Annotated in this window: 103 protein-coding genes, 5 pseudogenes and 1 riboswitch (2 of these 109 cut by a window edge); of the genes and pseudogenes, 63 read left to right on the plus strand and 45 right to left on the minus strand. The window is 50.8% G+C overall.

What is annotated here, in order from left to right; translation table 11 throughout:
* A protein-coding gene (locus tag KDD30_RS03895; protein WP_211647485.1) for a Grx4 family monothiol glutaredoxin crosses the window boundary here: on the plus strand, nucleotides 1–163 show its final stretch. Its footprint begins 179 nt before the window's first position; the window shows 163 of its 342 coding nt (coding positions 180–342); its start codon lies off the left edge, out of view; its stop codon occupies nucleotides 161–163.
* 56 nt (nucleotides 164–219) lie between these two features.
* On the opposite strand, the gene KDD30_RS03900 is transcribed toward KDD30_RS03895, so the two are convergent.
* From KDD30_RS03900 to rnt, 4 genes are all read right to left on the minus strand, one after another.
* Nucleotides 220–1,542, minus strand: a complete 1,323-nt coding sequence (locus KDD30_RS03900; protein WP_211647486.1) for a Na+/H+ antiporter family protein — start codon at nucleotides 1,540–1,542, stop codon at nucleotides 220–222.
* Nucleotides 1,543–1,851: 309 nt separating this feature from the next.
* Entirely contained in the window at nucleotides 1,852–4,227 is a 2,376-nt protein-coding gene (locus tag KDD30_RS03905; RefSeq protein WP_211647487.1) for a VolA/Pla-1 family phospholipase, read from the minus strand.
* A gap of 39 nt (nucleotides 4,228–4,266) precedes the next feature.
* Nucleotides 4,267–5,514 carry a porin gene (locus KDD30_RS03910; RefSeq protein WP_211647488.1) on the minus strand — a complete coding sequence of 416 codons (1,248 nt, stop codon included), beginning with the start codon at nucleotides 5,512–5,514 and terminating at the stop codon, nucleotides 4,267–4,269.
* 287 nt (nucleotides 5,515–5,801) lie between these two features.
* A complete protein-coding gene (rnt, locus tag KDD30_RS03915) occupies nucleotides 5,802–6,467 on the minus strand; it encodes a ribonuclease T (RefSeq protein WP_211647489.1) in 666 nt (221 codons plus the stop codon).
* 182 nt (nucleotides 6,468–6,649) lie between these two features.
* On the opposite strand from rnt, the gene KDD30_RS03920 reads away from it, so the two are divergent.
* On the plus strand, nucleotides 6,650–7,537 hold the full coding sequence (locus KDD30_RS03920; RefSeq protein ID WP_371826079.1) for an OmpA family protein: 888 nt from the start codon (nucleotides 6,650–6,652) through the stop codon (nucleotides 7,535–7,537).
* A gap of 56 nt (nucleotides 7,538–7,593) precedes the next feature.
* On the opposite strand, the gene KDD30_RS03925 is transcribed toward KDD30_RS03920, so the two are convergent.
* A complete protein-coding gene (locus KDD30_RS03925; protein ID WP_211647491.1) occupies nucleotides 7,594–8,037 on the minus strand; it encodes a DUF2753 family protein in 444 nt (147 codons plus the stop codon).
* Between the two features lie 14 nt (nucleotides 8,038–8,051).
* On the minus strand, nucleotides 8,052–8,663 hold the full coding sequence (locus KDD30_RS03930) for a superoxide dismutase (RefSeq protein ID WP_211647492.1): 612 nt from the start codon (nucleotides 8,661–8,663) through the stop codon (nucleotides 8,052–8,054).
* 183 nt (nucleotides 8,664–8,846) lie between these two features.
* Here KDD30_RS03930 and KDD30_RS03935 point away from each other — a divergent pair, with 183 nt between their 5' ends.
* A complete protein-coding gene (locus tag KDD30_RS03935) occupies nucleotides 8,847–9,191 on the plus strand; it encodes a hypothetical protein (RefSeq protein WP_249199189.1) in 345 nt (114 codons plus the stop codon).
* A gap of 54 nt (nucleotides 9,192–9,245) precedes the next feature.
* On the opposite strand, the gene gloA is transcribed toward KDD30_RS03935, so the two are convergent.
* The 8 genes and pseudogenes from gloA to rsxA all read right to left on the minus strand — a co-directional run bounded on the left by gloA (nucleotide 9,246) and on the right by rsxA (nucleotide 16,594).
* Nucleotides 9,246–9,641 carry a lactoylglutathione lyase gene (gloA, locus tag KDD30_RS03940; protein WP_211647493.1) on the minus strand — a complete coding sequence of 132 codons (396 nt, stop codon included), beginning with the start codon at nucleotides 9,639–9,641 and terminating at the stop codon, nucleotides 9,246–9,248.
* Nucleotides 9,642–9,657: 16 nt separating this feature from the next.
* Nucleotides 9,658–10,299: an endonuclease III gene (gene nth, locus KDD30_RS03945; RefSeq protein ID WP_211647494.1), complete on the minus strand. Its 642-nt coding sequence runs from the start codon at nucleotides 10,297–10,299 to the stop codon at nucleotides 9,658–9,660.
* A 106-nt stretch (nucleotides 10,300–10,405) separates the two neighbouring features.
* The gene (locus tag KDD30_RS03950; RefSeq protein WP_211647495.1) at nucleotides 10,406–11,110 is read right to left on the minus strand and encodes an electron transport complex subunit E; all 705 of its coding nucleotides are present in this window, start codon (nucleotides 11,108–11,110) and stop codon (nucleotides 10,406–10,408) included.
* Between the two features lie 5 nt (nucleotides 11,111–11,115).
* On the minus strand, nucleotides 11,116–11,748 hold the full coding sequence (rsxG, locus tag KDD30_RS03955; protein ID WP_211649517.1) for an electron transport complex subunit RsxG: 633 nt from the start codon (nucleotides 11,746–11,748) through the stop codon (nucleotides 11,116–11,118).
* Nucleotides 11,749–11,759: 11 nt separating this feature from the next.
* Complete coding sequence (gene rsxD / locus KDD30_RS03960) at nucleotides 11,760–12,806, minus strand: electron transport complex subunit RsxD (protein WP_211647496.1); 1,047 nt, start codon at nucleotides 12,804–12,806, stop codon at nucleotides 11,760–11,762.
* Nucleotides 12,807–12,808: 2 nt separating this feature from the next.
* Nucleotides 12,809–15,417, minus strand: a pseudogene (gene rsxC, locus KDD30_RS03965) (electron transport complex subunit RsxC).
* A gap of 5 nt (nucleotides 15,418–15,422) precedes the next feature.
* Complete coding sequence (rsxB, locus tag KDD30_RS03970; RefSeq protein WP_211647497.1) at nucleotides 15,423–16,007, minus strand: electron transport complex subunit RsxB; 585 nt, start codon at nucleotides 16,005–16,007, stop codon at nucleotides 15,423–15,425.
* Nucleotides 16,008–16,012: 5 nt separating this feature from the next.
* Nucleotides 16,013–16,594 carry an electron transport complex subunit RsxA gene (rsxA, locus tag KDD30_RS03975; RefSeq protein WP_211647498.1) on the minus strand — a complete coding sequence of 194 codons (582 nt, stop codon included), beginning with the start codon at nucleotides 16,592–16,594 and terminating at the stop codon, nucleotides 16,013–16,015.
* Nucleotides 16,595–17,260: 666 nt separating this feature from the next.
* On the opposite strand from rsxA, the gene uvrB reads away from it, so the two are divergent.
* The 3 genes from uvrB (at nucleotide 17,261) to KDD30_RS03990 (ending at nucleotide 21,476) form a co-directional block, all read left to right on the plus strand.
* Nucleotides 17,261–19,282 carry an excinuclease ABC subunit UvrB gene (gene uvrB / locus KDD30_RS03980; protein ID WP_211647499.1) on the plus strand — a complete coding sequence of 674 codons (2,022 nt, stop codon included), beginning with the start codon at nucleotides 17,261–17,263 and terminating at the stop codon, nucleotides 19,280–19,282.
* A 394-nt stretch (nucleotides 19,283–19,676) separates the two neighbouring features.
* On the plus strand, nucleotides 19,677–21,116 hold the full coding sequence (gene luxO / locus KDD30_RS03985) for a quorum-sensing sigma-54 dependent transcriptional regulator LuxO (protein WP_211647500.1): 1,440 nt from the start codon (nucleotides 19,677–19,679) through the stop codon (nucleotides 21,114–21,116).
* Nucleotides 21,117–21,476 (plus strand): Hpt domain-containing protein, encoded by a 360-nt coding sequence (locus KDD30_RS03990; protein ID WP_211647501.1) that lies wholly within the window; start codon nucleotides 21,117–21,119, stop codon nucleotides 21,474–21,476.
* Here KDD30_RS03990 and yvcK read toward each other — a convergent pair.
* From yvcK to KDD30_RS04005, 3 genes are all read right to left on the minus strand, one after another.
* Nucleotides 21,438–22,349: a uridine diphosphate-N-acetylglucosamine-binding protein YvcK gene (yvcK, locus tag KDD30_RS03995; RefSeq protein ID WP_211647502.1), complete on the minus strand. Its 912-nt coding sequence runs from the start codon at nucleotides 22,347–22,349 to the stop codon at nucleotides 21,438–21,440. The two genes, KDD30_RS03990 and yvcK, sit on opposite strands and share 39 nt — an antisense overlap.
* Before the next feature lie 117 nt (nucleotides 22,350–22,466).
* Nucleotides 22,467–23,042, minus strand: a complete 576-nt coding sequence (locus tag KDD30_RS04000; protein ID WP_211647503.1) for an LON peptidase substrate-binding domain-containing protein — start codon at nucleotides 23,040–23,042, stop codon at nucleotides 22,467–22,469.
* A gap of 213 nt (nucleotides 23,043–23,255) precedes the next feature.
* A complete protein-coding gene (locus tag KDD30_RS04005) occupies nucleotides 23,256–23,483 on the minus strand; it encodes a hypothetical protein (protein WP_211647504.1) in 228 nt (75 codons plus the stop codon).
* Nucleotides 23,484–23,692: 209 nt separating this feature from the next.
* A riboswitch (molybdenum cofactor riboswitch) is annotated at nucleotides 23,693–23,839 on the plus strand.
* Here KDD30_RS04005 and moaA point away from each other — a divergent pair.
* From moaA to KDD30_RS04065, 12 genes are all read left to right on the plus strand, one after another.
* Complete coding sequence (moaA, locus tag KDD30_RS04010) at nucleotides 23,828–24,817, plus strand: GTP 3',8-cyclase MoaA (protein ID WP_211647505.1); 990 nt, start codon at nucleotides 23,828–23,830, stop codon at nucleotides 24,815–24,817. (Overlaps the previous riboswitch by 12 nt.)
* A gap of 32 nt (nucleotides 24,818–24,849) precedes the next feature.
* Nucleotides 24,850–25,347 (plus strand): cyclic pyranopterin monophosphate synthase MoaC, encoded by a 498-nt coding sequence (gene moaC / locus KDD30_RS04015; RefSeq protein ID WP_211647506.1) that lies wholly within the window; start codon nucleotides 24,850–24,852, stop codon nucleotides 25,345–25,347.
* Entirely contained in the window at nucleotides 25,347–25,592 is a 246-nt protein-coding gene (gene moaD / locus KDD30_RS04020; RefSeq protein WP_211647507.1) for a molybdopterin synthase sulfur carrier subunit, read from the plus strand. The genes moaC and moaD overlap by 1 nt, the downstream gene beginning before the upstream one ends.
* Nucleotides 25,592–26,062, plus strand: a complete 471-nt coding sequence (gene moaE, locus KDD30_RS04025; RefSeq protein WP_249199190.1) for a molybdopterin synthase catalytic subunit MoaE — start codon at nucleotides 25,592–25,594, stop codon at nucleotides 26,060–26,062. Before moaD ends, moaE begins: the two co-directional genes overlap by 1 nt.
* 647 nt (nucleotides 26,063–26,709) lie before the next feature.
* Nucleotides 26,710–27,837: a porin gene (locus KDD30_RS04030; protein ID WP_211647508.1), complete on the plus strand. Its 1,128-nt coding sequence runs from the start codon at nucleotides 26,710–26,712 to the stop codon at nucleotides 27,835–27,837.
* A 630-nt stretch (nucleotides 27,838–28,467) separates the two neighbouring features.
* Nucleotides 28,468–28,638, plus strand: a complete 171-nt coding sequence (locus KDD30_RS04035; RefSeq protein ID WP_211647509.1) for a hypothetical protein — start codon at nucleotides 28,468–28,470, stop codon at nucleotides 28,636–28,638.
* A 453-nt stretch (nucleotides 28,639–29,091) separates the two neighbouring features.
* Entirely contained in the window at nucleotides 29,092–30,723 is a 1,632-nt protein-coding gene (locus KDD30_RS04040; RefSeq protein ID WP_211647510.1) for an ABC transporter substrate-binding protein, read from the plus strand.
* 97 nt (nucleotides 30,724–30,820) lie between these two features.
* Complete coding sequence (gene oppB / locus KDD30_RS04045) at nucleotides 30,821–31,741, plus strand: oligopeptide ABC transporter permease OppB (protein ID WP_211647511.1); 921 nt, start codon at nucleotides 30,821–30,823, stop codon at nucleotides 31,739–31,741.
* 15 nt (nucleotides 31,742–31,756) lie between these two features.
* Complete coding sequence (gene oppC / locus KDD30_RS04050) at nucleotides 31,757–32,668, plus strand: oligopeptide ABC transporter permease OppC (protein WP_211649522.1); 912 nt, start codon at nucleotides 31,757–31,759, stop codon at nucleotides 32,666–32,668.
* 81 nt (nucleotides 32,669–32,749) lie between these two features.
* Nucleotides 32,750–33,769 (plus strand): ABC transporter ATP-binding protein, encoded by a 1,020-nt coding sequence (locus KDD30_RS04055; RefSeq protein WP_211647512.1) that lies wholly within the window; start codon nucleotides 32,750–32,752, stop codon nucleotides 33,767–33,769.
* Entirely contained in the window at nucleotides 33,714–34,703 is a 990-nt protein-coding gene (gene oppF / locus KDD30_RS04060; protein WP_211647513.1) for a murein tripeptide/oligopeptide ABC transporter ATP binding protein OppF, read from the plus strand. Before KDD30_RS04055 ends, oppF begins: the two co-directional genes overlap by 56 nt.
* Before the next feature lie 172 nt (nucleotides 34,704–34,875).
* Nucleotides 34,876–36,990: a methyl-accepting chemotaxis protein gene (locus KDD30_RS04065; protein ID WP_211647514.1), complete on the plus strand. Its 2,115-nt coding sequence runs from the start codon at nucleotides 34,876–34,878 to the stop codon at nucleotides 36,988–36,990.
* Between the two features lie 109 nt (nucleotides 36,991–37,099).
* Here the strand turns inward: KDD30_RS04065 and KDD30_RS04070 are convergent, their stop codons facing one another.
* The 5 genes from KDD30_RS04070 to KDD30_RS04090 all read right to left on the minus strand — a co-directional run bounded on the left by KDD30_RS04070 (nucleotide 37,100) and on the right by KDD30_RS04090 (nucleotide 42,448).
* Nucleotides 37,100–38,233, minus strand: a complete 1,134-nt coding sequence (locus tag KDD30_RS04070; protein WP_211647515.1) for a cupin domain-containing protein — start codon at nucleotides 38,231–38,233, stop codon at nucleotides 37,100–37,102.
* Between the two features lie 106 nt (nucleotides 38,234–38,339).
* Nucleotides 38,340–39,707, minus strand: coding sequence for an adenylosuccinate lyase (gene purB, locus KDD30_RS04075; protein ID WP_211647516.1), 1,368 nt, complete (start codon nucleotides 39,705–39,707; stop codon nucleotides 38,340–38,342).
* 72 nt (nucleotides 39,708–39,779) lie between these two features.
* A complete protein-coding gene (gene hflD, locus KDD30_RS04080) occupies nucleotides 39,780–40,397 on the minus strand; it encodes a high frequency lysogenization protein HflD (RefSeq protein ID WP_211647517.1) in 618 nt (205 codons plus the stop codon).
* 12 nt (nucleotides 40,398–40,409) lie between these two features.
* Nucleotides 40,410–41,519, minus strand: coding sequence for a tRNA 2-thiouridine(34) synthase MnmA (gene mnmA, locus KDD30_RS04085; protein WP_211647518.1), 1,110 nt, complete (start codon nucleotides 41,517–41,519; stop codon nucleotides 40,410–40,412).
* A gap of 230 nt (nucleotides 41,520–41,749) precedes the next feature.
* Nucleotides 41,750–42,448: a pseudouridine synthase gene (locus KDD30_RS04090; RefSeq protein ID WP_211647519.1), complete on the minus strand. Its 699-nt coding sequence runs from the start codon at nucleotides 42,446–42,448 to the stop codon at nucleotides 41,750–41,752.
* 142 nt (nucleotides 42,449–42,590) lie between these two features.
* Between KDD30_RS04090 and icd the strand changes: the two genes are divergently transcribed.
* Nucleotides 42,591–43,841 (plus strand): NADP-dependent isocitrate dehydrogenase, encoded by a 1,251-nt coding sequence (icd, locus tag KDD30_RS04095; protein WP_211647520.1) that lies wholly within the window; start codon nucleotides 42,591–42,593, stop codon nucleotides 43,839–43,841.
* Between the two features lie 7 nt (nucleotides 43,842–43,848).
* Here icd and KDD30_RS04100 read toward each other — a convergent pair whose 3' ends face one another.
* Together KDD30_RS04100 and cspD are read right to left on the minus strand one after the other, a co-directional pair.
* A complete protein-coding gene (locus KDD30_RS04100) occupies nucleotides 43,849–44,070 on the minus strand; it encodes a hypothetical protein (protein WP_211647521.1) in 222 nt (73 codons plus the stop codon).
* A 154-nt stretch (nucleotides 44,071–44,224) separates the two neighbouring features.
* Nucleotides 44,225–44,449 (minus strand): cold shock domain-containing protein CspD, encoded by a 225-nt coding sequence (gene cspD / locus KDD30_RS04105; RefSeq protein WP_211647522.1) that lies wholly within the window; start codon nucleotides 44,447–44,449, stop codon nucleotides 44,225–44,227.
* A 225-nt stretch (nucleotides 44,450–44,674) separates the two neighbouring features.
* Here cspD and clpS point away from each other — a divergent pair, with 225 nt between their 5' ends.
* Both clpS and clpA read left to right on the plus strand, forming a co-directional pair.
* On the plus strand, nucleotides 44,675–44,995 hold the full coding sequence (gene clpS, locus KDD30_RS04110; RefSeq protein ID WP_211647523.1) for an ATP-dependent Clp protease adapter ClpS: 321 nt from the start codon (nucleotides 44,675–44,677) through the stop codon (nucleotides 44,993–44,995).
* A 46-nt stretch (nucleotides 44,996–45,041) separates the two neighbouring features.
* Nucleotides 45,042–47,305: pseudogene (gene clpA, locus KDD30_RS04115) on the plus strand (ATP-dependent Clp protease ATP-binding subunit ClpA).
* Nucleotides 47,306–47,430: 125 nt separating this feature from the next.
* Here clpA and infA read toward each other — a convergent pair.
* The 3 genes from infA to aat form a co-directional block, all read right to left on the minus strand.
* Complete coding sequence (gene infA / locus KDD30_RS04120) at nucleotides 47,431–47,649, minus strand: translation initiation factor IF-1 (protein WP_027252769.1); 219 nt, start codon at nucleotides 47,647–47,649, stop codon at nucleotides 47,431–47,433.
* A gap of 156 nt (nucleotides 47,650–47,805) precedes the next feature.
* The gene (locus KDD30_RS04125; protein ID WP_211647524.1) at nucleotides 47,806–48,510 is read right to left on the minus strand and encodes an arginyltransferase; all 705 of its coding nucleotides are present in this window, start codon (nucleotides 48,508–48,510) and stop codon (nucleotides 47,806–47,808) included.
* A gap of 7 nt (nucleotides 48,511–48,517) precedes the next feature.
* Nucleotides 48,518–49,222, minus strand: coding sequence for a leucyl/phenylalanyl-tRNA--protein transferase (aat, locus tag KDD30_RS04130; RefSeq protein ID WP_211647525.1), 705 nt, complete (start codon nucleotides 49,220–49,222; stop codon nucleotides 48,518–48,520).
* 29 nt (nucleotides 49,223–49,251) lie between these two features.
* Between aat and KDD30_RS04135 the strand changes: the two genes are divergently transcribed.
* The gene (locus KDD30_RS04135) at nucleotides 49,252–49,716 is read left to right on the plus strand and encodes a glycine zipper 2TM domain-containing protein (protein ID WP_211647526.1); all 465 of its coding nucleotides are present in this window, start codon (nucleotides 49,252–49,254) and stop codon (nucleotides 49,714–49,716) included.
* Between the two features lie 52 nt (nucleotides 49,717–49,768).
* Here the strand turns inward: KDD30_RS04135 and cydC are convergent, their stop codons facing one another.
* The 4 genes and pseudogenes from cydC to ald all read right to left on the minus strand — a co-directional run bounded on the left by cydC (nucleotide 49,769) and on the right by ald (nucleotide 55,587).
* Nucleotides 49,769–51,490: a cysteine/glutathione ABC transporter ATP-binding protein/permease CydC gene (gene cydC, locus KDD30_RS04140; protein WP_211647527.1), complete on the minus strand. Its 1,722-nt coding sequence runs from the start codon at nucleotides 51,488–51,490 to the stop codon at nucleotides 49,769–49,771.
* The gene (gene cydD, locus KDD30_RS04145; RefSeq protein WP_211647528.1) at nucleotides 51,483–53,255 is read right to left on the minus strand and encodes a cysteine/glutathione ABC transporter permease/ATP-binding protein CydD; all 1,773 of its coding nucleotides are present in this window, start codon (nucleotides 53,253–53,255) and stop codon (nucleotides 51,483–51,485) included. The genes cydC and cydD overlap by 8 nt, the downstream gene beginning before the upstream one ends.
* Nucleotides 53,256–53,347: 92 nt before the next feature.
* A complete protein-coding gene (trxB, locus tag KDD30_RS04150) occupies nucleotides 53,348–54,304 on the minus strand; it encodes a thioredoxin-disulfide reductase (protein WP_211647529.1) in 957 nt (318 codons plus the stop codon).
* Between the two features lie 162 nt (nucleotides 54,305–54,466).
* Nucleotides 54,467–55,587: pseudogene (ald, locus tag KDD30_RS04155) on the minus strand (alanine dehydrogenase).
* Nucleotides 55,588–55,743: 156 nt separating this feature from the next.
* Here ald and lrp point away from each other — a divergent pair.
* From lrp to serS, 5 genes and pseudogenes are all read left to right on the plus strand, one after another.
* Nucleotides 55,744–56,238: a leucine-responsive transcriptional regulator Lrp gene (gene lrp / locus KDD30_RS04160; RefSeq protein ID WP_027252761.1), complete on the plus strand. Its 495-nt coding sequence runs from the start codon at nucleotides 55,744–55,746 to the stop codon at nucleotides 56,236–56,238.
* Nucleotides 56,239–56,628: 390 nt separating this feature from the next.
* A complete protein-coding gene (locus tag KDD30_RS04165) occupies nucleotides 56,629–59,628 on the plus strand; it encodes a DNA translocase FtsK 4TM domain-containing protein (protein WP_211647530.1) in 3,000 nt (999 codons plus the stop codon).
* Between the two features lie 33 nt (nucleotides 59,629–59,661).
* On the plus strand, nucleotides 59,662–60,258 hold the full coding sequence (gene lolA, locus KDD30_RS04170) for an outer membrane lipoprotein chaperone LolA (protein WP_371826080.1): 597 nt from the start codon (nucleotides 59,662–59,664) through the stop codon (nucleotides 60,256–60,258).
* Between the two features lie 76 nt (nucleotides 60,259–60,334).
* Nucleotides 60,335–61,671 (plus strand): annotated as a pseudogene (locus KDD30_RS04175) (replication-associated recombination protein A).
* Between the two features lie 124 nt (nucleotides 61,672–61,795).
* Nucleotides 61,796–63,088, plus strand: a complete 1,293-nt coding sequence (gene serS, locus KDD30_RS04180) for a serine--tRNA ligase (RefSeq protein ID WP_211647531.1) — start codon at nucleotides 61,796–61,798, stop codon at nucleotides 63,086–63,088.
* 66 nt (nucleotides 63,089–63,154) lie between these two features.
* Here the strand turns inward: serS and KDD30_RS04185 are convergent, their stop codons facing one another.
* Nucleotides 63,155–64,042 carry a hypothetical protein gene (locus KDD30_RS04185; RefSeq protein WP_211647532.1) on the minus strand — a complete coding sequence of 296 codons (888 nt, stop codon included), beginning with the start codon at nucleotides 64,040–64,042 and terminating at the stop codon, nucleotides 63,155–63,157.
* A gap of 476 nt (nucleotides 64,043–64,518) precedes the next feature.
* Nucleotides 64,519–66,045: an arylsulfatase gene (locus tag KDD30_RS04190; RefSeq protein WP_249199192.1), complete on the minus strand. Its 1,527-nt coding sequence runs from the start codon at nucleotides 66,043–66,045 to the stop codon at nucleotides 64,519–64,521.
* Nucleotides 66,046–66,288: 243 nt separating this feature from the next.
* Here KDD30_RS04190 and KDD30_RS04195 point away from each other — a divergent pair, with 243 nt between their 5' ends.
* From KDD30_RS04195 to KDD30_RS04225, 8 genes are all read left to right on the plus strand, one after another.
* On the plus strand, nucleotides 66,289–67,281 hold the full coding sequence (locus tag KDD30_RS04195) for a MoxR family ATPase (RefSeq protein WP_211647533.1): 993 nt from the start codon (nucleotides 66,289–66,291) through the stop codon (nucleotides 67,279–67,281).
* A 10-nt stretch (nucleotides 67,282–67,291) separates the two neighbouring features.
* Nucleotides 67,292–68,224, plus strand: a complete 933-nt coding sequence (locus KDD30_RS04200) for a DUF58 domain-containing protein (RefSeq protein WP_211647534.1) — start codon at nucleotides 67,292–67,294, stop codon at nucleotides 68,222–68,224.
* Nucleotides 68,221–68,751, plus strand: coding sequence for a DUF4381 domain-containing protein (locus tag KDD30_RS04205; RefSeq protein WP_211647535.1), 531 nt, complete (start codon nucleotides 68,221–68,223; stop codon nucleotides 68,749–68,751). Before KDD30_RS04200 ends, KDD30_RS04205 begins: the two co-directional genes overlap by 4 nt.
* Nucleotides 68,748–69,758: a VWA domain-containing protein gene (locus KDD30_RS04210; RefSeq protein ID WP_211647536.1), complete on the plus strand. Its 1,011-nt coding sequence runs from the start codon at nucleotides 68,748–68,750 to the stop codon at nucleotides 69,756–69,758. Before KDD30_RS04205 ends, KDD30_RS04210 begins: the two co-directional genes overlap by 4 nt.
* Nucleotides 69,755–69,964, plus strand: a complete 210-nt coding sequence (locus tag KDD30_RS24455; RefSeq protein ID WP_249199193.1) for a hypothetical protein — start codon at nucleotides 69,755–69,757, stop codon at nucleotides 69,962–69,964. The genes KDD30_RS04210 and KDD30_RS24455 overlap by 4 nt, the downstream gene beginning before the upstream one ends.
* 8 nt (nucleotides 69,965–69,972) lie before the next feature.
* Nucleotides 69,973–71,427: a VWA domain-containing protein gene (locus KDD30_RS04215; RefSeq protein WP_249199194.1), complete on the plus strand. Its 1,455-nt coding sequence runs from the start codon at nucleotides 69,973–69,975 to the stop codon at nucleotides 71,425–71,427.
* 42 nt (nucleotides 71,428–71,469) lie between these two features.
* Nucleotides 71,470–72,687, plus strand: coding sequence for a BatD family protein (locus KDD30_RS04220; protein WP_211647537.1), 1,218 nt, complete (start codon nucleotides 71,470–71,472; stop codon nucleotides 72,685–72,687).
* Between the two features lie 99 nt (nucleotides 72,688–72,786).
* Nucleotides 72,787–73,785, plus strand: a complete 999-nt coding sequence (locus KDD30_RS04225; protein WP_211647538.1) for an HAD family phosphatase — start codon at nucleotides 72,787–72,789, stop codon at nucleotides 73,783–73,785.
* Between the two features lie 67 nt (nucleotides 73,786–73,852).
* Here the strand turns inward: KDD30_RS04225 and KDD30_RS04230 are convergent, their stop codons facing one another.
* On the minus strand, nucleotides 73,853–75,154 hold the full coding sequence (locus tag KDD30_RS04230; RefSeq protein WP_211647539.1) for a dicarboxylate/amino acid:cation symporter: 1,302 nt from the start codon (nucleotides 75,152–75,154) through the stop codon (nucleotides 73,853–73,855).
* Nucleotides 75,155–75,732: 578 nt separating this feature from the next.
* A complete protein-coding gene (gene metG, locus KDD30_RS04235; RefSeq protein WP_211647540.1) occupies nucleotides 75,733–77,772 on the minus strand; it encodes a methionine--tRNA ligase in 2,040 nt (679 codons plus the stop codon).
* Between the two features lie 156 nt (nucleotides 77,773–77,928).
* Between metG and apbC the strand changes: the two genes are divergently transcribed.
* From apbC to KDD30_RS04260, 5 genes are all read left to right on the plus strand, one after another.
* A complete protein-coding gene (gene apbC / locus KDD30_RS04240) occupies nucleotides 77,929–79,023 on the plus strand; it encodes an iron-sulfur cluster carrier protein ApbC (RefSeq protein ID WP_211647541.1) in 1,095 nt (364 codons plus the stop codon).
* A 212-nt stretch (nucleotides 79,024–79,235) separates the two neighbouring features.
* Nucleotides 79,236–79,880, plus strand: coding sequence for a uridine kinase (gene udk, locus KDD30_RS04245; protein WP_211647542.1), 645 nt, complete (start codon nucleotides 79,236–79,238; stop codon nucleotides 79,878–79,880).
* Between the two features lie 195 nt (nucleotides 79,881–80,075).
* The gene (gene dcd / locus KDD30_RS04250) at nucleotides 80,076–80,672 is read left to right on the plus strand and encodes a dCTP deaminase (protein ID WP_211647543.1); all 597 of its coding nucleotides are present in this window, start codon (nucleotides 80,076–80,078) and stop codon (nucleotides 80,670–80,672) included.
* Nucleotides 80,673–80,835: 163 nt separating this feature from the next.
* The gene (locus KDD30_RS04255) at nucleotides 80,836–83,052 is read left to right on the plus strand and encodes an AsmA family protein (protein ID WP_211647544.1); all 2,217 of its coding nucleotides are present in this window, start codon (nucleotides 80,836–80,838) and stop codon (nucleotides 83,050–83,052) included.
* 134 nt (nucleotides 83,053–83,186) lie between these two features.
* A complete protein-coding gene (locus KDD30_RS04260) occupies nucleotides 83,187–84,236 on the plus strand; it encodes a metal-dependent hydrolase (RefSeq protein ID WP_211647545.1) in 1,050 nt (349 codons plus the stop codon).
* A gap of 3 nt (nucleotides 84,237–84,239) precedes the next feature.
* On the opposite strand, the gene cobO is transcribed toward KDD30_RS04260, so the two are convergent.
* Nucleotides 84,240–84,845 carry a cob(I)yrinic acid a,c-diamide adenosyltransferase gene (cobO, locus tag KDD30_RS04265; RefSeq protein WP_211647546.1) on the minus strand — a complete coding sequence of 202 codons (606 nt, stop codon included), beginning with the start codon at nucleotides 84,843–84,845 and terminating at the stop codon, nucleotides 84,240–84,242.
* 234 nt (nucleotides 84,846–85,079) lie between these two features.
* Between cobO and KDD30_RS04270 the strand changes: the two genes are divergently transcribed.
* The 4 genes from KDD30_RS04270 to KDD30_RS04285 all read left to right on the plus strand — a co-directional run bounded on the left by KDD30_RS04270 (nucleotide 85,080) and on the right by KDD30_RS04285 (nucleotide 87,685).
* Nucleotides 85,080–85,538: a glycine zipper 2TM domain-containing protein gene (locus KDD30_RS04270; protein ID WP_211647547.1), complete on the plus strand. Its 459-nt coding sequence runs from the start codon at nucleotides 85,080–85,082 to the stop codon at nucleotides 85,536–85,538.
* A 146-nt stretch (nucleotides 85,539–85,684) separates the two neighbouring features.
* Complete coding sequence (locus tag KDD30_RS04275; RefSeq protein ID WP_211647548.1) at nucleotides 85,685–86,023, plus strand: hypothetical protein; 339 nt, start codon at nucleotides 85,685–85,687, stop codon at nucleotides 86,021–86,023.
* 399 nt (nucleotides 86,024–86,422) lie between these two features.
* The gene (ycaC, locus tag KDD30_RS04280) at nucleotides 86,423–87,049 is read left to right on the plus strand and encodes an isochorismate family cysteine hydrolase YcaC (protein WP_211649533.1); all 627 of its coding nucleotides are present in this window, start codon (nucleotides 86,423–86,425) and stop codon (nucleotides 87,047–87,049) included.
* Nucleotides 87,050–87,211: 162 nt separating this feature from the next.
* A complete protein-coding gene (locus tag KDD30_RS04285) occupies nucleotides 87,212–87,685 on the plus strand; it encodes a low molecular weight protein-tyrosine-phosphatase (protein ID WP_249199196.1) in 474 nt (157 codons plus the stop codon).
* A gap of 61 nt (nucleotides 87,686–87,746) precedes the next feature.
* On the opposite strand, the gene KDD30_RS04290 is transcribed toward KDD30_RS04285, so the two are convergent.
* Nucleotides 87,747–89,303, minus strand: coding sequence for a SulP family inorganic anion transporter (locus KDD30_RS04290; RefSeq protein WP_211647549.1), 1,557 nt, complete (start codon nucleotides 89,301–89,303; stop codon nucleotides 87,747–87,749).
* A gap of 177 nt (nucleotides 89,304–89,480) precedes the next feature.
* Entirely contained in the window at nucleotides 89,481–92,654 is a 3,174-nt protein-coding gene (gene rne / locus KDD30_RS04295) for a ribonuclease E (RefSeq protein ID WP_211649538.1), read from the minus strand.
* 570 nt (nucleotides 92,655–93,224) lie between these two features.
* On the opposite strand from rne, the gene rluC reads away from it, so the two are divergent.
* The gene (gene rluC / locus KDD30_RS04300; protein WP_211647550.1) at nucleotides 93,225–94,172 is read left to right on the plus strand and encodes a 23S rRNA pseudouridine(955/2504/2580) synthase RluC; all 948 of its coding nucleotides are present in this window, start codon (nucleotides 93,225–93,227) and stop codon (nucleotides 94,170–94,172) included.
* Between the two features lie 64 nt (nucleotides 94,173–94,236).
* Here rluC and KDD30_RS04305 read toward each other — a convergent pair whose 3' ends face one another.
* Together KDD30_RS04305 and KDD30_RS04310 are read right to left on the minus strand one after the other, a co-directional pair.
* Nucleotides 94,237–94,662 carry a S1 RNA-binding domain-containing protein gene (locus KDD30_RS04305; protein WP_211647551.1) on the minus strand — a complete coding sequence of 142 codons (426 nt, stop codon included), beginning with the start codon at nucleotides 94,660–94,662 and terminating at the stop codon, nucleotides 94,237–94,239.
* Between the two features lie 175 nt (nucleotides 94,663–94,837).
* Nucleotides 94,838–95,419, minus strand: coding sequence for a nucleoside triphosphate pyrophosphatase (locus KDD30_RS04310; protein WP_211647552.1), 582 nt, complete (start codon nucleotides 95,417–95,419; stop codon nucleotides 94,838–94,840).
* A 213-nt stretch (nucleotides 95,420–95,632) separates the two neighbouring features.
* Here KDD30_RS04310 and yceD point away from each other — a divergent pair, with 213 nt between their 5' ends.
* From yceD to ptsG, 14 genes and pseudogenes are all read left to right on the plus strand, one after another.
* The gene (gene yceD, locus KDD30_RS04315; RefSeq protein ID WP_211647553.1) at nucleotides 95,633–96,163 is read left to right on the plus strand and encodes a 23S rRNA accumulation protein YceD; all 531 of its coding nucleotides are present in this window, start codon (nucleotides 95,633–95,635) and stop codon (nucleotides 96,161–96,163) included.
* A gap of 5 nt (nucleotides 96,164–96,168) precedes the next feature.
* Complete coding sequence (rpmF, locus tag KDD30_RS04320) at nucleotides 96,169–96,339, plus strand: 50S ribosomal protein L32 (protein WP_211647554.1); 171 nt, start codon at nucleotides 96,169–96,171, stop codon at nucleotides 96,337–96,339.
* 9 nt (nucleotides 96,340–96,348) lie between these two features.
* Nucleotides 96,349–97,377 (plus strand): phosphate acyltransferase PlsX, encoded by a 1,029-nt coding sequence (gene plsX, locus KDD30_RS04325; protein ID WP_211647555.1) that lies wholly within the window; start codon nucleotides 96,349–96,351, stop codon nucleotides 97,375–97,377.
* Nucleotides 97,378–97,382: 5 nt separating this feature from the next.
* Entirely contained in the window at nucleotides 97,383–98,339 is a 957-nt protein-coding gene (locus tag KDD30_RS04330; RefSeq protein WP_211647556.1) for a beta-ketoacyl-ACP synthase III, read from the plus strand.
* Nucleotides 98,340–98,453: 114 nt separating this feature from the next.
* The gene (gene fabD, locus KDD30_RS04335) at nucleotides 98,454–99,377 is read left to right on the plus strand and encodes an ACP S-malonyltransferase (protein ID WP_211647557.1); all 924 of its coding nucleotides are present in this window, start codon (nucleotides 98,454–98,456) and stop codon (nucleotides 99,375–99,377) included.
* 97 nt (nucleotides 99,378–99,474) lie between these two features.
* Nucleotides 99,475–100,209 carry a 3-oxoacyl-ACP reductase FabG gene (gene fabG / locus KDD30_RS04340; protein ID WP_211647558.1) on the plus strand — a complete coding sequence of 245 codons (735 nt, stop codon included), beginning with the start codon at nucleotides 99,475–99,477 and terminating at the stop codon, nucleotides 100,207–100,209.
* Between the two features lie 157 nt (nucleotides 100,210–100,366).
* A complete protein-coding gene (gene acpP, locus KDD30_RS04345) occupies nucleotides 100,367–100,606 on the plus strand; it encodes an acyl carrier protein (RefSeq protein ID WP_211647559.1) in 240 nt (79 codons plus the stop codon).
* A gap of 88 nt (nucleotides 100,607–100,694) precedes the next feature.
* Nucleotides 100,695–101,933, plus strand: a complete 1,239-nt coding sequence (gene fabF, locus KDD30_RS04350) for a beta-ketoacyl-ACP synthase II (RefSeq protein ID WP_211647560.1) — start codon at nucleotides 100,695–100,697, stop codon at nucleotides 101,931–101,933.
* 96 nt (nucleotides 101,934–102,029) lie between these two features.
* A pseudogene (gene pabC, locus KDD30_RS04355) lies at nucleotides 102,030–102,805 on the plus strand (aminodeoxychorismate lyase).
* The gene (mltG, locus tag KDD30_RS04360) at nucleotides 102,799–103,809 is read left to right on the plus strand and encodes an endolytic transglycosylase MltG (RefSeq protein WP_211647561.1); all 1,011 of its coding nucleotides are present in this window, start codon (nucleotides 102,799–102,801) and stop codon (nucleotides 103,807–103,809) included. Before pabC ends, mltG begins: the two are co-directional and overlap by 7 nt.
* Nucleotides 103,809–104,447, plus strand: coding sequence for a dTMP kinase (gene tmk, locus KDD30_RS04365; protein ID WP_211647562.1), 639 nt, complete (start codon nucleotides 103,809–103,811; stop codon nucleotides 104,445–104,447). The genes mltG and tmk overlap by 1 nt, the downstream gene beginning before the upstream one ends.
* Complete coding sequence (gene holB / locus KDD30_RS04370) at nucleotides 104,444–105,406, plus strand: DNA polymerase III subunit delta' (protein ID WP_211647563.1); 963 nt, start codon at nucleotides 104,444–104,446, stop codon at nucleotides 105,404–105,406. Before tmk ends, holB begins: the two co-directional genes overlap by 4 nt.
* An 88-nt stretch (nucleotides 105,407–105,494) precedes the next feature.
* The gene (locus KDD30_RS04375) at nucleotides 105,495–106,271 is read left to right on the plus strand and encodes a TatD family hydrolase (protein WP_211647564.1); all 777 of its coding nucleotides are present in this window, start codon (nucleotides 105,495–105,497) and stop codon (nucleotides 106,269–106,271) included.
* A 457-nt stretch (nucleotides 106,272–106,728) separates the two neighbouring features.
* Nucleotides 106,729–108,159, plus strand: coding sequence for a PTS glucose transporter subunit IIBC (ptsG, locus tag KDD30_RS04380; RefSeq protein ID WP_211647565.1), 1,431 nt, complete (start codon nucleotides 106,729–106,731; stop codon nucleotides 108,157–108,159).
* A gap of 80 nt (nucleotides 108,160–108,239) precedes the next feature.
* Here ptsG and KDD30_RS04385 read toward each other — a convergent pair whose 3' ends face one another.
* The 3 genes from KDD30_RS04385 to KDD30_RS04395 form a co-directional block, all read right to left on the minus strand.
* On the minus strand, nucleotides 108,240–109,139 hold the full coding sequence (locus KDD30_RS04385; RefSeq protein ID WP_211647566.1) for a lysine exporter LysO family protein: 900 nt from the start codon (nucleotides 109,137–109,139) through the stop codon (nucleotides 108,240–108,242).
* A 206-nt stretch (nucleotides 109,140–109,345) separates the two neighbouring features.
* Nucleotides 109,346–110,269 carry an HDOD domain-containing protein gene (locus KDD30_RS04390; protein ID WP_211647567.1) on the minus strand — a complete coding sequence of 308 codons (924 nt, stop codon included), beginning with the start codon at nucleotides 110,267–110,269 and terminating at the stop codon, nucleotides 109,346–109,348.
* 95 nt (nucleotides 110,270–110,364) lie between these two features.
* Complete coding sequence (locus KDD30_RS04395) at nucleotides 110,365–110,967, minus strand: LON peptidase substrate-binding domain-containing protein (protein WP_211647568.1); 603 nt, start codon at nucleotides 110,965–110,967, stop codon at nucleotides 110,365–110,367.
* A gap of 147 nt (nucleotides 110,968–111,114) precedes the next feature.
* Between KDD30_RS04395 and KDD30_RS04400 the strand changes: the two genes are divergently transcribed.
* The gene (locus KDD30_RS04400) at nucleotides 111,115–111,897 is read left to right on the plus strand and encodes a TfoX/Sxy family DNA transformation protein (protein ID WP_371826065.1); all 783 of its coding nucleotides are present in this window, start codon (nucleotides 111,115–111,117) and stop codon (nucleotides 111,895–111,897) included.
* A 122-nt stretch (nucleotides 111,898–112,019) separates the two neighbouring features.
* A complete protein-coding gene (locus tag KDD30_RS04405) occupies nucleotides 112,020–112,340 on the plus strand; it encodes a VF_A0006 family four-cysteine protein (protein WP_211647569.1) in 321 nt (106 codons plus the stop codon).
* Here the strand turns inward: KDD30_RS04405 and znuB are convergent.
* Together znuB and znuC are read right to left on the minus strand one after the other, a co-directional pair.
* A complete protein-coding gene (znuB, locus tag KDD30_RS04410) occupies nucleotides 112,337–113,122 on the minus strand; it encodes a zinc ABC transporter permease subunit ZnuB (protein ID WP_211647570.1) in 786 nt (261 codons plus the stop codon). The two genes, KDD30_RS04405 and znuB, sit on opposite strands and share 4 nt — an antisense overlap.
* Nucleotides 113,115–113,894, minus strand: a complete 780-nt coding sequence (gene znuC / locus KDD30_RS04415; protein WP_211647571.1) for a zinc ABC transporter ATP-binding protein ZnuC — start codon at nucleotides 113,892–113,894, stop codon at nucleotides 113,115–113,117. The genes znuB and znuC overlap by 8 nt, the downstream gene beginning before the upstream one ends.
* Before the next feature lie 86 nt (nucleotides 113,895–113,980).
* On the opposite strand from znuC, the gene znuA reads away from it, so the two are divergent.
* Nucleotides 113,981–114,880 (plus strand): zinc ABC transporter substrate-binding protein ZnuA, encoded by a 900-nt coding sequence (gene znuA, locus KDD30_RS04420; RefSeq protein WP_211647572.1) that lies wholly within the window; start codon nucleotides 113,981–113,983, stop codon nucleotides 114,878–114,880.
* Between the two features lie 2 nt (nucleotides 114,881–114,882).
* Nucleotides 114,883–115,343 carry the 5' portion of a murein DD-endopeptidase MepM gene (gene mepM / locus KDD30_RS04425; protein WP_211647573.1) on the plus strand. It continues 898 nt past the right edge of the window, so the window shows 461 of its 1,359 coding nt (coding positions 1–461); its start codon is at nucleotides 114,883–114,885; its stop codon lies beyond the right edge, outside the window.

Here is a 115,343-nt window from a genome sequence, read left to right on the forward strand (position 1 = left end):
ACTGCCTATCTACGCACAATGGCCAACATTCCCGCAATTGTGGGTAGAAGGTGAGCTGGTTGGTGGTTGTGACATCATTCTGGAAATGTTCCAGAAAGGTGAATTGCAGCCATTGATTAAAGAAGCGGCCGGGCGTCGTGACAGCGCAGAAGCGTCTGAATAATGGATTGCTGAGCGAAAAAAGACCCCGCAGATGCGGGGTCTTTTTGTTTTCGTGGTTTATAACACCATGGATGCCAGCCAGCCAAAGGCAATCAGCGGCAGGTTATAGTGGACAAAGGTCGGGACCACAGTATCCCAGACGTGTTCATGCTGACCATCGGCGTTTAATCCGGCGGTGGGTCCCAGTGTTGAATCGGACGCTGGTGAACCGGCGTCACCCAGTGCCGCAGCAGTGCCAACCAATGCAACAGTTGCCAGCGGTGAGAAACCAAAGCTCAGGCACAGCGGTACATAAATGGTTGCCAGAATCGGAATCGTCGAGAAGGATGAGCCGATCCCCATGGTCACCAGCAGGCCAACGATCAGCATCAGCAGGGCCGCCAGACCTTTATTATCGCCAATGGCATGAGACAGCGAACTGACCAGAGTTTCGACACCCCCGGTTGCTTTCATCACAGAGGCAAAACCGGCGGCTGCAATCATGATGAAGCCAATCATGGCCATCATGTGGACGCCTTTGGTGAATACATCGTGGGTATCTTTCCATTTGATGACGCCAGCAATGGTAAACACCATGAAACCGGCCAACCCACCAATGATCATCGACCCACTGTACAGCTGCACACCCAATGCGGCCACAATCGCTCCGGCGGCGACATAAACATGCTGCATGTTGATTTCAGCATGTTCCGGTTCATTGGCCAGAATTAGTTCTTCTGAATACTCGCGTGGCTTGCGGTAGCTGACAAAGGTTGCCAGAAGTAAACCAAACAGCATGCCTGCAGCCGGCAGAATCATGGCATAAGGCACCTGACTGGCGGCGACATCCAAGCCATTGTCATGCAGGTTTTTCAGCAGGATATTGTTCAGGAAAATGCCACCAAAACCGACCGGCAGCACCATGTAAGGCGTCACCAGACCAAATGTCAGCACACAGGCAATCAGGCGGCGGTCAAGTTTCAGTTTGGCGAACACATGCAGCAAAGGGGGAATCACAATCGGGATAAATGCAATGTGGACCGGAATCGCGTTCTGCGACGAAATCGACAGCAGCAACAGAATGGTCAGGACGGAGTATTTCACGCCGGTCGCTGCTGCCGCATTATGGTGGCCACTGATGCGTTTGATGACTTTTTGTGCCAGTACATCTGTGATCCCGGAGCGGGAGATCGCCACGGCGAACGTCCCCAGCATGGCATAACTTAATGCTGTGGTTGCGCCGCCACCCAAGCCACCTTCAAAGGCGCCAATGGTGTCGGTCAGGGAGAGCCCTCCGACCAGGCCGCCGAGGATGGCACTGAAGGTCAGCGCGACCACGACGTTGACCCGCATCAGCGCCAGCACCAGCATGACGCAGACGGAAATAACGACAGGATTCATAAAACTACTTCCATTTTGAATTCGTGTGATTGCATTGATGAATAATCATGCGATTCAAGCTAAAACGAGCAAGCCGTCTAGTTTGCTGAAATTTTCATACATGTCGAGAAGAAATTGTGCTCAAGGTAGAGTTTTTCACCTAAGATGACCAGGCAGGAGAGTGGAAGGGACTTGAATGTCTGGTGTTGGCATGAAAATCTGTGGTGATACAGGCTGCGAACTTTAGGTGTCCTATTCATTTTTCATGCAGAAACAAAAAGAAAGGCCAGCAATGCTGGCCTTAGTGTTTCTCTCATGATGTATGTGTGATCAATTGTTGAGTACAGTGCCATCATTGTTCAGTAAAGAACTGATTTGAGCCCGCATATTGATACCCGTTGCATCTGATTCCAACAAAGAACTATGAGTCCCTGCATCAAACAACACAGCACTTCGAACGATTTCACCATTTACATGTGTTGAAGTTGAAAGGCTCAGGGTTTGCAGTAACGGCAGGGTGCCGCCAAACGGAGAATATGGCAGTGGGATGTTATCTGTACCGTTGACTGTAGCGCCGGGTATGAGCTGATTTGGAATTGTTTGATCATCTTTCACTTGGCTCAGGTAAACCGGTAAATCCGCCGAGACCTGCAGTGAAGTGTTAATCGGGTCGACGGTATCCAGCACCCCTTGTGCAACATAAGCGAATAGGCTGAACTGGCCGTACGCAGTTGCTAGCGTCCCTTCTGGATCTCCTGCGCCGACCAGATTTGCTTCAAATGCCTCGAAACAGGCTTTAGGATCGCTCAGAGACTGACTGGCACAGAACTGCTGGAATTCTGGGGTGGATGCGAGGAGCAGTTGACCTTTGATAGAATTGCCAAACGTACCTGACTGAAGTAACAGGTGAGGAATCCCCGCTCCCGGATTCGCCAGCGCGACTTTATCGATCGCGAAAGCTGCATCACCGGCAGGGTCGTTCAGAGTTCGGTTCGCGGCATCAGCGACATTGATCCCGGTGATCGCACCTAATGAGTGACCGACGAAGCCGACTTTGCTTTGTGGATTGAGGCGCGCCAGCGGACCCATTTCAATAATTGTTGCTGTATCTCCCTGAAGAATCGCTGTCCCCAGTTTTTTAAACGCCAATGCAATTCCTGCACGCAGGTTGAGTACATCGATGGTGCTCTGGCGCAGGTTATCCCGTGCGACCGTGAGGGCTGCCAGGTTCAGGTATAGTGCTGGGTTCCCATCCGGACCTGAAGCACTACCGACACCCGGAATGCCACGATCGCCATGCAGTGGGTGATCAATGGCGAAGATCGCATGACACTCAGTGCCAATGAGACTATCGGCTAAGGCCTCGACTGTCGCCTTTGTCGATGTAATACCGTGTTGATAGATGGAAACAGGACTTGAGCCTGTTGGGCAGGTCGTCGTATTTGCCGGTAAGACAAGCGTATATTCAACGGTATCGACTGCTTTCAGTTTTGGCACAGGGCTAAAACGTGTAATCAGTCGTTCTTCATCCAGTTGCGTGCCATCAGCCAGGGTTAACGTTGACCCCGTAAGCGCCTGCAGCACTCTGACCTGAGTTTCAGGATCGGTTTTCACGGCAGATAAATCTTCTGTCGTGATTTGCAGTGCCGCCAATTGCTGAACAATCGCGGCTTTGTCGGCATCAGAGCCATTGTTCAGGACGTAACTGATTTTCGCCAGGCTTGGCATACCGCTTTGCCAAGGCGTATTACTGAATTTAGTGGGATCTTTTTCCAGGAAGTACGGCAGTTTGATGGTTCCGGTGTAGATTGGATTGCCACCTGGTATGGTGGTACCACTATCAGTTGGCACGCTCATCTTGAACAGGTCTTGCAGATCACTCTGGCTGATGCCATCAGCAATGGCGCTGCCTTGCCAGATATTCTCGGCACCAACATTTAACGCGAGCGCTGAAGCGGATTTTGCAGCATAGAGCACTTCGCCAACCGAGGCGGTGGTGAACCAGCTGGAGAAAATAATTTTATTTTTCGGTGCGCCTGCAACAGCCGCCAGTGTGCTTTCTACAGCTTGCGTGATGGCCTGAGGTTTCGCCAGTTGTGCGTCTGGCACTTGACCGACACTCTTCAAGACAGCATAAGAGTTGGACAGGCCGACAGGGTTACCTTTGCTGTCTTTCAGATCACTGGTGACCGCAAACATATAGTTGCTGGCCGGATCTAAAGGCTTTGTCAGGATCACGGTCAGTGTGGTTCCGGAAGCTGTCACGATGAAATCGCCATTCTCTGCCGACAAGACTTTCGGTGTGGTTGTATCTGCAGGGTTGGTCGGATCACCAGACTGAATCAGATAGAAGCTGTCTGCTGCGGTTTCTGCGGCCAGATCGTTCCCGGTAAAGTTAATGTTGATGGGTTGAGTGGTACTCCAGCCGTCTGTCTGGCCCCAGGCGTAGGCCGGGTCACTGATATTCGCCACTTGAGCGCTGCTTTCAGTCGCGATGGTACCATCATCAAGATCCATCGCAATAAAGCTTGGTGTAATGACCTTTTTGTCAGCCGAGAGCAGATCAAACTCGATTTTGGTTTCGGCATTCAGGCTGCTTTTGATATCCGGATCGATGGTTGGTGTACCACTCAGGCCTTTCTCATCCCCACAACCGTATAGTGCAAAGCTGGAAGCAACCAGCAGGGCTAGTAATTTCTTGTTCATTGTATTCCCCTAAAATTCTGTTCGACGGTGATAACTGGCTTAGAAACGGTAATTGGCCTGGGCTGCACTGATAATCGCGCCGCCGCTGGACTCAAAGTTCTGCCCTTCTTCAGAGAACGAAATCTCTTCTGCAATGAGGTAAGCCAGACCGATGTCTAAGGATAAATCCGCGTTGAAGTTATAGGTTGCGCCTGCAGAGAACCAGTTTCGGTCCGTATCCGGAATACTTAGCGTTGGTTTGCCGGCCTGCTCATCAAAGGCGTAGCCGCCACGGATGGTCCATTGCGGGTTGACTTTATAGGTGGCACCAATCGCATAGCGGAATGTGTCGTCATAATCTTCTTCTTTCAGCAGGCAGAGTCCGGCGTTGCCGTTAAAACCCGGGTTACACTGATTGCTGGTTGCGCGCAGTTCTTCAAACTTGCTGTACTGTGTCCACTGAACGCTGTAGTGCACTGCCCACTGGTTATCGAGCTGATGAAAGCCAGAGAATTCAGCAATCGCGGGTAAAACAACGGTCAGATCACCCGGCACCGTATTATTGGGAATCCCGGTAATACGGCCTGTGAAATCGGTAAAGTCCCCTTCAAAGTCGAGGTCCGTTTGCGAGCGGTAACTCAAACCGAAGCGGTTGTCGTCATTCAGCTCATAGAGAGCGCCAATGTTCCAGCCAAAGCCCCAGGTGTCACCTTCCATTTTAATGGTTTTGTCACTGGGTTCTGCACCCGGTACCGCAAGAGCAAGATCACCAAAATGGCGGTTGAGTTCTGCGGTGGCAAAGATGGCACTGATACCGGCGCCCAAGCTGAGTTGCTCGTTAACACGATACGCAATACTTGGGTTGAAGTTTACGGTAATGAGTGAGGTTTCACCCGCCAGAGATCCCGCATGGAAATTAGGATCGTAGTCTGTTGTTACCCCGTAGTTTGAGAAGACGCCCAAACCAAAGGCGAGTTTGTCATTGATTGGCTGGATGTAATATCCGGCAGGTACAACACCAATGGGGGCGACGTCTTTCGCGATTTGATCGCGGTCGACGCTATCCACATCAATCGACGGGTCCACAACGCTGATTGCGCCGGAGAGCGTCCGCTGTTTAAACAGAATCGATGCTGCAGGGTTGCGGGCCAGAACAGATGCGTTATCTGCGATGGCTGCTTCACCGGCAAAAGCTCGGCCTAATCCGCTGGCTGAGTGTTCTGCGACCTGGAAACCAGCACTCTGAGCCTGGAGGGACGTCAGCGCGGCTGCCACGGCGAGTGCGGTTACATGAATTTTTTTGGACATTATGCTGCCTCTCTTGTTGTTAATTTTATAGGTACGCGTTGCGTGCTTCTATCCATGAAGGAAGGTGAATCTGCTTATATGACTGGAGTATAAGGATTCGAAAACCCAATGTTAACCATATGTAACAAGCTGTTTGCGGGTTAAACTGCGGTTTTGCACAGTGTATTATTTAAGTTTGTTTTAAACAATTGTTTAAGATTGGGTGTCGGATTGTTTATGAATGACAGAAAAGGCCCAGCAATGCTGGGACTTTGGTAAGAGGTCTGATGAGTGTTGGTGCTTGTTTGCTAACTCTCGATTTCTTCATCTGTTTGAAGTGCAGCGACAGGCCATCCGCCTAATTTTTTCCATTTGTTAACGATCTCACAAAATAATTCTGCGGTTCGTTCTGTATCATAGAGCGCGGAATGGGCTTCTTTATTATTAAACGGAATACCAGCAGCTTCGCAAGCTTTTGCTAGGACAGTTTGCCCCCATGCCAAACCGCTTAAAGCTGCCGTATCAAAGGTTGCAAACGGATGGAAAGGGATGCGTTTCAGGTTCGCTCGCTCAGATGCCGCCATGACAAAGCTGTGATCGAAATTGGCATTGTGGGCCACCATAATTGCGCGCGAGCAGCCTTCGGCTTTTTGCTCTTTACGAATGACTTTGTAGATCTCTTTCAACGCTTCTTCTTCGGTCACGGCACCACGCAACGGGCTGAAGGGGTCTTTGATCCCATTGAAATCTAACGCTTCCTGATGAATGACTGCACCTTCAAAAGGGGTGATGTGGAAGTGCAGAGTTGTGGCTGGTTTCAGCCATCCTTCTTCATCCATTGTCAGTGTCACCGCACAGATCTCCAGCAGAGCATCTGTACCGGCATTGAATCCGGCCGTTTCGACATCGACGACCACAGGGAAGAAACCACGAAAGCGACTTTTCAGGGTATGTTGTGTGTTTTCTTGGCTCATGAGATTGCTGCTGATAAAAATGAAGCCAGCATTATGTCAGATCTGGAAATTAAGCTAAACCCTCATCCTCAGGCGCGAATACATTGATACAGAGCCATAAAGCGAAAACTGAATTAAAGATTTTGCGCGAAAATCCGATACAATATTGAGTTCTTGCAAGTAGGTTTGACCGGATGAAAAAAATGACGTTGCCATTAAAGCTGGGGGCTTTGACTTTCTCACTGCTGAGTGTCTGCTCACAGGCATGGGCCGGAAAGTACTATGTTGCGACCCCGGCAGAATCGGCCTGGAAGATGGCAACAGCGACGCCATTGGAATGTCAGCTTCAGCATGACATCCCGCATTTTGGTCAGGCGTCCTTTACCTCCCGTGCCAGTAAAAAAATCAATCTGGATTTTGAACTGAGTATGCGTCGTCCTTTGGGCCAGACAAGCAATGTTACGCTGGTCTCGATGCCGCCTCGCTGGCGACCGGGTGAAGCTGCAGAGCCGCTGGCAAAACTGAAGTTTTTCAAGCAGTTCGATGGTTATGTGGGCGGGCAAATGGCCTGGACCATGCTGTCTGAACTGGAAGAAGGTAAAATTCCGACATTCAGCTACGCCGACTGGCAGCACCGCAGCGAGCGTGTCAACGTTGGTTTGTCTGCGGTGGCATTCAGTGCGGGGTACAGTGCCTTCAGTACCTGTCTTGCCAATTTGCTGCCGTACAACTTTGAAGATATTTCCTTCACTGTGCTGCATTATGACAAAAACAGCGATGAGCTGAATAAAGCGTCCCGGAAACGACTGGCGCAGATCGCGGATTTCATTAAATACAGCGAAGATATCGACCTGGTGCTGGTGGCCACTTACAGCGACTCATCAGGCGGAAAAAATACCAATCAGGTGCTCTCTGAACGTCGAGCCGAGAAACTGGAAGATTACTTTGTGTCACTGGGGTTACCGAAAGACCGTATTCAGGTCCAGGGATTCGGTGAGCGTCGCCCGATCGCAGACAACAGCACCCCGATCGGACGAAACAAAAACCGTCGGGTGGTCATTTCGATGGGACGCAGTTCCAGCATTCTGTAACATGAACAGGGCCTGCGACCCATGCCGACGTTGTCGGGTGGGTGCAGGCGTTCCACTCACTGTAAACGGAAGCGGGCGATGAGTTCGCACTGATTCGAGGTGGTGATATGTGCCACTTGCTGGGCCACCCGAGGGTTTGGATGCCGCTTGAGGAAATCAATCAATGCGGACTTACAGCAGCCCAATGAACTGATGAAGGCTTCACATTCACGGTGAGGGCATTGCGGAATCAGCGCCATGATCTGTTCCGAAGCCAGCTGCAAATATTTGAGTTCGTAGTCTTTATCTCCCTGCTTACGCCAGAAGCTCGCCATGTTATGGCAGGCAGTGACCTTAATTGCCAGTAACTCTTCCAGCTCATCCTGGGTCCCTTCAATGGCTTCCAGTTGCTGCGATTCGGCCAGTGCGAGCTGGTAATGAATCACAGACATCATCGGCTTCTCGGCTTTTTCAGCTTCAGCGGCCAGTAAGGTATGCATTTCCCACCGTGACACGTTCATTGTGTTTCCTCCTGTTACTGTTGGAGCGTCTCCAGGTAGTTTTGTTCTACCTGCTCCCAATCGACCACATGCCACCAGGCATCAATGTATTCAGGGCGTTTGTTCTGATACGACAGATAATAGGCATGTTCCCAGACATCCAGCGCCAGAATAGGCGTCCCGCGTTTTTCGACCACATCCATAAGCGGGTTGTCCTGATTTCCCGTGGTGGAGATCTCTAGTCTGCCATCGACCACAGACAGCCAGATAAAGCCGGAACCAAAATGGGTGGCAGCCGCTTCGGAGAATGCAGCCTGAAAATCATCAAAGCTGCCAAAGTGGCAGCGAATGGCTTCCGCCAGCAATCCGCCCGGTTGGCCGCCACCATTCGGTGACATGCAAATCCAATACAGGTTGTGGTTATAGAAACCGCCCCCGTGGTTGCGAACCGCAGGGTTGAGCTCTGAAACCCGTGAAAAGATTGCTTCAAAGCTTTGTTCTGCCAGCGGTGTTCCCTGAATTGCACTGATGAACTTGTCGAAATAGGTTCTGTGGTGACGGCTGTAATGCACTTCCATCGTTTTGGCGTCGATGTAAGGTTCGAGTGCATCGTATGCATAGGGCAGGGCCGGGAATTGAAATGACATGGGCTGTCCTCCTTTTATGAAAGATCTAAATAGTAATGAGATCGTTTATCATTATCAATAAGTTTAAGTCTGAATGCGCTGAGATCTCAACATTGAAGCTGAGAGGGATGCAAAAAACGCTAGATTGATAAAAGCGAAGGTGAAACAGACAAAAAATCTATCGAGAAAAAGCGTGGTGTGCATATGAAATGGCAACTGATGGCTATGGCAATGATTCTTTCAGTCACTTCCGCTGTTGCAGAAGAAAAAAATATCACCAACAGTGGATTGGAGATGCTGAAAGAAGAAATTGCTGCAGCAACTCAGGCTCAGTTAGTGACGAAAGAGCAAGCTGAAGAAATGGGACTGAACAAAGCTGCAACCTATGAAGTGTTCAGTACGGTGAGTGCGGATAATCTCACGGCAAACGTGCTGGAAAAACTGAAAGCGTCGAAAATGCCATACTACTCTGTTGAGGTGATGGAACCTGGCAACGAATCAGAGAATTATCGGGCCGAAGTCATTGAGTATTTTGGCAAGGTGGAATAACCAGCGGGTGTAACAGAACGTTGGATTGTGGGCAGGCATCCTGCCCACACGCTTTCAGGCCTCGCGCTGGATCAATTCAATCTGATAACCGTCCGGATCCCGGACAAACGCGATATGTGTGGTCCCGCCTTTCACCGGACCCGGTTCACGTGTCACGTTTCCGCCCGCTTGCTTGATGGCGTCACAGGTGGCGTAAATATCTTCAACGCCAATGGCAATGTGCCCAAACGCGGTGCCCATATCGTATTCTGAGGTGCCCCAGTTATAGGTCAGCTCAATGACAGCGCCTTCCGACTCATCAGCATATCCCACGAAAGCCAGTGTATACTGATAGGCTTCGTTTTCTGATTGTCTCAGCAGCTTCATGCCCATCACGTCTGTATAGAATGCGATTGAACGGTCCAGATCGCCAACCCGGAGCATCGTGTGTAAAATTTGTCCGTTAGCCATGTCTGTCTCCTCTGGTTTATTCGTTCGGATAAACTTTCTCTTTGAATTCACAAAGATCTTCAATAATGCAGCTGCCACAACGGGGTTTTCGGGCAACACAGGTATAACGACCGTGCAGGATCAGCCAATGATGCACGTCGACTTTAAATTCTTTGGGCACCACTTTCAGAAGTTTTTGTTCCACTTCGTCGACATTCTTGCCCATAGCAAACTTGGTGCGATTCGACACCCGGAAAATATGGGTATCAACAGCAATTGTCGGCCAGCCAAAGGCGGTATTGAGAACAACATTTGCGGTTTTCCGGCCAACGCCCGGCAAGGCTTCCAGTGCTTCACGGTTTTCAGGGACTTCACCGCCGTGTTGCTCCACCAGAATCCGGCAGGTTTTGATGACGTTCTCAGCTTTAGAGTTAAACAAGCCGATGGTTTTAATATATTCCTTCACGCCTTCGACACCCAGAGCCAGGATGGTTTCAGGCGTGTTGGCGACCGGATATAGTTTGTCGGTCGCTTTGTTGACACTGACATCAGTTGCCTGCGCTGAGAGCAGCACGGCAATCAGGAGTTCAAAGGGGGTGCTCCAGTTGAGCTCTGTTTCCGGATGTGGGTTTTCGGCCCGCAATCGCTCAAGGATTTGAACGCGTTTCTGGTTATTCATGCTCGCTTCCTTCGTTCAGCAAGGCAGGTTCCGGCAGTTGAGTCTGTAGGGATGCCGGAAACCTGTGTCTGAATCTATGTCTGCGGTGATCGCAAGACAACAACATTTAATTCGCGGAGGTAATTCGCACCCGCTCGATTTCTGGCTTCTGCTCGGCGACTTTGGTTTTTTCTGCACGCTTCTTGTCGATGATGTTTTTCAGCGCGATCAGAAAACCGACGCCGATGAACGCCCCCGGCGGCAGCATGGCCAGCAGGAAATTATTGTCGGTACTGAAGACTTCGATTCGCAGCACGGCAGCCCAGTCGCCCAGCAGCCGGTCTGCGCCATCAAACAGGGTGCCATTCCCCAGAATCTCCCGGCCAGCCCCCAGAACAACCAACACCGCTGTCATGCCCAATCCCATCCAGAGACCATCTATCACGGCGGGCATCGGGGCATTTTTAGAGGCAAATGATTCGGCCCGGCCAATGATGATGCAATTGGTGACGATGAGGGGAATAAAAATCCCCAGCGACAGGAACAGCCCGTAGGTGTAGGCATTCATCAGTAACTGGACACAGGTCACCAGGGCCGCGATGATCATGACAAAAATGGGAATCCGAACTTCGCTGGGCACCCATTCCCGAATCAGCGAGACAATCAGGTTTGACCCGACCAGAACCATAGTGGTGGCAATGCCAAGTCCCAGTGCGTTGGTGACTGTGGCTGAAACCGCCAGCAGCGGACATAACCCCAGTAACTGAACAATCGCCGGGTTGTTGTGCCAGAGGCCATTGGCCATTAACTCTTTATTTTGCGCAGAACTCATGAGGCTCAGACTCCTTCGCAGTTTGCGGGTTGTGTGAACAGGGATTCCCCATGCGCATCAAAGTAGAGGGACACACGTTTGACCGCATTCACCACGGCGCGCGGCGTAATTGTCGCCCCGGTGAACTGGTCGAAGTCTCCTCCGTCTTTACGGACCGCCCAGCGGGGATCTTTTTCTCCGTTGAGTTTTCGGCCGGTAAAGCTGTCAATCCAGCGGGTGATCCGGGTATCAATTTTGTCGCCGAGCCCAGGTGTTTCCTGATGGGCCAACACACGAACCCCTGTCACTGTTCCTGTCATATCCAGGCCCACGATGATTTTGATCGCCCCGTTGTAGCCATCGGGTGCGATGGCTTCAATGGCAACGCCACTGGGCTGATCTGCCTGAGTCGCCAGATAGGCAGGCATGGGCTCACTGGTTCCCAGGTGTTCCTGATCCTGAATCAGGGTGCAGTGTTTATAAAGCTCATTATCATGGTTGTCTTTCGGGATGACCTGATTCAGCACCTGAAGCAGTTGTTTTTGTTCCTGCTCCTGAATCCGGGAAGCCGTGACTTGATGCGTCAGAGCAACCAGTGCCGTTGCCAGCAGGGCTGACAGTGCCAAAATGCCCCCGTTTTTTTGCATATTCTTCAGTATCATGGCTGCTCCTAGGAATGACCGTAAGTGCGCGGACGAGTATAGTAGTCAATCAGCGGGACACACATGTTTGCCAGCAATACGCTGAACGCCACACCATCCGGAAAACCACCGAAGGTGCGGATCAGGTATGTCAGAATTCCGATCATGGCGCCAAAAATGAGCCGGCCCTTGGTCGTGGTCGAAGCCGAGACCGGATCGGTGGCAATGAAAAATGCGCCCAGCATGGTGGCACCGGAAAGCAGATGAACCATGGGTGATGCGGTGCCGTCCGGGCTGATGAGATAGCCCAGGCTGCTGATTACAAAGAGCGATGCCAGCATGGCAACCGGGATCTGCCATTGGATGATTCGCAGCTTAAGCAGTATCAGGCCGCCAATCAGGAATCCAAGGTTCACCCAAGTCCAGCCAACGCCAGCCAGTCCGCTGAAAACAGGGCTGTCCATGGCTTCAGTGGCCGTAAATCCGGCTTTCATTGCGGTTTTGATGGTATCCAGTGGTGTGGCCATGGTGACGCCATCAATTCCGTTCCGGAGCTGGTGGACGCTGAAACCATCTGTGGTAAAGCCGGTAAAAATAACCTGAAGGCTTTCCATGAGCGTGACCGGATGTTCACTGATGGCCGCGGGCGGCAGCCAGGACGTCATGGGCACCGGGAAAGAGATCAGCAGCACCACATAAGCCACCATCGCCGGGTTGAACAGATTTTGCCCCAGACCACCGTACAGATGTTTGGCGATGACAATGGCAAAAAAGATCCCAATGACGGTGATCCACCAGGGCGCCAGCGGGGGAATGGATAAGCCAAGCAATACGCCGGTCAGCAGGGCGCTGTTGTCACGGACCTGACGAACCCTGCGTTTTCGGAGTACCAGTACCGCAGATTCTGCGATGATGGCCAGGCTGCCTGCGAACAAGACCTGAACAAGAACGCCCCAACCGAAAAAGTAACATTGCGCAGCAAAGCCAAGAGCACAACACAAAAGGACGTTGCGCATGATGTCATGGGTGCTGCGACGACTGTGCGCGTGGGGAGAACTGGCAATATTAAAAGCCACGGTTAGCTATCCTCGTCTGTTTTGTGTTGATTGTCAGCGTTTTTACTGGCGGCTTCCTGTGCCGCTTTCCGGGCTTTCGCGCGGGCAATGGCCGCAGCGACAGCTGCTTTCTTGGGATCGGCTGGCGCTTGCGTTTTTTCAGAAGGTTCTGGCTGATCGTCCGCAGATGCCTCTTCGGGTGCAGCCTGCTCCTCAGCCGCTTTGGCCGCTTTTCTTGCTTTCGCGCGCGCAATTGCGGCAGCCACGGCGGCTTTTTTGGGATCCGCATCGTCCTGCTTGTCTGCTGATGTGACGGATTGGGATTCAGCCTGCGCATTTTCAGCGTCCGTGTTATCTCCGGCAGCTTGCGCGGCTTTTCTTGCCTTAGCGCGGGCAATCGCTGCCGCGACAGCCGCTTTCTTGGGATCGGCTGGCGCTTGCGTTGTTTCAGAAGGCGTTGGCTGAACGTCCGCAGATGCCTCTTCGGGTGCAGCCTGCGCCTCAGCCGCTTTGGCCGCTTTTCTTGCTTTCGCGCGCGCAATTGCGGCAGCTACGGCGGCTTTTTTGGGATCCGCAGCGTCTTGCTTGTCTGCTGATGCGACGGAGTGGGATTCAGCCGGGGCCTGTTCAGCGTTCGTATTTTCTCCGGCCGCTTGCGCTGCTTTTTTCGCTTTGGCGCGGGCAATCGCGGCAGCCACGGCGGCTTTTTTGGGATCCGCAGCGTCCTGCTTGTCTGCTGATGCGACGGAGTGGGATTCAGCCGGGGCCTGTTCAGCGTCCGTGTTTTCTCCGGCCGCTTGCGCTGCTTTTTTCGCTTTGGCGCGGGCAATTGCAGCAGCAACGGCGGCTTTTTTCTCATCTGCCGAGGCTGGGGTTTCAGAAGGTTCAGCTTTTGCAGCGGCAGCTTTCTCGGCTTTTCGTGCTCTGGCTTCTTGCTTGCGTTGTTCGCGCAGTTTGGCCATCTCGCTGTTATCTGGTGTGATGGCTTCTCCGGAATCACCAGATTGCGCTTCTGCCATGGCTGCTGCCTGCTTGGCTTTTGCTTTCGCGATGGCGGCCGCAACCGCTGGCTTCACTTCAGTACTTGCAGCATCCGCTTCTTTTTTCGCTTTCACACGAGCGATGGCTGCGGCAACAGCATCATCGCCACCCTTGGCCGCCATCTCTTTCTGACGCTGGTCTGCGGCTTTCTTGAAGCGCTGCTCCCGTTCTTCTTTTTCGCGCTCCATTCGTGCTTTTTTCGCTTCAAAACGAAGTTTAGCGCGGTCTGCACTCAGCTCATCTTGCTTGCGGTGACGAATCTCTGCCTTGGCCTGACGATAATAATGAACCAGTGGAATTTCACTTGGGCAAACATAAGCGCAGGCACCACATTCGATACAATCGAACAGGTTGTATTCTTCACACTTGTCATAATCGCCATCTTTGGCGTACCACTGAAGTTGCTGAGGCAGCAGCGATACCGGGCAAGCTTCGGCACAGGCGGTGCAGCGGATACAGGACATTTCGTCGTTCGGTGACGTCAGCTCTTTGCGGCTGGGTGCCAAAACACAGTTGGCTGTTTTGGTGATGGGCACTTCAGTGTGGGGCAAGGTAAAGCCCATCATCGGGCCGCCCATAATGACACGGGGCAGTTTCTTATCGATTGTGTAACCAAAGCGGTTCAGGAGAAACTGAACGGGTGTGCCCAGCAAAGCCCAGGTGTTGCCAGGGGTTTTCACGGCCTGGCCTGTAACGGTGACCACGCGCTGAATCAAGGGTTCGCCGTCAATCACGGCGCGTTTGATTGCGTGTGCTGTCCCGATGTTCTGCATCATGATGCCAATATCGGCCGGAATTCCTTGTGTCGGAACTTCCCGGCCGGTAAGAATTTTGATCAGCTGTTTTTCGCCGCCGGAAGGATACTTGGTCGGGATGACCCGAATGAATATTCCATCCTGCTCGGTGACGGCTGCTTTGAGGGCTTGGATGGCTTCCGGTTTATTGTCTTCAATCCCGATGACGGTCATTGTCGGCTGCAGGATATGGCTGATGATCCGGATGCCCTGCACGATGTCTTCCGCATGGTCTTGCATCAGACGATCGTCCGCCGTGATGTAAGGTTCGCATTCAGCGGCATTGATGATGAGCAGATCCGTTTTACCCAGCGCACTCTGGAGCTTACGGGCGGTCGGGAAACCAGCCCCTCCCATGCCGGAGATGCCACAACTGCGGATATGATCAATCAGATCAGCCGGCTCCATCTGGCGATAATCTGCAACCGGGTGTTTGTCGCCCCAGCGATCTTCGCCGTCGGGCGCAATGATGATACAGCGATCGGACAGGCCAGACGGGTGGGCGATGGTGCGGGATTCAATCGCACGGATCACACCGGAGGTTGGGGCGTGTACAGGCACACTCAGGGCGACATCGGTTTGGGTCAACACCTGGCCTTTGAGCACTTTGTCGCCCGCTTTGACAGACAGGCTGCCCACAGCCCCTAAATGTTGCTTCAGTGGGATGACCAGTTCGTCAGGCAGTAAAGCTTCCGCGATTGTCTGTTGATTCGACTGGTTTTTTTGTTCCGGCGGATGGATCCCCCCGGAAAATCCCAAAGTTTTCCCAGTTTCAGTTGTTCGATGATAGACAGCATGACGGTTATTCTACCTTTTGGCCGTGGTGCTCAGTGGCAGGAAGGTTGACCACAGGGATTTGATCCAGATTCCAGCGCCAGCTTTCCGGCGTCGATTCGACCGGAATCATTTCAATACAATCGGTCGGGCAGGGGGCAACACAGAGATCACATCCGGTGCATTCGTCTTTAATGACGGTATGTAGTGCTTTGGTTGCGCCGGCAATTGCATCTACCGGACAGGCCTGAATACATTTGGTGCAGCCAATACACATGTCTTCATGAATAAAGGCGACTTTTTTAATGCTTTTTTCGGCGTCGTGGGCGGAGTCTTTGACTTCAACACCCATGAGATCGGCCAGTTTTTCAATGGTGGCCTGTCCGCCCGGAGGGCACTTATTGATTTCATCGCCATTGGCAATGGCTTCAGCATAGGGGCGGCAACCCGGGTAACCGCACTGGCCGCACTGGGTTTGTGGCAAAATCGCGTCAATTTGTTCAACAATCGGATCGGATTCGACTTTGAAGCGAATCGCTGCAAACCCAAGAATCAGGCCGAAGACCGCGGCCAGAATGGCGATCGCGATGATGGCAATGAATATTCCACTCATAATACTTACAGTTTCACTAATCCGGTGAAGCCCATGAAGGCAAGCGACATTAAGCCCGCAGTGATCATCGCAATGGATGCACCTTTGAACGGCGAGGGGACATCGGCTGCAGCGATTCGTTCACGCATGGCCGCAAACAGGACCAGAACCAGAGAAAAGCCAACCGCAGCGCCAAACCCGTAAACCACGGATTCAATGAAGTTATGTCGTTCATTGATGTTCAGCAAGGCAACCCCGAGCACGGCACAGTTCGTCGTAATCAGAGGCAGGAAAATCCCCAGCAACCGATACAGGGTCGGGCTGGTTTTGTGGACCACCATCTCTGTGAACTGAACAACCACCGCAATCACCAGGATAAAGCTCAGCGTACGGAGGTATTCAATCCCGAGGGGCTCAAGGATATAGGCTTCAACCAGATATGCAGATACCGACGCCAGTGTCAGCACAAAGGTGGTCGCCAATCCCATCCCGATTGCGGTTTCCAGTTTTTTGGAGACCCCCATAAAAGGGCAGAGTCCGAGAAATTTGACCAGAACGAAATTGTTGACCAGGACCGTTCCGATCAGAAGTAACAGGTATTCCGTCATACCATCTTTTTAATGCTTGCCAGTGATCCGTACATTATCTGCGTTTGTGAGGTGGATAACAACTCCTGCGCATTCCGGTTTCTTAGAGTTGCTGTTTTTTTCATCGGTTTTTTGGGGGTCGCAAAGGTGGTTCAGGTGAAATTCAGAAAAGGCAAAAATCATCTTGATCTTTGCTAACTCAGTACGGACAAGGGGTTGGCGTACTTATCCACGGAAACTGTGGATAAGTGTGTTGATTGAGCACGGGAAAACTTCTACTGCTGAAACTTTGAACTGAGTCTTTTGTTTGTAATCGATATCATTCATTCGCCTAATTCGCTGTTTCTTGTAGGGATGTTGATCGTTAAAATGCTGACTTGAGGTGACGTGTTTTCGTGTAACCGGTGGAAAAGTCACCAAAGTGGCTTGTGTATGAAATCTATTGCTCTGAGGAAAAGCTGTGGAATACAGCTCATATTCTGAATCTGGATTGATTCGAAAGGAAAACGCTGAAACAACAAAATTTTGACGTTTTGAATCAACATTTATGAGTAGCAAGGGGCATGATGGTACGCCGATGATTCGATGGGGTCAATATTTCATTTTATGTTTCTTTATTGACAACCGAATCCCCGGTTGCACAATGGGAACACAATCTACCTCACCGGCCTATTCTGGGATTATGTCATGAGTAAAGCGTTTCAACTGGCTTCGTCTTTTTCTCCTTCGGGTGACCAGCCTACAGCAATCAACCAGCTTCTGGAGGGCTTGGATTCGGGTCTGGCGCATCAGACTTTGCTCGGTGTTACTGGTTCGGGTAAAACCTTTACCATGGCGAATGTGATCGCTCAGGCGAACCGACCCACTTTAATTTTGGCGCCGAATAAAACCCTGGCGGCACAGTTGTACGGTGAGATGAAAGAATTTTTCCCGGAAAACGCCGTAGAATATTTCGTGTCTTACTACGATTACTATCAGCCGGAAGCCTATGTGCCGACAACAGATACCTTTATCGAAAAAGATGCATCTGTGAATGCGCACATTGAGCAGATGCGGCTGTCTGCCACCAAAGCCTTGCTGGAGCGCAGGGATGTGGTGATTGTCGCGTCCGTTTCTGCAATTTATGGCCTGGGTGATCCGGATTCCTATCTGAAAATGATGTTGCATCTGCGTCGGGGCGACATGATTGATCAGCGTGACATCCTCCGGCGTTTAGCCGAATTGCAGTACACCCGAAACGATCTGGCGTTTGAGCGTGGCACCTTTAGAGTGCGCGGGGAAGTCATTGATATCTTCCCGGCAGAGTCTGAACATGACGCAATTCGCATTGAGCTCTTTGATGAAGAAGTTGATCAGATCAGCCGCTTCGATCCGCTCACGGGCGCTGTGATTCAAAAAGATCTGCCCAGGGCAACGATTTATCCGAAAACACATTACGTCACCCCGCGTGAAAAGATTCTGGAAGCCGTCGATCAGATTAAGGCGGATTTACAAATCCGGCGCCAGCAACTGCTCGACAACAATAAGCTGGTGGAAGAGCAACGGATTACCCAGCGCACACAGTTTGATCTGGAAATGATGCACGAGCTGGGTTACTGCTCCGGGATTGAGAACTACTCACGTTACCTCAGTGGTCGCGCGGAGGGGGAGCCGCCACCAACCTTGTTTGATTACCTGCCGCCGGATGGCCTCCTCATTATTGATGAGTCCCATGTGACGGTGTCGCAGATTGGCGCGATGTTCCGGGGAGACCGTTCCCGGAAAGAGAATCTGGTGGAGTACGGCTTCCGCCTGCCTTCCGCGCTGGATAACCGGCCGATGAAGTTTGAAGAGTTTGAAGCCATTGCCCCACAGACAATTTATGTCTCGGCGACGCCCGGGGATTATGAGCTGACCAAATCAGATGGGGATGTGGCCGAGCAGGTGGTGCGTCCGACCGGATTACTGGATCCCATCATTGAAGTGCGCCCTGTGACGACTCAGGTGGACGATCTGTTGTCTGAAATCCGGATTCGTGAATCCCTGAATGAGCGGGTGCTGGTGACGACGCTGACCAAGCGCATGGCAGAAGATCTGACTGAATATCTGGATGAGCACGGTGTCCGGGTACGTTATCTGCACTCCGATATTGATACCGTTGAGCGGGTGGAAATAATCCGGGATTTGCGATTGGGTGAATTCGATGTGCTGGTGGGGATCAACCTGTTGCGGGAGGGGTTGGATATGCCGGAGGTCTCTCTGGTTGCCATTCTGGATGCGGATAAAGAAGGTTTCCTGCGCTCCGAGCGATCCCTGATTCAGACGATTGGCCGGGCGGCCAGGAACCTCTCAGGAAAAGCGATTTTGTATGCGGACCGAATCACGGGATCCATGCAGCGTGCGATGGGAGAAACAGAGCGGCGTCGGGAAAAACAACAGGAATACAATCAGCAGCGTGGGATTGAGCCGCAGGCGCTGAATAAGCAAGTCGCTGATATTCTTGAACTCGGCCAGGGTCGCACCCGTCGTACCAGCAAAGCAGAGCAACTTCACAAAGTGGCTGAGCGGCAGGGGACTTATTCAGTGATGTCGCCGCAGGAGCTGGAGTTGGAAATCCAGAAGCTGGAAGCGCAAATGTATGATATGGCGCAGAATCTTGAGTTTGAAAAAGCAGCGCAGATACGCGATCAGATCCACCGTTTGCGTGAACAGTTTATCGCAAACAGTTAACCTTTTGTTGTCCTCGGATTGGCAGTGACAGACGTTCGCTGCCAGCTTTCTTAAACAGCAGATAAAAAAAAGCCAACCGGAAATGAGTTCGGTTGGCATCATTGTTTAAGTGAAAATATTCCACAAACAACGTCAGTTGGCTAGGTTGACTCTATCAGAGTCGTAATAATAGATGCAGTAACTGTGCCAACTTTTTTACCCTCCGGAAAAAGTCGTTCAGTGGGATTTTTCCCACACACAGCGCACAAAAAAGTTATACTAAGGACGTTGGTTTTGCATTTTGCAAACCGATTTGCAATGCGAAATGGAAAAGTTCAACAATGCAAAGATATCAGCAGGCAGTCATTTTTTCTATTGATTACAATTACATCAATAATTCTGCTTTGGAGGATGCATGGAGAATCAGCTGAAAGTACGGCAGGTCCTGATGGTCGAAGATACGGCTTCAGTGGCGGCTTTGTACAAATCCTACCTGAATCCTCTGGGTTTGGATGTCAAAATTGTTGGCACTGGGTCTGATGCGCTCAAAGCATTTCAATCCTTTGTGCCCGATCTGGTTTTACTGGATTTACGGTTACCGGATATGACTGGGATGGCGGTTCTTGAAGAAATCCGGCAAAACCATCCGAAGCTGCCGGTCGTGATCATGACAGCCCATGGTTCCATTGATGTGGCTGTGGAGGCCATGCGGTTTGGCGCGAAAGATTTTCTGATCAAACCTTGTGAAGCGGATCGGCTGCGGATCACGGTCAATAATGCGTTGAAGCGCGATCAGGAAAACAGCCGAACCCGGGCAGATTTGACACAAGGTGCACAATACCAAGGCTTTATCGGAACCAGTTTGCCGATGCAGGCCGTTTATCGTGTGATTGAATCGGCTGCTTCCAGTAAGGCAACGGTCTTTATTACCGGCGAAAGCGGAACCGGGAAAGAGGTGTGTGCCGAGGCAGTCCATGCGGCCAGTCCGCGCTCGAACATGCCTTTTGTGGCCTTAAACTGTGCCGCGATTCCGAAAGAGCTGATTGAAAGTGAGTTGTTCGGGCATGTCAAAGGTGCCTTTACTGGTGCACTGACCGAACGGCAGGGTGCTGTGGAACTTGCGAACAAAGGCACCTTGTTTCTTGATGAGCTTTGCGAAATGGATTTGGAATTGCAAAGCAAATTGCTACGCTTCATCCAAACCGGTACTTATCAGAAGGTGGGATCTTCGGTCACGAATGCGGTGGATGTCCGTTTTGTCTGTGCGACCAACCGAAATCCCTGGGAAGAGGTGAAGCAAGGCCGATTCCGTGAAGATCTCTATTATCGACTCCATGTGATTCCAATCAGCCTGCCACCTTTACGGGAACGTGCGGACGATGTCATTGAAATTGCACATGCTTTGCTCGGCCACATCTCGGTTGAAGAAGGAAAACGCTTCAGCCGTTTTGCGCCGGATGTGCTCGAACGGTTTCGTTATCACACCTGGCCGGGGAATGTCCGGGAGCTGCAAAATGTGATTCGGAACATTGTTGTATTGAATGATGGCGAAGAAGTGCTCATGCAAATGCTTCCGCCATCGGTAACCTCAGAATCTGGCGCTGAAATTGCATCTTATCCTGGTGAGCCTACGCCGTCTGTTTCGGTTGTTGCTGCTGAGAAGCCTCAGGCAACGTCACCGGCCCAGATTGAACCTTTGTGGAGCGTAGAGAAACGCACGATTCAGAATGCTATCGCAGTTTGTGATGGAAATATTCCCCGTGCGGCCGGACTGCTTGAAGTGAGTCCCTCTACGATTTATCGAAAGTTACAGGCTTGGCAAGAGGCTGAAAGTAGTCAAAGGGAGAAAGAGTAGATGACTGCCATGATTAACGAAGCAACATTAAAGCGGCTGGCTGAAGAAGTTGGTCAGGAAACTGTTGCACTCTTGCTTGAAGTTTTCAGCGGTGAGTTAGAGCAGTACTTACAGCAATTGGCAGAGCAGCCAAGTGTCATGCAAGTCCGCGAAATCAGTCACGCAATTAAAAGCAGTGCGGCCAGTTTCGGGGCCGATGATTTAGCCCTGATGGCTCAGGAGTGCGAGTCCCGTGTGAAACAGGGACAAGAAACTTGGGTCAGTGAACACTTACCTGAGCTACAGGAACTGGTTGGTGATATGGCGCAACAGTATCGACATTTAGCCTCGAATCAGGAGGCTTTCAACCGCATTTTTTAATTTCTGTCTGTCATGACGCCATTCGTGGTTGCGGGAGGCAAACTCCCCAACCACTTGTTCATAATCCGCTGCAAGCTCCGGATGGTGTTGTGCGGACAGAATGCCATCGATTTTTCTTCCCCCCATCGCACGTTCACACCAGTGCAGCATGGTTTCCAGCGACATGTTCCCCGCCGGTCCTTTTTCTTTGTCGAGATTGGCAATGAAGTAAATCGGCGCGTTACACACTTTTAATTCATGGGCAAGATCGCTCAGGAGTAATGGCGGCATAATGCTGGTCAGAAAGCTGCCTGGTCCTAGCAGGATCAAATCAGCTTGTTTGATGGCAACCAGTGTTTCTTTGGTTGCCGGAACGGACGGCTCGATCAGTAAGCGCTTGGGGATCTGTTGGAGTTCATCAATACTGGTTTCGCCGCTGACAATCGTGCCATCCGGGAGCCATGCTGCCAGATCAGTTGGATGTTCGGACATCGGCAGAATATAGGTCTCGACGTGTAAAATTTCCCGGATCAGGTTGATGGCTTCTAAGGGGCGGATACACAGATTGTCTAAGGCACTTAGGATCAGGTTCCCCAGATTGTGGCCGTTGAGTTCTCCGTTCCCCCTGAACCTGTATTCAAACAACATGGAACCGATAGAAGGTTCCGTAATGAGCTGATTAATACAGTTTCTGGTGTCGCCCCAGGCAATGCCCCCCATGGAAGCACGAATTCTGCCTGTGGAACCGCCGTTATCTGTGGTGGCTACAACACCGGTGACATTGGAACCCAGGTCAGAGAGCGAAGAAAGAATCCGCCCAAGTCCGTGGCCGCCACCAATAGCAACAACTTTTGCGCGTGATAATTGAGAATCAGAAGAGGGTTGGCTGGTCATGTGCTTGTGTCTGAGAGTGAATATTCTGCGAACAGAGTGTACCGAAGGCCAGCACAGCAATAAAGGCAAAATTGGGCGCCCACTGAATGTCACATGATGGGCGCCATACCTTAGAGATCAATGATTTTGCTGCATAATACTTTGCAGATAATCATAGGTATCCAGACAATCCGGTGCAGTCAACAATGCTTGTTTCTGGAATGCTGGCATCGGTAAGAGTTCCAGCCAGCGCTGACACAACCAACTCAGATTATTCAGATGTTTCGTCTGGTGCAGTTTATCCAGTTCCGGGTGGTTCTTAAACATCACATTGAGTTTTTCAGCCAGTTGTTGCTGATCTTGTTTCAAAGCCATATCCGGCCATTGCGGAATTTCTTCCGGTTCAGCATAGAACACACCATTATCCGCTTGATGCAATGCCTTGATTCGAAAATTGTTCTGACCATACAGCGTGGCGATCAGGGCGCCGTCCTGACTGGAGATGTCAAAATCCTCGACAGTCACTCGGGTACCGATATAGCAAAAATGCTGGCCATGTTCGTCTTCATCAAACATGCAGATACCAAACCCATTTTCTGAGGCCAGGGCAACTTTGAACGTTTCCATCTGGCTGCCAGGTGGGATTCGCACTGGGATCCGACCGCCAGGCAGGATGTGACGCTGTTGAAATATCAATGGGATCATGTCACTCATAGTCGGCTCCAATTTTTTCATTTTCATTGGACTTTTTGTCTTTTCGGTAATGCTCACTCATAACACTGCAAATTAGATGCCGGATTTTTTTGCCCAGAATCACGCTGTCATGAAAATGCCATCGATTCGATATGCAATTCGCTTTGCAAAATGCAAAATCAGCGTGCAATTTGCGTCATATCTTGCGTTTCACGATCACGAACAGGGTAAGCGTTACTTTTGGTTCGCGATAATTTTCATGGCAGCATCACTGGGCAGTAATTCAAGATGATTCTGTTCATCAAAATACCACCCCTTGATGAGCCCTTTGGCTCTCATGTCAACAAATCCATCAATGACCTGTTTGGCTTGTACGCGGGCCAGTTGTGCATCGATGCCTTCTTCTCGCTGCAAGTAGACAGCAATGTCTTCGAGCGTTGCGCATTCAACAATGTCTGACATAACTCCCCCTCGACCTGATCAAGGACAATAAAACGCTACTCCTTTGTAGTATTGTCGCAAGTCTGAGTGAGGGGTAGACTTAAAAAGGTAATTCTCAATTATTTGTCAATCAGAGTGAAACTCTGGTAGTGTGAATTTACAACGCTGTTGTGTGTTTTCTGTAAAGAGTGTGAAAGTTCTTTGTAAAAATATCTGACACATACGCATAACTGCCATCATAACTCCGAGCGGTATGTCTCTAAGTCACTTGTGATATGGGGCTGTCGCCAGTAGTCGGCATGGTGCCGGACTGCTCAGGGCTAGTTCAGAAATGGACTCGCCTCCCGTATTTGGAAAGGTGTTCCGTGGCTCAACAATTTGAAGATAATTTTCAGCGCAAGTTTTATTACTTGCGCCTGTCGATCACTGATGTCTGTAATTTCAGGTGTACCTATTGCCTGCCCGATGGCTATCACCCTGAAAAAGGAAGGAAACCTTCCTTCCTGACGCTGGATGAAATCCGTCGTGTCACTGCCGCTTTTGCGGACTGTGGGACAACCAAAGTCCGGATCACCGGCGGTGAGCCGAGTTTGCGGCGAGACTATACAGACATTATCCATACTGTTGCTTCGCAACCTGGTATCGAGAAAGTGGCTACGACCACGAACGGTTACCGGATGGCTAAGCATGTCCATGAATGGCGTGCCGCAGGACTGACCCACATTAATGTCAGTGTGGACAGCCTGGACCCACGTCAATTCCATCAAATTACCGGCGAGAATCTTTTTCATCAGGTGATGGCTGGGATTGATGCCGCTTTTGATGCAGGTTATGAGCAGATCAAAGTGAACACGGTGTTGCTCAAAGGCATGAATGCTGAGCAATTACCCCAGTTCCTGGCCTGGATCAAAACACGTCCGATTCAACTCCGGTTTATTGAACTCATGCAGACAGGGGAGATGGATACTCTGTTTCAGAATCATCATGTCTCGGGTGTCAGTATCCGCAATACACTGATTGCGAATGGTTGGTTACTGAAAGCGAAAAGTCTGAATGATGGCCCTGCACAGGTGTTTTATCACCCGGACTACCTTGGTGAAATTGGTCTGATCATGCCTTATGAAAAAGGGTTTTGTACCACCTGTAACCGTCTGCGCGTTTCTGCACGGGGGAAATTGCATCTGTGTTTGTTTGGCGATCATGGCGTTGAGTTACGTGATTTGCTGAGTGGTGACCATCAACACGATGCGCTGATTGCCCGGATTCGCGGCGGACTGAATGAGAAATCCGTAAGCCACTATTTACTGGAAGGCAATACAGGTATGACACCGCATCTGGCATCTATCGGCGGTTGATGTCTTTCAACAGAATAAAAGAAGAGAATTCAATGACTGAACTGACTCATATTAATGCTTCCGGTGAAGCCAACATGGTTGATGTTTCTGCCAAAGCGGACACCGTCCGGGAGGCAAGAGCGGAAGCTTTTGTCTCGATGTCGGAGGAAACACTGGCCCTCATTCTTTCCGGTCAGCATCATAAAGGTGATGTCTTCGCCACAGCCAGAATTGCGGGGATTCAGGCTGCCAAGAAAACCTGGGATTTGATTCCATTATGCCATCCGCTTTTATTGTCGAAAGTGGAAGTCCAGCTTGAACCCGTCCCGGAGCACAATCAGGTCCGAATTGTCTCAGCCTGTAAGCTTGCGGGGAAAACCGGTGTGGAAATGGAAGCCCTGACTGCAGCCTCAGTTGCTGCGCTGACGATTTATGACATGTGTAAAGCGGTTCAGAAAGACATGGTGATCGGACCCGTCAGATTGCTGGAAAAACGGGGTGGCAAATCCGGTGATTTCTTCGCTGGCACGGCACAACAGGGAGAATGCTGATGATTACCGTGATGTTCTTCGCTCAGGTACGGGAACTCGTTGGGGCGGATCGAATCGAGGTGGCCGCTGATTTTTCTGATGCGGAAGCCTTGCGTGCCTATTTATCCTCTCAAGGAGACAAGTGGGCGCTGGCGCTCGATGCGCAACGTTTGCTGGTGGCTGTCAATCAGACGATTACCGCTTTCGATACACCTTTACAGGATGGCGATGAAGTGGCGTTCTTTCCACCGGTCACCGGAGGTTAATGATGACTAACGCGCAAAATGTGACTGACAGTATTCGGGTGCAAACGGAAGACTTTGACGTGGGTCAGGAGTATGGCTGTCTGGCACAGGGTTCTCAGGCGGGGGCCGTGGTTACTTTTACCGGCAAAGTTCGCGATATGAATTTAGGGGAATCGGTGACAAGCCTGACCCTGGAGCATTATCCGGGAATGACTGAGAAATCTCTGGCAGGTATTGTGGCTCAGGCAAAAACACGATGGCCTTTGCTTGCCGTGACCGTGATACATCGTGTCGGGCACCTGACATCTGGAGACCAGATCGTGTTTGTCGGTGTGTCCAGTGCACACCGTGGCGCAGCCTTTCAGGCGTGTGAATTCATCATGGATTATCTGAAAACCGAAGCCCCATTCTGGAAAAAAGAAGTCAGGGAAGGAGAGTCGAAATGGGTGGATGCCCGAGAAAGTGATCAAGCAGCGCGGCAACGCTGGTAAAAATGTTGTTTAATAATTTCCTTCCCCCTGTTTTTCTCTAGCTTCTCGAGAAGATAGAGAAAAACACCCATATCAAACCCAGGAGTGGTTTTTACCTCTTAAAGTTAAAGTGTTTTTGATGTTTTCATCTTCTCATTTGATCGAAAGTGGAATAATGCTTTGTTCGTGTTTGCATAATTTTTCGAAATAAATGCATTGAAAGCATTGTGAGCTAACTAATCGTTGAGAGGCAGTTTTTTGCACCGCTGACGGTATCATACATTGCGTTAACAACATAAAGTGTGAAATTTGACACTTTTTTGTGGCAATAGAAAATCGAGTTTCGGCAAAAGTTCCAAAAAAGTTTTATATCATTTTTATTCCATTTTTGACCCACTTATAACCTTTTATGATTAATCCACCATTCAGCTTTGTGAATACATAAGCTGAAAGTATTCATTGAAAACCATTAACTATGATTTTTTATTCTTTTTTTATGGGTTTATATTCGCAGTGGATCATGATCACATTTCAACTTTTGGTGGTTTTTTGTCCTATTTTGTTGCGCTATTGTTGAAATGTTCTATTGCGTGGTCATTCAGTGCCTGTTAAGTTTTTGTCGTCCTTGGATGGGGCCAAATAACACAAAATAGTTACAGGAATGTAAAATGAAAAAGACACTTTTAGCAGTAGCAATTCCTACCTTACTGATTGCAAACGCAGCGAATGCTTATGAACTCGTTAACGAAGAAGGAAAGTTCGTTAACTTCTACGGTCAACTACGTACTCAAGTAGAAAAATACGAAAATAAAGACGTAACTCTGAACGCGGGTTCTTCACGTGCCGGTGTTGACGCAAAATATGCGGTTAATGACTCTCTGGATGTGATCGGTAAAGTTGAATTTGGCGTAGGTTATAAAGAAGGTTCTTATGACCTGGCAAACCGGCTGCACTTTGCGGGTTTAGCTTCTCAGGCCGGTACTTTCACTTTTGGTCGCCAGTGGATTTCTGCTGATGATGTTTGGGGCGCTGATTACTCTTACTTCTTCGGGGGGACTGGTATCAGTCAGACTTCTGAGAAACTGTCCGGCGGTCGCCATGACTCTGCTATCAAGTACAAATTCGAAGGCGAAAGCTTCTGGGTAAACTCTACTTTTGGTCTGTCTGAAGATGATACAAACCAAGAGTTAGCGGAGCTGTTTGTTGGTACAAGTATCAGCAACTTCAACTTCCACGTGGGTGGTGGTTACAACCGCGATAAATCTTTCTCCATGGGTGAGAATGAAACAACATCAAATGTGCCTGTCGATAACAATAAAGACGGCGTTAATGATGGTTTCACGACAGTAACAAGCAAGACTGATGTTACTGCAGACATCGCAAACACTTATTTTGAAGGGACTGTCGAAGGTACGTTTGGCCCTGCTACAATCGGTTTCAGCTATAACAATGGCTCATTTGAGCAAAAGAATACTGGCACAAAGCGTACTGTTGACGTAGACAGTTTCATGCTGGCGGCAACTTACAGTGTTGCAAGCAATGCAAGCATCTACGGTGGTTATGAGTTCTCTGATTTTGAAGCAGAAAATGGTACTCAGAGCATGTCTGATGACTACACCGTGATTTATCTGGGCGGTGTGTATCACCTGAACAGCTGGTCACGCGTGTATGCTGAATATGGCTATGCAGACGGCGCAACCATCGGTTATGACAACAACGATGCAGACATCACTGTTGCTCGTGGCGTAAAAGATGCTGAAAGTTCATTCGCCGTTGGTTACCGCGTTTACTGGTAATCACGACGTTTGACCGCAGTGCGTAACTTGCAAATACTACTGCCTGAACCCGGTGCCTTGGTGCCGGGTTTATGTCTATTAGGCAGCAGAAAAAGCAAGCAAAAAAATAGCCCCATTCGGGGCTATTTCATTTCAGAAAATCTCAGATAACAGTCGACTTTATTTGATGCTTTCTTCGTCTTTCACTTTTCGTGCTGGTGGCATGTAGCCATGACGGACTCGTGAAGGGCTGGGGCGTGAAGCGCCACCTGCTGGTCTCATAGTTTACTCTCGATCACTCACGTTTTTTCAGGAACAGGTTGTATTGGAAGTGTCATCACTGCTGCTGATTGAATAACCCTGCCAATGACGCAAATATTAGCGCTAAATGTTCGGCTGAGATACTCGAAAATGACAGTGGAATGCAATTGTGAAAACAAAATCTAACAGCGTTTTTTTTATATGCTTTTGTTCTTAAAAACAGCGTTCAGCAGAGCAGGATATATTGTGCCATAGTTAATCATTGTGGCTGATATCAACTGAGCGAATTTCGAAAATGCTGGATGGCATTGTAACAGTCAGGCATTCGTTTAAAAGTCATGTGGTTACAGCTCACGACGGCGATTTCTTTTGTCAAACAAGGGAGGCGTTATGAAGCACAGACGAGTATCCAACAAGCGAGTCAAACAATTGCTGGAAGAAGCCGGAATCAGAGATCCGCATCAGGACGCAATACGTCACGATTCTGACACGATGCGTGAACATCAACAGCGTCAGCAGACCAATGATAAAGATTTTACGATTGAGTCTGATCGAAAATAAGATGATTTCATTTCAAAAAGCGTCATTTTTGGCGCTTTTTTTGTGGGCATTGATCAAGATTTCATATTTTCCAGATTGAATATATTTTCTCATTTGTATCTTCACCGATTAAAATAGCGATTTTCTGGGTTTTAATGCATTTAATTTGATTAATTATCCATGTTATCAGTATGTTTGGCTGTATCGACTGTTTGAGGCAGTGATTGCGGCCTATCTCTCTGTTTTGGTGATTCCTGTTGGTTTTATTGTCTGATCTAATCGATTTTATGAGGTGTGATCTCTGTTTTTGTGATGATTTTATGGCAAATATTGTTAGTTACTGTTAAAGTTCCCAATCAATTCTTCGGTCAAAATTGTATTGTTAATTGGAATAACAATGCATGAAAAAAACTTCTCGTTTACCTGACTGAAGAACGCCATGGACGCAATGAAATAATGTATTGGAGATAATGCATGTTTAAGAACAAAATTACTCAGGCACTTCTGCTGGGCGCAGGTGTTTCTGTTGCTGCGGCTTCTTTTTCGACAATGGCTGCGCAAGTTCCTGCTGGTGTCAAACTGGCTGATAAGCAGGAACTGGTACGCGGTAATGGTACTGAAGTGGCTTCAATTGACCCTCACAAAACTGAAGGTGTGCCTGAGTCTCACGTGATTCGCGACTTGCTGGAAGGACTGGTTAACCAGGATGGTAACGGAAATACAGTTCCAGGGGTTGCTGAGCGTTGGGAAACCAAAGATAACCGCACCTTTATTTTCCATCTTCGTAAAAATGCGCAGTGGTCAAATGGTGATCCGGTGACGGCCCACGATTTTGTCTACAGCTTCAAACGTGCCGTTGATCCAGCGACTGCATCTCCTTATTCATGGTATCTGGAAATGACGACCATGCAGAATGCTGCCGATATTATTGCCGGAAAGAAAACCAAAGACACCCTGGGTGTTTTTGCGGACGATGATCATACGTTGCGCATTGAACTGGAGCAGGCTGTTCCATATTTCGTGAAGATGATGGGTCACACTACGGTCAAACCAGTGAACCAGAAAGTGGTTGAGAAATTTGGTGATGACTGGACGAAGCCAGAAAACTTCGTGGGTAACGGTGCTTATGTACTGGATAAGTGGGTTGTCAACGAACGTATTGAAATGGTTCGTAACAAGCACTACTGGGACAACAAAAACACCGTGATCAACAAAGTCACTTATTTGCCGATTGAGAATCAGGTTGCTGAAATGAACCGATTCCTGGCGGGTGAAATTGATATCACGAACGAACTGCCGAATGAGCATTTCCGTCGCCTGGAAAAAGAACATCCTGAGGATGTGGCAATTTCTGGAAACCTGTGCTCTTACTACTACGGTTTTAATAACGAAAAAGCACCATTCAATGATGTGCGTGTCCGTAAAGCGCTGACTTATGCGATTGACCGTGACATTATCACCAAAGCGCTGTTGGGCCAGGGCCAGAAACCTGCTTATTTCCTGACACCAGAAATCACCGCAGGATTCGATCCGGTTGCACCTGAGTATGCAAACCTGACTCAGAAAGAGCGCGTTGAAAAAGCAAAAGAATTGCTGAAAGAAGCAGGTTTTGACAGCAGCAATCCGCTGAACTTCACCCTGCTTTATAACACTTCAGAAAACCACAAGAAAATTGCAGTTGCGATTGCCTCGATGTGGAAGAAAAATCTGGGTGTGACTGCCGAGCTGGAAAACCAGGAGTGGAAGACTTACCTGGATAACCGTCGTCAGGGTAACTTCGAAGTGACCCGTGCCGGCTGGTGTGGTGACTATAACGAAGCATCCAGCTTCCTGTCACTGATGCAAAGTAACAACTCTTCAAATGACCCTCGCTATCACAGCAAAGCGTATGACACCATCATGGCGAAAGCGCTTGATTCAACTTCCGACGCTGAGCGTGAAGCACTGTACGTAGAAGCTGAAAAACTGCTGGCGAAAGATATGCCAATCGCGCCTATCTATCAGTATGTGAAAGCTCGTCTGGTAAACCCACACGTCGGTGGTTACCCACGTAACAACGCCGAAGATAAGATGTTTACGAAAGACATGTACATCATTGCTGAATAATAAACAGCAAGAATCAAAAAAATAAGACTAGTCTGCATCTCCTTGATTGATCAGGGAGATGCAGCCCTTCTGTCACAGCTTATAGTCGGTAACAATTATGATTAAATTTGTTGCAAAACGGATTTTTGAGGCGATCCCTACCTTGCTGGTACTGATTACGATCTCATTTTTCCTGATGCGCTTCGCACCGGGTAACCCTTTCTCAAGTGAGCGTCCACTGCCCCCGGAAGTCATGGCAAATATTGAAGCAAAATATGGCTTGGATAAGCCTGTTTTTGAACAATATACAACGTATCTGGTGAATATCCTTCATGGTGATTTTGGTCCGTCTTTTAAATATAAAGACTTTACCGTGAATGAATTGATTCAGGATGCATTGCCTGTTTCAGCTAAAATTGGTTTCTTTGCGTTTATCTTTGCGTTAGTCATGGGGGTCACGGTTGGAACCATTGCCGCGTTGAAACAAAATACCTGGATGGATTATCTCATCATGTCGACCGCGATGGCCGGTGTGGTGATGCCTTCATTTATTCTTGCACCCGTTCTGATTTATATCTTTGCCATTAATTTGCATTGGCTGCCTGCGGGCGGTTGGCAAGGGGGCTCAATTGAATTCATGCTGCTGCCTATGTTTGGTATGGCATTGTTGTATGTGGCGACTTTTGCCCGGATTACACGCGGTAGTATGATTGAAACCCTGAACAGTAACTTTATCCGGACCGCTCGTGCAAAAGGCCTGAGCTATCCGTACATCATCGTCAAACATGCCCTGAAACCCGCATTGCTGCCCGTTGTGTCTTATATGGGACCGGCATTTGTAGGCATCATCACCGGATCTGTGGTCATTGAAACCATCTTCGGCCTGCCAGGCATTGGTAAGTTGTTCGTGAACGCTGCCTTTAACCGTGACTATTCACTGGTCCTTGGTGTCACGATTTTGATTGGTACGCTGACCATTTTGTTTAACGCCATTGTTGATATTGTGCTGGCGTATATCGATCCGAAAATCCGCTATTAAGGAAACTGACCGATGATGTTGACTAAAAAAGAAAACGTAGAAGCGGTTGAGAAGTTTTCAGAGCAGCTGGAAATTGAAGGCCGTAGTTTGTGGCAGGATGCCCGTACCCGCTTTATGCGTAATAAAGCGGCCATGGTCAGTCTGTCGATCTTGTTTCTGATCTGTCTGGCTGTGATTTTTGGCCCGATGTTCAGCCAGTACGCATTCGATGATACAGACTGGTATGCCTTGCATGCTGCGCCAAGTCTGGGCGCAGAAGGCCATTTCTTTGGAACAGACAGCCTGGGTCGTGACCTTTATACCCGAACGCTGATTGGTGGCCGGATCTCGCTGATGGTGGGGATTCTGGGTGCGCTGGTTGCTGTGGTGATCGGTACCTTATACGGTGCGACGTCTGGTTTTATTGGTGGCCGAACGGACCGCATTATGATGCGGATTTTGGAGATTCTGTATTCCATTCCGTTCATGTTCTTCGTGATTGTACTGGTAACCTTCTTTGGCCGTAACATCATGCTGATCTTTGTGGCGATTGGTGCGATTTCCTGGCTGGATATGGCGCGTATCGTCCGTGGTCAGACGTTGTCGCTGCGTAGTAAGGAATTTATCGAAGCGGCACATGTTTGTGGTGTCAGCCGCTGGAACATCATTACCCGTCACATCGTTCCGAATGTGCTGGGGATTGTTGCGGTTTACTCAACTTTGCTGGTGCCACAAATGATTCTGACAGAATCTTTCCTGAGTTTCCTTGGCTTGGGTGTTCAGGAGCCAATGACCAGTTGGGGTGCACTGCTTCAGGAGGGTGCTCAAACAATGGAAATTGCCATCTGGCAGTTGATGTTCCCGGCAGCCTTCATGGTTCTGACCCTGTTCTGCTTTAACTATGTTGGTGACGGTCTGCGTGACGCACTGGATCCAAAAGACAGATAAAACCAAGCAATATTCATTGCCGCTGTACGGTTCCCCCTACTGATTTACGGACCGTACAGTGGCAGGAAAAGGAAGCAAGTTATGAGCCTATTAGATGTCAAAGATCTGCGTGTCGAATTTACAACCCAGGACGGGATTGTAACCGCAGTCAACGATTTGAATTTCTCACTAAAACAGGGTGAAACTCTGGGTATTGTGGGTGAGTCCGGTTCGGGCAAAAGCCAGACGGTATTCGCCATCATGGGTCTGTTGGCCAAAAACGGCAAGATTAGCGGCAGTGCTCAGTTTGAAGGCCGTGAGATTCTGAATTTGTCTGAGCGCGAATTGAATAAGATTCGGGCAGAGCAGATTGCAATGATTTTCCAGGATCCGATGACCTCGCTGAACCCTTATATGAAAGTCAGCGATCAGTTAATGGAAGTGCTGATGCTGCACAAAGGCTTGGGCCGGGCAGAAGCATTTGAAGAAAGTGTCCGGATGCTGGATGCGGTGAAAATCCCGGAAGCCCGGAAGCGGATTACCATGTACCCGCATGAGTTCTCAGGCGGCATGCGTCAGCGTGTGATGATTGCAATGGCACTGCTGTGCCGTCCAAAGCTGCTGATTGCTGATGAGCCAACCACAGCTCTGGATGTGACCGTTCAGGCGCAGATCATGGATTTGCTCAATGAACTGAAATCCGATTTCAACACCGCGATCATTATGATCACGCACGATCTGGGTGTTGTGGCTGGTAGCTGTGACAAAGTCCTGGTGATGTATGCGGGCCGGACCATGGAATACGGCAAGATTAATGAAATTTTCTACCAGCCTGCACATCCGTACACGGAAGGATTGCTGAAAGCGATTCCCCGACTGGATACTGAGGGCGAAGATTTACCAACAATCCCTGGAAATCCGCCGAACCTGCTGCGTTTACCGGTTGGCTGCCCATATCAGGAGCGCTGCCATCGCGCAACGAGCCGTTGTACACAAGAGGCACCTTCTCTGCAGCCGTTTGCAGAAGGTCGTTTACGTGCATGTTTTTCTGATGCGGGACCTGGTAATGCAAGCAGAAAAGAAAGTTTTACTCGAGATTCAAAACCTGAAAGTTCACTTTAACATTACGCCGAAATCTGCCTGGCCGTGGACCAAACCGCTGAAGCTGAAAGCGGTCGACGGTGTGGGTATCCGTTTGTACGAAGGGGAAACTCTGGGGGTTGTTGGCGAGTCTGGCTGCGGCAAGTCCACTTTTGCTCGTGCGGTGATTGGGCTGGTTGAAGCCACCGAAGGGAATGTGGTTTGGCTGGGTCAGGATCTGACCAAGCTTGAGCACAATGCGCTGCGTGAGAAGCGCAAAGAAATTCAGATGATTTTCCAGGACCCGCTGGCGTCGCTGAACCCACGGATGACGGTGGGTGACATTATTGCAGAGCCGCTGAAAACATTTTATCCGGAACTATCGGATGATGATGTGAAAGCGCGTGTCAAAGAAATGATGAATAAAGTTGGTTTGCTGCCAAACGTGATCAACCGTTATCCGCATGAGTTTTCCGGCGGTCAGTGTCAACGAATCGGGATTGCCCGTGCGCTGATCCTGAAACCTAAACTGATTATTTGTGATGAGCCGGTATCGGCACTGGATGTTTCGATTCAGGCGCAGGTGGTGAACTTGCTGAAGTCGCTGCAAAAAGAAATGGGCCTGAGCCTGATTTTCATTGCACACGACTTATCCGTGGTGAAGCACATTTCTGACCGTGTGTTGGTGATGTATCTGGGCAATGCGGTAGAAATTGGGGAAGGGGACGCATTGTTTTCCGAGCCGAAGCACCCTTATACCAAAGCACTGATGTCTGCAGTCCCGATTCCGGATCCGGAACTGGAACGAAGCAAGACGATTCAGTTACTGGAAGGGGACCTGCCGTCACCCATGAACCCACCTTCAGGTTGTGTTTTCAGAACCCGTTGCCCACAGGCGACTGAAAGCTGCGCACAGAAAAAACCGCAGCTGGAAGGCAGTGATGTCCATTCTGTATCTTGCTTGAATGTACACTGATTTAAGCCTGTGACAGGCTTTAAGCGCGGCGTAAAACCCGCGCTTTTTTTGTAAGCCACTAGAATAAAACACTGAATCAATATCAAACTTTTAAATCCTTTGTTAACAGTTTGTTGATGTAATTGTCACCAGTGGATACATTTTGACTGATATGAATTACAAGGAAGGTATTATGCGGTCACTCTCTGTTCAGTGGAAAATTACCCTGATGGCAGGGTTTGCCTTACTGGCAACAGCAGCAGTTCTCACAAGTCTTTCATTTTATTTTTCAGGACAAAGTCAGCAGTTGGTCAGCCAGCAGTCGTTCAGCTCGCTTCGAAACCAGTCACAGGAACTGGTGAAGTCACAGGCAGAAAGACAGGCAATTTCAATTCAGCAATTTCTGGATGAGGCATCGTACCGCGCAGAGATGCTTGCTCAGAGCGTATTGTTTCTGAAATACAACGCTGAAGAAAACTATACCAATAGTGCTGAACTTCGGGGATCGATCACTGAGTTATTACGCCGTTCTGTCAATGATTTCACCAATATTCATGGCGCATTTGTGGTTTTTGAACCTGATGCTTTAGATGGTGAAGATGGAAATTATGTCGATGCGGCTTATGTCGGGGCGAACAGCACAGGACGTTTTGCGCCATATTGGTATCGTGGGGAAAGCGGAGAAGCGGAACAACGTATCATTTCGGAAGTACAGCTGCAGGACGGCAGTCAGAACCTGTGGTACACCTGCAGTCTTCAGCGTGGCGCTTCCTGTATACAGGATCCGATTTTTGCTACGGATAACGGACAACAGGTCTTATTGAGCTCAATCACGATTCCTCTGACGGTCTCCGGGAAAACGATCGGCGTCATGGGCATTGATGTGAAGCTGGATTACTTGCAACGCCTGATCCAGCTGGTGGACGAGCATTTGTACAGCGGCAGCGGAACAGTGTCGCTGATCAGTCAGAATGGCACCGTGGTTGCCTGGGATCAGGACCGCAATCGGGTCGGGACAATATTCAAAAATTCAGACGGCTTGCCCGATGCCACAAATCGCTGGCTGAAAGAAGGCAAGCAAGTCATCGGCTGGAATGAGGATCAGTCATCACTGACGGCATACAATCCCGTGGAGCTGGGCCAGACCACCTGGGGCGTTGTCATTCAGCTTCCGGCAGAAAAAGTCCTGGCAGAGGCAACTGCGCTGGATCATGCCATTCAGGTTCAGCGGGATGAATCTTCTGTTGTTCAGCTGTTTGTCAGTTTACTGATTGCTGCTGCGGGTTTGCTGATACTCTGGTTTGCCGCAGCGAAGCTGGTGGCACCGATTCGTCAGGTCGCTGATCGCCTGAAAGATATTGCATCCGGAGAAGGGGATCTGACCCAGCGGCTGCAGGTTGAGAATCAGGACGAGCTGGGCGAGCTGGCCACCTGGTTCAATCGCTTCCTCGATAAATTACAACACACGATCTCTCAGGTGATCATCGCCGTTGATCAGGTTGGCACCACCGCCAATGAGGCGGCACAGATTGCCAGCCATACCCGGGACGGCAGCCAGGCGCAGTTTAAAGAAGTTGATATGGTTGCGACCGCTTCCGAAGAAATGGCGCAAACGGCTGAGCAGGTGGTGAGCCACACCGAAACGGCGGTAGAAGCCGCTCGTGACGCAGATAAAGCTGCGGTAGAAGGGCAGGGGGTGATTCATACCTCTGCAGATTCGATGAATCACTTAGTCTCCCGGATGGAAACTGCAGTGCCGGTGGCACGGGATCTGGAACGAAACAGTGAAGATATTGATCAGATCCTGCAAGTCATCGCCGGTATTTCGGAGCAAACCAACTTACTTGCGTTGAATGCAGCTATTGAAGCAGCCCGTGCTGGTGAGCAAGGTCGTGGTTTTGCTGTGGTGGCGGATGAAGTGCGTCAGTTAGCGCGCCGGACCCAGGATTCTGTCGGTCAGATCCGTAACGTGATTGAAGTGTTGCAGCAGGGGACCCGAAGTGTGGTGTCTGCCATTGAAGAAGGGAATCAGTTGGCGGGCGATACCGCACAGCAGGTCAGCGAAGCCGTGAACAGCCTGGAGCGGATCACCCAGGCTGTCCGCGCGATTCAGCAGATGAATGAGCAGATCATGAATGCTGCAGGAGAGCAGCGTGCTGTGGCCGGTGAAGTGAACCGGAATGTGTCGAATATTCGTGAACTCAGCGAAACGATTCTGGGGCAGGCTGAACATTCCGCAACCATTGGTCAGCGTCTGACCTCTCTGTCGCACAAACAGCAGGAACTGGCCGGTCAGTTCAGAGTCTGATGACGCAACAGCGATTTTGCATTGAAAACAGCCCGCTTGATTGCGGGCTGTTTTATCTTGCCGGAATCTCAGCGCCCTTCTCAGCGACACTATGATTCAACCGCTGAATTTACTCAGCCGGATGCCAGTAACCCATGTTCACCAGCTTTGTTAACAAAGCAAGCAGCTCTGGCTGATGGATCAATGCACCGACTTCCTCAATGGAAAAGTTGTCTTGGTTACATAGCCAGTGAGCCGCGGATTCACATCCTTCCGGCAGCGGATACTGTTCGCCATCAATGTACACTGTCTGTGGATTACCCTGATGATAAAACGCGCGCAACCCGCCAATTTTAAACAGGGTTTCTCCCTGCATCAGCAGGCTGGCCAGTTCTTCACCCTGCCAGAGCGGATCGGCAGAAATGACATCCATATTGTGGCGGCTCAGGCTCAGGTATTCACCCAGCCATTGCTGCATCACAACCGGGTCTTGCATCAGATTCTGCATCATTGAAATCAGTCCCTGAGTCTCGGCGGCTGGTAATTCGCCATACTGTGCCCGCGCAGGTAGGTCTGGATTTTCGTAGTGGACGTCACCCAGTTCGTTCTCAATGATGAAATCGGCAAAGCTGCTGAGCAGCTCTTGCTGTTTCGGTGAACGGAATCCCATGGAGTAACTCATGGCGTTTTCCAGCGCATATCCATCATGCGGGAAACCGGCCGGAATATAGAGAATATCGCCCGGTTCGAGGACTTCGTCGATGATTGGTTCGAAGCCAGTGATCTGACGCAGGCTCGGATGACGGAAGCACTCCTGATAATCGTCTTTACGCGGACCAACCCGCCAGCGGCGTTTTCCGCTGCCCTGAATGATAAAGACGTCATACTGATCGAAGTGAGGGCCAACACCGCCACCGGGTGTGGAGTAGCTGATCATCAGATCATCAAACAACCACCCCGGCATCTGGCGGAATGGGCTCACTAATCGGGCTGCTCCGGGATGCCAGTGATTGGCTGCCTGAACCATAAAAGACCAGTGATCTTCCGGCAGATTGTCAAATGTCAGCGGCCCTTGCTCCACCTGCCAGTCTTCTCCCTGACGAGCGACATAGCGGGAATCGACTTCCGGTTCCATGGCCAGCCCGGCCAGTTCATCGGGGCTGATCGGGTCTTCAAAATCGGAGAATCCACCTTTGATCACAGTGGGTTGCTTTTGCCAGTATGTCGATAAGAAATCGCTGAACGAGAACGTAAATGAGTACATAAGCTTCAATCTTTAGGAATTTAGCGGGATTATATCAGTTCTGCCGGGAGATCTGCAGAAAGCAAAAAGGCCAGCAAGCGCTGGCCCTTTGGGGAGAGAAAAGCGATTACAGCTTGTCGGTCAGCTTCACTGCGTCACCAATATAGTTCGCAGGTGTCATGGCTTTCAGACGGGTTTTCTCATGTTCCGGCAGATCCAAGCCATCAATGAACTGGCGCATGCCTTCGCCATCAACACGTTTGCCACGCGTCAGCTCTTTCAGCTTTTCGTACGGCTTTTCAATGCCGTAACGGCGCATCACAGTCTGAACCGGCTCAGCCAGAACTTCCCAGTTCTGATCCAGTTCTGCTTCCAGTGCCGCTTGGTTGACTTCCAGCTTGCTGATACCTTTCATGGTGGAGGTATAAGCAATCAGTGCGTAACCACAACCAACACCCAAATTACGCAGAACGGTTGAGTCGGTCAGGTCACGCTGCCAGCGGGAAATCGGCAGTTTTTGTGCCAGGTGGCCAAAAATGGCGTTTGCCAGACCCAGGTTGCCTTCGGAGTTTTCGAAGTCAATCGGGTTCACTTTATGTGGCATAGTTGAAGAACCAATTTCACCGGCAATCGTCTTCTGCTTGAAATGACCCAGCGCGATATAACCCCAGACATCGCGGTCAAAGTCGATCAGAATGGTGTTGAAACGGGCAAAGGCATCGAATAGTTCTGCAATGTAATCATGCGGCTCGATTTGCGTGGTGTACGGGTTCCAGGTCAGGCCCAGTGAAGTGACAAATTCCTCACTGTACTGATGCCAGTCGATTTCCGGGTAAGCCGACAGGTGCGCATTGTAGTTACCGACTGCACCGTTGATTTTACCCATCAATTCAACTTGCGCGATCTGACGATACTGACGCTCCATACGGTACGCAACGTTGGCCATTTCTTTCCCCATCGTACTTGGGGAAGCAGGCTGACCATGGGTGCGGGACAGCAGAGGAATGTCACGATATTCATTTGCCAGACCTCTGATTGCATCAATCAGGCCGCGGACTTCTGGCAACATCACCGTTTCACGTGCTTCTTTCAGCATCAGGGCGTGAGACAGGTTGTTAATGTCTTCTGATGTGCAGGCAAAGTGAATGAATTCATTGACAGCGTGCAGTTCAGGTACGCCTGCGACTTTTTCTTTCAGGAAATATTCCACGGCTTTGACGTCGTGGTTCGTGGTGCGCTCAATAGTTTTGATGCGCTGTGCATCTTCTTCGCTGAATTCTGCAGCAATACGATCCAGGAAGGCGTTGGCTTCAGCGCTGAACGCTGGAACTTCCGCGATAGCGTCAGTTGCTGCCAGTTTTTGCAGCCAGCGAATTTCGACGATGGTGCGATACTTCAGCAGACCGAATTCACTGAAGATACTGCGCAGGGCGCTGGTCTTGCTGCCATAGCGGCCGTCTACCGGGGAAACAGCAGTCAATGCTGACAGTTCCATGTTGTCTCTCTCCTGATTAGGGGTTATAGCTGAGTTACAGAGCGCCTGCTTTGGGCGCTCAATGAAATAGATTTAGCTTCTGGCCTGAATAATTTTGGCTTGCTCAAGCATTTGCTTCCGTCCGAACAACAGATGGCGTCGCTTGCCGCCAACCTGGCGCCACAGAACCGCACTGCGAACCGCGGCCAGCAACAGGGCACGAACTTTGTGCTGAGCCTGTTGTTGCTGTAACTGGGCAGGGGTGCCTGTGACCTGAATGCGTGGCCCCAGCGGGCTGATAACATCAAGGTACACACTGGCAAGGTTGCTGATCATTTGATCATCCAGCAACTCGAAATGATCGAGCTGGCGTTTGACCATATCAATGCGATCGCCCAGTTGTGACATGCTGTCCCGGCGGCTGGCCAGCTTGCGCTCAAGCGCCATGACACTCACCAGATAGCGGGTAATTTCACTGCCAGCCGGTGTATTGTCGATTTCATGGACCATGGTGCTGAGACCCAGTTGCAGGTCGGACTCCTGCCCATAGATTTCAATGACATTTTTCGGATCAGTTTCTGTCAGGCTGCGCAGGCAAGTGATGAGAGCCTCCTCATCGCAGGTGCCGGTTCTTGCCACGGTCTGTACCAGTTTGACTGCCTGGCAAATGCCTGCAAACGCAACCGTCCTGTCATAAAGTGAATACGCCATATTCCGCTTTCCTTAGAATCTCTGCTCGATGATACCGCCGCCTAAACACACGTTACCCTGATAAAACACAGCCGACTGGCCGGGGGTTACTGCAGTTTGCGGCTCATCAAAGATGACCTTAATCCGCTCATCATCAATCGGGATGATGGTGCACGGAATGTCCTGCTGGCGATAACGGGTTTTCACTGTACACTGGAGCGGTTCACGCATGATGTCGCGATCAACCCAGTGCAACTGGGCTGCCATTAAGCCATTGGACTGCAGGCGCGGGTGATCTTTACCCTGACCCACAATCAGCTGGTTGTGCTCAACATCTTTATCGACCACGTACCAGGGCTCATCCGTGCTGTCTTTCATCCCCCCGATATGCAAGCCTTTGCGCTGGCCCAGCGTATGATACATCAGGCCCTGATGCTCGCCGATCACCTGACCGTCATCCGCAGACACGATTTCACCGGGTTGGGCTGGCAGATACTTGCTGAGAAATTCTGTGAACTTACGCTCACCGATAAAGCAGATGCCTGTAGAGTCTTTCTTCTTGGCGGTGATTAACCCTTGTTCTTCCGCAATTCTGCGAACTTCAGGTTTTTCAAGTTCACCGACCGGGAACAGACTACGGGCAATCTGATCATGGCTCAGGGTATACAGAAAATAGCTTTGGTCTTTATTGTTATCCAGGCCGCGCAGCATCTGCGGTTTTTCGTCCGGCTGAGTCGGGAAGGTGCGGCGGGTGTAGTGACCCATCGCAATGTAATCGGCATCCAGCACTTCGTCTGCAAATTCGAGAAATGCTTTGAATTTGATTTCTTTGTTGCACAGGATATCCGGATTCGGTGTACGGCCTGCTTTGTACTCTGCCAGAAAATACTCGAACACATTGTCCCAGTATTCTGCGGCAAAGTTGATGGTATGAAGATGAATGCCAAGTTTGTCGCACACAGCCTGCGCGTCTGCGAGATCTTCTGCGGCAGAGCAGTACTCGTCGTTGTCGTCTTCTTCCCAGTTCTTCATGAACAGGCCTTCGACCTGATAACCCTGTTGAAGCAGCAGGTAAGCTGATACCGAGGAATCGACGCCGCCGGACATGCCGACAATAACTTTTTTCTGGCTGTTATCTGACATTTTTCTCTTCAATCTTGAATAAGTGATAAGAGCGTGATTCTAACAGAAAGCAACTTGCTGAAACAGATCGGGAGCACCTTCACACTTTATTCATACTTCCGCTGCAAACGTCTGGTCAGTTTCGCCCGAATTCCAGTGTACTCAAGACTGACGCAAACGTTTGCTAATTGTCGGCAATGATAGTGGATGTGACTGAGAAAGTGTAGTGCTTTTGTCACGCAGACTGCTATCTACGCAGATTCGCTGCCAAGTTGTCCGATGGATTGGGCACCGAGCTCAATCCATTCGCCGGGCGCCAGCCCGTCGACAGTCCAGTCTGCCATCTGGTAACGGATGAGCCGCAAGGTCGGATGGCCGATATGCGCCGTCATACGACGGACCTGGCGGTTGCGTCCTTCAATCAGGGTGATACATAGCCAGGTGGTCGGAATATTTTTCCGTTCACGGATCGGTGGCGTTCGCTCCCACACTTGCGGTGCAGCCATGATGTCTACGGACGCCGGAAGCGTCATACCGTCTTTGAGTTCGACCCCGTTACGAAGTTGTTGCAGCGCCGCTTCGTCTGGTTCACCCTCAACCTGCACCCAGTAGGTTTTGGGTTGCTTGGAACCGGGTTGGGTTAAACGCGCTTGCAGAACGCCGTCGTTCGTCAGGATCAGCAGCCCTTCGCTGTCTTTGTCCAGGCGACCGGCAGGGTAGACGTCCTTGACAGGAATGTAATCCGCCAGCGTGGCATCACCCGGCTCACCACTGAACTGAGTGAGTACGTTGAACGGCTTGTTAAATAAGAGAATTTTTCTTGGGCCCCGCGGGCGCTTGGGATGATTTGCCTGACGTGAAGGTCGGCGCAGGTTGCTTTTACGTGGCGGTGTCGGAGTACGTTTAGATGCTGTACGTCCGGATGAAATGCGCGGTTTGTGTGTTTTCATGCTGATCTGATTTTCAGGGGATAGGCGTTTTGTGAGCGAGTCATTATATCCTAAAAATCCTCCCATGGCGTGCTGACGATTTTTCAAGTATGATTCTCCGGCATCTTACAAAAAGATAACAAACGGACGCTAGGAGAATTTAATGGATAGTAAAGTAGTTGTACCAGCAGAAGGTCAAAAGATTACCCTCGATGCCAATGGAAAGCTGGTCGTTCCTAACAACCCAATCATCCCTTATATCGAAGGGGACGGTATTGGTGTTGATGTAAGCCCTGCGATGATCAAAGTTGTTGATGCAGCTGTTCAGAAAGCATACGGTGGCGACCGTAAAATTTCCTGGATGGAAATCTACACCGGTGAAAAATCGACTCAGGTTTACGGTGAAGATGCATGGCTGCCGCAAGAAACACTTGATTTCATTCGTGAATACAAAGTTGCGATTAAAGGTCCACTGACAACGCCAGTTGGTGGTGGTATCCGTTCCCTGAACGTTGCTCTGCGTCAGGAGCTGGATCTGTACATCTGTGCGCGTCCTGTACGTTACTTCGACGGTGTACCGAGCCCACTGAAACAGCCTGAACTGACTGACATGGTGATCTACCGTGAAAACTCAGAAGATATCTACGCGGGTATTGAGTTCAAAGCAGGCACTGCTGAAGCGGACAAAGTGATCAAATTCCTGCAGGAAGAAATGGGCGCAACCAAGATCCGCTTCCCGCAAGATTGTGGTATCGGTATCAAGCCTGTATCTGAAGAAGGCACCAAGCGTCTGGTCCGTGCTGCACTGCAGTACACCATTGATAACGACCGTGACTCGCTGACGCTGGTTCACAAAGGCAACATCATGAAGTTCACTGAAGGTGCCTTTAAAGACTGGGGCTATGAAGTTGCCAAAGAATTCGGTGCAGAGCTGCTGGACGGTGGCCCGTGGATGACGCTGAAGAATCCAAATACCGGTAAAGAAATCATCATCAAAGACAGCATTGCAGACGCCTTCCTGCAGCAAATTCTGCTGCGTCCGGCTGAATACGATGTGATTGCAACCATGAACCTGAACGGTGACTACATCTCTGATGCACTGGCTGCACAGGTGGGTGGTATCGGTATCGCACCAGGTGCAAACATTGGTGATGGCGTTGCCCTGTTCGAAGCTACGCACGGTACTGCTCCGAAGTATGCGGGTCAGGATAAAGTGAACCCAGGTTCTCTGATTCTGTCTGCAGAAATGATGCTGCGTCACTTGGGCTGGACTGAAGCTGCTGATTTGATCATCAAATCAATGGAAGCTGCGATCCGCAATAAAACAGTGACTTACGATTTTGAGCGTCTGATGGACGGTGCAACCCTGCGTAAGTGTTCTGAGTTTGCTAGCGATATGGTCGAGCAAATGTAATGTCCGATTAATTCGGTCCAAAAGGCTCAGCGGTTGCTGGGCCTTTTTTGTCTCTATAAGCAAATGACTGCGGTGAGCTGTTCTTTTTGGGAAGCATCTGGCTTTGCAGGGATTGTGTTCTCGGCGGCAGATCAGCCATAATGAGTTGTGTGAAAGAAGTGAAAAGCGGTTTGTCGGGACAGTTCTGTAAAATTACTGTAAAAAGTTTGTGTTCTTTGTCTTTATGCACTCTTTATTCATTACTGTATCAATAAAGTGCGGTGGGAAAAAGACTACGCCTGTGACGGAGTTATCCGTTTTTACAGGGAGAGGATGGTAGGGAGAGGAACTTTAGGTGAGCAGTTGCCCACCTAATTAAAGTGATGTAAACGTATCAGCGAGCATTACTTACTGGCACTTTCAACATCAACGGGGACAATTTCGCTAGCGTGATAGCCTTTGGGGCCAGTTTGAACTGTGTAGTTCACCTGTTGGCCTGCCTTCAGCGTCCGATATCCTTCCATTTGGATTGTTGAATAGTGTGCAAAGATATCGCCTTCACCGTTTTCCGGACAGATGAAACCGAATCCTTTTGCGTTGTTAAACCACTTAACTGTACCTGTTGCCATGCTTTACATCCCTCTTCGCATTCAATTTCCATTTAGCATTTATCAAACAGTACTGTTTTAACATGACTTGAATATAAATGCTATTTTGATGCAGATAGTATCTACTACAAGGTACACTTTAGTAAAAAGACTTAGACAGTCAAGGTCGTCTTGTAACATTTGGATGAAATCTTTTTTGTCCGTCGCAATCTAGCAACCGATTGAACATATGACTAAGATGAGATTATGAGTAAGTTAAGCGAATGGATTAGTCCTGAGTCAGATATTCTGAATGAGGAGGACACTCAGGTTAAGCCGCCATCGATGTACAAAGTAATTTTAAATAATGATGATTACACGCCGATGGATTTTGTGATAGAAGTGTTACAGAAGTTCTTCTCCATGGACCTGGAGAGAGCAACACAGTTGATGCTGGCAGTGCATTATGAGGGAAAGGCAGTGTGTGGTGTTTTTACTGCTGAAGTCGCTGAAACCAAAGTGGCTCAAGTCATGATGTATGCGAGAGAGCATGAACATCCGCTACTGTGTACGATGGAAAAAGCCTGACTTTTTCCGGCACGCCAAATCGAGTGGTATTTAGGGGAGGTGCCTTATGCTAAATAAAGAACTTGAAACCAGTCTCAATGGTGCTTTTGCAAGAGCAAGGGAAAAACGCCATGAGTTTATGACGGTTGAGCATCTGTTACTGGCGCTACTGGAGAATCCTGCTGCCCAGGAATCCCTACTCGCCTGCCGGGCGAATCTTGACACCCTACGTAAAGAATTAGACGCATTCATTGAACAAACCACACCGTTAATTCCTGCGGATGATGAGAGCCGTGAAACTCAGCCTACGCTGAGCTTCCAGCGTGTTTTACAACGGGCCGTATTCCATGTTCAGTCTTCCGGACGCAGTGAAGTCACCGGGGCGAATGTGTTGGTGGCCATCTTTAGTGAGCAGGAATCCCATGCGGCATACCTGCTGAAGAAAAGTGATATCAGCCGTCTGGATGTTGTGAATTTCATTTCTCACGGCACGGTCAAAGACAGCGAAAACGATGATCTGAATCAGTCGGATGTGAATGCTGACGATCCGCGTGCGGAAGGCGGAGAAGATCGTCTGGAAAACTTTGCAACCAATCTCAATCAACTGGCCCGGGCGGGCGCGATTGATCCCTTGATTGGCCGGGAATATGAGCTGGAACGTACTGTTCAGGTCTTATGCCGCCGCCGGAAGAATAACCCACTGCTGGTGGGTGAGGCCGGGGTGGGGAAAACAGCGATTGCGGAAGGCCTTGCCTGGAGAATCGTGGAAGGGCAGGTGCCGGATATTATCAGCGATTGTGTCATTTATTCACTGGATATTGGCTCATTGCTGGCAGGCACGAAGTATCGGGGTGATTTCGAAAAACGCTTTAAAGCGATTTTGAAGCAACTCGAAAAAGAAGAAAAAGCGGTCCTGTTCATTGATGAGATCCATACCATCATTGGTGCCGGTGCGGCCTCCGGTGGTCAGGTGGATGCAGCCAATCTGATTAAACCCCTGTTGAGCAGCGGCAAAATCCGTTGTATGGGATCGACCACCTATCAGGAATACAACAATATCTTTGAAAAAGAGCGTGCACTGGCCCGCCGCTTCCAGAAGATTGACATTGTGGAACCTTCTCTGGATGACACCACCAAAATCCTGATGGGGCTGAAGCCGAAATATGAAGCGCATCATGAAGTGCGCTACACCAACAAAGCCATTCGTGCTGCGGTTGAACTGTCAGCCAAGTATATCAACGAGCGTCATTTGCCAGATAAAGCGATTGATGTGATTGATGAGGCGGGCGCGCGTTGTCGTCTGGCACCGGCGAGTAAGCGGAAGAAGACGATCAATGTCAGTGACATTGAAGCCATGATTGCCCGGATTGCCCGGATTCCTGAGAAATCAGTGTCTTCCAGTGATAAAGAAGTGCTGCAAAAACTGGACAGCAAGCTGAAAATGCTGGTGTTTGGTCAGGATCCGGCCATCGATGCGCTGACTGAGGTTATCAAGTTGAGCCGTGCGGGACTGGGGGCTGATAACAAACCGGTGGGTTCCTTCCTGTTTGCCGGTCCGACTGGCGTGGGTAAAACGGAAGTGACGGTTCAGCTGGCGAAAATTCTTGGCATTGAGTTGCTGCGGTTTGATATGTCTGAGTACATGGAGCGTCATACGGTCAGCCGTTTGATCGGTGCGCCTCCGGGCTATGTCGGGTTTGATCAGGGGGATTGTTAACAGATGCTGTGATTAAACATCCACATTCTGTCGTTCTGCTCGATGAGATTGAAAAAGCCCACCCGGATGTCTTTAACCTGCTGTTGCAGGTGATGGATAACGGGACACTGACCGATAACAACGGCCGTAAAGCCGATTTCCGTAACGTGATTCTGGTGATGACCACCAATGCTGGTGTTCAGGAAACCGTGCGTAAATCGATTGGTCTGGTTCAGCAGGACCACAGCCATGATGCCATGTCGGAAATCAAACGTGTCTTTGCGCCAGAGTTCCGGAACCGTTTGGATAACATCATTTGGTTTAACCATCTTGAAAAAGATGTCATCAATCAGGTTGTTGATAAGTTCATCGTTGAATTGCAGGCCCAGTTGGATGCGCGTGGCGTGTCGATGGAAGTCTCCAACGAAGCGCGTGAATGGCTGGCAAACAAAGGGTATGACAAATCCATGGGGGCACGTCCGATGGCTCGGGTGATTCAGGAAAATCTGAAAAAACCGATGGCAAACGAATTACTCTTTGGATGTCTGACCAATGGCGGTTCAGTCCGGGTCGATCTGAAAGACGATGGGACGCTGGATTTCCGCTTCAGCAGCGAAATGGAACCTGCTCACTAAGTCAGGAAAGTAAGATAAAACAAACGGGACCTCTGGGTCCCGTTTTTTATGCGTTCGGTCTCATCAAAGATGAGCACTGATGTTTTCAGCAAAAAGCCAGAAAAGAAATGTCCGGCTCAGAGCAATTAGCGCGAACGGAAGACGATGCGGCCTTTAGACAGGTCGTAAGGAGTCAGTTCAACTGTGACCTTATCGCCAGTCAGAATACGGATGTAGTTTTTGCGCATTTTACCGGAAATGTGTGCAGTCACGACGTGACCGTTTTCCAGTTCTACGCGGAACATAGTATTAGGTAGTGTATCGAGTACAGTACCTTGCATTTCAATTACGTCTTCTTTTGCCATTGAATCCTCTTAGGCTACCGTGCCTTGCTTCTGATTGGGCCGGATAATGCCTTGAAACTGTTTAAGTGTAAAGTTCAGGCCCGCAATTTTACCCTCGCTGCCTCTCTTTGTCAGCTATTGTTGCAAACTTCATTTCTTTCCAGTGTTTTGGCGGGGTTAAGGGCAGATCATGGACTGCCATTTTCCCTGAACGAGCTTTTGGTAGGGCTTATACCGGGTTTTATAGTTCATCGCCGGGCAATCATCAATTTGATAGCCGGGATAGAGCCAGCGCCGTCCGGTTTCCCGACAGTAGTCAATCTGCTTCAGTACACACAGGGTACCCAGTGAGAGAGGATGGTTCGGGTCAAAGAAGGTATAGACGGCACTCAGGGCCTGATCAAGAAAATCTGTCACGGCAATCGCGATGAGCCGGTCATCTTCATAGAGATGTAAAAAGTAGGTTTCCATCCAGTTGGCCTGACTGAACTCAAAAAATTGCTGCCGGTTGGCCGGGTACATTGCGCCATGTGCATGACGTTGGCGGATATACTGCTCATAGAGGGGAAACCAGTCTTCATCCAGCGTTGGCTTAAATTCTGCCCTGAAACCAGCCAGTTGTTTTTGCTGGCGTTTTTGCGTTTTGCTCGGAGCGAAGTGATCACAATCAATGCGTAAAGGCGTGCAAGCCTGACAGTGCTCGCACATCGGTTTATAAATCGCCTGTCCGCTGCGGCGAAATCCACTGCCCAGTAATGCGCTGTACCCGGAGACGGTCAGCCAGCGATGATCAATGACCACACCCAGCTGTTCCTGCTGTTCGGGAAGATAACTGCAATTGATCACTGGCGTAAAACCCAGGCGAATACTTGGAAGACTCATGATCTTTTTACAACGTAATGAGTTGAGGTGTATAACAGTCTGCTGTAAGTATGGCGCATTTCATGTGTGCCAGGCTTTTCAAAAATGCGTCACGGGGAAGTTCCTGTGCGCCCAGAGAAGCCAGATGAGGGTTCATGATCTGGCAGTCAATCAGCTGGCCTTGATGCGCGCTGAAGTGCTCGCAAAATTGCCACAGCGCGATTTTGGACGCATTATCGGCCAGCGAAAACATGGATTCACCACAAAAGACGGCGCCGACGCTGATCCCGTACAGTCCGCCGATGAGCTGGCCGTCTTGCCAGACTTCGACAGAATGACAGTGGCCGCGGTCATGTAAATCTTTATATGCCTGAATCATGGCGGGGGTTATCCAGGTTGCATCCTCGCCACGGCTGAAAGCACATTGCTCGATGACCTGATGACAGGCATGATTCAGTGTGATCTGATAGCCTGACTTCCGGTAAAATTTTCTCAGGCTTTTGCTGGGCTTGAACTGATCCGGCACGATGACAGCGCGGGGCGTGGGGCTCCACCAAAGCAAGGGCTCACCTTCAGCGTACCAAGGAAAAATGCCTTGCTGGTAAGCCTGGATGAGACGCCGGACACTGAGATCGCCCCCGAAAGCCAGTAAACCGTTGGGATCGTCCAGAGCAGTATCCGGATGCGGAAATTGTAAATCGACCGGGTCGAGTTCAGGCAAATATAGAGCCATATCAATACTATCTAGGTGGAGAAAATCCGATGAAAAAGTGGTTACTGATCGCGTTGCTGTTTCCACTCATGTTGCAAGCAGCACCGTATAACCGTAATCAGGCCCGACCGGTGAATCAGGTCGTTTTCGGCCAGTTAGAATCAGTACGTTATATTACTCAGCAGGAAATGGTCAACTCCCGTCACAATGGCTGGGAAACCTTACTGGGGGCTGTCGTCGGCGGGTTGATCGGAAACCAGTTTGGTGGTGGGCATGGCCGGGAGGTTGCCACTGCAGTTGGGGCCATGATTGGCGCCGGTGCGGCCTATCAGCAACAAGATATCGGCCAGAAGATCAGGCAGTACAAACTGGTGGAATTACTGATTCAAACGGAAGCAGGGAAATTGGTGGATGTGATTCAGGATGTGGACCCAGACATGATTTTTCAGTCGGGTGACAATGTTCGCATTCTGTATTTTGATGAAGGGGTTCGTGTCGACCGAACGTATCCTTAAATAAAAAAGGCTCTGGTATTTTCCAGAGCCTTTTTATCTGTGGTCTGAAACCTTAAATCCGGTTCCACAGCTGGCTGTAGCGCCCTTGCTGTGCCATCAGTTCATGATGGTTTCCACGTTCAATGATCTTGCCTTCATCCATCAGGCAGATTTGATCCATGGCTTCCAGACCCACAAGACGGTGGGTGATGAACACCACGGTTTTATCGGCCATATGCTCAAACAGCAGGGCCAGAATTTGCTGCTCTGTCCTGCGGTCCAGACCTTCAGTCGGTTCATCCAGCAGCATGACAGGGGCGTTATGCAGCAAAGCCCGTGCAATACCAAGCCGACGTCGTTCACCGCCTGAAATCTGGCGACCGCCATCACCCAACCAGGTATCCAGACCATTGCCTTCCAGCAATTTCTGCAAGCCGACTTTGGACAGCGTAGCCGACAGTTCTTCCTCTGATGCATCAGGTTTAGCCAGCAGCAGGTTGTCACGGACGGTGCCGTTAAAGAGATCTACACGCTGACTGACGACACTGATTGCTGCTCTCAGCGAACTTTCCTGCCACTGTGGTAATGGCACACCATCCAGGGTGATTCGCCCTTGTTGCGGATCCCAGTTTCGGGTCAGGAGTTGCAGCAGGGTTGATTTACCGCAGCCTGTCCGACCGAGCAGAGCCAGTTTTTGCCCGGCTTTCAGTTCAAGCGACACCTGATCCAGAACGGTTTGAGTGCTGTTGTAATAGGCAAACTGAACCTGTTCGACCTGAATCTCGCCTTTTACCCGAGCCTGATGACCGTTCGGATCAAATGCCGTATCTGGTGTGGCATGAATAATTTCATTCAAGCGTCTGGCTGATGTCAGTGTCTGTCCCAGATACTGGAACGCACCAGCAACAGGCATCATGAGTTCAAAACTGGCCATGGTGGCAAAAGCAACCAGCGCAATCATGGGATCAGGCGTATTACCTCCCACGCCGTCGGCAGCCAGCCAGATCATCAGAACCAGCGTCCAGCCCGTTGCCAGCAGCAGCATGGCATTGGCCAGACCGGTCAGGCTGGCCATCCGGCGCTGGGCCAAGAGCAAGGATTGCTGTTCATTCAGTGTTTGCTCACGATAACCGGGCTCAGCGTTAAAGAGCAGCAGCTCGGCTTGTCCCTGAATCCAGTCCAGCAACCGGATACGGAAACCGGCTTTGGCCATGGTGAGGGTTTCGCCGTGCTTTTTCCCTAGCAGGTAGAACAGCACGGGCAGGGCAAACATCAGGGTCAGCAGGACGGCACCCAGAATCAGAGCCAGCTCAGGATCAAACCAGTACAGAAAGCCACAAATGGCCAGCAGTGCAATCACCCCGATGATCAGCGGGCTGATCAGGCGCAGATACACGTGATCCATGGCATCGACATCGGCAACCAACCGGTTGAGCAGATCGGCATCGCGCAAGTTGGTTTGGCGGCCCGGGATCAAGGGTGTCAGTTTTCTGAAAAAGAAAATCCGTAAGTCAGCCAGCAGCTTAAAGGTCGCGTTGTGGCTGACAACACGCTCTCCCCATCGACCGGCAGTTCGGGCCAGAGAAAATCCACGAACGCCAGCGGCAGGCAGCATGTAATTGAACGTTTCGCGGGCAATGGTTAAACCGGCAACGGCAGAGGCTGCCAGAAACCAGCCGGACAAAGTCAGCAGGCTCATGGCGGACAGCACGGTGGCCAAGCCCAGTAACATGCCCAGGGTCAGACCGAACCAGTGGCGGCGATATAATTTCAGGTAAGGGATTAAATCACGCATCGAGATCCCTCTTGTCAGTGTGCGATAACATGTCAGCCAGCAAACCTTCCTGACTGATCTGGCTGAAGTGACCTTGCTGAACAATCTGGCCGTTTTCCATCACCAGCACCGTATCCATCCCGGCAAGCTGATCCAGACGATGGCTGATCATCAGCGCTGTCTGACCTTGTGTTGCCTGATTCAGACTTTGCTGGACCAGACGCTCGCTGTTGGCATCCAGGCTCGCTGTCGGCTCATCCAGCAGCCAGAAACTGCCGTTTTGCAGCAGGGCACGGGCCAGAGCCAGACGCTGGGCCTGACCCACCGACAAGCCAGCAGAGCGATCACCAACCGGATGGTCATAGCCACGCGCCAGACGCTCGATAAATTCGTGTGCGAAAGCCTGTTCTGCCACCTGACGAATCTGTGCATCAGTGGCTTGCGGGTTGCCGAGGACGATGTTGTCTTTGATGCTGCCGTGAATCAGCAGTGGGTTTTGGCCCACCCAACTGATCGCCTGTCGCCACTGAACCGGATCAAGTTCGCGCAGTTCAGTGCCGTTGATTTCAATACTGCCTTCATACGGCAGGAAGCCTAAGAGCGCATTCAGCAGGCTGGTTTTACCGGCACCGCTCGGGCCGACCAGTGCGACTTGCTGATGGGCGTTGACATCAAAACTTAAGGGGCCTGCCAGTACTTGACCCTGCGGGCTTAGCACATTGACCTCCCGGAGGCGGATAGCAATGGTATCAGGGGTATTCAGAGGCTGATCGCCGTGACTCATGTTATCCGCTTCCGTATTGAGGAAGGTCACAATAGATTCGGCGGCACCAATGGCCTGCGCTTTGGCATGATAAAAAGTACCCAGATCCCGCAAAGGCTGGTAGAACTCAGGCGCCAGCAGCAGAATGAAGAAACCGGTAAACAGTGTAATCGGCACACCGTAGTGACCAAAATTCAGCTCGCCGATAAAGGAGAAACCAAAGTATACGGCCACCAGCGCGATGGAAATCGCGGTGAAAAACTCCAGCACAGCAGAGGACAGAAACGCCAGTCGCAGCACTTCCATGGTGCGTTTACGGAGTACGTCTGCAGCATCGTGCAGATTTTCTGCTTCGGCTTCGGCACGGTCAAACAGGCGCAGCGTCGCCAGACCCTGCAGGCGATCGTAAAAATGACCGGATAAACGTTGCATGGCCGTAAAGTTACGGCGGCTGGCATCTGCGGCACCAATACCAACCAGTGCCATAAACAGCGGCACCAGCGGGGCTGTGATCAGGAAAATCAGACCGGCAGCCCAGTTGAACGGGAAGACGGCGATCAGAATGACCAGTGGGATCAGCACCGACAAGGCCATCTGTGGGATATAACGGGCGAAGAAATCCTGCATTTCTTCAACCTGCTCCAGAATCAGGCTGGCCCAGGAACCCGCCGGACGGCCTTTGATAAAGGCTGGACCGAGCTGATGCAGGCGGTTGATGATCAGGGTGCGGATGTGGATCCTGATTTCTTCTCCGCATCGGTAACCGGCAACTTCTCGTCCCCAACTGCAGGCTGCCCGTAAAGCGACAGTCAGGACCAGGCCGATGAAATACGGCACCAGCTGGTGCTTATCCGTCTGTTCAATGACGAGTTGCTGAAGTATATAAGCGAGCAAACCAGCCTGAGCAACAAGGAGCAGGCCAGAGAGAAATCCCATGCCGACACTCAGCATCAGCCACGGTTTCGCGAGCTTGCTTTGCGATTTTAACCACTTGGTCAACTCGCGCTGTAATTGTTTATCCATCTTTTAATAGCGCTGTATGGTTTGTCGAATTCCGGTTTCCCAACGGGGGAAGGCAAACAGGCCGCGTACGATTGCCGCGGCCGTCGTGTGTCTTACTTGGCGATTGCATCCAGATAGCGTTCAGCATCCAGCGCAGCCATACAGCCGGTACCTGCAGAGGTAATGGCCTGACGATACACGTGATCCATCACATCACCGGCAGCAAACACACCCGGAACACTGGTTTGTGTTGCATTGCCCTCAAGTCCGGACTGAACTTTGATGTAACCGTTTTCCATGGTCAGCTGACCTTCAAAGATACCGGTATTTGGCTGATGGCCAATCGCAATGAACACACCCATGACTTCCAGTGTCTCTGTGGCATCGGATTGGGTCTCTTTCAGGCGGACAGCCGTCACACCCATGTCGTCGCCAAGTACTTCATCCAGCGTCCGGTCGGTGTGCAGGATGATATTGCCGTTGTTGACTTTATCCATCAGGCGGTCGATGAGAATTTTCTCTGCCCGGAAAGTATCCCGGCGATGAACCAGATGAACTTCAGAAGCAATGTTTGCCAGATACAGCGCTTCCTCCACTGCGGTGTTCCCACCACCCACCACAGCCACTTTCTGGTTGCGGTAGAAGAAACCGTCACAGGTCGCACAGGCCGACACGCCGCGTCCCTGAAATGCTTGTTCTGAATCCAGACCGATGTACTTGGCGGATGCGCCTGTGGCAATAATCAGTGCATCACAGGTGTATTCCCCGTTGTCGCCTTTCAGGAGGAACGGGCGCTGGCTGAAATCAGTCTCGTTAATGTGATCAAAGATGATTTCAGTATTGAATTTCTCGGCGTGCGCTTTCATGCGCTCCATCAGGGCCGGGCCGGTCAGGCCTTCAGCATCACCGGGCCAGTTTTCGACTTCTGTGGTAGTGGTCAGCTGGCCGCCTTGCTGCATGCCAGTAATCATGACTGGATTGAGATTGGCACGGGCCGCGTAAACAGCTGCCGTATAACCGGCAGGGCCAGAACCGAGGATGAGTAGTTTACTGTGTTTGACGTTACTCATTGTTTCTCCAGACTAAGTCAGCATCACGTATTCGTAAGGCATCGATTGTATGGAAATTACTGAAGTAAAGAAAGTGCAGACCCGGGTTCTGCAACAATCTGAAGTAAAAAGCGCTGAATTCTAAGATTCAGCGCCAGAGCGGAAAAATGCGGGTTATGGTGTTTAATGCATACTTAAAGCAACGGTCGGATCGGTATAGTGAAGCTTGAACGCATCGGCGACCTCCCGGCAGGTGATTTTGCCGTGAATCACGTTCAGTCCGGCCAGAAATCCAGGATCGTCCTGCAGTGCCTGTTTGTAACCTTTGCCGGCCAGTTGAATAATGTAGGGCAGCGTTGCATTGTTCAGTGCAAATGCAGAAGTTCTTGCGACAGCCCCCGGCATATTGGCCACACAGTAATGGACGACATGATCGACGATGAAAGTTGGATCGGTATGAGTGGTCGGATGAGAGGTTTCAAAACAGCCCCCTGGTCAATTGCCACATCGACCAGACATGAGCCATGCTTCATATCCTGAACGTGTTTTGCCGTGATTAATTTTGGTGCTGCTGCGCCCGGAATTAACACCGCGCCGATAATCACATCCATTTCAGGCACCAATCGCTCGATTAAATCTTCCGTCGAATAAAGCAGCTTCACTTTGCCTTGAAACTCGCAGTCCAGCGCCCGAAGTGTGTCCAGATTTCGATCCACGAGCGTCACATCCGCCCGCATTCCCACAGCCATTCGGGCCGCATTGGAGCCGACAACACCGCCGCCAAGAATCAGCACTTTTGCCGGGTCGACACCCGGCACACCACTGAGCAGTAAACCCCTGCCACCCTGAGAATTTTCCAGCGTTTGCGCGGCGGCCTGAACCGACATTCGCCCCGCCACTTCTGACATGGGGGCGAGCAGGGGAAGACGTCCTTTGTTGTCTTTGACCGTTTCATAAGCAATACAAATAGATTTGCTCTGAATCAGGTCTTTTGTTTGTTCATAATCCGGGGCCAGATGCAGATAAGTAAAGAGGATTTGTCCCTCGCGAAGCATTGCTCTTTCGACCGCTTGGGGTTCTTTTACTTTAATAATCAGCTCTGATCTGGTAAAAACTTCTGAAGCAGTCGAAAGAATGGTTGCCCCCGCAGACTGATAGTCTGAATCGGACAACCCTATACCTGTGCCAGCCTGGGTTTCAACGAATACCTGATGGCCCAGCGAGACAAGCTCTCTGACACTACTGGTGACAAGACCGACTCGGTATTCATGGTCTTTGATTTCTTTAGGCACACCGATGATCATGCTGTGCTCCTTGATCGTTTTAGCAGGGTTAGCTATGGACAAGGTTGAAATGACAGAGCTATTGGCAGTATAGTTTGACTAAAAGAGTATTTGATACTAAATAACTCGTAGATGTAATATATTTTATTGCAAGGAAGTAAGAAGGTGGAATAAAAAATGGTAGATACCAAAAAGAAACCCTCCAAGGAGTTGGATCGTATAGACCGCAACATTCTGAATGAACTTCAGAAAGACGGCCGAATTTCAAACGTTGAGTTGTCGAAACGCGTTGGCCTGTCACCAACCCCTTGTCTGGAGCGTGTACGTCGTCTTGAGCGTCAGGGCTATATCAGTGGTTATACTGCGCTGCTGAACCCGCAATATCTTGATGCTTCGCTGCTGGTTTTTGTAGAAATTACACTAAACCGTGGCGCGCCAGATGTGTTCGAACAGTTCAACCGTTCTGTTCAGGAGCTGGAAGACATTCAGGAATGTCATCTGGTGTCCGGTGATTTCGACTACCTGCTCAAAACCCGCGTATCGGACATGTCTGCATACCGTAAGCTGCTCGGGGAAACCCTGCTGCGCTTACCCGGTGTAAATGACACCCGGACTTACGTGGTGATGGAAGAAGTGAAGCAAACGAATAACCTGGTCATTAAAACCCGTTAAGTGTCCCTTGGGCAAACTGACCCTGAACCTGCTTCCCTAATGATTTCAAGCGGCCTTCGTGCCGCTTGAATTGTTTCTGCGGCCTGAAACTTTTTTTGTCTCATTTTGCTGAAAAAAACTGCAACTCATCCTTGAATTGACATTCAGATGAATTATTTGTGTTATCAAGCCACTACAATCAAGGTAGATGAGGGCTGACGGCGGGATGAGACACCTGCCGCACCACGGGTTTTCATACTTTGCTTCCACATTTTTTCAGGCGGGTAACATTACCAGTGAAGTGGTATAAGATAGGCCAGTAACAGCAAACATGTTGATACGTTTCATCAGCTGGGCTCCTGTTGATTTCCCCCGGCTTACAGTCAGTTTTAGCAAGACCGGAGAGTTTTTTTGAGGAAGGTAAAAGGCAAATCTCAGCCTGTACGTCTGTCGGGTGGGCAGCGTTTATTCGAGAGTTTTCTGATCATCGGTATTTTGGCCGCTGTGTATCTTATGGTCGCGCTGGTGAGCTTTGATCCGGCAGACCCGTCATGGTCTCAAACCGCTTGGGAAGGACCCGTCCAGAACAAAGCCGGTGCTTTTGGTGCGCTGGTTGCTGACACTTTCTTTTTCACATTTGGTTCTCTGGCTTATCCGTTACCGATTGTCATTCTGGGGACGACCTGGATATTTTTCCGTCGCCGTCAGGAGCCTTCATCGCCGGATCTGATGATTTACGGCACGCGCCTGCTTGGCCTGCTGGTTTTATTTCTGACCAGTTGTGGTCTGGCGGATCTCAACTTTGATGATATCTGGTATTTCTCTTCCGGTGGCGTGATCGGCGATGTCGTTGCGAATCTGACGCTGCCGCTGTTCAACCTGCTCGGCACCACGCTGGTCCTGATGTTCCTGTGGGCCGTGGGTTTTACGTTGCTGACGGGGATTTCCTGGCTGCGTGTGGTTGATGGTATCGGTGAATCGACACTGGGCATGCTGGGATGGCTACTCAATAAAATTCGCGGTGAGCAGGTGCAAACCCTGACCCCTTTTGCGGCAGAAATTCCGGATGAAAGCCAGACGGCTTACACGGCCCGATTATCACCGCCAGCAGCAGAGGAAACCGTTATCGATGACGATGACGTGTTGCTGAAACGTCCGGCAGAGCGAGTTGCTTATACACCCACGCCAATCCGAACGGCGGAGGTCTCTCCGGTGCCTGAGCCAGCGATCGCGGTTGCGACCCCGCAGAAACAGGCTCAGCCTGAACCCAAAGTGCAGCCTCAGCCTGAACCTTCAATTGTGATGCCGGAGCGCACGAAGTCAGCGCCTGTATCCAATCATCAGCCGCTGGGCACAAATCCTGAAGCGGCCGACCTGAGCATTGAAGCGCTGCAGTCACAGTTAGCCGACGATGATGATTTCAGTATCTATGACACGGAGAAAGCGCCAGAGACTGTCAATCCAACTGCTGCGAAACCCCAAGAACCCGAGGATTTGGATCCGGTGCTGGGCGATTTGTCTCTGGTTGACGAAAGTCCGCAACCGCAACCGACGCCGTCTGCTGTCGCGCAATCTCAGCTTGAGCCCCAGTCTCAGCCATCAGCGCCGCAGCAGCCTGCAGTGACCGATACGCCGCCCTGGGATTCTGAAGATGAACCTGAGAGGGATGATCATCTGCTTGCGGATGGCGAGATAGAAATTGGCGTCCATGACGGTATGTCTGAGCTGGAGCGAGCCGCTGCAGAGACCAATACCGATGAAGACGATGATGTCGCCTTTGACGACGAAGAAAGCGATGAAGAGGCTTTCCAGCGCAAGATTCGTGAGGCGCAGGAGGCACAGCAGCAACAGGCTTATGCTGCAGGTCTCGATAATCCGTTCCTGATGAAAAAAGATGTTGATTTACCCAAGCCAACTTCACCGATGCCAACACTGGATTTGCTGCAACCTCCGCAGCAGAATGTTCAGCCAACCAGTGATGAAGAGCTGAAACAGACGGCCCGGCTGGTGGAATCCAAACTGGCAGATTACAAAATTAAAGCCAAGGTTGTCGGGATTTATCCGGGGCCGGTGATTACCCGTTATGAGCTGGATCTGGCACCGGGGGTTAAAGTCAGCCGGATTTCGGGTCTGGCGAAAGACCTGGCTCGTGCACTGTCTGCGATTGCGGTTCGTGTTGTTGAAGTGATCCCGGGTAAACCTTATATCGGTCTGGAACTGCCGAATGAGGGGCGCGAAACGGTTTATATGTCCGAAGTGCTGGCCAGCGACCGATTCCTGAATATGCGCAGTGCACTGCCGATCGTACTGGGTTACGACATTGCCGGCGAAGCCGTGGTGGCGGATCTGAGCAAAATGCCGCACTTGCTGGTGGCGGGTACCACGGGTTCCGGTAAGTCTGTCGGGGTCAACGTAATGATTCTCAGCCTGCTATACAAATGTAAGCCGGAAGATTGTCGTTTCATCATGATCGACCCCAAAATGCTTGAATTGTCGATTTATGAAGGCATTCCACACCTGCTGACGGAAGTGGTCACCGACATGAAAGACGCAGGCAATGCGCTGCGCTGGTGTGTGGGTGAGATGGAACGCCGTTATAAGCTGATGGCTGCCGTGGGCGTCCGGAATCTGGCGGGCTTCAATGCCAAGCTGAAAGAAGCGGCGGCGGCGGGCCACCCAATTCACGACCCGTTGTGGCGACCTGGCGATACTTTAGACGAACATCCACCCCTGTTGGAGAAAATGCCAAGTATTGTGGTCATAGTGGATGAGTTTGCCGATTTGATGATGGTCGTCGGTAAGAAAGTGGAAGAGCTGATTGCACGACTGGCGCAAAAAGCGCGTGCATCCGGCATTCACCTGGTACTGGCAACCCAGCGGCCTTCCGTGGATGTGATCACTGGCCTGATTAAAGCCAACATTCCAAGCCGGATGGCATTTACTGTCTCGACCAAAACGGACTCACGGACAATTCTGGATCAGGGCGGGGCGGAGTCTTTGCTGGGGATGGGTGACATGCTTTATCTGCCAGCGGGTCAGAGCCATACCGTTCGGGTACACGGTGCGTTTGCATCGGATGATGATGTTCATAACGTGGTCAATGACTGGAAAGCACGCGGCAAACCTCAGTACATTGATGGCATTTTGAATGCCGATCAGGGCGCTGAAGCCATGCTGCCGGGAGAAACCTCTGCGGGTGGTGACGACGATCTGGATCAGCTGTTTGATCAGGTTGCAGCCTTTGTGGCAGAAAGCCGTCGGGGTTCAGTCTCGGGTGTTCAGCGCCGCTTTAAAATTGGTTATAACCGTGCTGCACGTATTGTCGAGCAGCTCGAAGCCCATGGCATTGTGAGCCCGCCGGGCCATAACGGGAACCGGGAAGTTCTGGCGCCCGCGCCAACAGGAGATTAATGAATGATGACAATTCAACCCGTGACAAAAACGATTCAGCGACTGTTACTGGCAGCCGCCTTGCTGCCGGGGCTGGCGTTTGCCAGCGCACAGCAGGAGCTGAGCCAGCGTTTAGGGAAAGTGGATGCCTTCAGTGCGGACTTTACGCAAAAAGTCACCAGCCCGGACGGCGAAGTTCTGGTCGAAGGTCAGGGCAAAGTTTCCGTTCAGCGGCCGAACCTGTTCCGCTGGCATGCGGACTTACCGGATGAAAACCTGCTGGTTTCTGATGGCCGTACCCTTTGGTACTACACCCCGATGGTTGAGCAGGTGACTGCAATGAAACTGGAAGATGCGACAGAACAGACGCCTTTTGTGCTGCTGATCCGCAACCAAAACCGGGATTGGGCGAAGTATCACGTTGTCCAGACCGCCGACACCTTTACCCTGACCCCGAAAGACAGCGCAGCTGTGACCGGGAAGTTTGTGGTCACGGTTGGCCAGGACGGTCAGGTCCGTGGCTTCTCGGTTGAGGAGCAGGATGGCCAGCGCAGCCAGTTCCGCTTTGCAAAATTTGCGCGCGGCATTCAAGACCGCAAACAGTATAGCTTTACGCCGCCTGCGGGGGTGGAGCTGGACGACAAGCGCTGATTGCGCTTTGGGTATACAATAGGCGAATCATCTCAGGCGGTAGACATACCGCCTTTTTCAGTTTTGGAAGGTCAGCGTGGATAACTTCAGTCTTAACTTTTCCTCGGATTTTCGACCACTTGCTGCCCGGATGCGGCCAAGGACGGTAGAAGAATATGTCGGTCAGCAGCACATTCTGGGACCGGGAAAGCCCCTGCGTCGCGCATTGGAAGCGGGCCATCTGCATTCCATGATTCTGTGGGGCCCGCCGGGGACAGGGAAAACGACGCTGGCTGAAGTTGCCGCGCATTATGCCAACGCAGAAGTTGAGCGGGTGTCCGCGGTGACCTCCGGTGTGAAAGATATTCGTGCGGCGATTGATAAAGCACATCAGAATCAGCATGCCGGTCGCAGAACCATTCTTTTTGTAGACGAGGTGCACCGCTTCAATAAAAGCCAGCAGGATGCTTTCCTGCCGCATATTGAAGACGGTACCGTTACCTTTATTGGCGCGACCACTGAAAACCCTTCTTTCGAGCTCAATAATGCCTTGTTGTCCCGGGCACGGGTTTACAAACTGAAATCCCTGACCAAAGACGACATTCTGACGGTGATTGATCAGGCGCTGGCCGATCAAACGCGCGGCGTTCAGGCGGAGCATCTGGTTTTTGCACCGGATGTGAAAGAGAGTCTGGCAGAACTGGTGAACGGTGATGCCCGAATGTCGCTGAATTATCTTGAGTTGCTGGCAGATATGGCGGAGGAAGTGCAGGGCAAGAAAGTCATGACGCTGGATTTGCTGGCCGAAGTGGCTGGAGAAAAAGTGACCCGCTTCGATAACAAAGGCGATCTCTGGTACGACATGATTTCTGCAGTGCATAAATCCATTCGGGGATCGAGTCCGGACGGGGCCTTGTACTGGTATGCCCGGATGCTGCAGGCGGGTTGCGATCCCTTGTATGTCGCCCGCCGTTTGCTGGCGATTGCTTCAGAAGATGTCGGCAATGCTGATCCCCGGGGATGCAGGTTGCGATTGCGGCCTGGGATTGTTTTACCCGGGTGGGCGCTTATGAAGGGGAACGTGCGATTGCACAGGCGATTGTGTATCTGGCCTGTGCGCCCAAAAGTAACGCTGTCTATACCGCCTTTAAACAGGCCAAAGCCGATGCCGCCAATTTACCGGATTTCGAGGTGCCGCCACATCTGAGAAATGCCCCGACGAAACTGATGAAAGATTTAGGGTACGGTGCCGAGTACCGCTACGCACATGATGAGCCCGGTGCGTACGCTGCGGGTGAGTGTTATTTACCGCCGGAAATGCAAAGTCAGCAGTATTATCAGCCGACAGAACGTGGTCTCGAGGGTAAAATTCGTGAAAAGCTGGATTATCTGGCTTCTCTGGATGCAAAAAGCCCGCAGAAACGCTATCAATAACCGGGCTTTTTGGGTATCTTTTGTGAACTCACGTTAGAAATTCTAACGTACTCAGATTTCAACTGATTTAACCCGCAATCGGGTTAAACTTTGTGCAACATTCTATGACGAGCACAGGATTAGCATGCTAGATTCAAAACTTCTTCGAACTGAGCTGGACGCGACAGCAGAAAAATTAGCGCAACGTGGATTTATCCTTGATGTAGACACCCTTCGTTCCCTGGAAGAACAACGTAAGTCGATCCAGGTTAAAACGGAAGAACTGCAGTCCCAGCGTAATTCCCGCTCGAAGTTGATTGGTCAGCTGAAAGGAAAAGGCGAGCACGAAGAAGCCGACAAAGTCATGGCTGAAGTGGCAGGTCTGGGGTCTGAACTGGATGACGCGAAAAAAGCGCTGTCTGAGATTCAGGCGCAGTTGAGCGAGATTGAAATGTCGATTCCAAACCTTGCGGATGCCTCTGCACCGATTGGAAAAGACGAAGACGAGAACGTCGAAATCTCTCGCTGGGGCGAGCCAAAGTCTTTTGATTTTGAAGTCAGAGATCACGTCGATCTGGGCGAAATGGGCGAAGGCCTGGATTTCGCCAGCGCAGTGAAGCTGTCGGGTTCACGTTTCATCGTGATGAAAGGTCAGTTTGCCCGTCTGCACCGTGCACTGGCGCAGTTTATGCTGGACCTGCACACACAAGAGCACGGCTACACCGAAATGTATGTACCGTATCTGGTGAATCACGACAGCCTGTATGGCACAGGCCAGCTGCCAAAATTTGGCGAAGACTTGTTTAACACCAAGCCTGCGACTGAAGAAGGCGTAGGTATGTCGCTGATTCCAACAGCAGAAGTGCCGCTGACGAATATGGTCCGCGATACCATCGTTGATGAAGCTGAACTGCCAATTAAGATGACTGCGCATACACCGTGTTTCCGTTCAGAAGCCGGTTCTTATGGCCGTGATACCCGTGGTTTGATCCGTATGCACCAGTTCGACAAAGTGGAACTGGTTCAGATCACCCGCCCGGAAGATTCCATGGCCGCACTGGAAGAGCTGACGGGTCAGGCTGAGAAAGTCCTGCAACTGCTGGAACTGCCATACCGTAAAGTGATTCTGTGTACCGGCGACATGGGCTTCGGCGCGATGAAGACTTACGATCTGGAAGTCTGGCTGCCAGCACAGAATACGTACCGTGAAATCTCTTCCTGCTCGAATGTGGGTGATTTCCAGGCTCGCCGGATGCAGGCGCGTTTCCGTCGTAAAGGCGAGAAGAAACCTGAGCTGGTTCATACCCTGAATGGTTCTGGTCTGGCTGTGGGTCGTACCATGGTTGCTGTGCTGGAAAACTACCAGCAAGCGGATGGCCGGATTGAAATCCCTGAAGTACTGCGTCCTTACATGGGTGGCCAGACACATATCGGCTGATCACCGACGCCATGAATTGAGAATCAAGAACCCAGCCAATTGGCTGGGTTCTTTTTTGTCCGGCATTCAGGCCTGAAGTTGCTTTGGCTCAGCCTTGATTTGTTCGTGGCTGAATTTTGCGAGTAATGGCGTCAGACTCGCCTGGATATCATTGGGAAAGTCTTCAATGGACAGTCCGTGCGCGATCTCCATTAGTTTGGCATCGAACAGGTAAAAAATGTGGTCCGACAGACTCAGTGAAAACTTGTACAGTGCCAGTCTGCAGGCTTTGGTGGCGGTTGTGCTGTTGAGCAGTGTTGTTAAATCCTGCTCCAACTGATCGGCCATTAATGACGGGCCCGGAACTTTCAGCATCAGATTCATCTGGCCCAGACGACGCTGCAGCAAATGCAGATGACGCCGGAGCAATATTTCTTCTTTATGATTCTCGGGGTGAAACGAGCCCACGGTTGCCCGGAATTGTGCCAGCGTATCGAGTGCATTCAGGGTTACCGGCCAGAACTGCTGATACTGTTCGAACAGGTTGGGTCTATCGGCCAGCAGCATAGATGTTGTCAGATGATCGTCAATCAGGTACATCGCATGTCGGATACTTTTGCCATGAATGGCCTGATTGCGTGACAAAGAATACCGCGGCCATTCATTTGCCAGTTGTTGCAGGTTCTGATGCAGAATCCGGTACATCGGTTTTTGTTCCAGGCTGGCCTGGCTGACCAACTGGTTGCTCAAATGTTGAATGGCGTCCTGCTCTGTCCATTCAGGGATTGTCATCTCTGAGTGTTTCATCAGCTGGCTGTGGGTCAGACGCCTGTGTTGGCGTAACAACTGAATGAGCTGTCGCAGTCCGAGGATCTGGTCGAAATGGGCTTCGGTTTGTGCCAGTTGCTGCTTGTTGTAGAAGTACCAGACGGTGAGGGCCAGCACTGTGAGTGTTAAACCGAGAATGATCCACATATCGATTCCTTAGATGCCCGGTGGACGGCATAGTTACTTTGTTGTTCCTCTTTGACGTTTTGATTCTGTTTTTGAGTCAGCTTGTTGAAGCTTGCGGCAGTTTCTTAACGACGTGATTCCGAAAGCACGCCATGCCAGCCCGGAGGGTCATGGCAAAGCCTGCTATCGGGATAACGCAAAAACTGAGCCAGTTTTCATTTGGCCGGAGATAAACAGCGAGCCCTGTATGGGTCTGATTAATATCGGCAATGTCACGTCTGACGCTTAGGAATGAGCGCGCTATCCTGGTGCAATGTGATCATTTTGGTGCAGGTTGGTGCGAGAACAAGGCATGGAAAAGTAAGGGAAAGAACGTCTGGGAAAGGGATGCAAATTGCAGAAGCAAATAGAAAAGACCAGCGCACTCAGTGGCTGGTCTTTTATGGTTAGCTCAAGCGAACACTCTAGACGATAAAACAGAGTCGCGTGTTCGGCTGCTAGTTTCTCGGTACCCGGGCGTCCAGCGCTTCGAGTTTCTTCAAAGCATCCTGCGTTATCAGGGTCTGATAACTGATGTTGCCCGCACTGAGGCTCGAGCCTTGCTGGAATGGATATTCAGGAATGGTTTTCAGGAACTCTACGACTTTTTGTTGTACCGGTACAAACAGCCACATGGTGTTTTCTGCATACCATTTCAGGTACATACCGGACTCCAGCGCGCCTTTTTGGTATGGGTCTGCCCGAAGGTTGATCACCAGAGGCCAGGCCGGTGTTTCTCGAACGGCAGTATTAATTCCCCCGGAAAGGGTCGCAAAGTGAATTTTCCAATCCCGCCAGCGAACGGCATTCAGTTCACCGGTTGCGCCAAAGTAGTAGATGCTGTCACGCGGACCCTGCTCCGTTTTACCTTCGAAGTAAGGCATAAAGTTATAGCCGTCTGCATGAATTTTGAACTCTTTGCCATTGGCGGTGTAGCCTTTTTTCAGCTTCTCGACCACGTCGGGTTCACCGGCTGCAGCCAGAAAGGTCGGCATCCAGTCTTCATGAGAAATGATGTCGTTATAAATCGTGCCAGGTTTTATCACATTTGGCCATTTCACCAGCAGAGGGACGCGCATTCCCCCTTCCCAGGTCGTCCCTTTTTCACCATGGAAGGGTGTGGTACCGCCATCAGGCCAGGAAATGGTTTCTGCACCGTTATCGGTTGAGTACATCACAATCGTGTTGTCGGCAATCTTCAGCTCATCAAGTTTGTCCAGCAGCGCACCGACCGTTTTATCATGTTCAACCATGCCATCAGGGTACAAACCCACGCCGGTCGTGCCGACAGATTCAGGTTTTAAGTGAGTCCATACGTGCATGCGAGTGGTATTAAACCAGATGAAGAAAGGCTTATCGCTCTTCACTGCGCGCTCCATGAAATCCAGCCCGGCTGACAGGAACTCTTCATCTGCGGTTTCCATCCGCTTACGTGTCAGTGGTCCGGTATCTTCAATTTTACCGTCAGCGGTGGATTTTAAGACGCCGCGAGGACCGTATTTTTTGCGAAACTCAGGATCTTTCGGGTAGTAGTAACCTTCGGGTTCCTCTTCTGCATTCAGGTGATACAGGTTCCCAAAGAATTCATCAAAACCGTGGTTCGTTGGCAGGTGCTTGTCTTGATCGCCCAGGTGGTTCTTACCAAACTGACCACTGACATACCCCTGCTCATGTAATAAATCTGCAATGGTTGGCGACCAGTCAGGAATGCCGTGATCAGAGCCCGGCATGCCTATGGTCAGTAATCCGGTGCGAAACGGGTGTTGACCTAAAATAAATGATGCTCTGCCTGCGGTACAGGATTGCTGGGCATAAGAGTCTGTGAACAATGCCCCTTCTTTTGCAATTGAATCAATGTTGGGTGTCTGATAACCCATAATGCCGTGATTGTATGCACTGACATTGTGAACCCCAATATCGTCACCCCATATGACTGAAGGCACGGCTTTCGCTGAAACAAACCCTTGATCACGCGCAAGAAGCAATTAATTACCTCTATACTTACGTTTTATTGTGACAGGAGCAGGGGCAGTATCGGGTCGCTTCCACTTTTATTTTCGGGTGTCTCGGCTGCTGAAGGGATCCGAAAATTCAGCAACGGATGCCGCTGGTTGAAGCGATGAATCGGCCCGACTCTGACCGGACGCAGGCAAAATTAGTCTGTATTGCTGCGCGATGAAGTTGATATCGGATCTGATAAGCGATCACAGGGGACAGGAGTGAATCACGTGAATGCTGCACAACAGGCAATGAATTTACTGCTGGAAAAAATTGATCAATCCGTGATCGGACAACATCATGTTGCCCGTTCGATTGTCATCGGTTTGATTACGAATGGCCATATCTTACTGGAAGGCTTGCCGGGCACAGCGAAGACCCGTTCAGTGAAAGCGCTTGCCGGTATGATGGACGCCAGATTTGGCCGAGTACAGTTCACACCGGATCTCTTACCTTCGGATGTGACAGGGACAGACATGTATCAGGAGGATAGCGAAGGCAAACCCCAGCTGACTTTTCAGGCAGGCCCCATTTTTAACAACATTCTGCTGGCCGATGAAATTAACCGTGCGCCAGCCAAGGTGCAGGCCGCTTTACTGGAAGCGATGGCAGAAGGGACGGTGACGGTCGGAGACAGCAGCCGGAAGCTTCCTGAACCTTTTATCGTGCTGGCAACGCAAAACCCGATTGAGCAGGAAGGGACTTATCCGCTGCCGGAAGCTCAGATAGACCGTTTCATGCTGAAAGTGACAGTTGATTATCCTGAAGATGACGCCGAGTTAGATATCGTGCGTTTGGTACGTGCGGAAGAAAAGTCACAGGGCAAAATGGCAGCGGAGCAAACCTCTGCGGATGCACGGATTGATCCGCAACTGGTCCTCGATGCCCGTAACCAGTTAGCTGATATCCATGTGTCTGAAGTTGTTGAGCGTTACATCGTCAATCTGGTGATGGCGACCCGTCATCCGGATCGTTACCCCGACACGAAACTGAGTGAGTGGATCGAAATCGGTTCCAGTCCGCGCGCTTCGATCGCGCTGGACAAGTGCGCGCGTGCCTGCGCCTGGCTGGCCGGACGCGATCATGTGGAGCCGGACGATGTACGGATGATGGCAAAACCGGTCCTGGGTCACCGGCTGAATCTGGGCTACAGTGCCGCTGCAGATGGGGTGACAAAGAATGAGGTTATTCAGGTATTACTCGATCATGTCCTGATTGGTTAGGAGTGTGGTTATGGCAGATCCGTTGCTGGATTCGCGCCTGTACTGCCATCCTGCCAGACTCGCGGATTTGCAGGTGCAGGCAGAGCAGTTGTCTTTACCGTCAATGTTGAAAATTCACAGTATTTTGTCCGGTCGTCACAGTGCCAATTTCCGCGGTCGGGGGCTGAACTTTGAAGAGTTGCGTCATTATCGGAAAGGCGACGACATTCGCCAGTTGGACTGGCGGGTGACGCTGCGCACTGGTGAGCCTTATGTGCGGGTGTATACCGAAGAGAAAGATCATCATGTGACTTTATGTGTTGATCAGCGTGCCAGTATGTTTTTTTCTTCTGTCGAGACCATGAAATCCGTGGTAGCGGCGGAAATCGCGGCTTTGATTGGCTGGTCTGTGGTCAAAAAAAATGATCGCGTCGGGCTGGCCATTTTCGGGGAAGATCGATTGACAGATCCAAGGCCAACACGGATGCAGTCAGGTTTTCTGGCTCAGCTTCACCAGCTTTGCGAAGTGAACCAGTCACTGAGTGTGGCTTCGGCTGCATCTGGGCAAAACCAGCTTGATGCCATGCTCACGCGGCTGATGGCGCGAAAAGAGCGGAATGCACTGGTGGTTATTCTCAGTGATTTTTACCAGTGTAATGCAGCCTGTATTCAAAAATTGCAGCACCTTCAGCGGCGCGGGCATGTCCTGTGTATTGCGATTAACGATCCGCTAGAGCAGTCTTTCTCTGCTGCGCAAGCCTGGGTGATGTCAGACGGAGACCTGCAGATGAATATCGAGCCAGGCGAAAAAAGCCAGGTCGTCGACAGGCATCTCACAGCCTTGTATCAGACCAGGAAAGAGACGCTGAGTAAAATCATGGCAATGAGGCACCTGCCTTTGATTGAGCTGGATACCTCAGGTGCGCATGTCCGCCATTTCCGGCAGGCGCTGGAGAATCGATGATGACGCAACCGGCGCCCCCTTCCTCTCATATCCTGAAAGATTTGACTGAGATCACTCTGCCAGAGGCTGTGGGTTGGTGGCCTCAGACGATCGGCTGGCAGATCTTAGGCATTCTGGCCCTGATATTCCTGTTGTTGTGGGGAGTTTACCGTTATCGCCTGTATCACTTTAACCGTTATCGTCGCGAAGCATTGCGGGCGATTACGACGCTAGAGCTCAGCCGCGGGCGGAGTCCGTCCCAGCCCGTGATGAGTGACTTATTTCTGGTGCTGAAAGTGACCGCTGCACATGTTCAGCCCGAACTGGCCTCCCATATGGACCGGCAGTTTTTGCGCTATCTGGACACCAGTGCTTCGCTGGCGGAAGGCTTTGATTCCCCGGTAGGGTTGGGTTGGCTCGACACTCTTGTGCAGCCTGAGACCACGCTCAGTGACCGCCAGATGCAGCAGTTACTGGCACTGGCTCATCGCTGGGTGATCCGACACAGAAACCCCAATCAGCCCAGACTGCTCTGGAGGGGGAGATGAATATTGAGCTGACCTATCCATGGGTGTTGTTGTTGCTACCGTTGCCGTTATTGGTGTATTGGCTGACGCCGGGCTACAAAACGCGCCGTACGGCGATCAAAGTGCCGTTTTTTGATGCTCTGGTTGAGGCGCTGGATGAGAAACCGGAGCGGGGGGCCAGTATTCTGCGTCCTGCTTTCTGGCAGCGCGCTTTGCTGGCCGTTTCCTGGGGGCTGGTGGTGCTGGCTCTGACCAAGCCTATGCAGCTGGGGAAACCGCAGCAACGTCAGGAATTTGGCCGTGATGTGATGGTCGCAGTCGATCTGTCTGACTCGATGAATACCGAAGATTTCACCTCGGACACCGGCGACAAACGGTCGCGCCTGAACGCAGCGAAGCAAGTGCTCGCCAATTTTGCGGAAAAACGGCAGGGCGACAGATTAGGGTTGATTCTTTTTGGTGACGCGGCTTTCGTCCAGGCGCCTTTTACTGCCGATCATCAGGCCTGGCTGGCATTACTCGATGAAGCACAAACACCCATGGCCGGTTTAAGTACCCATATGGGAGATGCGATTGGTCTGGCGATAAAGGTCTTGCTGGAAGGCGCCACGCAGCAAGGGGAAGCACAAAAAGCGAAGCTGGCGATCGTTTTAACCGATGGGAATGATACGGATAGCTATGTCGCCCCCGAGGATGCGGCCAAGCTGGCGAAAGCCCGCGGTGTGAAAATTCACATGATTGCTATGGGCGACCCGAAGACAGTCGGAGAGACCGCCATTGATATGGCGACGATGAACAGTGTCGCGGAAACGACAGGCGGGAAGGCGTTTCAGGCATTGAACAGCCGGGAGCTGAATCAGGCCTACGACACGATTAATGAACTGGAACCTCAGCTTTATCAAAGTACTTACTACCAGCCTAAGTTATCGCTGCATCCTTATTTACTGATGATTGTCAGCTGCTTGTATCTGGTGGCCTTCAGCCTTGCCACCTGGCAGCGCAGCCGGAAATCGCGGGAGGCAGCATGATGGATCTGTCAGACTTCACCCTAGTGTTGACCCAGTTCCGTTTCATACGTCCGGCGTGGTTATTGCTGCTGTTGCCCTTCGGTTATCTGTTTTACGTTCAGTGGCAGAGTCAGAATACGGAGACGCTGTGGCAGAAAAATCTTCCTGAACACTTGCGAGAAGCCTTAACTGTCGGGGGGCCGGCTGGCGCAGGCAATTACCGTTAATGATTCTGATGGCGATGTCTTTGCTGGTCGTGTTGGTGTGTGCCGGCCCGACCTGGAAAAAGCAGCCGTCCCCCTTTCATGAAGACAAAACGCCGCTGATTGTCCTGATGGATACCAGCCAGGCTATGTTGGAAAAGGATGTTGCACCGGATCGGCTCACTCGTGCCAAACAGAAAGTGGAAGACTTGCTGGCGATTCGGGCCGGGGGGGAGAATGCTCTGATTGCCTACGCCGCGACGGCGCATGTCGCGATGCCGCTGACGCGGGATATTGCGGTCTTCAAACCTATGCTTGAAGCCCTGTCGCCGCAAATTATGCCTAAGGAAGGAAAAAATGCGGCCTCAGCCATTTCACGGATCGGGCAGCTACTGCAGCGTCGTGATATTCCGGGCACAGTGCTACTGATCACCAATGATGTATCGGCCCAGAGTATCCGCCAATTCCATGACTACTTTTCCCAGCATCAACATCAGCTTCTGGTATTGGCTGCTGGGGATAACACCCGAACCAGCGATTTGCCACTCAACATGAATCACCTCAATGCGTTAGTTGATATGAGCAATGCAGATTTACATGTCCTGACGGTGGATGACACGGACGTGGCTTGGATCAAGCGCAAAGTTGAAAATCATGCGGCACTGAATGCCAGTACGCATCAACCATGGCAGGACATGGGTTATTACTTGTTGTTCCCTGTGGCATTGTTGCTGCTGCTTTGGTTCCGGCGGGGCTGGCTGGTTCAGTGGAGCGTGGCGGCACTGGCTGTCTTTACTCTGCTGGCAGTTCCTGAGCCGGCTTATGCTGAGAATGTGCATCAGGTGAATCCGGCCAGCGAGAATTCAGAAGCCTCTGAACCGGGTGTTGGCGAGCGGCTCAAGCAGTTTTGGCTGGATCTCTGGCTGACCCCGGATCAGCAGGGGCAGTGGTATTTCCGGCGGGGCGACTATCTCGAGGCGGCAGAACATTTTGCGGACCCGCATTGGAAAGGGGTCGCTTATTATTATGCGTCTCAGTTTCATGCTGCTCATACCGTTTTCATGCAAAGCAGTGAAGCGGTCATGCAGTTTAATGCTGCCAATGCGCTGGCCCATCAGCGAGAGTATGTTGCGGCGCGAAAACTGTTGCGGGAACTGATTAAGGCTTATCCGGATAATGCCGCTATGCAGCATAACCTGCAGGTGATCGAAGGGATTATCGAAGAAATTAACCAGTTCAGTGAAAGCCAGTCCGGCGGTGAAAACGCGAATGAAGGTTCCGTAGAATTGGGTGACGAGCCTCAGACGGCAGACGGCGTGGATGAGCAGACCAATACTCAGGCAATTATTCAGGACAAACTGACGGCTGAGCAATTGCTGGGGGATGAAGCGATTGCCAACAAATGGCTGGAGCGGGTAGAAGCGGATCCGAAAACGTTTCTGCGCTCTAAATTTTCCATTCAGTATCAACAGAGTCAGGAGCAATAAGTGATGCCGCGCGCTTTCATATTTATCCTGATGCTTCTGATAATGACGATGACTGCACCGCGGGTTCAGGCGGCGGAAGAAAGCAGCCACACGAACCGCGTACTGATTAAAAGCTGGTTAACAACTGCCAGTCAGAAAGAGGCGCGTCAGGTGGCTGTGAATGAAATGATCACCCTGCATATCGATCTGGCAACCCAGACCTGGTTTACCGCCGGCACCCGGATCGGCAAAATCACCGATCCCGGACTCATGACCTCGCAACGCAGCCTGAAAGCGGTGAACTATACCGAGCGGCAACAAGGGACAACCTGGTCTCATCAAAGCTGGGAAATTCCGGTTTTTGTGACCCAATCGGGCCAGTATGTCATTCAGCCGATTCCAGTAACCGTCGAAGTGTCGCTCTCTCCCGGACAGAATCAAACGGCCACCTTAATGACGTCTGAACTCCGTTTCTCGGCGTCATTGCCCTCACCAGCACTGACCGAACAGCGCCCCTGGTTTGCGGCATCGAAGGCGTCACTTGATCAGGCATGGCAGCAGAGTGCGGACACACTGCGTGCCGGAGACAGTATCAAGCGGCAGATCACACTTAAGGCAGAGAGTACGCTGGCAGCCTTGCTGCCGAACCCGTCTCAGCCTCTGTTTGATGACGCCTACCAGACTTACGTTTCCCCCAGTGAGCTGCAAGATAGCTACAATCGCGGTATGTATTCTGCAAGCAGAACCGAACAGGAAACCTACGTGCTTCAGGGTGGCGGTGAGATACATTTTCCGGCGATTGAGGTGCAGTGGTGGGACAGCCAAAACCAGCAACTCAATACACTGACGCTTGAAGGCAAAACCTTTACCGTGAAGCATACGCTGCAGTCCTGGTTGAAGTTTTACGCGCCCTGGCTGATTGCTTTGCTGGTACTGCTTACTCTGGCTTTGTTCGCCTTTCAGCTCGCCAAACGCTATTTTGCCCGTCATCCATTGCCATCACGTTATTTGCTCTGGCGGGCTGTCCGACATCAGGACTGGGCACAATGCCGCCAGCTGATTTATCAAAGACTCTATGAAAAGACGCAACTGAGTACGCTGGCTGATTTTTCTCAGGATGAGCAGTGGGTTGCTGACACCCAAAGATTGATGTCAGAACAGATTGACAGCCCGCTCGTCTGGTCGGTATGGCGGCAAATGACGCGCAGAGCAAAAGTGCAGAGCCAGTATCAGGTTCTGCTGCCATTACGTCAGCTGGCGCGTAGGTATCCGCATCCGTAAAGCGGATATCCGGGCGCGTGCGCTAAGTTTACAACGCCATCTCCATGAGATTTTTTTACGTCAGGTCAAACTAACCCACCCGTTGCTAAGGGGATTCGTATGATTAGAGCAACAAGGTTTTTGCTTTTACTATGGCTGCATGTCGCCATTGTACCTGCTGTATCTGCGGCGCCAGATCCACTTCCTTCCTGGAATGACACGGCAACCAAACAGCAGATAATACAGTTTGTTGAGCAGACGGCAGAAAGCAACTCTCCCCAATTTGTGCCTGTTCCTGAGCGGATTGCTGTTTTTGATAATGATGGTACTTTGTGGGCAGAACAGCCGGCTTATTTTCAGTTGCTCTATGCTGTTGATCAGGTCAAAGCACAGGCAGACAAACACCCGGAGTGGAAAACGGAAGAGCCTTTTGCCGCCATTCTGAAAGGTGATATGGAGGGGGTAAAAAAATCAGGCATGGCAGGTGTGATGAAGCTGGTGATGGCAACGCATGCCAATATGACGACGGATGAATTCTCGCAGCGCGTTGATCAATGGATGAAAACTGCGAAGCATCCGGTGACGAACAAGCTTTTCACCGATATGGTTTACCAGCCCATGCTGGAACTACTCAACTATCTGCGCAGTCAGGGGTACAAAACGTATATTGTTTCAGGCGGCGGTGTCGAGTTTATGCGAACCTGGGCTCCTGAGGTTTACGGCATTCCACCGGAGCAGATTATCGGTTCTACCATCAAGATCGAATACAAGCTGGTTGAGGGTAAGCCTGTCCTGACCCGCCTGCCAGAAATGGACTTTATCGATGATAAGGAAGGAAAACCCGTCAATATCCAGAAAATTATCGGCAGACGTCCTGTGATTGCTGCCGGGAATTCAGATGGCGACTTAGCCATGCTGCAATGGACCAAGGCAGGAGCCGGGCCACGGATGGCTGTACTGGTGCATCACACCGATGCTGAGCGGGAGTGGGCCTACGATAAAGAATCAGCGGTGGGTCGGTTGGAGAAAGCCTTGCCGGTTGCAGCAAAAGAGCAGTGGATTGTGATTGACATGAAGCAGGACTGGAAACGGGTTTTCCCTGAATCAACTTCTGATTGAAAGCTGTTTCAATCAAAAAACGCCAGTCCCGGGAGACTGGCGTTGTCGGACACGTGCACTGGGCTGATTAAGCTTTGTGCAAATGAACTTCTTCGTCTTTCTCACCGGCGCGTGGATCGTTAAAGCGCGCGATGTCCATTTCTTTTTCAGATTTACCGACGATACAAGTGACGACACTGTCGCCTGTAATGTTCACTGCGGTACGGATCATGTCCAGCAGACGGTCAACACCCATAATCATGGCAATGCCTTCCACCGGCAAACCCACCTGATTCAGCACCATCGCCAGCATGATCAGGCCGACTCCCGGTACACCTGCAGTGCCAACAGAAGCCAGAGTCGCTGTCATGATCACGGCCAGATAGTCGCCCATGGTCAGGTCCACATTAAACGCCTGCGCAATAAAGGCCGTTGCGACACCCTGCATGATTGCAGTGCCGTCCATATTAATCGTTGCGCCCAGCGGTACAGTGAATGAAGCAACTTTGTTGCTGACCCCCAGACGCTTGGTCGCCGTTTCCATGGTCACAGGAATGGTTGCGTTCGAAGATGCCGTTGAGAAAGCAAACATGATCGCATCTTCCATCTTCTTGAAGAACGTCAACGGACTCAGACCGGTGAACAGCTTCAGCATCAGGCCATAGGTGAGCAGGGCATGCAGGACCAGCGTGCCACTCACGACAGCAAAATAGCTCATCAGGCTTTCAATGGCGTCCAGTCCCAGAGTGGTGAACAGTTTTGCCATCAGGAAGAAAACACCGAAAGGGGCAATGTGCATCAGCAGTGCGACCAGCTTCATGATCACTTCATTCAGGTCATTAAAGACGCTGGCAATCCGCTCACCGGCTTTGCCAGCTGCGCTGATCGCAATACCGAACAGGATTGCAAACACGATGATCTGTAGGGTATTGCCCTGAGCCATTGAGTTAATCGGGTTGGTCGGGAACATGCCAATGATGACCTGACCCAGCGTCGGCGCTTCTTTCGCTTCAAACGCTGTTGCAGCACCCAGATCAGCACCTGCACCAGGCTGGACGATGGTCCCCATGGTCAGCGCCAGGGTAATGGCGATGGCGGTAGTGGTCAGATAGAAGGCCAGGGTTTTACCGCCTAAGCGGCCGAGTGTGCTGATGTCACTCAGTGTGCTGGTACCGCAGACCAGAGAGACAAAAACCAGCGGTACGACCAGCATTTTCAGGCTGGCAATAAAAATGGAGCCACCGACTTCAAACAAGCCATCGACGATATAGTCGTGTACAAAAGTGATATCTGCCAGAAACTCGCGAATCACGAATCCGGTCATTATCCCTAAAATCATACCGATGATGATCCGGGCGGTCAGGGATAGTTTTTTAGGTTGGGTTTTCATGAAAGAACACTCCTTATTATTTTATATCCAAGTGGTTTGGTAGAGTGCTGGCAGCGATGTTGCTTCGTGAACGGGCTCTGATAGGGGAGCTTGCTAGTTCTTCATGCTTGAATCGGTGCTGCGATGCGATGCAATGAGGGTTTCATCGCACCCGTACACAGCATGGGTGTCATCTTGCTGAGTCAGCATCCTGAAGCCACTTGGGTATGATTGCTCTGTTCTTTGATCCTCAGAGCGCGGAGCAGATTACCAGTTCCGCTGGCGAAGTTGCGATGTAAAATCAATGCCATGATTTAAATCTTGTCTGAGATCACATTTTACTGAGCTATTTGTTATCAATAAACCATATTGGTTAACAAACCAGAAACGCTTTGGTTGCTTTATATACTGATATAGCAAGCATTTTTTAGTGATATCGTCTGACCTTTGGGATACAGGCAGACTTTATACGCGTCTGGATACGTCGTCAGGTGAGGTGGGCGTGAAAAAGTGCTGAGTGTGTCCGATACATACAGACATAAAAAAAGGAGCTTTCGCTCCTTTTTCAGATGAGAGGTTCAGGCTGTCCAGCCGATGGGTTACATCACACGCATACCCGGTTGTGCACCGTCATGCGGTTCAAGCAGCCACAGATCTTTACCGCCAGGGCCAGCGGCCAGAATCATGCCTTCGGACATCCCGAATTTCATTTTCCGCGGTTTCAGGTTGGCGACGACCACGGTGAGTTTACCGACCAGATCTTCCGGATTGTATGCTGACTTAATGCCAGAGAACACCTGACGGGTTTCCCCGCCGATATCCAGCTGGAATTTCAGCAGCTTGTCTGCTTTTGGCACAGATTCACAGCTGATGATTTTCGCAATACGCAGATCCACTTTCGCAAAGTCATCAAATTCGATTTCATCTGCAATCGGCTCTTCAACGAATGGCCCGGCAGCAGGTTTGGCAACCGCTGCTTTTTCGGCGGCAGCATCTTCTTTAGAGGCTTCCACCATGGCTTCAATATGTTTGCCGTCGATACGGTTGAACAGGGCCTTGAACTTAGAAATCTCATGTCCCGTCAGCGGTTGTGCAATGCCTTCCCAGGTGAGTGTTTCGTTCAGGAAAGCTTCGACACGTTCAGCCAGTTTCGGCATCACAGGCTTCAGGTAGGTCATCAGCACGCGGAACAGGTTCAGGCCCACAGAGCAGATCGCTTGCAGTTCTGCGTCTTTGCCTTCTTCCTTGGCGACGACCCAAGGTGCTTTTTCGTCAACATACTGGTTCGCTTTGTCAGCCAGCGCTGTGATTTCACGAATCGCACGGCCAAATTCACGGCTCTCATACAAGTCTGCGATACGGTCTGCGGCTGCGACAAATTCCTGATACAGCGCAGGTTCGGCAAAAGTATCCGCCAGTTTGCCGTCGAAACGTTTGGTGATGAAGCCAGCGTTTCGGGAAGCCAGGTTGACGATCTTGTTCACCACATCGCTGTTCACACGCTGACTGAAATCTTCCAGATTCAGATCCAGATCATCAATGCGGCTGTTGAGCTTCGCTGCGTAGTAATAGCGCAGGCATTCAGGATCCAGATGATTAAGGTAGGTACTCGCTTTCACGAACGTGCCCTTGGATTTCGACATCTTGGCACCGTTGACGGTGACATAGCCGTGTACAAAAACATTGCTCGGCTTACGCAGACCCGCACCTTCCAGCATCGCTGGCCAGAACAGACTGTGGAAGTAAACAATGTCTTTACCGATGAAGTGATACAGCTCGGTTTGGCTGTCTTTCTGCCAGAACTCATCAAAGTTCAGGTCGTCGCGCTTGTCACACAGGTTTTTGAATGAGCCCATGTAGCCGATCGGCGCGTCCAGCCAAACGTAGAAGTATTTGCCGGTTTCACCCGGAATTTCAAAGCCGAAGTAAGGCGCGTCACGGGAGATATCCCACTGTTGCAGGCCGCCATCGAACCATTCCTGCATTTTATTGGCTGTTTCTTCCTGCAGCGCACCGGATTTGGTCCAGCTTTGCAGCATGGTTTCAAACTGGGGCAGATCAAAGAAGAAGTGTACCGAGTCTTTCATGATCGGTGTTGCGCCAGAGACCGCAGATTTCGGGTGAATCAGATCGGTCGGGCTGTAAGTTTCGCCACAGTTGTCACAGTTGTCACCGTACTGATCTTCTGCCTTACATTTCGGGCAGGTGCCTTTTACGAAACGATCCGGCAGGAACATTTCTTTTTCCGGGTCGAACAGCTGAGAAATGGTGCGGCTGGTAATAAAGCCGTTTTTCTTCAGTTCGGTATAAATAAATGCAGACAGTTCGCGGTTCTCTTCGGAATGCGTACTGTGATAGTTATCGAAACTGATATCGAAGCCAGCAAAATCCGCCTGGTGCTCTTTGCTCACTTCGGCAATCATCTGCTCTGGCTCCATTCCCATCTGTTGGGCCTTCAGCATGATTGGTGTGCCGTGTGCGTCGTCTGCACAGATGAAGTGAACTTCGTTGCCGCGAAGGCGCTGATAGCGCACCCAGATATCCGCCTGGATATGCTCAAGCATGTGGCCAAGGTGGATAGAACCGTTTGCGTACGGCAGGGCGCAGGTCACCAGAATTTTTCTTGGGTTTGCAGCCATATTTTCTCTATTCGCTCATGATGGGTAAAAAAGATGATAAGCCTTGAATACTACCCCAAGGCCGATGGGATTCATAGTCTGACAAGTGGCGCCGTCCGGGATGGAAAGTGTTAGGATAAATGCAGCGTATATCATTGAACGGAGCAGGTAATTCCAATGGCCAATATTTCTGCAGCAGGTCCATTCGAGAGTCAGGCCGCTGTTTGCGCGTGGCTGAATCAGTTTTCCCACCCTTGGCTGCAACATGAATGGGCTGATACCCCTGGCATCGTCCAATGGCAGCAGGACACCACGCAATTGAAAATCACGATTCCTTTTGCTGCCGCATCGCTGGCGGAGACACTGGCTGACTGGATTGCGGATCAGCAAGCCCGGCAGTTGGTCCCTCAGCTGAGTGCTGACATTGCCGTGCGGGTGTCGCCGCTGGCTGCGGGTGACAAGCCCTTGCTGAAAGGCGTGAAGAATGTGCTGGTGGTCAGTTCAGCGAAAGGCGGGGTTGGGAAATCGACCACGGCCGTGAATCTGGCGCTCGGCTTAAAGGCGCTGGGCGCGAAAGTCGGGTTGCTGGATGCAGATATCTATGGCCCCTCAGTCCCTTTAATGCTGGGCGCGGCGGACGAAAAACCGACATCGCCGGACGGGAAACTGATGTCGCCCGTGGAGGCTCATGGCCTTTATACAAACTCAGTGGGTTATCTGGTGCCAGCCGAGAATGCGACTGTGTGGCGTGGCCCGATGGCATCCAAAGCCTTGTCGCAGATTGTCAACGAAACCCTGTGGCCGGATCTGGATTATCTGGTGGTGGACATGCCACCGGGCACCGGGGATATCCAGCTCACGATGTCACAGCAGATGCCAGTCACCGGCGCCGTTGTGATTACGACGCCCCAGGATCTTGCGCTGGCGGATGCAATTAAAGGCGTGAATATGTTCCAGAAAGTGCATGTTCCTGTGGTCGGTGTGGTCGAGAACATGAGCTATCACATTTGCAGCCAGTGCGGGCATCATGAAGCAATTTTCGGCACAGGGGGGGCAGAGAAAATGGCGCGTGACTATGCCGTTCCCTTGCTGGCCCAACTGCCGCTTCACATTCGGATTCGGGAAGATATTGATCAGGGAGCGCCGACCGTCGCCGCTGCGCCAGACAGTGAACATGCGCAGGCTTATCTTGAACTGGCAGGCCGGGTCGCCAGCCGACTCTATTGGTATGGGCAACCTGTGGCAGAACAAATCCGTATCACGACCTTATAAATGCAGCTGATTTAACTGTTTTTGGCTGGGGTGTCGTTGCATTTACACAACGTATTGCGATTAAGATCGCATTTACTCTGGCATCCCAGCCATCAACTCCTTATAATCAGGCGGTTTATTTTTTACTTGCAGTATAGTGCTGGCAAAAATTGTCCGGTATTAACCGACTTGAGTAAAAGACCCGCTAGATAATCTTACAGGTGCTTTCTGATATGTCTGAACATTCACACCAGTGCGTTATTATCGGGATTGCAGGTGCCTCTGCATCCGGTAAGAGCCTGATCGCCAGAACCGTATACCATGAGTTGAAAGAAAAAGTGGGCGATCAACAGATCGGTGTTATTACGGAAGATTGCTACTATAACGATCAAAGTCACCTGAGCATGGAAGAGCGGGTCAAAACGAATTACGATCACCCCAATGCATTGGATCACGACTTGCTGTGCGATCATCTGGAAACACTGATCCGTGGCGAAGCCGTTGAAGTACCGCAATACAGCTACAGTGAACACACCCGTATGCAGCAAACCACCACACTGACCCCGAAAAAGGTGATCATTTTGGAAGGGATTCTGCTGCTGACTGACCCGCGCCTGCGCAATCTGATGCATGCGACTGTCTTTATGGACACCCCGCTGGATATCTGTTTACTGCGCCGCCTGCAGCGGGATGTCGCTGAGCGTGGCCGCACCATGGAATCTGTACTGCAGCAGTATCAGAAAACGGTTCGTCCGATGTTCATGCAGTTTATTGAACCTTCTAAGCAATATGCGGACATTATTGTACCTCGCGGCGGTAAAAACCGAATTGCCATTGATGTGCTCAAAGCACACATCGCCCGGCTGCTGAAAGCTTAATGATTCCAAAAGGCTGACTGAGATCAGCCTTTTTTGTCTCTTTTTCTGGTGGTTCAGCAGAAAGCGCGACCCAGCTTCAGCGAACCGCCTGAAAGATAGACGGACCGGGTGCTGCTGGTTATAGTGTCGGCAAAGCAGGCGTTCCGCCTGAGATTTGTAAAGATTTTGATTTTCGCCCTGGAGATAATCCGCAACATGAGACTCTGTGACAAGGATATCAAGACTTATCTTGATGAAGGTAAAATCAGTATTGAACCACGTCCGTCAAATGATGTGATCAGTGGTTTGACTGTCGATGTAACGCTGGGCAATAAGTTCCGGATTTTTAATGATCATGGTGCGCCATACATCGACTTGTCCGGAAAAAAAGAAGATGTTGCTACCCAGCTTGAAAAAGTCATGAGTGATGAAATTGAAGTGAACGATGGCGATGCGTTTTTTCTGCATCCGGGCCAACTGGCACTGGCTGTCACTCATGAATCGGTGACGCTGCCGGACAATATTGTCGGCTGGCTGGACGGTCGTTCATCACTGGCCCGTCTGGGGCTGATGGTTCATGTAACCGCCCACCGGATTGATCCGGGCTGGGAAGGCCGGATTGTACTGGAATTTTACAACAGTGGTCGTTTGCCGCTGGCTTTACGTCCGCATATGCCGATTGGCGCACTGAGTTTTGAGATTCTGTCGGGCTCGGCGGAGAAGCCGTATAACAAGCGAGCGAACGCGAAATATAAGAATCAGCAGGGCGCAGTCGCCAGCCGAATCAACGAAGACGAGAAAAAACACAGCTGAGTTTGTAAAATTAGCTTTAAATCGCATCCAGTTTTATCAGGCCACCTTAACGGTGGCCTGATTTTTTGCTTTAATGAAGCCAACGTTATGACTTTTTTGTTGGCATTTTTTTGTGTCATCAGCCATTCAATCTGACACGCAAGCGCAGGCTTCCGAGGACATCATGAAGAAAATTCTTTATTTACTGCTGGCGATCGTACTGGTGATCGTCGTGGGGATTGGCGTGCTGGTCACGTTGGTGGATCCAAATCAGTTCAAGCCTTTGATTGCTGAGCAGGTTAAAAAAGCGACGGGTCGTGATCTGGTGATTGAAGGGGATATCGGCTGGCGTTTTTTCCCGAGTATCGGGTTTAACATTGGCCGGACGGAATTTCGAAACCCGGAAGGATTCGCAGAATCAAATCTGGTCCAGTTTAACGATGCGGGTGTGTCGGTTTCTGTGTTGCCGTTGTTCTCAAACCGACTGGAAGTCGGGCAGGTGACGCTGAAAGATGCACGGGTGTTTATTCAAACGCGCAAAGACGGGGTCAGCAACCTTGACGGTCTGACCGGTGAGTCTGCCGCTGAGCCGCCTGCGCCGGCACAGAATCAGCCGCAAAACGAAACGGCGTCCTCGGAGCAGGGCGAGGTGGTTGCAGAAGGTGAAACGGCAACCGGCGAGAAATGGGTTGTCAGTCTGGCGGGGATTGCGCTGGATAATGCCAGTGTGACCATTCGCGACGACCAGGCTGGTACGGTGACCGCGCTGGATGCACTGAACCTGAATCTGAGTCAGTTTGCCCCGGGGGAATGGGCGGATTTGCGTTTTGATCTGGCCGGACAGAACGGCGGGATGCGCTTTACGGCGAAAGGACAAACCGGACTGCGTATTGCTGAAGCCCTGGATGATGCGGCCTTGCGAGATACCGAACTAACGGCGGGTTTGACGCAAGCGGGCACCCAACTGGATAACGTCACAGTGAAGCTGGACAAATTCACGCTGGGCGATTGGGGAAATCTGAGCTTATCGGCAAAAGGGGAAGTTCCGGACTTAGCCTTTGATGCGAAGGGACAACTGCGTTTGAAAGTGAATCAGGCCAAAAATCAGGTCTCGGTTGAGGGGCTGGATCTGGCGACCGATCTGAAAGGCGCTGCACTGCCGCGTCCGGAGATGAAAGTCTCTGTTGCGGGTGATGCGTCTTACGATCTGCAAGCCAGCCTGGCGAAACTCAGCCAGTTGACGCTGAAAGCGGATGAATTGGTGCTGAATGGTGATGCATCTTATCAGGTGGCAACCGTGCCTGTGATCCGCTTCAACCTGCAAAGTGATGAAATCAATGTGGATCGCTGGACGGGTGGGGAAGATGCAGCCAAGCAAGAGACTGCGATACAGCCTGCACATGAAGATAAAGCGTCGGCTCCTGCGGCGCAATCGGCACCCAGTGACGTGGAACCGGATCTGTCGGTGCTGAAACAGTTCGATGTGGCTGGCACCGTGAAAGTGGGCCGTTTCATTGCGGCGAACGCCAAACTGAGTCAGGTCGATCTGGCCATTGCGATCAAAAACGGTGTGTTCAGCCTGAACAAATTTGCTGCGAATCTGTACGACGGTTCGATCACGGCAAAAGCCAAACTGGACGCAACAGGTAAGCTGCCGGTGTATCAGGTCAGTCAGTCGATCAAAGGCGTGCAGGTTCAGCCGCTGCTGGTCGATGTGGCCGAGAATGACATGCTGGCGGGAACGGGGAATATTGACGTCGACATTGCCGGTAAAGGGCTGGCTGAGTCTCGTCTGAAGAAAAATCTGGACGGAACGGTGGCGATCAACTTTGCCGATGGTGCTGTGAATGGCATCAATATTCCGAAGATGATTCGTGAAGCCAAAGCGAAGCTGAAAGGCAAGTCGGATACGCTGGATGATGAAGCGAAGAAAACCGATTTCTCTGCCTTGACAGCGACTTTCATGCTGAAAGATGGCAAAGCTTCCACCAATAACATGTATCTGGCCTCGCCGCTGTTGCGTGTTGATGGTAAAGGCTATACCAACTTCATTGAGCAGACACTGGCTTTCCAGATTGACACTGCTGTGGTGGCGACCAGCAAAGGACAAGGCGGTAAATCGGTGGATGAAGTCGCTGATATTACCGTGCCACTGGATATTAAGGGCACCTGGTCAGCGCCGGATTACGCCATTAATTTCAAAGAGCTGGTCAAACGAAACAGTGAACTGGATAAACGCGCGAAAGAGCTTGAGGCCAAAGCGAAAAAAGAAGCAGACCGTCTGGAAGAGAAAGCCAATAAAGAGGTTCAGCGTGGTTTAGACAAGCTGCTGGGTGATAAAGCGGACGATGACAAAGTCAAGGATGCCGCAGATAAATTACTCAAAGGTTTGTTTAACTAATTACCTGATTTTTCAGGAATTGAACGGCCAGTGGTGTATGCCACTGGCCGTTTTTGTATCAAGAACTGAATGCAGGCTCCTTGCGGGACTGCTTCTTCTGGTACAATCTGTGAAAATTTTGCGGAGAATTGACATTGGATTCAGTAACACAGGCAGCCCTTGGCGCTGCGGTTGCCGGCATGATTGCCGGAAAAAAGGCTTCGCCAAAAGTGCTGCTGGCTGGTGCGATGATCGGGACGATTCCTGATCTGGACGTGCTGGTTGATTATGGCGATCCGGTTTCAGATATGGTGAAACACCGCGGGTTCAGTCATTCACTGTTTGTTCTCTTTCCGCTGTCGTTTTTGCTGACCTTATGCTGGCAGCGGTGGCGAACATCGTCGTTCACTTTTGGCCATCTGTGGTTTCTGATTGCAGCCTGTTTGATCACCCATCCGATACTGGATGCCTTCACAGCTTATGGCACGCAATTGTTCTGGCCGATCCCAATGCCGGTGTCCATCGCCAGTATCTTTATCATTGATCCGCTCTATACGCTGCCCTTGCTGATTGTGCTGATTGCGTCGCTGATGTGGCAGGATCGGATGGCCCGGCTGTGCCGGGCGGGACTGATTGTGTCCAGCCTGTATTTGGCTTGGTCTGTGATTGCGATGCAGCTGATCGATCACCGGGTGGAAAAGCAGCTGGCAGGCACTGCGCTGGAAGGGCGTCCTGTGTTTCTCACCCCGACGCCGTTCAATACCGTGCTCTGGCGCATTGTGGTGCTGGGGGACGATCATTATTGGGAAGGGTTATCGTCGTTGCTGGATGAGACAAGCGAAGTGACATTCATTGCCAAACCCCGTGGGGAGTGGCCGGTACAAGTGGATAAACCGACGACATTGCAGTCTCTGGAAACGTTTACGCATCAGTTTGTGCGATATGAAGTACAGGAAGAACAGCTGATTGCCACCGATTTGAGGTTGGGTATGGTAGATTATCTGCCGTTCCGGTTTGTGTTCGCCAGTAAAACGTCTGAAACAGACTGGCAGCTTCAGCCGCCAGTCCAGTTAGACAGACCCGCCGTCAGAATCAAACACCTGCCTTCTTTATGGCTGAGATTGCTGGGCAATCAGGATATTGATGCGGATTTGTGTCATGTCTCTGAAGGTTGCCAGACCGCTGCGGTGCATCCGCCCGCTTGATCCTTACCAGTCGACGCCTTTGCGGGCTTTGATACCGCTCTCAAAGGCGTGCTTAACGTTACGCACTTCTGAAACTGTGTCGGCCATTTCAATCAGACGCCGGTGTGCGCCGCGCCCGGTCACGACCACGGACTGTTCCGGTGGACGCTGGGCAATGGTCTCAAGTACCTCATCAATATCTAGATACCCATAGGTCAGCATGTAAGTCAGCTCATCCAGCAGCACCACATCGTAACTGGCGTCGGTGAGCATGTGTTTGCATTCTGCCCAGGTTTTCTCAGCAGCGAGGGTGTCCGCCGTTTTGTCCTGTGTGTCCCAGGTAAACCCGGTTGCCATGATGGCAAAAGTGACATCATGCTGCGCCAGCAGGTTGCGCTCGCCGTTGTCCCAGGTGCCTTTGATAAACTGGCCTACGCCACATTTCTGGCCGTGACCCACAGCACGGGCAATGGTGCCGAATCCAGACGTCGACTTCCCTTTGCCATTGCCGGTAATGACCAGCAGCAGCCCTTTTTCCGTTTGCGCTGCGGCGACCCGCGCGTCCACTTCATCTTTGACTTTTTGCTGTCTGGCTTTATATCTGTCCTGTTTCTGATGCGCTTCTGCCATGAATCTCTCTTCACTGCCGTTGGAAAGTAAAGCCCTGATTCTGAGGGAGGCGAGTGGATGGTGCAAGGGCTAAGCGCATTGATTGCAGCATTGTGGAAGGAAGTGGTATCGCTCAAGAGAAAGTGGTGCATTGTTCCGTTCCGGTTGCACGGCTCTCAAGGTTTAGTCACTGGCAAAATCCGGAGCTTGCTATACTTTGAGCGATTCAGATGACGTGAATGAGCAGGTGATGTTGTGAAGTACTTACTCTTACCCCTGTGTATTGCAGCGCTGGTCATCAGCGGATGCAGCAGTAATCCTTATGGTAATACCTATGGCCGTTCTCAGGCGCAGCAGGTCCAGCAGGTGAAATACGGCACGATCATTCAGATTGATCCGGTGTCGATCGAAGGCGAGCAAAATGTGGTGGGTACGCTCGCCGGTGCCGCAATTGGTGGGATTCTCGGTTCAAAAATCGGTGGTGGCAGTGGTTCGGATATTGCTGCAATTGGTGGCGGTGTACTGGGTGGTTATGCCGGGAACAAAGCGTCACAAAACCTTTCGGAAAGTAACGGGGTCAACCTGACAATCCGGCTAGAGTCGGGTGAAACCATTGCCATTGTTCAGAAAGCAGACCCGAATATGATGTTCAGCGTCGGGCAGAAAGTCCGGGTTAATATCACCGGCAGAACGGCTAGGGTGGTACCGCAATAGACACTTGGGCTCGTTTGTTTTCGTTGCGCGTGTACCGGGCCGGGCATCTTTAATTGTGGCGGCCCATTTCTATGATCCGCGACACAGACTGAGGGCTCTGAGCCATGGTCAGGCCAATCTTTGACTATGCTGGGGAAGTGGTTCATGTGCTGGTGTGGCTGAAACAGCGAATGGGTTGTGTGGTGGCTGTTTTACTCATTCTGGTTTCTGCTCCCGCATACAGTCAACGCGATAGTCAGGTAGTCATCGCCTTCAACACGAAGGGCCCTGCTATGGAAGAGAAGATTTTTGAAGTCAGCCATGTTGAATTGGCTTTGATGAAAAGCCACCCGCCGCAACTCGGTATACGCGCCCATGGATTTACCACCACTTTAGGTTGGGAAAATGCCCGGCTGGTGCCGTTTGTCTATGTGATGCCGCCCGCTGATGGCATTTATGAGTTTGACTTTGTTGCAACCCCCCCAGCGGACCGACACCGCAGGTGATCTCACCCGTGGATGCCAACTATTTGCTGGAGAGCATTCCGAATGATTTGAAAGGGGTGAGAGTTTATAGCACTTCAAATCAGGTCGAAGCCTTGTTGGCAACCGCAGAAAGTCATTAGGCTGTTCAATCAATGAAATGGAGGTTCGCCTCCATTTTGTTGATTCTGCTCACAGATGAGCTGGTTCTTCACGAAGATGGACTGGTTGTTCGCTTCTTTTTTATCTCGTCAAACCAATCCAGATTTGGGTCAGAGGCAGTTCCACGTGTATCACGGACTGATATGAAGGCTGTCCCACGCACATAATTCTCAAGGTAAATTTACTCTCGATGGAGCAAACTTTTGGGTGAATCCTGAAGTCGGCTATGTCACGAAGTCTCAACCTTTGAGGAGAAGGATGATGAGTAAGCCATATGTGCGTTTAGACAAAAATGATGCTGTTGTTCTCTTGGTCGACCACCAGACAGGCTTACTGTCTCTGGTTCGCGATATCGACCCGGACAAGTTCAAAAACAACGTGTTAGCGTTAGCAGACTGCGCCCTTTACTTTGAGTTACCGACCATATTGACAACCAGCTTTGAGCAGGGGCCAAATGGGCCGTTAGTGCCAGAGTTGAAAGAGAAGTTCCCGAATGCGCCATATATTGCCCGGCCTGGTCAGATAAATGCCTGGGATAATGAAGACTTCGTTCAAGCGATTAAAAACACGGGGAAGAAGCAATTGATTGTTGCGGGTGTGGTGACAGAAGTATGCGTTGCTTTCCCTGTGCTTTCAGCAATTGAAGCAGGATATGACGTGTTTGTGGTTGCTGATGCTTCTGGCACGTTCAATGCAATGACCCGTGATGCAGCCTGGGCGCGTATGTCTGTGGCAGGCGCACAGATGATGACGTGGTTTGGCCTGGCCTGTGAGCTGCACCGGGACTGGCGGAACGACGTTGAAGGGCTGGGGAATCTGTTCTCAAATCACATTCCGGATTACCGGAACCTGATCAACAGTTACACGACTTTTCAGTCAGATAAGTAAAGCCGTGGGATAGAACCACTGCGTTTGATTCGGTGAGGATGCCTCTGAAAACGGAGTGAACCAAGACCGACATATCAGGTTTGGTCTGCTTGTCTTGCAATCCAGCGCCTTCAACACATAGTCTTTTGTGAATGATGAATTGAGTCAACTAAAGAGGCATCAATGAAAACAAGCAAAAAGGCTTCGGTGCTGGTGGTTTGCATGGGCAACATTTGCCGCTCTCCAACGGGAGAGGCGGTGCTGCGGGCAAAAGCGCAAGCCGCGGGGATGGCGGTTGAGATTGATTCGGCCGGAACCATCGGGTATCACGAGGGGAATCCGCCGGACAGCCGGTCACGCTCAGCAGGAGAGGCGAGAGGTTACAGTTTTCAGGGTATCCGGGCACGTCAGGTGGTCCCGGAAGATTTTGAGCGGTTCGATCTGATTCTGGCAGCGGATCGGCAAAATCTGGCGGATCTTCAAGCAATGTGTCCGGATCAATATGTGCCTAAGCTGGGCTTGTTGCTTGATTACGCAGATGTTGCGGAAGCCGAAGTGCCAGACCCCTATTACGGCGGTCCGCAAGGGTTTGAGCATGTGCTGGATTTGGTTGAACAAGCAGCAGAGGGTGTTCTGGCCCGTTTGGAATCGGTTTGATTTTAAGCCGATATAAAAACGCCCGCATTTGCGGGCGTTCGGGTATTTGAAGCTGAAAAAATTAACCCAGCGTGTCGGAGGCGACTTTATAGGTTGGATCTTCCATCACGTTGACTTCGACCAGATCACCCGCCTTGCGCAGTAAGCCGCGGCATTCCGGGCTCAAGTGGCGCAAGTGAAGGGTTTTACCTTCTTTGGCATAGCGCTCGGCAACGGTGTCGATGGCTTCGATAGCAGAGTGATCGGCAACGCGTGAATCAGCGAAATCAATGATGATATCTTTCGGATCATTGCTGGCATCAAACAACTCAAGGAAGTGTGAAACCGAACCAAAGAACAGCGGACCATTGAGGTGGTAAACCTTACTGCCGTTTTCATCGATTTTGCTTTCTGCTGCGATGTGCTTGGCATGTTCCCAGGCAAAGACAAGCGCAGAGTAAATCACACCCACAAAGACAGCAATGGCCAGATCGGCAGCAACTGTCACACAGGTCACCAGGATAATCGTGAAGAAGTCATGCTTCGGCACTTTGCGCGCCATTTTGAAGCTTGCCCATTCGAACGTTCCAATCACCACCATGAACATCACACCCACCAGAGCCGCCAGCGGGATCATCTCGATCAGGTTGGATCCGAACAGAATAAAGAGCAGCAGGCCAACCGCAGCGCTCACACCGGAAAGGCGACCCCGGCCACCGGAGTTGATGTTAATCATGGACTGACCAATCATGGCGCAGCCGCCCATGGCGCCAAAGACTGAACAGGTCACGTTGGCAACACCCTGGCCAACGCACTCACGGTTGCTCTGACCACGGGTGCCAGTCATTTCATCCAGTACGGTCAGCGTCAGCAGGGACTCAATCAGACCGACAGCAGCCAGTACAACGGCATAAGGCAGAATGATATACAGGGTCTCCAGTGTCAGCGGCACCATCGGAATCGAGAAGGTTGGCAGTGAACCCGCCAGTGTTGCTTCCGCGTTACCGCTCATGCTGCGCACAAAATCGATGACAGTGCGGGTGTCTAAATCCAGGCCATGAACCAGACCGGTCACAACCACAATGGCAACCAGTGAGGAAGGAACGGCAGTCGTCAGCTTTGGCAGGAAATGAATAATCGCCATGGTCAGCAGCACCAGGCCACCCATGAGATAAAGTTGTGTGCCTTGCATCCATGTCAGCACACCGGATGCATCCGGCACTTTGAACTGACCTAGCTGAGCAAGGAAAATCACGATCGCAAGGCCATTCACGAAGCCGATCATGACCGGATGCGGAACAATCCGGATAAATTTACCCAGCTTGAACACACCCGCGAGGATTTGCAGGACACCGGCCAGTAAAATGGCAGCAAAAAGGTATTGAATGCCGTGTACTGCAACCAGGCTGACCATGACAACCGCCATTGCGCCTGTCGCACCGGAAATCATTCCGGGACGTCCGCCGAGTGTGGCAGTGATGAGACCAACGATAAATGCGGCGTACAGACCGACCATAGGGTCTACGCCAGCAACAAAGGCGAAAGCAACAGCTTCCGGCACCAGTGCCAGGGCAACAGTCAGCCCTGATAGCATGTCATTCTTGACAGACTGGTGTGTAAACTTGGGAAATTCAAACATTGTTGATTCAGTCTTATTTGGAATGGATTGGGTTAGGCGGGCAAATGCTACCGATAAGCGTGATTCAGTTCAACTTTTAATCAAGTTATCAGCAGTGAAACACCGCATTGAATCCAACAAAAAGCCATGCAATTGCATGGCTTTCTGAGGAGGCATCATGGCCAGCCAGCGGCAGTGTTAATCAAACACGGCTTTGGTCATTGGCGCAGTTGCAACGCTGGTCGCTGTCTGGCTGCCAGCCTGGCGGGTTTGCACCCGTAGCTCACGGGCTGGTGCAACGGCAACAGGCGTGCTGTTCAGAACAGCTTCCGGTGCCGGAGCTTTCGCCATCGGTGACACACTGTGGAAACCGCGTGGCGAGCTTGCAGTGACCTGAGCCAGTTTGAACGCTGCTGGTGCAGGTTGTGCAATGGTTGCTTGTGTCACGACAACAGGTGCAGCTTCTGCAACCCGAGCAACAGGTTCTTTGACAGGCGCGACCGGCTGTTCTTGTGACGTCATTTCAGCAACTGGCGTTTCCACCTGAGGCTTATCCTGGCGGAGTGGCATCACTTTACCCATGGCCATTTCTGGCATGGCGACAGCGCTCAGGGACTGGGTTTTTGCCACAGGCTCCGGAGAAACTGTCACTTCAGCGACAGGTTCGGCATCTGCGTGGATCGCAGGTTTGTCGCTACGCGGCCAGACTTTACCCATCGCCATTTCCGGAGACGCTACCCCTGTTGTCGGACGACGCTTCGGACGCTCAACAATGGACACAACGTTTTCCATTTCGCTCAGGTTATCAGTGGCTGCTTCTACAGCATGGGTCACGGCTTCAGAGACCACCTGATCAACATCTTCATCCTGATTCGGGCGGGTATCACGAATGCGGCGACGACGTTGTCCGCTGGCACGCAGGTGACGTGGCGAACGACGGTTCCGGCGCTGGCCTTCCTGTGCACCATTTTCGTTGTCAGCTTGTTGTTCACCCTCTGTAGAAGGCACGTTCTCCACAGCAGTGGCCTGCTCTGATGACTTCACAGTTTTCGCCTGGTTCTCCTGGCTGGCCGCTTCTTTTGCCATCGCTGTACCGAGTGACTGCAGTGGGCTCTGCACTGTTTCAACGGATGTTTGACCTTCCGTATCAACCGCTTGCAGCTCAGGATTCTCAAGACGGACTTTTTTCTGAAGCTGGCGACGCTGGCGACGTTGCTTCACTTTTTCCGTTTTTGGCTTCTCAGCGTTTTCCGGAGCGCTTGGCGCTTCAGTGGTTTCAGCCTGCTGCTGTTTCTCTTTTCGGCGCTGCTTCTGTACTTCGTCGCGACGCTGACGTTTCTGCTCTTTAATGTCGTCTTCAGCGTTTTCACGAGGTGTTGCTGCCGCTTTGACGGGCTTCTCAGCCTGAGCCTGACGATCCTGCTTCTGACGGTCGCCACGGCGACGCTGCTGGCGCTGACCACTCTCACCGGATTTCTGCTCGCGGGAATCGCGCTCTTCATCCTGGCGGTTACGGTTCTGGCCCTGACGCTGCCCCTGGCGATTTCCGTCTTTACTGCGTCGGTTATCACGGCGGTTGTCGCGACGACCCTGACCTTCACGCTCGCGGCGTGCTGCTGGTTTTTCTTCTTTCTCAGCAGGCTTCTCTTCTGCCTGACTGCCGCCAAACAGGCCTGCCAGTACGTTGAACAGGCGCTGGAATAAGCCAGGTTTCTTTTCAGTTTTCTCAGCCGGCGCAGGCGTTGCAGCAGGTTTTGCAACAGGCGCTGGCGCTTTTGGCGCGGTGAATCCTTGCAGAACCGGCTCTTCACGTTTCTTGGTTGCACGTTCAGTCGCGTGGCTTGGTGCTTCGCTCTCGCTGACTTCTTCAAGATACTTTGGCAAATGGTACGACAGCGTGTCTTTCTCATCGCCGGTGCGCACACGGTGCACTTTGTAGTGCGGTGTTTCCATTTCAGCATTCGGAACGATCACGACTTTTACATCATGATATTTCTCGATGTGCTGCACGGAACGACGTTTTTCGTTCAACAGATATGAGGCGACAGCGACGGGCACAATCGCCTGAATCTGAGCACTGTTGTCTTTCATCGCTTCGTCTTCAATCAATCGCAGAATTGACAGAGACAGCGATTCGTTATCCCGGATTACCCCGGTACCGGAGCAACGCGGGCACACGTGATGGCTGGCTTCTGCCAGAGACGGGCTCAAACGCTGACGAGACATCTCCAGCAGACCGAAGCGAGAAATACGGCCGATCTGTACACGGGCACGATCCATACGCACGGCTTCACGCAGTCGGTTTTCAACTTCACGCTGATGACGAACAGGCGTCATATCAATAAAGTCGATGACCACCAGACCACCGAGATCGCGTAACCGAAGCTGACGGGCAATTTCATCGGCCGCTTCCAGGTTGGTCTGCAGTGCAGTTTCTTCGATATCGCCACCTTTGGTTGCTCGGGCGGAGTTGATATCAATAGAAGTCAGGGCTTCAGTCGGGTCGATAACAATCGAGCCACCGGAAGGCAGATCAACGACACGCAAGAAGGCAGATTCGATCTGGCTCTCAATCTGGAACTTGCTGAACAGCGGCACTTCGCCGTCATAGGGTTTCACTTTCGGTTCAAAGTCAGGGCGAACCAGTTGGATATGCGCGCGGGCACGATCGTAGATTTTCGGGCTATCGATCAGGATTTCACCGATATCGCGGCGCAGGTAGTCACGGATCGCACGGGCAATCACGTTACTTTCCTGATGGATCAGGAAGGGTGCAGGCTGAGCATCAGCTGCTTCCTTCACCGCGCTCCAGTGATTCAGCAGGACGTTCAGATCCCATTCCAGTTCTTCTGCAGATTTGCCAACGCCAGCCGTCCGCACAATCAGGCCCATACCATCCGGCAATTGCAGGGTGCTTAACGCAGATTTCAACTGAGTGCGCTCTTCACCTTCAATTCGGCGTGAGATACCGCCCGCACGCGGGTTGTTCGGCATCAGAACCAGAAAACTTCCGGCCAGAGAGATAAAGGTGGTTAGGGCTGCGCCTTTGTTGCCACGTTCTTCTTTATCAACCTGAACGATAACTTCCTGACCTTCTTTCAGCACTTCCTTGATGTTCGGGCGGCCTTGGTAGGTGTAGTTTGCTGGGAAGTAATCGCGGGCAATCTCTTTCAGAGGGAGGAAACCGTGTCGCTCGGCACCATAGTCTACAAATGCTGCTTCAAGACTTGGTTCGATACGGGTGATGCGTCCTTTGTAGATATTTGCTTTCTTAGATTCGTGGCCTGGGCTTTCGATATCGAGATCGAACAGCTTCTGACCGTCCACTAATGCGACGCGCAACTCTTCCTTTTGAGTTGCGTTAATCAACATTCTTTTCATTCTGTGTACTCATTTATTGTCGTTGTAATAGTGAGCCAACGTTGGATCCTTTACCGATGCTGCCTGACTCCAAGTCTGATTTACGGTTGCAACCTCACGGTTGGAAGTTTCAGGAGTGCTCTTTGGCTACACATATCTGCCAGCTGTACTGAAGATGGCTAGATCCGGGATATACAGCCGGTAACACCGCGTTGTCGCGGTCGTATCTCTAACACCGATAAAAAATCTGCAATCGGAACACTAAGATTGACTCTGCGTGACTTGTCGTCTTACGCCTTTTGCTGCGACGCCAGGCAGAGCAGGATAAAAAACATTCATCATGGCGCAAATATGACCGCCATGGCATGGAAATTGGGATTTTCCCTGATTCCAGACTGCAATCATAGCAGGGTGACTTTTTTGCGGCAATCTGCATTGTTGTTATGAATCGCTGAACTTGCTCTCAGAAGTCGCACTTTGTGTGTTTATTACAGGTCAGCTGACGGGTGGTTTCAACTGTTTGTGATGTGGATGATGCGGTAACTAGCATCTTATAGTGACTTGGGTATAAAATCTTGGGTCATGAATGAAGACAAACCAAAAGTGCAATTCATCGCCATCGAAGATGATTTTGCCGGGCAGCGAATTGATAACTTTTTGCGAGCCCGATTAAAAAATGTGCCCAAAAGTATGATTTACCGCATTTTGCGGAAAGGTGAAGTACGGGTCAATAAGAAGCGGATCAAGCCTGAGTACAAGCTACAGGAAGGCGATCTGGTCCGTGTGCCGCCGGTTGTTGTCCCTGAAAAGGAAGGCACGGCACCGGTCAGTACGAAGCTGGAGAAAGTTGCTGAACTGGAAGACTGCATTATTTTCGAAGATGAGCAGATGCTCATTCTCAACAAGCCTTCCGGAACGGCTGTACATGGCGGCAGTGGTCTGAAATTCGGGGCGATTGAGGCCTTGCGGGCTTTACGTCCGGATGCGCGTTTCCTTGAGTTGGTCCACCGGATCGATCGGGATACCTCAGGGATTCTGCTGGTTGCGAAGAAACGTTCAGCACTGCGAAAACTCCAGGAGCAGTTCAGGCAGAAGACGGTTCAGAAATATTATTTCGCGCTGGTGATGGGGCAATGGCCAAAAGATTGCCGGAAAGTGACTGCACCTTTGCTGAAAAATGAAGTGAACAGCATTGTCCGGGTGAACCCGAACGGGAAGCCGTCGGACACTCGCTATAAAATTCTGGAGCGCTTCAAAGAAGCAACTTTCGTCCAGGCAAGTCCGGTGACTGGGCGAACGCATCAGATCCGGGTGCACTGCCAGTATACGGGCCATCCGATTGCCTGGGATGACAGGTACGGCGATCCCAGATTCGATGCTTACACCAAAACAATGGGGTTGAATCGTTTGTTCCTGCATGCGGCGAACATTCAGTTTGAACATCCGGGTTCGGGGGAACGCATGGAAATCAATGCACCGATGGATGCCATGCTTAGCCGGACCATAGACGCTTTGCGACGGGCTGACTAACCGGCGTCTTTCCATGAAACGGCTGATGTACACCATCAGCCGTTTTTGTGATTCGCTTCTGGTATTACATGGATTGGATCTTTTCCCATTGTGTAATCAGCTCATTCAATGCTTGCTGAAGTGTCTCTGTGCGGGTCGTCACTGCAGATGGCTTGGCAACCTGTACAAGAATGGGCTGATCAAGACGAAGCACTTCTTTGATGTTTGGTCTGCCCTGAGACGAATAATTTTTCGGGAAATAAGCTGTGGTCACTTCTTTTAGGGGCAAGAAACCTGTGCGGGCTGCGCCAATGTCGACAAATGCTGCTTCGAGAGACGGCTCAATGCGGCAGATCCTTCCTTTATAAATTTCATTGTGTTGTGTGACATGATTTATCGGGTCTGTGATTTCACAGAACTGGTACTGAAAGTTGTCGTCCAGTTTAAAATATCGCGGGCTCGGCTTTGGCGTTGCCAGCTCGTTGAGCCAGGCAATCACTTGTCCAATCATTGAGTGCACCATCTGAGAAATAAGCATCGGGTTTCTTATGCCATTCTATCAAGCGGCAATTTGCAACCCGGGCTTAAGAAAACAGGATGATTCTGGCAGAAAAAAGTGAGGATATTGGGCAGGGGGTGCTCAGGCCTTTGCGCCTGAGCATTTGAAACGGATGAAATCATGGCGTTTACAGCACAGCGACGCCGTGTTTTGCAAGCAGTTCACGTAGTGCAATCAGCGGTAAACCGACCAGTGTATTCGGGTCGCGTCCATCGAGCCGATCGAAGAGTGCAATGCCCAACCCTTCACTTTTAAAGCTGCCTGCACACTGAAGGGGTTGTTCCCGTGCGATATAATTACGAATTTCATCTTCACTGAGGGTCCGGAAGTGAACATGAAAGGGCTCACAGATCACGTCACTTGTGTCGTCGACAGCGTTGTAAACACAGAGTCCGGTGTAGAAAGTGACTGTCTGACCACTGGCAGCTTTCAGTTGCGCGCAGGCATTCTCTGGCGTGTGTGGTTTACCGACGATGGATCCGTTGATGACGCAGACTTGATCCGAACCGATAATCAAATGCGTGGGATAGTTATCACGGCATGCTTTGGCCTTGGCTTCGGCAAGACGCTTGACCAGCATTTCTGCGGTTTCTCCCGGTAAAGGCGTTTCGTCGGTATTGGGTGCGGCACAGTCGAAGGGCAGCCCCAGTTTTTCAAGCAGGCTGCGCCGGAACGGGGAGGTGGAGGCCAAAATTAAAGCATGATTCATGTTTGGATGTTGTCCGGTTTGATTCAGTGTGAAACGAAAGAGCGAGACGTTGAAATTTACGCTAGTTTTAACCTTGAACCAACCTTATTATACCCGCCGTGACATGACCCTGAACGGACACACCAAACCCCTGTACGGGAAATGGTCAAAAGCTGGGATTTCGGACACATTTCCTTTGACTCAAACCAATTAGAAGGCTAATATTCGCGCCCTATGCAAAAGGTAAAATTGCCGCTGACGGTCGATCCGGTCCGCGCCGCTCAAAAAAAGCTCGACTATGATGGCATCATCAAAGCCGAGCTTTTAGAGCGTCTGGCTGAATCAGCTTACAGCGTTTTAAGTGATGCAAACGTCACCTTATCATTTGACTTTGACCAGCGTCATATGGCGTACATGCGTGGGCATGCAGACGTCGATGTGATGCTAACCTGCCAGCGATGTCAGGAAGAATTCCAACACCATTACCGTGTGGATTTCTGTTACAGTCCGCTCCTCAAACCCGAGGAAGCAGATGAGTTTCCGGAAGCTTATGAGCCGGCTGAAGTCGACGAAAATGGTGAGATCAATTTACTTCAGATCATCGAAGATGAGTTGATTCTGGAGTTACCGCAAGTCCCAATGCACGATGAGGCGGACTGTCCAGTCTCCGCATCAGGCATGAGCTTCGGTGAGATCCCTGTTGCTGATGAGCGTCCGAATCCGTTTGCAGTATTAAAAAACTTGAGTAAAAGTAATAAGGAGTAGGGTTAATGGCCGTACAAAAGAGCAAAAAATCACGTTCAGCACGTGGTATGCGTCGTTCACACGATGCCCTGACTACCGCGGCTGTATCTGTTGATCAGAACAGCGGTGAAACCCATCTGCGTCACCACGTGACTGCTGACGGTTTCTACCGTGGCCGCAAGGTTATCAACAAATAAGGTTGAGCCTTGACTGGTCTAACCGTTGCACTTGATGCAATGGGTGGGGATTTCGGTCCTCAGGTAACAGTGCCTGCCGCCGTGCAGGCACTGTTACAATACCCGTCGCTAAATCTGCTGCTCTATGGTGATCAGAGTGCTATCACCACACAACTCTCGTCTCTGAACCATCTTCATCATCCCCGTTTAACTATTGTTCACTGCGATCATGCGATTGCGGATCATACGCGTCCGTCGCAAGCTTTGCGTCAGAGTCAGGGCTCATCGATGCGCCGTGCTTTAGACGCTGTAGCTGAAGGCGAAGCCGATGCCTGCGTGAGTGCCGGCAATACCGGTGCCTTAATGGCGCTCGCCCGTTATTCTCTGAAACAACTCCCCGGCGTAGAGCGCCCGGCACTGGTTTCTGCCATTCCTAGCCGCACAGGTGGAAAAACCTGGCTGCTTGATCTGGGCGCAAATGTGTCTTGTGACGCTGATACCTTATTTCAGTTTGCGGTGATGGGCTCTGTGTTGGCTGAACAGGAAATGACCGGGCGTCCGCCCAGAGTCGCTTTGCTCAATATTGGTTCGGAAGAAATTAAAGGCAATGATCTCGTCAAACGCTGTGCCTCTATGCTAAGTCGCTCCCAAGATGTCCATTATATTGGATACGTTGAGGGCAATGAGCTTTATGATGGCAAGGCTGATGTGATTGTCTGTGATGGGTTTGTCGGCAATGTAAGCCTGAAAACCAGCGAAGGGGTTGCTAATCTCTTTATAGACAGCTTTAAACGTGCGGTCAGCCAGCACCCGCTGAAACGTATTTTGGCTAAGTGGCTGTTTCGTGACCTGTTCCGAGAGCTGCAAAGCCTGAACCCCGACCAGTACAATGGCGCAAGTCTGTTAGGATTGCGCGGTATTGTCGTGAAAAGCCATGGAAGTGCTGATATTGCTGCCTTTACCAATGCGATTGGTGAAGCAGTACATGAAATCAAGCGGAAGATACCGACAAGAATTAGTGACCGTTTGGAACACGTACTACTTGAGAGGCATTATTAGTCTTCATGTATAGCAGAATTTTAGGTACAGGCAGCTACCTGCCACAACAGGTTCGCACCAATGCGGATCTGGAAAAAATGGTGGATACCAGTGACGAGTGGATTGTTGCCCGTACAGGTATCCGTGAGCGCCGAATTGCCTCTGAAGAAGAGACGGTCGCAGTCATGGGCTACCATGCATCCGCCCGTGCCATGGAAATGGCCGGTGTTTCAGCCGATGACATTGATCTGATTATTGTGGCCACAACCTCAGCCAGTCATGCGTTTCCTTCTGCGGCCTGTCAGGTGCAGGGCATGCTGGGTGTGAAAGGTTGTCCGGCGTTTGATCTGGCAGCAGCATGCTCTGGATTCGTGTATGCCTTGAGCGTTGCCGATCAGCACATTAAAACCGGTATGGCGAAACATGTGCTGGTGATTGGCGCAGATGCCCTGTCACACAAGTGTGACCCGGATGATCGTTCAACGATCATTTTGTTTGGCGACGGTGCAGGTGCCGTAGTTCTGGGTGCCAGCGAAGAAGCCGGTATCATTTCGACCCATCTGCATGCTGACGGCCATTTTGGCGGCTTGCTGAGCCTTGCCGTGCCTGAGCATGGTGAAAGCTTTGACAGTGACAAGTGGCTCTATATGGCGGGTAACGAAGTCTTCAAGGTGGCGGTGACACAGCTGTCTAATCTGGTGAAAGATACCTTAGCTGCCAACAATATGGATAAATCTGAGTTGGACTGGCTGGTACCACACCAGGCAAATTTAAGAATTATTACAGCGACGGCCAAAAAGCTGTCGATGTCGATGGATCAGGTTGTGGTGACGCTGGATAAACAAGGCAATACCTCAGCCGCGACTGTCCCTGCTGCACTGGATGAAGCTGTGCGTGATGGCCGGATTCAGCGAGGACAGATGCTATTGCTGGAAGCCTTTGGTGGTGGTTTCACCTGGGGTTCGGCATTAGTCAAATTCTGATTGAAATGCATAATTTTAATACTGTGGCACGGGACGCACGTATCCATGTCGGTCCCGCAGCCGCAACAATGATGGCATCTTTGATGCCATTTCTCTTTGTAGAAGGATTTCTGAATGTCTAAGTTCGCGATTGTTTTTCCTGGGCAGGGTTCTCAGGCTGTCGGTATGCTGGCAGAGCTGGCCGAACAATATGAAAGCGTCCAGCAAACGTTTGCCGAAGCATCTGAAGTTCTGGGTTACGACCTGTGGGCACTGGTTCAGAACGGACCTGCTGAAGCATTGAATGAAACACACCGTACTCAACCTGCACTGCTGACTGCATCTGTAGCGATCTGGCGTGTGTGGCAGGCTGAAGGCGGTGCACAGCCAGCAGTCCTGGCAGGTCACAGCCTGGGTGAATATTCTGCACTGGTCTGTGCAGGTGTTCTGGATTTTAAAGATGCCGTGAAGCTGGTTGAGCTGCGTGGTCAACTGATGCAGGAAGCTGTACCAGCGGGTGTGGGTGCCATGTCAGCCATTATTGGTCTGGAAAACGACGCCATCGCAACAGCTTGTGAAGAAGCGGCGCAGGGCGAAGTGGTTGCTCCGGTGAACTTCAACTCACCGGGTCAGGTGGTGATTGCGGGCCACAAAGCTGCGGTTGAGCGTGCCAATGAGCTGTGTAAGGCCGCTGGTGCCAAGCGTGCACTGCCGCTGCCTGTTTCTGTGCCTTCTCACTGTGAACTGATGAAGCCTGCAGCCGAGAAACTGGCGCAAGCACTGGAATCCGTTGCATTTAACACACCGGCAATTCCAATGATTAACAATGCAGATGTCGCGACTGAAACCGATCCGGCTGCGATTAAGCTGGCGCTGGTCAAGCAGTTGTATGGCCCGGTTCGCTGGACCGAATCTGTTGAGCGGATGGCTGCGGAAGGTGTTGAGCTACTGCTGGAAGTCGGTCCGGGTAAAGTCCTGACGGGTCTGACCAAGCGGATTGTGAAGTCACTCAACGGTGCTGCCGTGAACGATTCTGCAAGCCTGGCGGCTGCGAAGTAATTCATATTTTTCCGTGGCACAGAATAAGAATCACGCCACGGAGAAATTTTTCATCAGCCTGTCAAACTAAGACAGTGCTATATAAAGAGGAATAAACATGAGCCTGCAAGGTAAAGTTGCTCTGGTAACAGGTGCAAGCCGTGGTATTGGTCGTGCAATTGCCGAAATTCTGGTTGAACGCGGTGCGACTGTAATTGGTACAGCAACTTCAGAAAGCGGTGCAGAAGCGATCAGCGCTTATCTGGGCGAGCACGGTAAAGGTCTGGCATTGAATGTGACTTCTCCTGAGTCAATTGAAGCCGTCCTGAAGCAGATCAAAGACGAATTCGGTGAAGTTGATATTCTGGTGAACAACGCTGGCATCACACGTGACAACCTGCTGATGCGGATGAAAGATGACGAGTGGCAGGACATTATTGACACCAACCTGACCTCAATTTTCCGTCTGTCGAAAGCTGTGCTACGGTCAATGATGAAAAAACGTTATGGTCGTATTATCAGCATTGGTTCTGTGGTGGGAACCATGGGAAATGCAGGACAGACCAACTATTCTGCAGCCAAAGCAGGCCTGATTGGTTTCACCAAATCGATGGCCCGCGAAGTGGCCTCTCGCGGAATTACTGTGAATGCAGTGGCGCCTGGTTTCATCGAAACTGATATGACCAAAGCGCTGAATGACGATCAACGTGCCTCCACGCTGTCTGCTGTTCCGGCAGGTCGCTTGGGTGAGCCGCGTGAAATTGCAGCAGCAGTTGCATTTTTAGCTTCTGACGATGCTGGTTACGTAACCGGCGAAACGCTGCATGTGAACGGCGGCATGTACATGATTTAAGCAAAAAGTTGAAATCTTTTTGGATGCAAGTCAAACTCAGATAGATTTCACGCGGAATCGTGGTTTGACCAGCACCCTTAGTGTTGCAACTTTTACAGTAATGAATAAACTACAGCAAATCGCAAAAGCGAACTCTTGTTTAAGGAAATAGATTAGTATGAGCAACATCGAAGAACGCGTAAAAAAAATCATCGTTGAGCAGCTGGGCGTAGATGAGTCTGAAGTAAAGAACGAAGCTTCTTTTGTTGACGATCTGGGTGCTGACTCTCTGGATACTGTTGAGCTGGTAATGGCTCTGGAAGAAGAATTCGACACAGAAATTCCAGACGAAGAAGCTGAGAAAATCACAACAGTTCAGGCAGCGATCAACTACGTTCTGAGCGCTTCTGCTGAGTAATTCTCAAGAACACTTCCAGGCGGTCTCCATGACCGCCTGATTTCATTTAAGCATTCAAGTTAATCCTTCATTCCCGGAGATATAAATCGTGTCAAAGCGTCGCGTAGTTGTAACTGGTATGGGTATGCTGTCACCAGTTGGCAATACTGTCGAATCTTCATGGAAAGCCTTACTGGCTGGCCAGAGTGGTATCAGCAATATTGAGCACTTCGATACGACTGATTTTGCAACCCGTTTTGCAGGTATGGTCAAAGACTTCAATTGCGAAGACTACATGTCCAAAAAAGATGCCCGTAAAATGGACCTGTTCATCCAGTACGGCGTGGCCGCTGGTATTCAGGCGCTGAAAGACTCTGGTATTGAAGTCAGCGAAGGTAACGCTAGCCGTTTTGGTGTGGCGATTGGTTCTGGTATTGGTGGTCTGGGTCTGATTGAGCAGAATCACCAGGCAATGCTGGAAAAAGGTCCGCGCAAAATTAGCCCATTCTTCGTGCCGTCCACGATCGTGAATATGATCGCAGGTCACTTGTCGATTATGTACGGTCTTCGCGGTCCGAATATTGCAATTTCTACAGCCTGTACGACTGGCTTGCATAACATTGGTCATGCTGCACGTATGATTGCATACGGCGATGCAGAGATGATGCTGGCCGGTGGTGCAGAGAAAGCATCAACGCCACTGGGTATGGGTGGTTTCGCTGCAGCGAAGGCACTGTCTACCCGTAACGATGATCCTCAGGGCGCATCTCGTCCTTGGGACAAAGAGCGTGACGGTTTCGTACTGGGCGATGGCGCCGGTATGATGGTTCTGGAAGAGTATGAGCACGCCAAAGCGCGCGGTGCGAAAATCTATGCGGAACTGGTCGGCTTTGGTATGAGTGGCGATGCTTATCACATGACGTCCCCAAGCGCGGATGGTTCAGGTGGTGCTCTGGCGATGGAAGCTGCGATTCGCGATGCTGGCATCCGTCCTGATCAATTGGGCTACGTGAATGCTCACGGCACTTCAACGCCTGCTGGTGATGTCGCTGAAACACTGGGCATTAAGCGCGCGCTGGGTGATGCAGTCAACAATGTGCTGGTTTCTTCAACCAAGTCGATGACAGGTCACCTGTTGGGTGCTGCGGGTTCTGTTGAATCAATTATTACTGTGATGTCTCTGGTTGATCAGGCGGTACCGCCAACAATCAACCTGGAGAATCCAGACGAAGGTTGTGACCTGGACTACGTGCCGGGCGAAGCTCGCCAAGTGAAGATGGAGTATGCCCTGTGTAACTCCTTCGGTTTTGGCGGTACAAACGGTTCGCTTCTGTTCAAGAAAATCTAAGTCAAATCTGTTATGCTGAACGGCCCGGTTGAATGACCGGGCCGTTTTTTTATGGGGTATCCGATGGTGTGGATCAACGGTGTTGAAGCCGACAAAATGAGCGTCGCTGATCGGGCTTTCCAATATGGGGATGGCTGTTTTACCACGATTCTGGTCGAGCAGGGTGCCCCGAGGCTTTGGTCACAACATTTAACCCGGCTGAAGCTGACGCTACAAAAGCTGAACATTGCTGCGCCCGAGTGGTCGCACATAACAGAGACAGTCATGTCTGTGGCACAAGGATACCCGCACAAAGGTGTGATTAAGGTATTCGTCAGTCGTGGCGCTGGTGGTCGGGGTTATAGTCCGGCCGGATGTCAGGACACTCAGGTTGTGGTGTCCGATTTTCCCTGGCCTGCGCATTATGCTCAATGGCAGCAAGAAGGCATCGAGCTGGGTGTTTGCCATCAGCGGCTTGGCTTGTCTCCGATGCTGGCTGGCCTGAAGCATGCGAATCGACTTGAACAGGTGCTGCTCAAGCAGGAAATTGATGCAAATGGCTGGCTGGATGCCGTGGTCCTGGATGCGAATGGTGATGTAGCGGAAACCTGCGCTTCGAACATTTTCTGGCGAAAAGGAAATACGCTGTATACCCCGAGCTCAGTCTGGCTGGTGTCCATGGCTTGATGCGGGCACATGTTTGTGAACTGGCCGCTGCACAGGGGTTTTGTCTGGTGTATGTGAAAAGCACACTGGATGACTTGCTTTGCGCAGATGAAGTCTTTATTACTAATGCGCTCATGGCTTTGGTGCCCGTGACGAAAATTCAACATAAAACGTACCAAGAACGGCGTGCGTTAGAAGCGATAACGAAGAGGTTGTACTCGTGCTAAAAAAGTTGGCATTGGTGTTCGTTCTGCTGGGAGCAATTCTGGCAGGTGGTGTGGGCTGGGCATATCTGCAGGTAAAAGCCAGTATTGATCAGCCCGTCGCTCAGTTAGAAGAACCGTATCTGACGGTCAGACCGGGAACAACGTTTCGGGGGCTGATCTACCAGTTGACTCAAATGGGGGTGATTGCTGAATCGCCCTGGACACGTTGGGTTGGCCGAATTGACCCGACTCTGGCGCGAATCAAAGCGGGCACTTACTCCATCGAACAGGCCCGGACGCTACGGGATGTATTGGTTACCGTTGCATCTGGTAAGGAATATCAATTCTCGATCACACTGCTTGAAGGCGATCGGTTTACCGACTGGCTGAATGAGCTGGAAAATGCGCCGATGCTGAAACATGAGACGGCGCAGATGACTGAAGCCGACATTGCCAAAGCGATTGGGGCTGATGTGGATAAGCTGGAAGGCTATCTGTTACCCGAGACTTACCATTACACTGCCGGCACCTCAGATCTGGCGTTGCTGAAGCGCGCTTATGGCCATATGACCCAATTACTGGGTTCTGCCTGGGAAGACCGGGATGCGTCGATCCCGCTGAAAAACCCTTATGAAGTGTTGATCATGGCATCGATCATCGAGAAAGAAACGGCCGTCGATGAAGAACGTGCCAAAGTGTCTTCTGTATTTATGAACCGTCTGCATAAAGGGATGCGGCTCCAAACGGATCCCACGGTGATTTATGGCATGGGAGATAAGTTTGACGGCAATATTCGCCGGAAGGACTTGCGGACGCCGACGCCATACAACACCTATACGATTTTTGGTCTGCCGCCGACACCGATTGCGATGCCAAGTGCTGCTTCTGTTCTGGCGGCGGTAAAACCGGCGCAAACCAACTATTACTATTTCGTGGCTGACGGTAAAGGCGGTCATACTTTTTCGAAAACCCTGAGCGAACACAATCGCGCTGTTCGTCAATATTTAAAGATACTCAAACAATAATGAACGGAAAATTTATCGTCATTGAAGGCCTGGAGGGTGCCGGGAAGAGCACTGCCATTGCAACGGTTATTAAGATTCTGACGGAACAAGGGATCCAAGGCATTGAATCGACGCGTGAGCCGGGCGGTACGCCGCTGGCGGAGCAGATGCGTACGCTGGTGAAAGAAGGCCACCCGGATGAACCGCTCACGGATATGGCTGAATTGTTGCTGCTGTATGCCGCGCGCAGCCAGTTGGTGGAGCATGTTATTCAACCTGCACTCAAGGCGGGAAAGTGGATTGTGGGCGATCGGCATGACATGTCTTCTCAGGCGTATCAGGGGGGCGGTCGTGGCTTTGATACGCAGCTCATGGCCGATATCAAAACCATGGTGCTGGGGGATTTCGAACCGGATCTGACTATTTATATGGATATCGACCCGGCACTTGGGCTGCAGCGAGCCCGTGGTCGCGGTGCACTGGACCGGATAGAAAAAATGGATCTCTCCTTTTTTGAGCGAACCCGAGCGCGCTTTCTGGCCTTGTCGCAAAATCAGCCCAAAGTGATCATCGTGGATGCATCGCAAAGCCTTGAAGCGGTCACCACCGAGATTCAGGAACAGCTGAAGCACTGGCTGGCGCAGCAGGAGACCAGATGAGTTATCCCTGGCTGACAACGCTTTGGCAGCAATGGCAACAATTGCTGTCTCAGGAGCGGATGCATCATGCCATGTTACTTGTGTCACCGGCGGGTTTTGGTCGTGAGGCGCTGGTTCGGCAGCTGGCCCAAACAGTGTTATGCCAGAATGGCGTGACTGAATCTTGCGGTTTATGCCACAGTTGCAAGTTGTTTACTGCCGAAACCCATCCGGATTGTCATGTTATCCGGCCTCTGGAAGGGAAATCGATTAGCATTGATGCCATCCGGCAATGTAATCACTGGGCGTGGGAAACGTCGCAGTTAGGTGGGAAGCGCGTGGTGGTGATTGAGCAGGCTGAATCCATGGGTGAGGCTGCAGCCAATGCATTGCTGAAAACTCTGGAAGAGCCGCCGGCAAACTGCCAGTTTATTCTCACCACGTCTGAGTTGGATCGGTTGTTACCCACCATCAACAGTCGCTGTAATAAATGGCGGTTGCAAATTCCGTCAGAGCAAGATGTAAAACGCTGGGTGGAAAGCCAGCTCATGCAATCAATCAAGTGGGAAGATGTTCGGCTGAACGGTTGTGCACCGCTGGCGGTTCTAAACTTTATTGAACAGGGGCAGAACATTCGGCATCAGCATTTGCTGGAAGGGTTGCACCAGTTCCTGACCCCGCCGCATACGGGGTTGTTCAGCGTGGCTGAAGCCTGTATGAAGGATGGGCTGCTGAGTCTGCGGTGGCTGAGCTACTTTTTGGTCGACTGTCTGAAAGTCCATCAGGGCGCTGTCAATTATCTGATTCATGCTGAATCTGCCGTGCTGGTACAGCAGGTTGCCACGCAAGTGAATCAGCAAACTTTATTGCAGCAGATCCAGGCGTTGAATGCGTTAATCCGAGAACTGGAATCGCATTCAGGTCTGAATCATGAGCTGCTGATGACTGACTGGCTGTCGGGTTTTATCCCGGCACCATAATTCATCCCTCCGATGGCCTGTCTGCCAGAGTCTGCAGTGCCACTCGGCGGTGGATGTCAATACACCGAAACATTGAGAGGATATTCAGGTGTTAGTAGATTCACATTGCCACCTCGACAAACTCAATTATAACGAGCTGCATACGGATGTCGCGGATGTGCTGGCGAAAGCGGAAGCACGCGGCGTCACTCATTTTCTGTCCGTTGGTGTCACACTGAAAAGTTTTCCGACCATGATGGACATGATTGCACCATTCAATCATGTGTTTGCGTCTTGTGGTGTGCATCCGTTAGATATTGAGGCTGGTTTTGATTACGACAAGCTGAAGGAATACGCCAGCAACGACAAAGTGGTTGCGATTGGTGAAACCGGTCTGGATTATCATTATCAGCCGGAACTGGCTGAACAGCAGCAGGAGATTTTCCGTCAGCATATTCGTCTGGCCGTTGAATTAAATAAGCCGCTGATTATTCATACCCGGATGGCGCGGGAAGATACGATTCAGATTCTGAAAGAAGAAGGAGCAGAGCGTTGCGGTGGTGTACTGCACTGCTTTACCGAAAGTCTGGAGATGGCAGAAGCCGCCATGGAACTGGGCTTTTACATTTCTATTTCTGGTATTGTCACTTTTAACAAAGCCGCTGAGCTGAAAGATGTGGTCAGCCGTTTGCCGCTGGAACGCTTACTGGTGGAGACGGATTCACCGTATCTGGCGCCAGTCCCTTATCGCGGCAAAGAAAATCAGCCCGCTTATGTAAAAGAAGTGGCGGACTATATTGGTTTGCTGAAAGGCGTTTCCGGAGAGGAAGTTGCCAGAGTTTCAACCGAAAACTTCTTCAGACTTTTTTCGCACGCAAAACAATGAACCTCAGAGAAAAGGAGCGAAAGCTCCTTTTTTTACGCCTTTCGTTTATGCCTTACTTTTATATTTGAATTTAAAGCCTTCATTCCTCTTTGCCGCCGCAATAAAGTGCTAAATACATTAAATGTTGTTTCGTTACATGAAGAAACAAGGGTTACAAAATTGAAATATAATTACATTGGTTTGCTGTGGGTGGGTTTTATGTTATCTATATGATTTTAAAGGGAAATCATCTGAAAATCGCTGTATTCCTTACTTTCTCCTGACTGTGATCCATCCGTCAAAGTGAAATTTACTTTCACGATCCGTTGGTATTCTTGATAACTGTCACGTTATATTTGGCGCCGCATTTTATACTTATGCCGAACAATAAAAACGAGTGGTGCTAGCATTATGACTACGGGGGTAGGTCGCTGGTAACCACTGAATACGTAGTAAACATCTCACTCAGGAGCACAATATGTTTAAGAACTTTTTTGCTAACCTGCAGAAAGTCGGTAAGGCGCTGATGCTGCCTGTATCGGTTCTGCCGGTAGCAGGTATTCTGTTAGGTGTAGGGGCGGCTAATTTCAGCTGGTTGCCAGAAGTCGTTTCTCACCTGATGGAGCAGGCAGGTGGATCAGTTTTCGGTCAAATGGCACTGCTGTTTGCGGTAGGTGTTGCGCTGGGCTTTACCAAAAATGATGGTGTCGCAGGTCTGTCGGCCATCGTGGGTTACGGCATCATGGTTGCCACGCTGAAAGTGATGGCTGACGTGATGGGTGTTGATAAAATCGACACCGGTGTTCTGGGCGGTATTCTGGCGGGTGGTGTCGCTGCCTGGGCCTTTAATCGTTTCTTTAAAATTCAGTTGCCTGAATATCTTGGTTTCTTTGCCGGCAAACGCGCCGTGCCAATCATTACCGGTTTCCTGTCGATTGCGTTGGGTGTCATTCTGTCATTTATCTGGCCACCCATCGGACACGCAATTGCGACTTTCTCTGACTGGGCTGCTAACCAAAATCCAGTGATGGCATTCGGTATTTACGGTGTGGTTGAACGCTCTCTGATTCCTTTTGGTCTGCACCATATCTGGAATGTTCCCTTCTTCTATGAAGCGGGTCAGTGTGTGAATGGTGACGGTGAAGCGGTTCGCGGTATCATGACTTGTTTCCTGACCGCTGATGACGCATCGCGTGCAGCAGGAAATGGCTTCGGCCAGCTGGCAGGTGGTTACCTGTTCAAGATGTTTGGTCTGCCAGCAGCAGCCTTTGCTATTGCGCATTGTGCGAAACCGGAAAACCGTGCCAAAGTGATGGGAATCATGGCTTCTGCTGCCCTGACATCTTTCCTGACCGGGATTACCGAACCGATTGAGTTCTCATTCCTGTTCATCGCCCCGGTACTATATGGTATTCACGCGCTGCTGGCGGGTCTGGCATATGTGCTGACCAACGCACTGGGTGTGGTTCATGGCCATACGTTCTCGAATGGTTTCATCGATTTCATTGTACAGATGCCTCGTGCTGATAATGTGTGGCTGCTGGTGGTGTTGGGTCTGGGTTACGCAGTGCTGTACTACGTGGTCTTCACCTTCGTTATTCGTGCGCTGGATCTGAAAACCCCTGGCCGTGAAGAAGAATCAGCGGAAACGGCGACAGTGGGCGGTTCCGACCTGGCGGGTGAACTGGTGGAAGCCTTTGGTGGCAAAGCCAATATCACAAACCTGGATGCATGTATTACACGTTTGCGTGTGAGTGTTGCAGACACGGCCATTGTCGATCAGGACAAACTCAAGCGCTTGGGTGCAGCCGGTGTGGTGGTTGTCTCAGGTGGTGTACAGGCGATTTTCGGAACCAAATCGGATAACCTGCGCACAGAAATGGACGAGTGGATTCGCAACAACGCGTAATCCGAAACTGAAATCCAATCTGTTGAAAGCCTGGCTCTTGCCAGGCTTTTTTCATTGCATGAAATGTTACGAGGGAAACTTTAGAGCGACAGAAAGAACAGCATCAGCACGGGCACCAGTAAACTCAGAATAAATCCACTGACGATGGCAATCGGAACGCAGCGGATTCCGCCACAGTTTTGGATGACAGGCAGCGTAAAGTCCATCGCTGTTGCACCAGCATACCCAATTGCCGTATTTGGATAGCGGGAAATCAGTGCGGGAATCATGGTTAATGCAATGAGTTCACGCATGAGTTCATTGAGAAAAGCAGCACCGCCATAGACTGGCCCAAGTCCGTCTCCCATTAATATCCCCGCCAGTGAATACCAGCCAAATCCAGACGCCATTGCCAATCCGTGAGTGACAGGGATATTCAGCATCCAGGCAGCAATCAGTCCACCGATCAGGGATGTTGTGATCATCACCAACGCAATCATCATGCCCTGACGATTGAGCAGGATTTGCTTGAGAGTCATGCCGCTGTTTCTCAACTGGATGCCAATTAAAAACAGCAGAACCAATAATATGATCTCACTGGCCTGATCAACCCAGCTCAGATCCATGTTCAGCAGCAGGCCAGCCAGAAGCCCGGCAGCCACGACCAGAATCAGCTTGACCGATTCGAGCAGCATTTTTGCCTTGGGAAGTTGCTGATGACCGTGTTGAGTTGTCAGCGGAAAGCCCTTGTCCAGTAAGGGAAGTACCAGCAGATTGCACACACTGATACAGAAAAAAAAGGTGAGGGTATACAGTAATATCTGGCTGAGATTTTCTCCCAGATTGTCCAGTCCGGCCAGGCTGAGTCCCATCAGTGCCAGAATGACCAGAACCAGCCGGGAGGTTTGCGCATTGATAAAGGCAAGCACGGACTCTTTTTTGACTGGAATCAGATAGCCGATAATGAGGGGAAAGAAAATAAATAACATTCCTGAAAACATGAGTATCCTTACAAAGATGTGGGTGTGCGGGTTGCATGGAAAAGGGTGCAATACGGCCGATGCGAGTCCGTTTGATGGCACAGTGGTATACACGGCTGTTCATGCATCCGGAAGCTTATCAGGCTGTTTAATGAATGGTCAATAGAGCGCTGTTTGTACACAGCGCAGACAGGCAGAGATTGTCGCTGGAGATTCAGGGTTGCCGATTAAAATCCACTGGCAAGCAGCACATGATTGATTTGTCGGTTAAATTCTGTGTCTGGCAGATTTGTCAGGTCATACATGACTTCAGCGCCAGCCAGATCCAGTTCAACTTCATGCTCTTCAATCGCGTCATCATCTTCTTTAAATAGCAGCAAGTGATTCGCCATGCGTGCGACATCTAAATAAGTGATGTCATCTTCTTTTTTATAGTCCGGAAAAATACGTTTGTTGCAGGCGACTTCCAGATAATCCTGATCAAATCCCCAATGCTTGAGAATATCTAAACTGGCTTTATTACAGCAATGTTCGAAAACATATTTAGCAAACGAGATATCGAGGAAATTCCCGTGATCTAAATAATGCTGGTATTCATGGATCAGACTAAAAAGACCAATATCGGCAAACAAACCGGAAAGGAGTGCTTTTTCCGGCTCGATTTTTAATTCAGGCCGGTGGCACAGCAAATGTTGTGTGATCAGCGCCATTGAGCCAGCCAATCGTCGGGATTGTGCTGCGCTTTTTAACAGCAGCGTTTTGCATTCATAGTCGAAGCTACTGTTGAGCTTGATATCCAGAACCGCTTTGGCCGTGATGATATCTCTGACGCGGAGAATACCCAGCCTGCTGACGGCGGTTTGAATATCATGACAAACAATATTTCTGCGGTTAAACATCATGGTATTGGATGTTTTGATCACCGTGGCGGCCATTCCTGGATCATTCAGCAAGACGTTGGCTGCATCACGGATCGTCGAATCTTCCCGATTACACAGTGCCTGAAGTTCAACCAGAACATCGGGGATCGGCGGGAGCTTCAGACGGTTGGTCTTGATGGCATTTTTCACAAGAGCGTGAAATTCCGACTGTAAGCCTGTCAAAAATTTGTCGTTTTCGGGTTTTAACCAGAAAAAAGATACATGCGACATGAGGGATTTATAACATAAGAGATTTGTAATTATTTTATCTTGGTCAGATGAGTTGAGTACACTAAGTGAGGTGATTTTTGAGAACAAAGTAAGGATTAGTTGATATCATCATCAAATAATTGTTGATTATCTAATAACTTGAGCAAGAATCGAGCAGTCAGCGATGGAGAATCCTGAGCAATAAGCAATTGTTTATAATGAACTTCCAGTGGCAGACATTCAATCCAGCGCTGACAGACCCAACTGAGGTTATCAAATTCCCCGTGCTGATAGAGCGCACCAATTTCAGGCATGCTGGCGAAAAACAGTTTGAGCTTCTCAACCAGACACTCATGTTTGTTGGCTAATGGGATAGGTGGCCATGCCCGAAAAGGAAGATAATCCGCCGTGAGCAGATCATCTGTTTCGCGTTTGACCGATAAGATTCTGATTTTTCTTTTCCCTTCTACAATGATGCTCAGCAGGCCACTCTCTAATGCATTAAAATCTACCACGCTGACCTGAGTTGCAATGGCAGGAATGCGGGTAATGTTCTCGTCACCATCCTCTTCATCGCTTCGCATGCACAATGCGAAATCACGCAATCCTTCAACGGATTCCTTCAGCATTCTCTGATAACGTTGTTCGGCAATGGTGATTTCGAGCTTTCCATCGGGCAAGACATGATTTACCGATGGAAGCAAAGCAATTTCAGGCATATTTTCCCCCTTGTTCTTCCTTAACCTTAGTCGCTCTGACCGGAGAGCACGATCTTGTGTAGCGTAAAATGACGGGTTCCACCCTCGTATTGCTTGTTGATAAATTCTACAGCAAGGTTGAGCTTACACCCCTGATTGCAAGATAACATGCGAAATATCACACTTTTGTTTGTGCATTGTTTCATATGTGGAATTTATAATTTCCCTGTGCCATGGTTGCATATGATAGTTGGCGTTGGTTTTAAATCGATAACGAAGAATAATTTTGGGAATAATGCTGTGTCACTCATTAAAGAAACATTCATTGATTACCTGGATACCTTTGTACCAAATGAACAACGTTCTATGTTTGGCGGAACTGGTATCTTCGTTCAGGGAGCGATGTACGCTCTGTTGTCAAATGGCAAGTTCTACATTCGCGGTGGTGAAAAATTAGATCACCAGCTGCTTGAATTAGGATGCCGAAAATTTAAGCACGTAAAACGAAGTACCGTGGCAATCGTGAATTATTACGACATTACGTCTGTTTATGCTTCACAGCCTGCACTTTGTGCGGACTTGGTGCAAAGCTCTATTGCAATTGCATTGAAAGAAAAGGTCATGAAGGGCGCTGCACGAAACCGACGGTTACGTGATTTGCCCAACCTCAGGCTGACGCTTGAGCGAATGATGAAGAAAGCAGGCATTGCCGATGTGGACAGTTTTTATCAGATGGGTGCTGTGGAATCGTATCTGATGGTGAAACAGTCGCAGGGCAAGAATGTCGATCAGAAGTTATTGTGGATGTTTGCAGGTGCTGTTGAAGGCTGCCACTGGACACTGCTGGATCCTTCTCTGAAAGAAGAGCTGCTGCTACAGTTAGAGCAGAGAAAGCCGTTCTTTTCATTTCAGTCGGATTCCGAAGCACGGGCCAGTGAAAGCATGTATTAAACATTGCAGTCTCAGACACTGAAACCGAAAAACCGGGTGCTTGTTGCGCCCGGTTTTTTCATGCATGTCAAAACAGGGATCCCCTTCAGCTATGCTTAGTTGAAGGGGACGTTCGGGAATGCATGATGAAGTTTCTCACAGGTGTTGGATGGCTTTGTTTCGGTTTGATCCAGATGCAGGCTATGGCTGTGAGCTTTGAAGACGAGCGGCAGCAATACAATGAGTGTGTCCTGCAATATGTGTCTCCGGCTGAAGAACCGGCAGCCATTACCTGGCTACTGAATGCCTGCCGGGAATTATATCTGGATAACATTTTGCTGACGGATAAAGATAAAGCGTATTACCAGTGCCTGCTTGACTTTATGTCTCAGTCAAGCAGGCTTGAGGCTACGCTGAGTATCAAGCAGGCCTGCCAGGACAAACACCGCTCTTTTTTACGTTAGGCTTCCGAGCGCTTCATTTGGCTCAGCAAGAATAAGAACGCTGCTGAGACGACTACGGAGGGACCTGCCGGGGTGTCGTAATGCCAGGACATTGACAGACCGAGAAACACAGAAATACAGCCAATCACAGTGGCAAGGACTGCCATGCTCTCGGGGCTTCTGGAAAAGCGTCGTGCCGTTGCCGGCGGAATGATCAGCAATGAAGTGATAATGATTGCGCCGACAAATTTCATCGCGACGGCGATCACCATGCCGACCATCAGCATCAGCAATAATCGCATCAGCTCAACATTCACGCCTTCGACCTGTGCCAGATCCTCGTTGATGGTCATCGACAGCAGTGGGCGCCACAGTGCAATGAGCAGACCCAGTACCAGTGCGCCACCCCCGTAAATCCAAATCAGATCTTCTGTTGATACAGCCAGCAGATCTCCGAACAGGTACGCCATCAGATCAATGCGAATATGATCCATAAAGCTGATTGCGACCAGACCCAGAGATAAAGCACTGTGCGCAAGGATACCCAGTAAGGTATCTGTGGCGATCACGCGTTGTTTTTGCAAGCTGACCAGAATGACCGCCAAAGTCAGGCAGCAAATCATCAGGGCCAGATTCAGGTTGATGTTGAACAAAAAGCCAAGCGCGATCCCAAGCAGTGAGGCATGGGAAAGCGTATCGCCAAAATAGGCCATTTTTCGCCATACCACAAAAGAGCCCAAAGGTCCGGCCAGCATCGAAATGCCAATCCCTGCGGCAAAGGCAGGTAACATAAATTCAAGCATCGTGGTTTCCGTGTTGACATGGACCAACCGGACTGCCGCCCAGATTGTGTTCGTGATTGTGATCATGGTGATACAGTGCCAGTTGCTCACTCTGCTGACGACCAAACAGGGCAACATAGGACGGGTGGCTGGTGATGGATTCCGGCTCTCCAGAACAACACACATGGTGCTGCAGGCAAATGACATGGTCGGTTTTCGCCATCACCAGGTGTAAATCGTGCGATACCATCAAAATCGCACAGTCCAGCGTGTCTCGCAGGGATTGAATCAGGCTGTACAGCTCAAGTTGTCCGTTCACATCAACGCCCTGAACTGGTTCATCCAAAACCAGCAGATCCGGATTTTGAAGCAGCGCACGGGAGAGCAGCACACGCTGCATTTCGCCGCCGGAGAGGCTGTGCATGTCGCTGTGAATCAGATGAGCGCTTCCGGCAAGCGTCAGTGCATCCAGCCGCTGCGGAGCACTGTAGCGGCCAGCCAGAGCCATAAAGCGGTCGACGGTCATCGGAAGCGCATTATTGAGCTGGAGTTTTTGTGGCACATAGCCGATCCGAATCCCTTTGGCGCGCAGGACACGGCCTGAAGTGGGTTTGCGCAATCCGGTGATCACTTTTACCAATGTGGACTTACCAGCACCATTCGGACCAATCAGTGTCGTGATCTGGCCTCGCTCTAACTGAAGCGAGACCTGATCCAAAATGTGGCGTCCGGCGGCATTCACGGTAACCTTTTGAAGTTCTACCAAGGGTTTGGCGGGCGTTGCAGTGGCCATAAAGGGATGAATCTCATTGCTATCTTGAGGTGTTATATTATAACATTCTCAATTGTCTTTTCATTGAATATTTTTAAGGTTGTATCATGTCACGTTTAAGGAACTGGTGTTGTGCCATCGCATGTTTGATGACGTTTACCGTTTCAGCCAAAGAAATGCATGTTGTGACCACAGTGCATCCGTTGAGCCTGATTGTACAGGAATTGGTGGCAGATGTCGGGACCAGCGAAACTTTATTACCTGCTGGCAGCTCTCCCCACGATTATGCATTGCGCCCTTCGGATGTGGAGAAGGTGAACAAAGCTGATCTGGTGATCTGGGTCGGTCCGGAGCTGGAATCGTTTCTGACCAAGCTGCTCGGAGACAAAAAGAATGCGATTGCATTGACGGCGCAATCCGAGATTACACTGCGAGAGTATGAAGAAGCCCATGCAGAACATGGGGAACATGATGCACATGGACATCATCATCACGGCACAGATCCGCACCTGTGGCTGGGTCCGGATCAGGCAATTGAGGCTGCAAAAGTGATCACCACTGCATTGATTGACGCTGACCCGTTGAATCGTGCGCAATATGAGGCTAACCTGTCTCGGTTCACTACCAGTGTCCATGAAACTGTACTGAAACTGAAGCAACAATTACAACCTTTGCAACACAAAGGCTATTACGTATTTCACGATGCGTATGGTTACTTTGAAGAAACGTTCGGTTTGAATAATCTGGGGCATTTTACGGTTTCACCAGATCGCCGTCCGGGTGCGAAAACTTTGATTCAAATTCGCAAAACGTTAAAGGAATCTCAGGTTCAATGCATTTTCAGGGAACCGCAGTTCTCACCTGCGGTCATTAACAGTGTTATTCATGGTAGTGATATAACGATTGGCACCCTGGATCCGATGGCAACGGATATTGCGATGGAACAGGGAGGATATGTCCTGTTTCTGCAAGAGCTTGGACGCAGTTTTACTGAATGTCTTAAATAACAATGAAAATATTAACGGTTGCAGCCAGACGGTTTTCACAGCTTCCCCGTCAACACCGAATTGCGCTTGCTTCAACATCACTTTTAGTGGCGGCTGCCTTTGTATGGCAGCCCAATATTCATTCACCGTCTCACGGTTCCCGGACTGACTCGGATTCACGTCGTGAAGTACAAATTGTCACTGACGACGTGATCTCGCTGTCTGACCAGAACAGTGAACCACTGGGCGTTGTCCTTGATCCGGAAGATCCTGATTTCCAGATCCCGAAAGATGAGCTGGAACAGCAGCTGGATCAGGCAACGGATATTGCACATGTTCACCGGGTGGCTTCCGGGGAAACGCTGGGTGAAATTTTCACACAGTATGCCTTGCCGCTTGCCGATATGTATCGCCTGATTGAAGTGGATAAGTCCATTCAGTTTTTGCGTGTCGGCCAGGCCATCGAATGGTCTCTGGATGAAGA

The organism is Photobacterium sp. GJ3, from assembly GCF_018199995.1.
Classification (GTDB): Bacteria; Pseudomonadota; Gammaproteobacteria; order Enterobacterales; family Vibrionaceae; genus Photobacterium.

Bases quoted from the DNA above. Each gene is read 5' to 3' on its own strand.
- KDD30_RS04220 (WP_211647537.1), top strand. From the start codon at position 71,470: ATGACGATGACTGCACCGCGGGTTCAGGCGGCGGAAGAAAGCAGCCAC.
- znuB (WP_211647570.1), bottom strand. From the start codon at position 113,122: ATGCTTGAATTTATGTTACCTGCCTTTGCCGCAGGGATTGGCATTTCG.
- tmk (WP_211647562.1), top strand. From the start codon at position 103,809: ATGAACGGAAAATTTATCGTCATTGAAGGCCTGGAGGGTGCCGGGAAG.
- apbC (WP_211647541.1), top strand. From the start codon at position 77,929: ATGGCCAATATTTCTGCAGCAGGTCCATTCGAGAGTCAGGCCGCTGTT.
- KDD30_RS03920 (WP_371826079.1), top strand. From the start codon at position 6,650: ATGACGTTGCCATTAAAGCTGGGGGCTTTGACTTTCTCACTGCTGAGT.
- KDD30_RS04040 (WP_211647510.1), top strand. From the start codon at position 29,092: ATGTTTAAGAACAAAATTACTCAGGCACTTCTGCTGGGCGCAGGTGTT.
- KDD30_RS04310 (WP_211647552.1), bottom strand. From the start codon at position 95,419: ATGAATCATGCTTTAATTTTGGCCTCCACCTCCCCGTTCCGGCGCAGC.
- KDD30_RS04030 (WP_211647508.1), top strand. From the start codon at position 26,710: ATGAAAAAGACACTTTTAGCAGTAGCAATTCCTACCTTACTGATTGCA.
- gloA (WP_211647493.1), bottom strand. From the start codon at position 9,641: ATGGCTAACGGACAAATTTTACACACGATGCTCCGGGTTGGCGATCTG.
- KDD30_RS03930 (WP_211647492.1), bottom strand. From the start codon at position 8,663: ATGTCATTTCAATTCCCGGCCCTGCCCTATGCATACGATGCACTCGAA.
- moaE (WP_249199190.1), top strand. From the start codon at position 25,592: ATGATGACTAACGCGCAAAATGTGACTGACAGTATTCGGGTGCAAACG.
- rluC (WP_211647550.1), top strand. From the start codon at position 93,225: ATGAATGAAGACAAACCAAAAGTGCAATTCATCGCCATCGAAGATGAT.
- udk (WP_211647542.1), top strand. From the start codon at position 79,236: ATGTCTGAACATTCACACCAGTGCGTTATTATCGGGATTGCAGGTGCC.
- yvcK (WP_211647502.1), bottom strand. From the start codon at position 22,349: ATGACCAGCCAACCCTCTTCTGATTCTCAATTATCACGCGCAAAAGTT.
- metG (WP_211647540.1), bottom strand. From the start codon at position 77,772: ATGGCTGCAAACCCAAGAAAAATTCTGGTGACCTGCGCCCTGCCGTAC.
- KDD30_RS04205 (WP_211647535.1), top strand. From the start codon at position 68,221: ATGATGACGCAACCGGCGCCCCCTTCCTCTCATATCCTGAAAGATTTG.
- KDD30_RS04005 (WP_211647504.1), bottom strand. From the start codon at position 23,483: ATGTCAGACATTGTTGAATGCGCAACGCTCGAAGACATTGCTGTCTAC.
- KDD30_RS03990 (WP_211647501.1), top strand. From the start codon at position 21,117: ATGACTGCCATGATTAACGAAGCAACATTAAAGCGGCTGGCTGAAGAA.
- KDD30_RS03925 (WP_211647491.1), bottom strand. From the start codon at position 8,037: ATGAACGTGTCACGGTGGGAAATGCATACCTTACTGGCCGCTGAAGCT.
- KDD30_RS04400 (WP_371826065.1), top strand. From the start codon at position 111,115: ATGCGAAATATCACACTTTTGTTTGTGCATTGTTTCATATGTGGAATT.
- rnt (WP_211647489.1), bottom strand. From the start codon at position 6,467: ATGAGCCAAGAAAACACACAACATACCCTGAAAAGTCGCTTTCGTGGT.
- rsxB (WP_211647497.1), bottom strand. From the start codon at position 16,007: ATGAGTGGAATATTCATTGCCATCATCGCGATCGCCATTCTGGCCGCG.
- moaD (WP_211647507.1), top strand. From the start codon at position 25,347: ATGATTACCGTGATGTTCTTCGCTCAGGTACGGGAACTCGTTGGGGCG.
- KDD30_RS24455 (WP_249199193.1), top strand. From the start codon at position 69,755: ATGATGGATCTGTCAGACTTCACCCTAGTGTTGACCCAGTTCCGTTTC.
- cobO (WP_211647546.1), bottom strand. From the start codon at position 84,845: ATGGCAGAAGCGCATCAGAAACAGGACAGATATAAAGCCAGACAGCAA.
- acpP (WP_211647559.1), top strand. From the start codon at position 100,367: ATGAGCAACATCGAAGAACGCGTAAAAAAAATCATCGTTGAGCAGCTG.
- KDD30_RS04385 (WP_211647566.1), bottom strand. From the start codon at position 109,139: ATGTTTTCAGGAATGTTATTTATTTTCTTTCCCCTCATTATCGGCTAT.
- cspD (WP_211647522.1), bottom strand. From the start codon at position 44,449: ATGGCAACAGGTACAGTTAAGTGGTTTAACAACGCAAAAGGATTCGGT.
- KDD30_RS04135 (WP_211647526.1), top strand. From the start codon at position 49,252: ATGAAAAAGTGGTTACTGATCGCGTTGCTGTTTCCACTCATGTTGCAA.
- mnmA (WP_211647518.1), bottom strand. From the start codon at position 41,519: ATGTCAGATAACAGCCAGAAAAAAGTTATTGTCGGCATGTCCGGCGGC.
- KDD30_RS04285 (WP_249199196.1), top strand. From the start codon at position 87,212: ATGAAAACAAGCAAAAAGGCTTCGGTGCTGGTGGTTTGCATGGGCAAC.
- znuC (WP_211647571.1), bottom strand. From the start codon at position 113,894: ATGGCCACTGCAACGCCCGCCAAACCCTTGGTAGAACTTCAAAAGGTT.
- KDD30_RS04200 (WP_211647534.1), top strand. From the start codon at position 67,292: ATGGCAGATCCGTTGCTGGATTCGCGCCTGTACTGCCATCCTGCCAGA.
- KDD30_RS04330 (WP_211647556.1), top strand. From the start codon at position 97,383: ATGTATAGCAGAATTTTAGGTACAGGCAGCTACCTGCCACAACAGGTT.
- KDD30_RS04090 (WP_211647519.1), bottom strand. From the start codon at position 42,448: ATGAAAACACACAAACCGCGCATTTCATCCGGACGTACAGCATCTAAA.
- KDD30_RS04070 (WP_211647515.1), bottom strand. From the start codon at position 38,233: ATGTACTCATTTACGTTCTCGTTCAGCGATTTCTTATCGACATACTGG.
- ptsG (WP_211647565.1), top strand. From the start codon at position 106,729: ATGTTTAAGAACTTTTTTGCTAACCTGCAGAAAGTCGGTAAGGCGCTG.
- fabG (WP_211647558.1), top strand. From the start codon at position 99,475: ATGAGCCTGCAAGGTAAAGTTGCTCTGGTAACAGGTGCAAGCCGTGGT.
- KDD30_RS04395 (WP_211647568.1), bottom strand. From the start codon at position 110,967: ATGCCTGAAATTGCTTTGCTTCCATCGGTAAATCATGTCTTGCCCGAT.
- KDD30_RS03935 (WP_249199189.1), top strand. From the start codon at position 8,847: ATGAAATGGCAACTGATGGCTATGGCAATGATTCTTTCAGTCACTTCC.
- oppF (WP_211647513.1), top strand. From the start codon at position 33,714: ATGCAAGCAGAAAAGAAAGTTTTACTCGAGATTCAAAACCTGAAAGTT.
- rne (WP_211649538.1), bottom strand. From the start codon at position 92,654: ATGTTGATTAACGCAACTCAAAAGGAAGAGTTGCGCGTCGCATTAGTG.
- yceD (WP_211647553.1), top strand. From the start codon at position 95,633: ATGCAAAAGGTAAAATTGCCGCTGACGGTCGATCCGGTCCGCGCCGCT.
- oppB (WP_211647511.1), top strand. From the start codon at position 30,821: ATGATTAAATTTGTTGCAAAACGGATTTTTGAGGCGATCCCTACCTTG.
- KDD30_RS04225 (WP_211647538.1), top strand. From the start codon at position 72,787: ATGATTAGAGCAACAAGGTTTTTGCTTTTACTATGGCTGCATGTCGCC.
- KDD30_RS03910 (WP_211647488.1), bottom strand. From the start codon at position 5,514: ATGTCCAAAAAAATTCATGTAACCGCACTCGCCGTGGCAGCCGCGCTG.
- KDD30_RS04305 (WP_211647551.1), bottom strand. From the start codon at position 94,662: ATGATTGGACAAGTGATTGCCTGGCTCAACGAGCTGGCAACGCCAAAG.
- luxO (WP_211647500.1), top strand. From the start codon at position 19,677: ATGGAGAATCAGCTGAAAGTACGGCAGGTCCTGATGGTCGAAGATACG.
- cydC (WP_211647527.1), bottom strand. From the start codon at position 51,490: ATGCGTGATTTAATCCCTTACCTGAAATTATATCGCCGCCACTGGTTC.
- nth (WP_211647494.1), bottom strand. From the start codon at position 10,299: ATGAATAACCAGAAACGCGTTCAAATCCTTGAGCGATTGCGGGCCGAA.
- KDD30_RS04055 (WP_211647512.1), top strand. From the start codon at position 32,750: ATGAGCCTATTAGATGTCAAAGATCTGCGTGTCGAATTTACAACCCAG.
- hflD (WP_211647517.1), bottom strand. From the start codon at position 40,397: ATGGCGTATTCACTTTATGACAGGACGGTTGCGTTTGCAGGCATTTGC.
- rsxA (WP_211647498.1), bottom strand. From the start codon at position 16,594: ATGACGGAATACCTGTTACTTCTGATCGGAACGGTCCTGGTCAACAAT.
- rpmF (WP_211647554.1), top strand. From the start codon at position 96,169: ATGGCCGTACAAAAGAGCAAAAAATCACGTTCAGCACGTGGTATGCGT.
- holB (WP_211647563.1), top strand. From the start codon at position 104,444: ATGAGTTATCCCTGGCTGACAACGCTTTGGCAGCAATGGCAACAATTG.
- clpS (WP_211647523.1), top strand. From the start codon at position 44,675: ATGAGTAAGTTAAGCGAATGGATTAGTCCTGAGTCAGATATTCTGAAT.
- KDD30_RS04000 (WP_211647503.1), bottom strand. From the start codon at position 23,042: ATGAGTGACATGATCCCATTGATATTTCAACAGCGTCACATCCTGCCT.
- KDD30_RS03905 (WP_211647487.1), bottom strand. From the start codon at position 4,227: ATGAACAAGAAATTACTAGCCCTGCTGGTTGCTTCCAGCTTTGCACTA.
- purB (WP_211647516.1), bottom strand. From the start codon at position 39,707: ATGGAACTGTCAGCATTGACTGCTGTTTCCCCGGTAGACGGCCGCTAT.
- KDD30_RS04035 (WP_211647509.1), top strand. From the start codon at position 28,468: ATGAAGCACAGACGAGTATCCAACAAGCGAGTCAAACAATTGCTGGAA.
- uvrB (WP_211647499.1), top strand. From the start codon at position 17,261: ATGAGTAAAGCGTTTCAACTGGCTTCGTCTTTTTCTCCTTCGGGTGAC.
- KDD30_RS04390 (WP_211647567.1), bottom strand. From the start codon at position 110,269: ATGTCGCATGTATCTTTTTTCTGGTTAAAACCCGAAAACGACAAATTT.
- KDD30_RS04230 (WP_211647539.1), bottom strand. From the start codon at position 75,154: ATGAAAACCCAACCTAAAAAACTATCCCTGACCGCCCGGATCATCATC.
- KDD30_RS03900 (WP_211647486.1), bottom strand. From the start codon at position 1,542: ATGAATCCTGTCGTTATTTCCGTCTGCGTCATGCTGGTGCTGGCGCTG.
- fabD (WP_211647557.1), top strand. From the start codon at position 98,454: ATGTCTAAGTTCGCGATTGTTTTTCCTGGGCAGGGTTCTCAGGCTGTC.
- KDD30_RS03950 (WP_211647495.1), bottom strand. From the start codon at position 11,110: ATGAGTTCTGCGCAAAATAAAGAGTTAATGGCCAATGGCCTCTGGCAC.
- KDD30_RS04290 (WP_211647549.1), bottom strand. From the start codon at position 89,303: ATGTTTGAATTTCCCAAGTTTACACACCAGTCTGTCAAGAATGACATG.
- lrp (WP_027252761.1), top strand. From the start codon at position 55,744: ATGGTAGATACCAAAAAGAAACCCTCCAAGGAGTTGGATCGTATAGAC.
- dcd (WP_211647543.1), top strand. From the start codon at position 80,076: ATGAGACTCTGTGACAAGGATATCAAGACTTATCTTGATGAAGGTAAA.
- trxB (WP_211647529.1), bottom strand. From the start codon at position 54,304: ATGAGTAACGTCAAACACAGTAAACTACTCATCCTCGGTTCTGGCCCT.
- znuA (WP_211647572.1), top strand. From the start codon at position 113,981: ATGTCACGTTTAAGGAACTGGTGTTGTGCCATCGCATGTTTGATGACG.
- KDD30_RS04215 (WP_249199194.1), top strand. From the start codon at position 69,973: ATGGCGATGTCTTTGCTGGTCGTGTTGGTGTGTGCCGGCCCGACCTGG.
- KDD30_RS04065 (WP_211647514.1), top strand. From the start codon at position 34,876: ATGCGGTCACTCTCTGTTCAGTGGAAAATTACCCTGATGGCAGGGTTT.
- oppC (WP_211649522.1), top strand. From the start codon at position 31,757: ATGTTGACTAAAAAAGAAAACGTAGAAGCGGTTGAGAAGTTTTCAGAG.
- ycaC (WP_211649533.1), top strand. From the start codon at position 86,423: ATGAGTAAGCCATATGTGCGTTTAGACAAAAATGATGCTGTTGTTCTC.
- KDD30_RS04255 (WP_211647544.1), top strand. From the start codon at position 80,836: ATGAAGAAAATTCTTTATTTACTGCTGGCGATCGTACTGGTGATCGTC.
- KDD30_RS04210 (WP_211647536.1), top strand. From the start codon at position 68,748: ATGAATATTGAGCTGACCTATCCATGGGTGTTGTTGTTGCTACCGTTG.
- KDD30_RS04125 (WP_211647524.1), bottom strand. From the start codon at position 48,510: ATGAGTCTTCCAAGTATTCGCCTGGGTTTTACGCCAGTGATCAATTGC.
- icd (WP_211647520.1), top strand. From the start codon at position 42,591: ATGGATAGTAAAGTAGTTGTACCAGCAGAAGGTCAAAAGATTACCCTC.
- aat (WP_211647525.1), bottom strand. From the start codon at position 49,222: ATGGCTCTATATTTGCCTGAACTCGACCCGGTCGATTTACAATTTCCG.
- infA (WP_027252769.1), bottom strand. From the start codon at position 47,649: ATGGCAAAAGAAGACGTAATTGAAATGCAAGGTACTGTACTCGATACA.
- serS (WP_211647531.1), top strand. From the start codon at position 61,796: ATGCTAGATTCAAAACTTCTTCGAACTGAGCTGGACGCGACAGCAGAA.
- moaC (WP_211647506.1), top strand. From the start codon at position 24,850: ATGACTGAACTGACTCATATTAATGCTTCCGGTGAAGCCAACATGGTT.
- KDD30_RS04405 (WP_211647569.1), top strand. From the start codon at position 112,020: ATGATGAAGTTTCTCACAGGTGTTGGATGGCTTTGTTTCGGTTTGATC.
- KDD30_RS04185 (WP_211647532.1), bottom strand. From the start codon at position 64,042: ATGTGGATCATTCTCGGTTTAACACTCACAGTGCTGGCCCTCACCGTC.
- cydD (WP_211647528.1), bottom strand. From the start codon at position 53,255: ATGGATAAACAATTACAGCGCGAGTTGACCAAGTGGTTAAAATCGCAA.